This is a genomic window from Candidatus Paralachnospira sp. LCP21S3_A2, assembly GCF_052118925.1.
Taxonomy (GTDB): Bacteria; Bacillota; Clostridia; order Lachnospirales; family Lachnospiraceae; genus Lientehia.
Genome location: NZ_JBQKGG010000002.1, coordinates 1 through 115,343 on the forward strand (window position 1 = coordinate 1; position 115,343 = coordinate 115,343).

The window sequence follows — 115,343 nt, forward strand, 5'->3', positions numbered from 1 at the left end:
GTTGTTTGCTGCACCGATGGCATGGAAGTCACCGGTAAAATGAAGGTTGATATCCTCCATGGGAACCACCTGTGCATAGCCGCCGCCTGCTGCGCCGCCCTTTACACCGAATACCGGTCCGAGGGAGGGCTCACGGAGCGCTACCATAACGTTCTTTCCGATCTTGGATAATCCGTCTGCAAGACCTACGCTGGTGGTCGTCTTTCCTTCGCCTGCAGGAGTCGGGTTGATCGCTGTTACCAGGATCAGCTTGCCGTTCTCCTTATCAGAGTCCTTTAATAAATTGTAATCAATCTTTGCCTTGTACTTTCCGTACTGCTCCAGATACTTGTCATCGATTCCTGCCTTCTCGGCAATCTTGGTAATCAGTTCCGGCTGGCACTCCTGTGCAATTTCAATGTCTGTTTTGAATCCCATAATTAGATCTCCTTTCTCGCAGGGCAGCTTCTCTGCCCGCCTGTACACATATGTTTTGTTTGATGTCCCGCTGTGCGGAACTAATATATATACAGTAGCGAACGCGGCATTGTAACGCAGATGGTTTCTTCTTGTTTTTACATCTTTCGTTCACCCTCAACATTCCATCCGGTGACACTTGACGCACAATACCTACTCTACTTTATAACCAGGATCTCACTTAAAGACCCTTAGCCAAAGCTTTCAGCGTACCAATGGAAATATCTCCCACATACGCCATATCCTCTCCCGCAAACGCGGACGAGAAATTATCGGAGAATAAAATCTGAGCTGACGGAGGAAATTCCTCGTCGCCCTCCCATAAAAGGAACTGGAGCCTTAACTCGTCAAGAAATGCAAACTCATAGCCTGCATCCCCCACGGAAAGCTTTGTGCCTCCCACCAGCTCCATAACCTGACAGAACCGATCAAGCTGGAAGCCGAAGGAAAAGGCAAGACGCTTTACGCAGCGCCCCTGAAATACCTGGTTATAATGATTTCCCCAGGGCATATCTGCGTAAGCATAAAACTCACCCTTAAAGGGCACTCTCTTGGCCTCTAACAAATAGCGGACAAGAAGGATTTTCGATGCCATATCCGAAAGAAGCGGTGCATAGGTGCCGTCATTATCCAGGCAGACCACCGCAAAATCCGGAAAATGGATCGTATAACGCTTGTTCATCAGACGGACCGTAAACAGTCCGGTCTGAGGGTCATAAGGTACGCCGCTTACCTGGGACAGAAGCTCCGGATCTGAGGCAGCGAACCTTGCTTTATATGTCTCAAAAGGAACCCGATCCTTCTGATCCTGTTCATAAGGGATACTCATAAGCCCTCTCTTATTTAATCTCTACCTGAGTCACAGACGGGAACAGCGAGGTGTTGGTGTGGGGAATAAAGCATGCCGCCACAAACTCGTCCATATACCCGGGGGTTGTTGATAATTCCAAATAAGTCATGCTTCTGGCAAGTTCATAAACCTTCCGCTCCGCCTCACTGGAAAGAAGCATCGCATAAGAGCCGGACAGGGAGGAGTTTCCGATATAATGGAACTTCTCCAGCGGGATATCCGGAAGCATTCCGATGCCTACGGCATTTTTCATATTGATGCCGCTTCCGATACCGCCTGCCACATACACATCATCCACCATGGACACATCAAAATCCAGGGAAGAAAGCAGTGTCTGAATGGCAGAAAAGATTGCTCCCTTTGCACGGATAAAGTTATCGATGTCAACCTCTGTGATCTCCACATCTTTGACGGAGCCTGCATCCTCCTGGAATGCCAGTACATAGCTTCCCATACCATATTTGTCATGACGGATCCGCTTTCCCTCACGGATAAACTTTCCTTTGGGACTGATCATGCTGCACCGGAACAGTTCACTGATCACATCAATGATACCGGAGCCGCAAAGTCCAACCGGCTTCTGACCGGGCTCTCCGATGACGGAGAAGGTCGGTTCCATAGTTTCTGCATCAATGGTACACTTCTCAATGGCACCGTCCGTAGCACGCATACCACAGCTGATATCGCCGCCCTCGAAGGCAGGGCCTGCAGAACATGCACAGCTCATCAGGAAATCCGAATTGCCAAACACGATCTCACCATTTGTTCCAAGGTCGATAAAGATCGACATTTCCGGACGGTTCCAGATCATGCTGACCAGTGTTCCGGCAGTAATATCGCCGCCTACATAGCTTCCGATGTTGGGCGCAATGATAATATGCGCATCAGGATTGATCTCAATTCCAAGATCATTTGCGTATAAGGAATTGGTCTTAAAGAATGCCGGAATATAAGGCTCCGTCCGAAGGGGATCCGCATTGACCCCGGCAAACAGATGGTTCATGGTAGAGTTTGCACCTACACACATCCGGTAAATCTGATGGTTCTTTAAGCCGCTGGTCCGGCACATAGTTTCCACCAACGGATTGATGGTCTCCTTAATAACTGCATCCTGAAGCTTTTTCTGACCGCCGGGTTTCCTGGATTCGATGATCCGGTTAATGACATCGGCACCGAAACGGATCTGACCATTTCCGGTAGTTGCCTTCGCCAGAATGTCTCCGTTCAGCATATCAATGATCAGTGCCGATACCGTAGTTGTACCGATATCCACTACCAGACCGCCGGCACGGACCTTTTCATCCTTGCCGTAAAGGTCATATACAAAAACATCGCGGCTGGTACGCCGGATCACGCACTGAACCTCAAAGTTATATTCCCGAAGCTTGTCAGGGAGTTCTTTTAATACACTGTACGGAACGGTCACTTTTTTGATTCCCGTGGCCGCTGCCACCGCACGCTCCAGCCGCTCTACATCCGGCATGGTATCGTCAATAGACGGCACACTCATGGCAAGTGCCACCAGCTCCAGGCTGTTTTTCAGCTCGATTCCTGCGGCCTGCAGATCGCTCTTTGCCTCCTGAAAAATTTTCAATTCCTCGGGAGAACTCAGATCAGCCGCTTTCATGCGGCTCTTATAGGCGGAAGCGATATCCGGAACCATCACCTTGACATCTGCGATCACCTTGCTGACACAGGCAAGGCGCCAGCCCTCCGCATACTCTTCATCACTGATATGGCGGGTCTGCTGGGAATCCAGCTCGCCCTCCAGCAGCTTTACCCGGCATTTGCCGCAGGCGGCATTTCCGGAACAGGGCGCATCGATAGCTACATTTGTTTTTCTCGCTATCTCAAGAAGGTTTTCACCGGAAGCAGCGAAGGCTTCCACACCTTCGCCGCTTTCAAACTGAAATGTTACCTTAAACATAACTGCTCACCTTAAAGCCCGTAATTAAACTTCAAGATAAGAATCTGCATACAGAGTTGCGTTTCTGATGATATCGCAGGACTTGATGGTTTCCATCAGTCTCAGGTCGTTAGGGTTAACGATTGCGGAGGTCAGACCCTTCATCATAGCCATAGCTACCATAGCGGAGTCCATGATGGGACGGATGTGCTTGGGCATACCGTTGGAGTTGTTGGACAGACCGCCGGTGGTCTTCAGACCCATATCCGTCAGGTCGCCGATGAAGTTTAATACGTCCATCTGCTTGTCCTGCATTCCCTTGATAACCAGGAATAACGGATCGAACCACATATCTTCGGTTTCCATGCCGAGGGAAAGGCCTCTCTCCAGAAGCATCTGGCAGTATCCCATACGCTCTTCGTTGTCTGCAGCAATACCTTCGCCGTTGCAAAGTGCGATTACGATGGCATCGTTTGCTGCTGCCAGGTCGATGTTCTCGATTCTGCCTGCTGCGTCAGCGGAGTTTACGATGGGCTTGCCCTTTGCACGGTTATATACGGAGATACCAGCCTCGATAGCAGCCTTGTTGGAAGTATCCAGAGCCAGGGGAACATTGTCGAAGTTGCTCTGAAGAAGCTGTACTGCCCACTTCATCAGGTCTTCACCATATCCCTCAGCCGGTCCGATGTTTACATCCAGGTAAGTTGCACCGGCATCAAGCTGAGCCTTTGCTCTCTTTAAGATGGGCTCAGGATCTCTCTCGAGGAATGCCTTGTTTACTGCAGGGGCTGTCGTGGAAAGTCTCTCACCGATAGATACAAATTTTTCCATAGTTTTTCTCCTTTTGATTGAAATAGTAAGGATTACGCCTGGCCGTTCGCCTGCATATCCTTTAAGAACTTAACGAGCTGTACAGCCTCAGTAGGTCCTACTACGATGTTCCAACCAGGAAGCTTTGCTTCCAGATCGCCCTTTAATACGGCAACCTTTCCAGGGAGAACCAGAGTACGGTTCTTGATCTTATTCTCAATATCAAACTCCTGAATATACTTTGCAATAGTTCCTGCGGAGAACTTGCCGGCTGCCCAGGAAGTCAGAACGGAAAGTCCGCCTGCATCGCTGATCAGCAGGTTACAGGGAACGCCGGAACGCTCCAGCTCACCGGATACCAGGAAGTAGGTAAGTGCGAAGTCTACGGTTGTCAGGCAGATGGAATTTTCATCAGCACCGTTGATAGGGTAGATACCGGGCTCGATTCTGGGAGCCTTCTGAGGATCTGTAAACAGATTCTGACGTAAGCCGTAAAGAGGAAGAGCCTGTGCATAGCTCATGTTTTCAACAACAACGATGGAACCATATTTCATGGTAAACAGAGCAGCCAGGGCAGCCTGCATATGCTCATCGCCCAGAGCCAGCTTTGCAACGTTTACGATGCTGGGGTAACCGAAGGTACGATCGGTATCCTTTAAAGCAGCACGACGAACCAGAACTGCATTCATGAAGGTTTCCTTCACATCTGCGCCGGTTACATCAAGGATCAGGTTCTTGTTTCCGGCCTTTTCGATTGCTGCTACCGTATCATAAAGCTCTTCTACGGAAGAAGCTCCGACACCGAGAACCACACCTGCTTCCGTTGCAAGCTTGTTCATTGCTTCATAATTGGAAGCATCCGCTGCATTGAGGATCGGCTTCTTGTCCTTGCATACATCTAAAGCAGCCTTTGCACATGCCTCATCCTTTACGTTCAGGATAATGGAACGGTTTGCATCTGCCGCCTTCTTTACCAGTGCTGCGTACTGATCGGGAGTTGCTCCCTCGCCGCAGTTTACATTAATGAACTCGACATACATCCGATCGCCGATACGGTCATAATCGATAGCTGCCACGTTCTTTAATACTTCCTCAACCTTTGCATCATCCATACCGGTGCAGAGGGTGGAAGCATATCTTGTCTTGTTTACGAAGGTCTTCTCATGTCTGAAAAGAACGGTTTCGCCGCCAAGAGCGTATTCCTTGTCACTGTCATTTTTATTATCTGCGAAGGGCTTGAAACCAACCTTGATGGACTTCATCGGCGGTGCAGAAGCCTCGGACAGAGTTGCGATTGCATCCTCGCTCATATGAGGACACTGATCAATTGTCATTGCACCCTGGGCTACCTTCATGGAAAATGCCATACAGGTAGGGCAACCACATTCTTTGCAGTTTTTCTTGGGCGTTAATTTAAAAATTGCAATACCATTTAATGCCATTGTTTTCTCCTCCTGTTTGAATTAAGCAAGTGCCTTAATCAGCTTGGAAACGGTTGCGATGGATACGGGGTGCTTTAAGATAACGGCGTCCGTACCACAGCTTAAGCATGCAACTGCTGTCTCGATTTCCATATCGATGCCTCTTGCTTCCACATCGCCCCATTCGGGAACGTCCTGCTCAGATGCAGAAGACTCCTTTACACTCCAGGTCTCAGAAGAGATGGGAGTGATCACGGGCATCAGCAGAGAATCATCTGCCTGTCCCAGAGCTGCTGCTCTTACACGGTCCATGGTGGAGATAACATAGTCAAAACCATATCCGGCTGCTGCGGAACCTACGTTCATCACGATCTTGCCGGTGTCAACGCCCAGCTGCTTGATCAGTACGTTTAACTGCTTTGCCAGGTTGATATCTACGGCAGACTCAGCGCCGATCAGCTGGTCATATGCAAGACCTGCTGCTGCTGCGATATTCTTGTAATCTTCTTCTCTTGCGGACATCAGAAGAACGTTCTTGCCCTGAAGAGCCTCTGCTACCTTGGGAAGCAGATCTGCATCCTTCTTAACGTTCTTGCAGCCTTCTACTACCAGGGGAAGGTCAATTGCTTCGGATACTTCCTTGGCAACACCTACCAGCTCCTCAACGGACTTGTCCTGACCGTTGGGATCTCCGCCCTCAAGCTTCAGAACTACAAAATCAACACCCTCAACGGTTGCTGCTTTCTTTGCAATGTCTGCTACGGTCTCGCAGCCCTCATAATACTTCTTGATGCATTCGGGCTCAGAAGCAAGACCAAGATCGGAAATTTCGATACCAATTTTTGCTGTATTTGCAGTCGGAGCATCAAAAGAATAGAAAGGAAGTGTATTTCCTCCTCCGAGTTTTACAGCTTTGTCACCTGTGCCGAGTTCAACTGTGCGGATTGTCGCGTTGAATTTCTGTAATTTCTTTGTAAACGGCATTTCCTACTCGCCTCCTTAAAAGATTTCTTTGGTTATATATAAATTCTAATCAGCACAGAGGCTGCCCTCCCTATCAGGACAGCCATGTGCTGGGATTAGTAAAACAAATGGTGAAGCCTTTGGCGTCTCAGACTCCGGGCGCCGGCCAAATACCCGCTTTGCGGGTGCTTGGCCATTCCGCTCTATACTCCAGACCTGTGCTGCCTGCTTTCGCAGGCGTTTCGTACCTTTCGGTACGGCACATTTTCCTCGTTAAGCACCTCTACAGTGCCTTAGACTCTGGAACCGCACAGTCTCGCTTACGCGAGCCTTTTTACAGTGCCTGCGGCCCTGTGTGTGCTTCCATCGTTAAGCACCGTCGGCGCCGGCCAAATACCCGCTTTGCGGGTGCTTGGCCATTCCGCTCTATACTCCAGACCTGTGCTGCCTGCTGTCGCAGGCGTTTCGTACCTTTCGGTACGGCACAGGTCCGTCGTTAAAGCCTGCGCGGAAACCAAATGTCTGCTCCGCAGCCGCTTGGTTTCCTTTCCTCGGCTTTACATCATGGGTTCCATGCCGAGGGCGGGATGTCCTTTTTCGGTCAGGAATGCTACGAGTTCTTCGGGATCGGTGGTTACGGTTTCATCGGCGATCATGTCGGTGAAGTTATCGATTCCGTAGAGTTCTTTTGCGGTCTCGTTTAATCTCTCTGCTACCTGCTCTTTCAGATCCTTAGGCATCCATACGATTCTCTCGATACCGCCTTCTGCCTTCATGAACTTCTTGGAAGCGATGAAATGCTTTCCATGGCCCATGAAACCAGGAGTCTGAACGCCGCCGCCGGTCATGGAAGCCAGATCGGGGAAGGTCATGCCCAGAGGAGTCTGGCCTGCGTACTCACGGTTAGCGATGATAACACCGTTGGAGAAAGGCTCGATACCGCAGATACACTCGAAGCATCCGCAGGAGGTCATGGGCTTCTCCATGATGGAGTACAGGGATACCTCTTCCAGTGCACCGTTGGAGAACTTACGAACTGCCTCATTTACGTCCTCGTACTCACCGATTCTCTCATCGATGGGACGCTCTTTTGTGATTACCTGGCAGGGGCCGGTGGGCTCCAGCTCGTTGGTTGCCTTTGCATCTAACCATGAAACAGCACCGCAGAGACCGAGACGCTCGGGAGTAACCACACATACATGGCTCGGGGAGAATGCCTGGCACATGATGCAGCTGTAGTATACATCAACAGACTCATCGGTTAAGGACTTCAGTCTGTCATCACGCTTGTCGAATGCAGGGATTGCCAGCTCATGACGAAGCTTGGTAACCAGCTCAGGATCGGTGATAACCTTAACCTGGCACTTGTCAACAACGGCATCAAAGTCGTTCTTGATCTTCGCGTACAGAACCTCACCGATATGCTTAGCACGGAAACCAGCCTGGAATGCAGCGTCGCTGATACGGATACGGATCATATCACGCTGGCCGGTGTGCATAACGCCTTCGATACAGTTGATGTAGCTGTGGAACTTACGCTCAAATACGGATTCAAAGTCGGACTGCATGCTCTTGCCAGCAACTTCAACGATGTAGGCAATGCTGTGCTTGCTGCCGAATTCAAAGGTATCAAAATCAGGTCCGATCACTTCGATCTTATGATCTTCAATCTCGGAAGCATCCTTTGTCTGAACCAGCTCGAAGCAGTCAACTCTGGAGCCATCGAACTCAACCTGCATCTGCTTTCTTCTGATGATCTCGCCCTCGAATGCGGAAGCGAAGGCAACCGGGATATCGATATGGGTGATCTTGATCTTGATATCACGAGCCTCAAGGGAGGTCGGGTTGAACTTGGAAACATCTTCCTGAACGATCAGGCTCTTGGGAACACGGGTAGCTTCGGGATCGTTGGTGATAACCGGGAAACCAAGTGCGATCGCGCCGGCGCCGCATGCAACAACAACATCATCCAGAGGTCCGAATGCGTTTACGAATGCAGGTACACGGTCCATGGTGTACTTCATCAGAGCGCCTGCATCTCCAGGTGCCACGTTACCGAAGATCAGAGCTGCTCTGACTGCTACGGATACAACGTGGATTACGGAAGTTACATCCTTGCCCAGAGGGATCACACGAACGCCTGCGCCCATGTTAACGCCCTTTTCTACACACTGATCGATGCAGTCACCAACCAGGGTTACTAAAATACCCTGTGCCTGGTAGCTCTTTACCAGATCAGCTGCTTCGTCTGCAGTGGGAGCCTTTCCGAGGATAACAGCTACACCGGGGATATCGCCGGTTACCAGCGGAACGCCCAGCTCACGGATCACTGCATCAGCCAGATGGCCATAGCAAGGCTCGCTGTAGGGCTCAGCACCATCGATGTACTTCAGCACTTCGATAAACTCTGCACAGAGGGCAGTTGCAATACCGCTCATGAACGCGTCATGAAGCTTTGCTTCACGGGTCATCAGGGTCTTCACTACACCAAGAGCTTCCTTTAACTCGCCCAGGTTTGTTACCTTTGTACCTGTTACACCGTAGTAGCAGGGAAGGCTGTAAGCGGTATTGGGGAAGGATACGGCCTTGTCAGCGCCGTATTTTTCGATTGCAGCATTGATTGCACCCTCAGTGAGGCCGTATACTGCATCGTTACCAGTAAATACTCTATCAAAAAGTGTCACGGTTTTTACCTCCTATTAGTTTGCTTCTTCATCTATTTTCGCTTTGATCTGTTCGATCTCGGCTTTGGCCGTCGGGCTCTCGTCAAACGGCGAGAGTCCCTGACGGTCTGCATCTATGACTTCAGAATTATAATGAACAAAGCCCAGAAGATCCTCAGCCGGAATCTTGCTTCTCACGAATTCCTCATCTTTCTCGTCACGTACCTTGTTGGCCACGACACGAACCTGCTTAACGCCAAGGTCATCAGCCAGACGCTTCACGTTCTTATAGGTCTGAACGCTTCTTGCTCCGGGCTCGATCACCACGATGAACTGATCCATTCCCTCTGTGGTACCTCGGCCCAGATGCTCCAGACCGGCCTCCATGTCAAGAATGACCACATCGTTGCTGCGCAGGACCAGATGATTGATGATCCGCTTTAACATGACATGCTCCGGGCACACACAGCCGCTTCCGCCGGTTTCCACCGTCCCAAGCGTTAAAAGCTTTACCCCGTTGCAGGTCTTGGCATACAGGTCCGGAATATCATCCACCTTCGGATTCAATTTAAAGAAGGTATTGGTGGCATCCGCCCCCGTCCGCTCCTGAATCAGCTTTCGCATTTTGGAGATCGGTACGATACTGTCAAGCTCCTCTTCTGAAAAGCCCAGGGCCAGTCCCAGATTCGCATCCGGATCCACATCCGCCGCCAGTACGTGCTTCCCCTCTGCTGCATAAAGTCTCGCCAGGGTCGCTGCGATGGTCGTCTTTCCAACGCCTCCCTTTCCTGTTACCGCAATCTTCATCTTCTATTCACCTCTGGTCTTTGAAGCCTGCCCGGGATTAGATTCCCAGAGCAGCTCTCTTTTCTTCAATTCTTTCGATCATGGCATCGCCAAGCTTGTCGATGTCTTTTTCAACGGTATAAGCAGCCTCAACCCAGTCTCTTACGCCGCTTGTTAACAGCTCAGCCACCTCGCTGGAGCCGGATACATAAGGATCTACGCCAAGGAAGGTGTCGAGACCGGTTGCTACTACGTAGTTACCGATGGATACAGCCTTCTCAGACATCCACTCGGGAGCACAGCCGACTACCGGCAGCTTGGAGATCGGAAGTCCGGAATCCTTGGACAGTTCAGCTGCTAAGATCAGCATACGGCTGATATCTACGCAGGAGCCCATATGCAGTACGGGAGGGATATCTGCCAGCTCGCAGACTCTCTTTAAGCCGGCGCCGCAGAGATCCTTTGCTGCCTTGTCCATCAGACCTGCCTTTGCTGCAGCCTGAGCGGAGCAGCCAGAGGCAATGATCACGATGTCGTTTGCGATCATTTTCTTCATCAGCTCGATATGAGCGGTATCCGGGCGAACCTTGGGATTGTTGCAGCCTACCATGGCTACCGCACCACGGATAACACCGGAGGTAATGCACTCCAGAAGGGGCTTTGTTGTTCCGGTCACATCAACCTGGCTGTTTGTAACACCGTCAAGAACCTTAACCAGTGCCTCTACAGAATAGCCAACCGTAGCTTTCTGCTTTGTTTCAGGAATATGAACCAGCTCGGGCTTTCTGTTTGCGAAGTTTTCACAGGCCATCTTTACGATTGCCTTTGCATTCTCACCGGCATTTTCTGCATGGAACTCGATAAATTCAGAGTCAGGCATCTGAGCGATGGGAGAGGTTGTGATGAACTTGGTATGGAAGCACTTGCTGAGCGGCCCTAAAGCAGGGAAAATACACTGAACGTCAACAACGATTGCTTCACAGGCACCGGTCAGAACCACGTTCTCCTGCTGTAAGAAGTTTCCGGCCATCGGAATACCACGTCTCATGGCAACCTCGTTAGAGGTACAGCAGACACCGGAAACGGTGATGCCCTTTGCACCGAAGCTCTTTGCATAAGCGATCATTTCAGGATCGTCAGCATACTCGCAGACCATCTCGGAAAGGCTCGGATCATGTCCGTGAACCACGATGTTTACGTTCTCAACATTCATAACACCGAGGTTTGCTTCTGTATCAATCGGCTTGGGAGTTCCGAACAGAACATCGGAGAACTCGGTTCCGCACATGGAACCGCCCCATCCATCTGCCAGACCTGCTCTCAGGGACTGACGGATCAGAGCTTCGGGCTTGGAGGAACATCCCATATGAGTCATATGTAAGGAAGTTGCAACCTCACGGTCGATGGCACGGGGAGCAATTCCCTCTCTCTCCCAGATCTCCTGCGTATGCTTCGGAGCTCTCTTTAACCATCTCTGGTTTCCGAAGGGCTTACCATACTCAAGAAGTGCAAGCTCTGCCATCTCATGAGCCAGATCGTAGATATCCTTGCCCTCCGTCTCAACGCCCCACTCTTTTGCGATCCGGATTAACTTCTCAGGATCCTTTACCTGATAGTTTCCGCCCTCTTTGGAGAGGTACAGCGTATGGCAGATCTCACGGCCGTGATCGGAATGTGTTGCAGCACCGCCTGCAGTGAATTTTAAGAAGTTACGGCCAACGATACCATGTACATCACAGCCGCAGATTCCTCTGGGCGCCTTGGGTGTAATACGGCAGGGACCCATTGCACAGATACGGCAGCAGACACCCTGCTCACCGAACTTACAGTGAGGGGTCTGATTCTTCACTCGTAACTGCCAGGAATCAGCACCTACCTTTGCGCCTGTTTCAAGAAGTCTGGCGGTATCCGCTTCAAACTGCTCAACAGTTGTTAACTTAAAGTCTCCCATTATAAACCTCCTTCAGTATACCCGCCCGTTTCAGGGCGGGCTGTAAAACGTTTAAGAATGTAACAGCTTCTCTACTGCTTCAATCAGAGCCCTGCGCACCGGAGAATCCTGGGGAAGGTTCAACGATGTCGGTTTGCCCTCACAGTCCAGCTCATAGACCTCTTCGCTGTGGGGAACAACACCAATTAAGTTTAGTCCCTGATGTTCGATTTCCTCCTTGACACCGGCGTTTAACTCGCCCTTCGGTGCCCGGTTGACGATCAGGCCAACCGTTTTGGGATTCAATTTGCATTCTTTTACCAGCTCTGCAATCCTGCCGACGGCCTGGATTCCTCTTCTGGAGCAGTCGCTCACCAGAAGCACGGCATCCACATGGGGAAGAATCCCGCGGCTGATGTGTTCCATTCCGGCTTCATTATCCACCACAATGTACTCATACTGGCTGGAAAGTCTGGCAACCTGGGCTGACAGAAGCCCATTTACATAACAATAGCAACCGGACCCCTGAGTCCTGCCCATAACCACCAGATCATAGTCATCTTCTTCGATCAGTGCGGACTCGAGACGGAATGCCATATAATCCTGCTTGGACATTCCTGCAGGGATCGGACTGGGATTTGCCATCTCAGCTCTCGCCACTTCCTCCCGGATATCGCCAAGGGTCTCTTCTACCTTTACGCCAAGTACCTCATTCAGGTTGGAATTAGCATCGGCATCGACCGCAAGGACCGGTCCTTTTTTCGTCTCACAAAGATACTGAATCAGCAGACCGCAAAGAGTCGTTTTTCCCACGCCGCCTTTGCCTGCAACTGCAATTGTATAGGCCACTCTGAAGCCCTCCTTCTGTTAGAATATCGATTTGATTAGATGAGGGTAGCCATTCCAGACTCTTCGATGATTCTGGAAACATCCTGCCACTTGTTCAGTGCGTACAGATGGATACCATCGATACCAAGAGCACGATACTTGTCGATCTGCTTGATGGTGTACTCGATACCAGCTTCCTTGAAATCCTTAACCTTCTGCTCGTAGAACATATCGAAAGGCTTTCCGTCTGCATCCTTTGCAGCGAACGGATTCGGGAACAGCCAGTACTTGGAGATCAGTCTGGACAACTCTCTTTCCATTACACAGCCGTTTCTGGAAAGTGCCATGTTGATGGTAGCTGCCTGATCAAGAATCGGCATAATACCTACATCAACGGGCATGGTAACGCCGGCAGTACGGATCGCATCCAGCCAGTATTTGAACTGCTCCATATCCCAGCAGAGCTGAGTCATAATGTAGTCTGCGCCGTTGTCCTGCTTCTGCTTCAGAACTGCGATATCGGATTCTAAGCTGCGGCATGAGATATGACCTTCGGGAGATCCTGCTACTGCGATCTCAAACTGATCACCAAACTCATCACGAACGAATTTTACAAGGTCGGTTGCGTAGTTGAAATCACCACAGGTTGTGGTCTCACCCAGCGGAATATCGCCGCGGAGAGCCAGCATATGATCTACGCCTTCGTTTAAGTAAGTCTGGAGCTGCTCCTTGATACCCTCTTTTGTATTCTTGATTACAGTGAAGTGGGTAACAGGGGTGGTTCCTGCCTTGATGATCTCCTGACATACATCTCTGTTACGGCCTACATTTCCGCCGCCTGCACCGTACGTACAGGAAATATAATCAGGTTTGAACTTGCAGAGCTTCTCGATCGTTCCGGGAAGATTTTCCATACCCTTGTCGGTCTTGGGCGGGAAAAGCTCGAAGGAAAGGAGCTGCCGTTCTTTCATCAGTTCTGTGAGTTTTTTCTTTGCCATAGTGTTATACCTCCTAAGTATATTTCAAATTGTTTGAAACCCATGGTTGTCAGTCGGTACAGCGGATCTTTACGACACTGTTTGCCAGGTCGACCTCCGTCACCGCGCCCTTCAGCTTCATCTCCTGTCCGATGATATCGTACATGGTGATATCCTCACCATCGATCAGGATCTTGTTGACATTCTTCAGAAGAAGTGTTTCATCCTCCTCTGTTTTCTTTCCATATACAGACGCAAGACACATATCTGTCACCTCCTGCTTGAATGAATCTTACTTTAACAGGGAAAGTGCAACGCTTAAGCGTACATTTCCGCTTTCAAAATCAGAAACCGCACGATCAATCTGATCAGCCGCCTCTGTTTTTCCCATTTCGCGAAGCTTTTTTGCCATATCGGCAAGCTCCATGGCATGATGCTTATTATGATCTACCATATAACCAACCAGTGCGATCGTCTCTTTTTCCGGATCGGCACACCCTCCGCAGCTTCCGCACTCTTCTGTATGACAGTGCTCATGTCCGTGATCATGCTCGTGGTGGTCATGATCGTGATGGTCGTGGTCATGATGCGTATGCTCATGTCCATGGGGGATCACATTGCCGTTTTCGTCCGTGATAACGTGCATATCCAGTCTCCTTTCCACGCGGCAGCCGCCCGAAAAAGGCTGCATATCATCGCCGCCGGTGCCGAAACGCACCTGTTAAAATTTTAATTATATCCTTTGTATTATAACTTGCTCGGTAATAATAATCAAGGTCATTTCCCTTTTTTTGCGTCTTTTTTGACAATGTTCACAAAAAAATACAAAATTTCAGGCATTGTTTTTTGTTTTGCAGAAGTCTTCTTTTCTTGCAGTTACCGCCCGCAGCAATGCTTGTATTTTTTACCGCTTCCGCAGGGGCAGGGATCGTTTCTTCCAACCTTTTTCCCCTTTACAACGGTCGTAGAGGACTTCTGTGCCTTATAAAGCTCCTTCTGCTTCTCCGGTGTAAAGATATCATTCCACTGGGGCAGTCCATACAGCCAGTCTGCCTTCGCAGCAACCATATTCTTGTAAAGAAGCTCTTTATCAAAATCAAGGCTTACCTCGGTATTCTCATCCATGGTATCGATGGGATTCTTCACCTTCAGGCTGTCATCAATTCCATCCAGGAAGCCGACCATGATCATCAGCTCCACATCATACTTTTCAGCCAGCTCCTTTACGGTTCCGCTTACAACCGTATCCGGATCTGCCAGAAGCTTTTCATAGATCCCCTTCTCCAGATTAAAATAATTTCCCCAGAAATAATTTGTCTCCTGGGTACTCATCTGGGTCTCATATGCCATTTTTCTCCATTGTTCCAAAAGTGTCATTTCTTTTTACTCCTTTTTTCTTAAGATCAGACTTTTCTAGTGTCTATTATACCCGATAAAGGTTCCCTATGGCAATAGAAAGTTTTGTGCTATACTAAGAACATATCTTGCAACAGGAAAGGATCCATCCTCATGAACTGCGTTGACTTACATCTCCACTCTGTTTTCTCAGACGGCTCCTGTACTCCGTCAGAGCTTGCTTTTCTCGCGAAAGACTGCGGGCTTTCTGCCATCTGCCTGACCGACCACGATACCACCGCCGGAACCGATGAAATGCTCCGGGCCTGCGAACGTGCCGGACTGGAGACGCTCCCGGGTATTGAGCTTTCCTGTTCCTGGGGCGATAAAGAAATCCATATCCTGGGGTACGGGATGCATTATCATTCCTCCGGCTTCCAGTCCCAGCTCTCCCGCTGGCAGGCCGACCGGAATGAGCGCTGTGAGTCCATGGTAAAAAAGCTCCGGGCAAAGGGCTATGACATTTCCATGAAAGCCCTGAGCACAGCATTTCCAAATTCCGTTTTAACCCGTGCCCACCTGGCAGTTTATCTGGCCGACACTGCTCAGATCGCCCACAAAGACCTGGCATTCAAACAGCTTATCGGAAAAGGCTGCTCCTGCTATGTCCCGCGAAAAAAAGTCACTCCGGAAGAGGCCGTCCGGTTTCTTCTTGCCTACGGCGGAATCCCGGTGTTCGCCCATCCGATCCTCTCCCGTATGTGTGAGCAGCAGCTGGATTCCTTCACCGGTCTGCTGGCCGGTCACGGCCTGAAAGGAATGGAAGGCTATTATTCCGGATATTCTCCCTCCGAAGAAGCCCTGGTCGCAAGGCTCTGCAAAAAATACGGTCTGTTTCTTACCGGCGGTTCCGATTTTCACGGAAAAGCAAAGACCAGCATCCGTGTCGGCACCGGAAAAGGAACACTTGCCGTCCCGTATTCCTGCTTTGAATCCCTGAAGTCCTGCGGACATTTCTTTCGTTGAACAAACGAGCAGGAAGCTCTGTGCTTCCCGTTTCCGGACTCCGATCCACATACCGCTTTGTTTTATAACGCCGGTGTCATTTTATTCTTATAAAGCAAGCGCCGCTTCCGTCCGTTTTTCCAGGGAAAGCTCCAGCTTTTCCCGGAGCACCCGGTTTTTCGGAAGTTCCAGCGTCCGATCCTCCGAAAGGATCCTCTTTGCCGCTTCTCCCGCTTCCTTTAACACCTCGGCATCCGTGTAAATATCTCCGATGGAAAACTCCGCCAGGCCGCTCTGCCGGATTCCGAAAATATCTCCCGGTCCCCGCAGCTTTAAATCCTCCGAGGCAATATAGAAGCCGTCATTGGACCTGTTCAGAATCTCCAGCCGCTTGTTTTCCTCCTCCCCGGAGGTATTCACAAAAATACAATAGGACTGATGCTGCCCACGTCCGACCCGGCCGCGCAGCTGATGGAGCTGGGCCAGTCCAAACCGTTCCGCATTTTCGATCATCATGACCGTGGCATTGGGCACATCAACGCCGACCTCGATGACCGTCGTCGATACCAGTACCTGGATCTCGTTTGCCGCAAACCGTGCCATGATCTCATCCTTCGCAGCTGCCCGCATTTTTCCGTGGAGATACTCCACCCGGACCGACGGCGGAAGCGCCTGCCTTAATTTTTCCGTATAATCCTCTACGTTTTCCCCCTCCATCAGCTCACTTTCCTCTACCAACGGACAGATCACATAGACCTGCCGTCCCTTTGCCGCCTCTCCGGCGATAAATCGATACGCATTGGGGCGGTAGGACGGACCCACCACACAATTTTTAATGGGAAGCCGTTTTGCCGGGAGCTCATCCATGATGGAGATATCCAGGTCACCATACAGGATGATCGCCAGGGTCCGCGGGATCGGAGTTGCACTCATGACCAACACATGGGGCTCCCCGCCCTTTTCCGACAATAGCTTTCTCTGCTGAACACCAAAACGGTGCTGCTCATCGGTGATGACCAGTCCCAGGTTATCAAAAATCACCTTATCCTGGATCAGTGCATGGGTTCCGATAACAATCTTCGCATATCCGGTCTGGATCTTCTCATAAGCATCCCGCTTCTGTCTTGCTGTCATGGAGCCTGTCAGCAGCACCGTTTTACATGCAATTCCCGCCTGCTCAAGCAGACGGCAGACGGATTCATAATGCTGTCTCGCCAGCACCTCTGTCGGCGCCATCATAGCCCCCTGGTATCCGCTTTGCACCACTGCAAGAAGTGCCATGACCGCCACAATGGTCTTTCCCGATCCAACATCTCCCTGAATGAGCCGGCTCATAAGAGTTTTTCCGCCCAGGTCCCGCCGGATATCGGAGAGTGTGTCCTTCTGCGCTCCGGTCAGTGCATAGGGCAACGACTGTTCCAGCCGATCCGCCAGGCTCCAGTCCGTCACCGGAAATCCGTTTTCCTTCGCCTCATTGCTTCCGCGAAGCAGGGCCAACGTCAGGGCAAACAAAAAGAATTCATCAAACACCAGACGCTTTCTGGCAAACAGAAGCTCCTCCTCATTCTGAGGAAAATGAATGGTGCGGATGGCATAATTATATTCCGCCAGCTCCCGTCCCTTTCGGATCTCCTCCGGAAGATAGTCCTTCTGAACGGGAACAGAGTCCAGAGCCTGTTCCACCGCCTTTGCCATGGCTTTGTTGGTCAGCCCCGCTGTCAGGTTATACACCGGCTGTCTTGTGTGAAGAAGCTTCTGATAATCCTCCCGGCCAAGAACCGCCGGCTGCTCCATGGCAAGCCCCTGAGGCGTCTGTACCACCCGGCCGCGGAATACGAAAAAGCTGCCCGGGCGCAGGGTATTGGCCAGATATGGCATATTAAACCAGGTTCCCCGTAAAAGTCCGCTTTCGTCCTTCAGAAGCGCCGTCACCACCTTTAACCGTTTTGTCGGCTTCACCTCCGGCCGCTTTGCCACAGAGGCCCAGACGGCATAGATTCCCGGCCGTTTGATCTCTTCGATCCGCACCGGCGGCTCATACCGGTCATAATTTCTCGGATACGCATGAAGAAGCTCCTCCACCGTCTCAATTCCAAGCTTTCTCATAAGCTCCGCTGTTTTTTCTCCGACACCCCTGATGGCCGTCACCGGATCTGAAAGCCTCATGGTTCTACCGCCTTTCTGCCATATCATTCATCGGCTGTAACTGCACAGAAGGGAACTTCCCTTACGGAGAAATTCCCTTCTTTATAAATCGTTCTGTCCCTTTCGTCCATTCATTTTCAATCCGGTTTCCAGGAACAGTTCTGCATATTCGCTCTCTACTCTACAGAAATTACATAGTAATAGATCGGCTGGCCACCGAAATGAAGCTCGATGTCCACATCATGATGCGCTTCTTCCGCCTTGGCAAGGAACTGCTCTGCCGCAGCTTCCTCCACATCCTGCCCGAAATAGATACTGATCAGTTCGGACTCTTCATCCAACATGGCATTCAGAAGCTCCAGCGCTGTCTGCTCCACCTCAGTTCCCTCTGCCAGGATTCCGTGATCACCGATCCCCATGATGTCACCCTCATGGATCTCAAAGCCGTCCAGCGAGGTATCACGTACTGCGTAAGTCACCTGACCGGTCTTTACCCGCGCCATCTCCCGGATCATGGTTTCCCTGTTTTCCTCTGCGGAAAGCTCGGGAATGAAATTAATGATGGCGGTAATACCCTGAGGCACCGTTTTGGACGGAATCACCACAATCTTCTTGTCCTCAGTCAGATGCATAGCCTGCTCCGCCGCCAGGATAATATTCTTATTATTCGGGAAGATATAAATGGTATCGGCATTAACCTGGTCGATGGCCGTCAGCATATCCTCTGTACTGGGATTCATGGTCTGGCCGCCCTCGATCAGATAATCCACGTTCAGGCCACGGAAGATCTCATTCAAGCCTTCGCCGATGGAAACGGCAATAAATCCAACCTCTTTCCGGGGTTCTTCTTTCTTCTTTTCCTCTTCAGCCTTCTGCTCAGCTGCCAGCTTTTCCGCGTTCTTGATCAGCTTCTCCTGATGCTCTTCCCGCATGTTGTCGATCTTCATTCTGGACAGGGAGCCATACGTCAGAGCCCGCTGGATCGCCAGGCCGGGGTCATTGGTATGTACATGTACCTTTACCAGACCGTCATCAGATACCAGAACAATCGAATCACCGATGGACTCCAGAAATGCCTTGAACTCCTGCTCCGTCTTTTCATCGTAATGGTTTTCCAGATTGATGATAAACTCGGTACAGTACCCATATTTGATCTCCACATCATCCATTGCCGCACCGGCTGCCGATGCGGCGGTTCCTGTCGCAGGAGCCTCCACCTTGAGCGAAACCTCTTTTCCGAGGAAGCCGTCATAAGCGCCCTTCAGTGCCTGCATAAGACCCTGTCCGCCGGAATCCACAACCCCTGCCTGCTTCAGGACCGGAAGCATTTCCGGTGTCTGCTCCAGGACCTCATCGCCATAAGCAATGACTTCCTTTAAAAAGATCTCCATATCTTCCGTACTGTCACAAAGCTCCGCAGCCTTATCTGCCATGCCCTTTGCCACAGTCAGGATTGTACCCTCCTTAGGCTTCATAACAGCCTTATAAGCAGTCTCCGTGGCTCTCTGGAACGCTTTTGCGAGAACCGCCGTGGTAATCTCCTCAACTGTCTTGATTTCCTTGGTGAATCCACGCAGAAGCTGAGAAAGGATTACACCCGAATTTCCTCTTGCGCCGCGCAGAGAACCGGACGAAATTGCTTTCGCAAGCGCCGCCATCTCAGGATTTTCAATGGCCTGTACTTCCTTCGCTGCCGACATAATCGTCAGCGTCATATTGGTTCCCGTATCTCCATCCGGTACCGGAAATACATTGAGTTCATTGATCCATTCCTTTTTGCTCTCCAGCCCCTGAGCACCCGCCAGGAACATTTTCTTCAAAAGAGCCGCATCTATCACATTACCTGCCACTTAAGCGTCCTCCTATTAACAGTCGATTACCCGGACACCCTCGACAAAGATGTTGACCTTCTCTACCTCGATGCCCGTAAACTTTTCAACCTTGTATTTTACATTCTCAATCAGATTATCCGCAACTGCAGAAATCGATACCCCATAGGATACGATCACATGGAAACTCAGATGGAGCTTATTGTCCTCCACCTCCACATTGATCCCGTGGGTCAGACTGTCACGCTTTAACAGCTTTACAAGTCCGTCTTTCATGCTGACTGCTGCCATTCCGACAATTCCGAAGCATTCCACAGCCACGCTGCCTGCATACTTTGCAATCACATCTGTATCAATCAAGATTTCGCCCATCATGTTGTTGATCCGACATTTCATAAGCTGACCTCCGTTTCTCTTTCTTTTGTGCCGACAGAACCTTATTTTTCCGCACTGCACCTATCTTATGGTATTATACCCCGTTTCACCAAAAAAAGAAATAAGAATTTTTTTAATTTTCCAGATAATTTCCCTTGCTTTTTCCCGGAATATCTGATATCATATTAAACGTTATGGGTCTGGCGTGGACGTAAGCCAGCCAAATCTGTATAAGGAGGTGCTATCATGGCCAAATGTGCAATCTGTGAGAAGGGTGCTCACTTCGGAAATAACGTAAGTCATTCTAATAGAAAGTCCAGTAAGATGTGGAGTTCCAACGTGAAGTCTGTTCGTGTGAAAGTGAACGGCGGAACCAAGAAGATGAATGTATGTACTTCTTGCTTAAAGTCCGGTCTTGTTGAAAGAGCATAAGATTTGGAATTGAATGAAAACAACGAAGAAAATACCTGTTTCTGACTTTAGCAATAAAGTTCGAACAGGTATTTTTTGTGTGCAAAAATGTCATGAACCGCTGTCGGCGGCTCTTTTCTTGCTCCAATATCCTTCCGTTCTGTATATTCCCGGAAATCGTCTGTCATCCGTTCACGGATTCTCTTCCATCTCCATATACTAGACCAACGGATTCCGGAGGTTTTTCATGAAAAAGCTTACCCGTACACCTCTTTTATGCTTCATTCTTCTCTTGTTCTTCTGCTCAGTTCTCCCTGGCTGCGGCAAGCAAAAAACCAATGATACCATAACACCTGTCACCCTCAGTGAAGTAGCTCACTCTATTTTCTATGCTCCCCAGTATGTTGCCATCGAAAAAGGGTATTTTAAAGACGAAGGCATTGACCTTACACTGGTCAACAGCGCCGGTGCCGACAAAGTCATGACGGCTCTGATCTCCGGCGATGCCCAGATCGGATTCATGGGTTCAGAAGCCAGTATTTATGTTTATGCGGAAGGCAGCAAAGATTATGCCGTCAACTTCGCCCAGCTCACCCAGCGTGCCGGGAATTTTCTGGTCAGCCGGAATTCCGATCCGGATTTTCAGTGGGAAGATCTGAAGGGAACCACGGTTCTCGGCGGCCGCGCAGGCGGAATGCCGGAAATGATTTTTGAATATATCCTGAAACAGCATGGCATTGATCCCAGAACCGATGTGACCATCGACCAGAGCATCGATTTCGGTCTGACAGCTGCCGCATTCATGGAGGGTGATGCCGATTATACCGTGGAATTCGAGCCATTTGCAACCAAGGTGGAACTGGAAGGAGCCGGAACGGTTGTTGCCTCTCTCGGCGTGGATTCCGGTTACGTCCCCTACACCGCTTACTGTGCCCGTGAAAGCTACCTGAAAGAAAATCCAAAGCTGATCCAGGGCTTCACCAACGCGATCCAGAAAGGTCTCGACTATGTAAACAGTCATACCGCAGAAGAAATCGCTGCCGTGATCAAACCGCAGTTTTCCGAAACCGAAACATCCACCATCACTGCCATCGTGGAGCGTTATCTCTCTCAGGATACCTGGAAAACCGACCTGATCTTCCAGAAAGAAAGCTTTACGCTTTTACAGGAAATTCTGATGGATGCCGGTGAACTGGAAGAACCGGTTCCCTACGAGGATCTTGTCACCACCGAATACGCCAGAAAAGCGGTTCAAAAATAGCATCGAAAAGGCCAGAGGACTGCCTGCCGCAGTTCCTCCGGCCTTTTCTGAGTTTCCCGAAAAACCTTCTTCCGTTTTCCCACTCTTTTGTCTTTTTCCATCGTTTTCCGCCGAATCATTGACAGGCTCCCGCTTCCTGTTTATGATAGCTTTAACTTGTCCGGCAGGATGCCAGTGCCAAAACCAGTTCTCTCGGATACATTTCTTCCGTCCTAAACCGGTAATTCGGCAGATGCTTTCTCAGCAGCGCCGCACCTCCGCATTTAAAAAATACATCCCGGATCGTCCGAAGATTTCTCTCCAGATTTTCCAGTGTCATGCCGCATGCCTCCGCCGCCGGACGATATACCAGCTTTCTCATCTCTACCACTCTGGACTCATCCTCCCATACCTTCTCCACACAGGTCATCAGACACGCATACCCTTTGTACCCTTTCAGAAAATACAATTCTCTCTCCATCTCTTCTCGATTCATCTTGTCCCCGCCCCTTTCTTCTGTTGTTATAAGTGCTACTTATAATGTACTATTTAAATGAGAGAATTGCAAGTATTTCTATTGAATTATTTTTCATTTTTTCTACTGATAGTAGGATTATATCCACTAACGTTGTGTTCAAAATCGTTTAATTTTTTTCTAAAATAATAGAGTAACTAAAGTTCTTACGGAACTGAAATTTTCTCACAAACCGGCAGCTATGAAGGGGTGTTTCGATTGTCTCAGGCCAAATCACCAAAACAGCAGAACTCCGATTTCTATCGGACCCTCTCCCTCAATCTCCGTTATTTCCGGCATAAGAGGCAGCTCACCCAGGAGCAGCTTGCTGCCCGCGCGGAAATTTCGGCAAAATATGTTTCCCTGATCGAGTCCTCCTCCTTTACCAATCCTCCGACACTGGAGGTTTTATTTGATCTGGCCGCATCTCTTGAGGTAGAACCCTTTCAGCTCTTCAAGCCGCTCTGAAAAAATTTCTTTCGATTGTAAAACCTCTTTTTTATAAAATTTCATTTCGGCTTTTCTTTTCTCATCACAGCATCCAGTAGATTTCATTCCAATAATCTTATATCTGTTCCATATTCTATTTTTATATTCCTTTGATTTTACAATCTACCCGTTGATTTTAACCGCTAAAAATGAACAATAAGACAGCAGGAAACTGAACATAAACACATTCTCGAATCACACTCATAAGAACCCGTTATTTTCAATCCCTGCTGTCTCAGACTTTCACATATTCCAGTTGCTTTTTAGCATTTCACACCGTTTCAAAACATGAAAGCTTCTTGATTCTGCCTATTTCTCCTTCCGCCAACGATATGGTTCAATCGTCCGATACCGCATATCGTCCGGATTTCCACTGTCAGAAGCTTTTCCGAACCAGTATGTTGTCGTCAGTTCTTCTTCCCATGTGGTCTTCCCCAATTATTCGGTTCAATTATCCGATATTCCATATCTTCCTGATTTCCCAGCAGGCTGACCCACTCACTGCATAATACCGACCGGTCAGCCGGCAGCTGAATCAAAAATTCCGTTTCGATTTTATTCCGTACACATTCCTGCTTTTTCGATTCGATCAGATACTGAACCGCCAATTCCCGTCTGTCTGGCGGTTTCTCCGAACCCACTTTCTGATCCTGCAGCCGATCCAGGCATTTCATCAGTTCGCCAAACGCCTCTGTCTGGTCTGTGTGTTTTATATTTTTCAGCTTTATTCCCGACTTCTGAATCATTTCTTCAAGATATGCGTTTCCATCTTCCGGACTCATACGGGAAGCAACCTGTAAATGATTTGCCATATCATGATAAAAATAACGCCGTTTTCTTTTTGTATTCATAGACTCTCTCCCACTCTTAGCAGTATACAATAGATTACATTTCCCGCCATTTTTAATAGCATATTTGGTAGTTTTTCCTGCATATTCGGGGATTTTTTTTCTTATTTTATTTTTATTCTATTCTAAATGTACTATATTTAAACATGATTTTCAACCAAAGGATCCTCTTTGTCCCGGAACACTGTTTTCGGCTTTCTATAATCAATTTCCACTTATATAAAAATCGCCGCAGTGCACTAACACTACGGCGATTTGATAACGATTCTTCCATCCTTCAATTTTTATTTACAGGTTCTATTCTCTATGCCGGTCTTTGTCCCTGAAGTACCCCATTTTCATCAAACAGGTATTCCACTCCGTCAATGGTTACCTGTCCCACAGCCGCCTCATACGTCTCCGGATCAAAATACATGGTCCAGTCTCCCAGTCTGCACCAGCCGCTCATCAGCGAACCATCCGGCTGGAACCAGTAGATCTTTCCGTTGATGACCTCCGTTCTGGACTTCAGGATCTCTACCCCGTTTTCATCAAACAGATAGGCGTTTCCATCGATCTTTACAATTCCGACTGCGGCTTCATACGTCTCCGGATCAAAATACATCTGCCAGTCTGCCAGACGCAGCCAGCCCGACTGGGCAATTCCGCTTCCATTGACAAAGTACTTCTTTCCATCGATCAGCGGAGTCTGATTCTGCATAAGCACGCCGTTTTCATCAAACACATAGGGAACTCCGTCGATCACCGTTAATCCTCTTGCTCCCACATAAGTTTCCGGATCATAATACATGGTCCAGTCTCCCAGTCTGCACCAGCCGCTCATCAGCGATCCGTCCGGCTGGAACCAGTATTTCTTACCATCGATCACCTCTGTTCGTGACCGTAAGATCTCGACTCCGTTCTTGTCAAACAGATTCGCCTTGTCTCCGATCTTTGCAACCCCGGTTTTTGCCGCATAGGTCTCCGGATCAAAGTACATCTGCCAGTCTGCCAGACGCAGCCAGCCCGACTGGGCAATGCCATTGGCATCCACATAATATTTATTGCCTCCGATCACCGGCGTAGCGCTCCGGATCAGTTCTCCGTTGGAATCATACACATACGGAACACCGTTTTCCATAACAAGCTTTGCATCACGGCCCGGAATCAGGACAGACATCGGCCCCGCCAACAGCGTGTCATTTCCGCCTTTTGTATTAACTGCATAAACCGTCACCATCTGCATTCCCGTCTCTTCTATGGGAATCTTTTCGGAGATTCCATGCCATACGGTGCTGCCTGGATATGCCTGATTGACATCGTCCCGCTGTGCATTGGCCGTAATCTCATAACAATGTTCTCCCACATAGACACGGATCAGAAGCTGTTCGGACAGATCATCTTCATCCAGCGCCCATCCCTGGAGATAAAGATCTCCGCTGTCCACCCATACATTTTCCAGATATCCCACAGGATCATAGGAGGCCGTTGTAAAGCCTCCGTAGGGGCTGTAATAACGGTTGCTGCCAAATTCACACCAGAACTGATACGTATAGGATGTTCCGGAATTAAGCACTGCCCCAAGTTCCTCATTCAGATCATACCAGTTCGGCAGATAGGAACCATAGCTGCTCACTGCCTCATCGGCCTGTGCCACCAGCGTACCAGAAGCATCCCATACAAATGCACCTGCCCTGGTAAATGCCACATCGGCGCTTGCCGTAACCGTTCCCACAATCTTTGCATTCCGGCACTGAACCGCCTCCACAGCCAGATTCCACTGAACTGTCACTTCTGCCGGTGCGGTAAATCCGGGACGGATCACGCCCCAGTAGGGAAGTCCCATATTGTTATAAGCCCGGTTGGTGATCTTTGTCACATACTGCTTTCCGCCATAATTCTGATGGTACGTCACATAATCCGATTCGTAGATTGCCACATGTCCATAAGGATTGGAACTGCTTCCCAGATAAACAAGAATATCACCCTTCTGCGGCTGTGCCCCCTGTATCCTGGTCCAGCCGGACGGAAGCGCGTTGGTGGCATAATCCCGTCCGTTTCCCCGTACCGGCGTCACGCCAAGATAGTTATAATATGCCTTGATAAAGTCAACGCACTGTGCGCCGTATGCACCGTCATAATCAATAGAATTTCCCACCTGGCTCTGTACCCATGCCATCGCTTCGTCGGCAGACGCCGCTTCCACTGTTTTTCCTCCATACGGAAGCAGTGTCATGATCACCAGGATCAGAAGCAGTGCTGTCAAAATCTTTTTTCTCATGTATTCTCTCCTGCTGTTCCTTCTGTTTTTCTGTCTGTTTGACCTGCTCCGCCGGTTTCTATATGGATCAGACGGATTCTCTTCAAACACCATATTTTATTATTATAAAATACCGGTCAGGGATTGTCAACGCGGCACCCCGGATAAAAATACCCTAAAATCTCCTGATACCCATAACCGCTTCCGGCCAGCGCACTGGCCGCTGTCTGACTCATGCCAACGCCATGGCCATAGCCGCCGCCGTGGATCCGATAACCGGCAAGGGTTTCTCCTTCCCGGATCTCTTCCAGATAAATCGTTGCACTGGGAAGAATCGCTCTTCCGTCAGCAGTGCTGCCGTCCCGCTTTTCATAAACCAGATCCGTGTTTCCGAGAAGCTGTCGGACTGTTCCGGGCCGCAAAATCTCCATGGTACCTTCATCGCCCTCAATTCGCAATCGATTCACATAGCCGCTCCCGCTCCGTTCCAGAACAGTGATCTGCCGAATCGAACCAAGTGTCTCCGGAAGCGCCTCTGATTTCTTTTCTGATCCCATTTTTGTTTCCGATCCTGTTTTTGTTTCCATTTCCGCCCCTGTTTTTGTTTCTGTTTCAGGATCCGTTCCATCTGTCCCAACGGAAATCAGTTCTCTGTGTTCTTTTGCGTATCCGGTCAAAAATTGATCTACCATAGTCTTTAACTGATCAGCCGTCACCATGGTCTGCCACCGGTACCAGGGAGCATGGTATTCCAGATTCTGCTCATCGGACTGATCCAAAAATGTACGAAAGACCTCTTCCCGGGACAGATCCGGTATCTCTTCCGCCTCCCGCTCCATGTACAGGCTTTTCAGATAAGGCGCCTGTTCTTCAGCTCCGCCCCAGATCTGAATGTCATTCCCGAATCCACAGGAGGTCGCATAATAATACGCAGTGATCAGATTCCCTTCATAAGTAAGGACCTGTCCTTCCGTCTCAGCCACCGACTGTCTGGTCAGTTCATCTGTTTCCGTATTGTTGTATACCTGAAAGGCTGTGGTATCATCTACATCGGCATGATACCCCGTGTATACACTGCCCTCCAGCTGTCGTCGGGCATAGCTTCTGGCACAGACTGCCTGAGCCTTCAATGCCTCCAGCCCATAACTCTCCGGCATTTCACTGGGTACTACATAGCAAAGATACGTTTCCAAATCCACCTCATTGATAATCAGAATTCCTTCTTCCTGGAGCGCAAGCTCCACGCTCCCTTCATACCAGGGCTGGCCGTATTTTCTGGAGAAACTGGTGAATCCGATTTTTCCGCCTGCATCCGGCTCTATCCGAATTGCTCCAACCTCTGTTCCTGCCTCTGCCCCGGATCGGAACCGTTCGTCCTCCCGGCCGATTTCCACCGTTTCTCCTGCCGGATGTCGTTCACTTTTTTCTCCGTAATAGATTGTAAAATCCCGGTCGCAGGTAAATCCAGCCGTTTCATGGAAAATCTCGCCCTTTTTGTAATCCGTCAGCAAAACCCGGATTGCCTCCGATGCCGCTTCACTCCGCCCGATCAGTGCCGCGCAGATTTTCCCCTCTGCCGCCACAAACTCCGTCTGATCGGAACCGACCGGAAGTTCTTCCGGTGACAGCTCCCGAACGGTATCAAAAATCTCATAAACATGAAAGGATTCCGCCAGCGGAACGCTTCCATATCCCTCAATCTCCAATGCAGAGTCCGATACCGCCTGAAGGGTTCCCCGAATCCGCTCTTTTTTCAGAAAAATCGTCCGTATGGCTCCTTCCTCCAAAGTCAGATCCGCCACAGAGCTTTGACACGCTTCCCTGGCGTTTGTTACCGGAAATTTTCGGCTGATTCCATATAATTCCACCCACAGCTCTCCATTTTCCGTCTTTTCAAGCCATACATTTTGATAAGTTACTGTTTCCGAAACGGTTTCTTCTACGGAAAAAAGCTCATCTCCCACAACTCTTGCCCGGATCAGCCTGTCCTCCAGACCGGACAAGGTAAGACCGCAGAACCGGAACCTCCCCTGATCGGTGCAGACCTCCCAGGCTCCTGCGTCCTCCGTCTGGTTGGAGGTTCCAAGGACCAACAGCTCCTTTTCCTGAAGCCTTCCAGCTGTGTCATAAACAGCAGCCAGCTGATCCAGGAACGATTGCCACTGCACCTTAGTAACTCCATCCAACGGATCATTACTCATATCTTCCTTTTCCTGTGAAACCAGTGTCTCTTCTGAATTCAATTCCGTTTGCATCTCCGTCCCACTCCCGGAAACGGTATCCTCCTGCTCAGGCAGCAGTTTTTCCTTCATGTTCAGCAATTTCTCTACGGTCATCCACTTTCCCAATTCCGTTCTGTCAGGTCTGATCTCCTCCGGATCCCAAATTCCGGCTTCGTATAAATAAGATACGTACGGAACATACCAGCTGTCCCGTTCTTCCACGGAAAACCGGCTCTGATCCGCCGCCTGAATATCATCCTTTTCTGCAAGAACCAGTGCAGTCTGCCTGGCCGCAAGCGCCAGAGAAATTTCTCCTTTGGTATGTACTTTACTGCGGATAAAAATAAGATAGCCGACAAGCGACAGTCCTGCCAGCATCAAGACAAGTATCACCTTTCCATAACGGGATATCCGGTTTCGTTTCTTTTTCATCCATACCTCCCGCTGCCGATTTGATTTTCAGACAACCAAGAATGTGCTTTGAGACATTCTCGCGGAACATTTTTGTTTCATAGGACGCACGTTCTTATGAAACATAAAAGGCAGCATATTATTAAAATAATATGCTGCCCTTTTCTTTCGTATTCACCCAAAGTGCCGTTTCCTGCATTTTTGATACCTAGCCCTCGCTAGGTGGGAAACCGCAAATGAACTCTCAGTTTTCCTCTCAACAACGCCGAAGCAGATAAATGTTTCCATTTACCGGAGGCCTTACATCAATCCATCGATGGTAGGAATCCCTTTTTATAATTGTAGGATCAAACACATACAGGATTCTCGAACACCTCAGGTTGAATACCTTACCTGAGCCCTATTATATACCAGATGAAACGCTGTGGCAAGGGTAAAATTTTAATATCTTAAAAGCAGACCACGGTAAAATTTTACAGCAGACTCCAGCGCATCACAGGGTATTTTTTCATTGACCTGATGTGCCGCACCCCAGCGGTCATCACGGTAAAAACCTGTATGGCGGAATACATTGTCACAGATCTCGCTGTAGAACCGGGAATCGGTTCCTCCGGCCAGAAGACCGGGAATTACCAGAACATGCTCCCCATAATTGGCCTTCGCGATCTCCTCGATCAGCTTATAGGGACGGCCATCCACACTGCTTGCCGGCTCCGGATCCTCTCCCATGATTTTCCGCACCTGAACATCTTCGGGGATAATGCTCTTAAAATGATTCAGAAGATCCTCTGTGGTATCACCCTGGAGCACACGGCAATTGACGATCACGCTGGCATGCTCCGGAAGGATGTTGGACTGCTGGCTTCCGGACGCCATAGTAACGGCACAGGTGGTATGAAGCAGGGAATCCAGCTTCTTATCCTCTTTTGCCAGCGCACAGAGCTCTTCCCAGTGTCCTCTGGGATCTGCGTAAATCTCTGCCATTTTTCCGGTCATGCAGCGGGCCGTTGCCTTTAACTGATTTTCCACAATGTCTGTTAAACGGTAAGGGAATGGATTCGCCTCGATGGCTACTACTGCTTTGGCAACCGAACCGAGAGCTGTTCCCCGTCCTGGTTCCATGGAATGACCGCCGGCACAGTCCTTATAGATCTCATAATCATGATATGCTTTCTCGCCAAGCTCCACGCGGCATACATATCCGTCATAGCCCATGGCGTGACCGTCACTGATTCCGTTTCCTTCATCAAACACACAGCCAAGCTTTACGCCCTGGTCCTTCAGGTAAGCCACGATCTCCCTGGCACTCTTCACCGGTGCCTGAACCTCTTCGTTGTAGCCATATGCAAGGTAAATGTCATAATCCGGCTCAAACCCTTCCGCAATCAGCGCTTCCACGGTTTCCATCTCCGCCAGGATCACCTGCTTGCAGTCGGTACTTCCGCGCCCCCAAAGGCAGCCGTCTACGATCTCGCCCCCGTAAGGATCATGCTCCCATTTCGCATGGTCTCCCTCAGGAACCACATCCTGGTGTGCCATCAGAAGAACCGGAAGCTTATCGGATTTCTTTCCGGTCCACTTATAGAGCAGACCTGCTTTTCCGATGATCTTACGTTCCATGACCCGATGGATATTAGGGAAGATTTCTTCCAGATAATTATGAAACCTTTCAAACTGGGAAAAATCTATCTTGGAATCATCTGCATTGGAGAGTGTCGGGATCTGCACCATGCCCTGCAAATGCTTTACATACATCTCGTTCATGTTCCTTCTCCTTTTTTCTTCATTATAACACAGAATCCTACAAATTCCAGTTACACAAACAGGCGGCCGCTGGGGCCGCCTGTACTGTACAGACTTATTCAGCCACTTTCCACTTCCAGGTGCACCATTCAAGCTGGCATGCATTGTCATAATCAACGCCTGTCACTCTCTTGTTGTTTGCCTGAAGGTTATTGGAAGAATACAGGTAGCATACCGGTGAATCATCGAGCAGATGCTGCCATACAGCTGTGAAAGCTTCCTCCTGCTCTGTCAGATCCAGAATTGCATTTGCGCCTGCAAACAGCTCGGAATAAGAATAATCCTGAATACAAGGGAAATTCTGCTGTGTGCCAAGTCCCAGCCAGCCTGTAGGCTCTGTAGGATCAATGCCGCCTGCGGAACCACACATACCAAGATCATACTCACCATCACGCATCATCTGCATCAGCGTAGCAAAATCATACTGTGTAATGTTGGTCTTGACACCGATGGCTTCCAGATCCTGCTGGATCAGAACCGTGGACTGGATACGGACTTCATTGCCGACCGGAACGATCAGCTCCAGAGTCTGGCTGAAATCAAAGCCGTTTGCCTCCAGCTGTGCCTTTGCCTTCTCCGGATCGTAAGCAGGCAGGTTCAGCTTGGACGTATCTACGAAAGGATGCTCATCGCTGAACGGAGCGTAGAGAACAGTTCCTTCACCCTCCAGCAGGTTGTCAACGATTGCCTGGCGGTTGATTGCCATGTTCAGGGCATTTCTGCACTCAGCATTGGGAATCTTATCGCTGGTGGTGTTGATGATCATTGCCTGGTAAGCAAAGTTGGGGGTGGAGACAGTTTCCAGATTCTCCTCTTCCTGTGCTGCCGGCCAGTCGGACAGCGGCAGAGTTGCAACACCTGCACCTGCTATTACATCAATCTCATCACTCATCAGACCGGAAAGCAGCTGGCTTCCTTCTACCACACGGATCACCAGACGGTCAACATCGGGAGTTCCGAGGAAATACTCCGGATTCTTTACCAGTTCTACACGCTCACCATCGATGGAGCTGTCATAACGGTAAGGACCGGAACCAACCAGGCTGTCTTTCCAGATCTGTGCATCGTTTAATTCCGATGCGGTATACTTGCTGTAAACATGCTCCGGTACCACATAGAAGTAACGGTTCATCATGGTCAGGAAAGGAAGCTCATTCATGGCCTGCTTGAAGGTCAGCTTAACTGTATAATCGTCAATCTTCTCCCAGCCAAGCTCTGCTTCGTTTTCACAAACACCGCCGTTGTTGGTTCCTTTTACGTACTTCATCTGGTCTCTCTTTACAGAGTTGAACTCCGGATTGGTATCCAGCTTTGCACTGTAGATAACATCATCTGCCGTTACCGCTTCTCCATCACTGAACTTTGCATTCTTGTTCAGATGAATGGTCATATAGGTATGATCCTCAGAGACTTCATAGCTTTCTGCCAGACGGGGCTCTACGGTGCCGTCCTTATGAGTTACCCAGAGACGGTCATAAAGCTGGTCAGAAATAATATCGGTGTAGTTTCCGGAATCAAAGTAGGGGCACCAGCTTGCCCATGCGCTGCTGATTGCTACGGTGACGGTCTTTTCTCCGGTCGCGCTGCTGTCTGCTGCTTTGGTTCCGTCTGCTGCCTTTGTGCCGTCGGAGCTTCCGCTTCCGCCACAGGCTGCCATGCCGAGAACCATCACACCGGCAAGGATCGCTGCCAGAAAACGTGTCGTTTTTCTCATCGTGTTGTTCCTCCATTGATAATATTATATATTTGTATTAACCGGCAGAGCCGGACAATACCCTACTCATACAGATGGCATGCCACCTGATGTCCGCCGCCCATATCCTTCAGGACAGGCGCCTCTTCTTTGCACCTGGCTGTGCAGTGTTCACATCTGGTATGGAACCGGCAGCCGGTCGGCGGATTATAAGGACTCGGAAGGTCTCCCTCAAGAATCTTCGGTGCTGCTTTTCTGGACGGATCCGGAAGAGGGATCGCGGAAAGCAGTGCCTTTGTATACGGATGAAGCGGATTCTTGTAAAGCTCATCTTTTGAAGTAATCTCCACAATACCGCCCAGATACATAACTGCAACCCGGTCACTGATATGCTTTACCACGCTCAGGTCATGGGAAATAAACAGGAAGGTCAGGCCAAAGCGCTCCTGAAGCTGATTCATCAGGTTCAGAACAGACGCACGAACAGAAACATCCAGCGCAGATACCGGCTCATCACAGACCACAAACTCCGGATTGGAGATCAGAGCTCTGGCAATGCCAACACGCTGTCTCTGCCCGCCGGAAAATTCATGAGGATATCGCATCATATGCTGTTCTCCCATGCCGACGATCTCCAGCATCTCCTTTACCTTCTCCACACGTTCTTCCCGGGTTCCGATCTTGAATACATCCAGAGGTGCACGGACTAATTCCAGAATATTCATTCTGGGATTTAAGCAGGAATAAGGATCCTGAAAGATCATCTGCATGCGCTTTCTCATCTGGCGCATATCCTCATTGCTCAGCTTCCCAATATCCTGACCGTCAAAAATCACCTGTCCGGAGGTCGCCGGTATCAGGCGCAGGATCGTCCGTCCCAGAGTCGATTTTCCACAGCCAGATTCACCTACCAGTCCAAGGGTCTCACCCCTTTTAATATTCAGTGTAATTCCATTTACCGCATTAACATAAGTACTTTTATTTTTAAAAATACTCTTGGAGGCAACGAACTGCTTTTTCAGGTCTTTTACTTCAACTAAATACTCGCTCATGCTTCGCTCTCCTCCTTTAAAGTTTTTCCATCATAATTCCAGCAGCGCACCTGGCAGTCTCCGTATTTCTCCAGTGCAGGTTCCTCTGCCTTACATTTTTCTGTCGCGTAAGGACATCTGGGCCAGAACTTGCAGCCGGCCGGCATATCATACTGGTTCGGTACCGTCCCCTCGATGGTAAAGAGCGTATCCACCCGTTCGTCCAGTCTGGGAATGGACTTGAGCAGGCCTCTGGTATACGGGTGCTTCGGATTTGCAAATACCTCCTGAGCACTTCCATATTCCACCACTCTTCCGGCATACATGATCATGATCGCATCTGCCATGGAAGCAACCACACCCATATCATGGGTGATCAGCATGATCGCGGAACCGGTCTCATCTCTCAGATCCCTCATAAGCTTCAGGATCTGCGCCTGGATCGTAACATCCAGCGCGGTGGTCGGCTCGTCAGCGATCAGAAGCTTGGGATTGCACATCAGCGCCATGGCAATCATGACTCTCTGCTTCATACCGCCGGAAAGCTGATGGGGATACTCCTTCAGTCTCTTCTCCGGGGAAGGAATTCCGACCTTGATCATCATTTCCAGCGCCAGCTTCTTCGCCTCTGCCTTGGAAACGTTCTGATGAGCCTGAACCGTCTCCATCAGCTGCTTCTCAATGGTCATAACCGGATTCAGCGATGTCATGGGATCCTGGAAGATCATGGCAATATCCTTGCCGCGGACCTGGCACATTTCCTTTTTGCTGAACTCTGCCAGATTCTTTCCTTCAAAATTGATCTCACTGCCCTCCTCGATCTTGGCATAGTCAATCAGAAGGTTCAAAATCGAAAGGGAAGTGACACTCTTTCCACAGCCGGATTCCCCGACGATACCGAGAATCTCACCCGGTTTGATCTGGAAATCCACGCCGTCAACTGCGGGCACAACACCCTTTCTTGTATAAAAATAGGTTCTTAAATTCTTTACTTCCAATAAAGGCTTCTGTTCCTGCATGGCTGTCTCCTCCTATATCTTCATCTTCGGGTCAAGGGCATCACGGAGTCCGTCGCCGAAGAAGTTGATGCTTAAGACAGTGATCACCAGACAAATTCCCGGCGGTACCCAGGTCCAGGGCTGCTTGGAAAGAACAACGATGGACTGTGCATCATACATCAGGTTGCCCCAGGAAGCGGTCGGCGGCTGAACACCCATACCTAAGAAGCTTAACGATGCCTCCATTAAGATTGAAGAAGCCGTCCGGAAGGTCATGGCGATCAGACAGGGGGCAAAGGAATTTGGCAGAATATACTTGGTAATGATCTGCCAGTTCTTTGTACCAATCGCTTTCGCAGACTCCACATACTCTTTCTCACGGACCGAAAGCACACGGCCATGAATCAGTCTCGCGAACTGAGTCCAGCCTAGGATGCCGAGAACAACGGTAATAGAAGCTACGGAAGGTCCGATCACCGCTACCAGAACCAGAATCAGCATCATGGCCGGGAAGGACATAAAGATATCGGCCAGTCTCATGATCACCGTTTCCACCCAGCCTCTGTAATAGCCCGCCAGCAGTCCAAGAGGAACACCGATTGCCATGGAAACTACCGTGGATAACAGACCTACCACCAGAGAGATCCGTCCGCCGTATACCAGACGTGCAAAAATATCACGGCCGGTCCGGTCTGTTCCCAGCCAGTGCTCCGCACTGGGCTTCTGATTGAAACCGCCCTTGGAAAACGATGTATAGGGATCAAGCTTTAAAATCGGCGGAAGAACGATGACTAAAATGATCAGAAGAATGATCAGTGCAAGTCCAATAACAGCAAGCTTATGTGCCATAAAACGTTCCATCACGTCGTGCATGTAAGAGCTTTTCTTTTTTTTCTTGTTTTCGCTGCTCACCTGTATCTCCTCCTTCTTTTATTTATAGCTGATTCTGGGATCCAGCAGACCGTATACCAGGTCTGTGATCAGGTTTCCGATCAGTACAACCAAAGCTATAAATACGGTGATTCCCATGATACAGGGATAATCTCTCGCATTGATGGACTGAACCATCAGTGTACCGATTCCGGGCCAGCTGAAGATCTGCTCAGTTACTACAGCGCCGCCCACGATAAAGGGCAGGTTCATGCCGATGGTAGTAACAACCGGGATCAGAGCATTTCTGAGACCGTGCTTTAAGATAACCCGCTTCTCCTTCAGGCCCTTTTCTCTTGCAGTCCGGATATAATCCTCCTGAAGAACCTCAAGCATACTGCCGCGGACCTGACGGATCAGGTTACCGATCTGCTGGAACGCAAGCACGACAATCGGAAGAATCATATGCCTCAGAAGATCTGCAAAGGTTTTCACTCCACCGGAAGAATACATACCGCTGGTAGGAAGTACTTTTAGCTTGACACCGAAGAAGTACACCAGCAGAAGGCCGACAAAGAAATTGGGAGCGGCCGCTGCCAGGAAGGAAAATCCGGAGGCAATGTAATCCCATGCAGAATAAGGCTTTACTGCTGCTCCAACCCCCATGGGAATCGCCAGAAGTATCGATACCACAACCGATGTAATGGTGATCAGAAGCGTCGGTCCCATACGATTTAAGATCATTTGGAGCACCGGCTCCGAGGTTCGATAGGACACTCCGAAATTACCCTGGAGCATTCGGGCAAACCAGTGGAAATACTGGATAATCACCGGCTGGTCAAGACCATACTGATGACGCAGGCGTTCCACATCTGCCGCGCTGACCTGTGCGTTTCCTATGATCATGTCGATGGGATCACCGGGAGCCATCGATGACAGAACATAGGCAAGGATTGTAATACCAATGAAGGTCGGGATAATGATCAGGATTCTTTTCCCTATGTACTTCAGTTTCATAAACTTCCTCCTTTTCCCTTTGCTTCCTTTGAGCCCGGTACTTTCACACTTGAACGTGCCAACAGATTGTTTTAAAAAAAATAAAAAGGCTGACAGTAATCAATCAATCAGGGCCTATTTATCCATAGTCATCTGCTTTATTGAATTTTAGTTCCGTTTCATCCGCATTACTAAATTTCTTCCTGATGATGCCGACGTGTGCTCAAAATGATTTCTATAGTTATATCAGTTTTCACAGAAAAAGTCAAGTTTTCAACGATTTCTTTTGTATTTTATCAAATACTCTGTTCTTTCATTCCTTATTTCGAATATCTGACCGAGTTTTATTGCATTTTAGATAAATTCCCATATTCTGCAAAATCCGGTCCGAAGCTTTCCGGCAACAGCTCCTCCAACGTCATCATCCGATATTCGCCGGACTGTTTCGCCAGGATCACCTGAAATTCTTCCGGATTCACAAATTCCCGGAGCACCTGGCGGCAGATCCCGCAGGGCGGGCAGAATCCTTCCGCTCTGCCCGCGTTTCCTCCCATAATCAGGATCGCATAAAACTCTCTCTTTCCTTCGCTCACCGCCTTGGAAACTGCGGTACGCTCCGCACAGATTCCAGCCGGATAGGAGGCATTCTCCACATTGCAGCCGGTATAGACAGTTCCGTCTTTACATAACAACGCTGCCGCCACATGAAATCCGGAATACGGCGCATAAGCCAGCGGCAAGATCTGCTCCGCCATGCTGATCAGAGACTGCACGGTCTCCGGATCTGTCCCGACTTTCAGCGCTGCTTCCGAAATTGTACATTCTTTTCTCATGGACCCATTTGCCTCCCGTAACTGTTTTTCTTTCCAGTCGTCTGAATCAGGCATTTGCCTCGGCTTTCATAATTTTTACAAGGCGGCTGGTTCCCAGACGGCTGGCTCCCAGCTCCACAAACTTCTCCGCATCATCAAAGGAGCTGATTCCGCCGGCCGCCTTGATTTTTACATCCGGACCGATATGCTTTGCAAACAGCTCTACATCTTCAAACGTTGCACCTGCTTTGGAAAAACCGGTAGAAGTCTTGATGAAATCAGCCTTTGCCTCTGTTACAGCCTTGCATAACGCGATCTTCTCTTCTTCCGTCAGGAGACAGGTCTCAACAATCACTTTTAAAATTTTATTACCGCAAGCCGCTTTCAAGGTCCGGATCTCATCCGTCACCTTTTCAAAATTTCCGTCCCGCACATCGCCCAGGTTCACCACCATGTCGATCTCATCCGCACCCTCTTTCAGTGCTTCCTTTGTTTCAAATTCCTTTACCGCAGTTGTATTGTAACCGTTCGGGAAACCGATCACTGTGCAGACTGCCATCTTATCTCCCACGTATTCCTTTACCCGCTTTACATAAGAAGGCGGAATGCAGACCGATGCTGTTCCATAGGTGATAGCATCATCGCAGATCACCTTGATCTCCTCCCAGGTTGCAGTCTGTGCCAGCAGTGTATGATCCACCAGTTTTAAAATCCCATTTCTATCCATATCATTCTCCTTTTCCCCGCGCAGTCCCGTTTTCTTTCCGGCGGCTTGTTTGTTCTCTGTCCGAGAAGCATCAGTTCTACTATATCATATTTGCTTCGAAAGGTACAGTATTTTCCATTAACTAATCTGATTAGTGATCATCATAGAAGTCTCCGTGCCCTGCAGCAGCGCAGCAAGCGATGTCATTTTGATTTCTGTCCTCTTAAAACTGTTCGGTCGCATACTTCCGCATCCATTTGGGAAACAGATTTCTCTGACAGTCCGGATTTTTCCGCTGTTCAATGGCAATGGAATCAACAAACGTCTGCCATAAGCCGGTATAACCATCCGGCTCTGCATATCGTTCTCGAAATGCTTCCGCCTCATCGGTCGAAAGGCTTGCCGCCCACCACTGCTCCATCCGCCGGTGAAGCACGGCTTCCCCATGGCTTTCATCAAAGATCATCCAGTTTTCTCCGGAAAACCGGTCCGCAAAATGCGGAGCCAGAAGCGTCGCCACCCGGCACTTTGGCGCGATCCTGGCAAACAGGCTTCCGTTAGAGAGCTGTCCAAACCGGATAAATTCCCGAAACTGATGGGCTTCATGAGTTGTCTTTCTGGACAATTCAAATACTCTGGCCACCTCAGGTTCCTGCAGGCAATCCGTTATGCCGCATCCTGTCTGAAATCCCCGGATCAGAAACCGGTATGCCGCATCCGCCCGGTCTTCCGCATAAGAAAGCGCCGTCAGACATAGCCAGCGATAAGCCAGCGGTGAAATCTTCCCTCTTACCGATCTTGCCACCTTTTCTGCCTTTTTACTGTCCGGTTCAACTTTTAAATAATCGAAAAACAGCTCTGGTTCATACTCTCCCTCCAGAAACAGCTTCTTATGATCCGCCTTCTCCCGATCCGCCCAGATATCATAGATTCCGGTAAAGACGCCATCCAACGTCGGTTCACACAAAAATCCTTTCATAAAACACTCCCTTCTCCGTCCATACCGCCGTTCTTTCCAGAAGATTTTTCTGAATTCTTTTTCCTCATTGATACCGCTTTTAATTTCAAATTTCCCCCCATGCGGCCTTCTGTATATCCTCAAAAAGAGGGGAGACCGTCAGATGCATATCATCAAACAGATTCATCTGCCGGAAGCTTTCCCGGTGTTCCAGCTCCCAGTTCTTTTTCCGGCTGTCGCTGATCAGCCCCGTTGTGATCCGGTTTTCTTCCAGTTCCAGAGGAAACATCTGTTTTCCGCCGCAGAGGATAAAATAATGAGCCCTCTTCAGCACCACACCGAGACGCTTCAGATCCGGAAAATCCAGGCTTCCCATTCGCCTTGCCGTCAAAATCCGCCTGGCAGATTTGACACCGATTCCCGGGACACGTAAAAGTGTCTCATAATCCGCCCGCATGATCTCCACGGGGAAATGCTCCAGATGGCGGACTGCCCAGTCACACTTCGGATCGAGAAACACGTTAAAATTCGGACGTTCCTCCGTCAAAAGCTCTTCTGCCCGAAACCCGTAAAACCGCAGCAGCCAGTCCGCCTGATACAGCCGGTGCTCCCGTAAAAGCGGAGGCTTTTCCCCCGGATCGGGCAAAAGCGGATCTTCATTGATCCCGACATAGGCCGAATAAAAGACCCGCTTCAGATCATAATTCCGATACAGAGCCTGAGCCGTCCGGAGCATATGATAATCCGTTTCCGGCGTTGCTCCCACGATGATCTGGGTACTCTGTCCCGCAGGTGCAAAAGCCCCGTTGCTCTCCCAGCCTCCGCCAAACACCGGCAGGGGCTTTCCGGGATTTCCGGACAGCACTCCGCTTTCTCCCGATCCAGCAGTTCCCGGCATAATTTCAGATTCTCCGGTATTGTTTACCGAATCACTCCGTTCAAACAGACGCTCCCGATTTTTAAAGATTCCCGCCACAAACCGGTCGGTTCCATACGCCCGTTCCAGAAGCGGACTCTTGCCCTGCGAAAGTCTGGCCTCCATAATTCCGTCCCGAATCCGTTTCATGGGCGTCAGAATCGTACTGCGGCTCTTATGCGGTGCCAGCCTATGAAGGCTTTCCGCCGTTGGAAGCTCCAGATTGATGCTCATTCGGTCGGCCAGTCTTCCCACTGCATCCAGAAGAACCTCATCGGCTCCCGGAATGGCTTTCACATGGATATATCCCCGGAACCGGTACTGGTTCCGCAGCCGGTACAATACCTGATACATCTGCTCCATAGTATCGTTCGGCGACCGCTGTACTCCCGAGCTTAAAAACAGCCCCTCAATATAATTTCTCCGGTAAAACTCCATAGTCAGGCGACAAATCTCCTCCGGCGCAAATGCAGCCCGTTCCACATCATTGGAACGCCGGTTGATGCAATACTTACAGTCATAAATACAATGATTTGTCAGAAGGATCTTCAGCAAGGAGATACATCGGCCGTCCGCTGCAAAGCTGTGACAAATCCCCTCCGCTGTCGAATTTCCCAGATCTCCTTTTTTCCCTCTCCGGTCTACTCCGCTGGACGTACATGCGACATCGTATTTCGCCGCATCCGCCAGAATTCTAAGTTTTTCCTTCAGTTCCATGCCACGCTCCGCCAGTTCCATATCCGTCCTCCACTGTCTGCCCTTTATGTCGAATATATGTTCGATATAAGAATACCACATGCGATCAGGATTTGCAAGCCCAATTAGAACATTTGTTCTTTTAATGATAATAAAAAACCGCTGCATCTCTGCAGCGGTCTCTCTTCGATTCCAATTATTCAGCTACACTGACAATCTTCTTCTTATTGTAGGTTCCACAAGCCTTGCAGACTCTGTGAGGCATTGTTAAAGCACCGCAGTTGCTGCACTTTACTAAATTCACTTCACCCATCTTCCAGTTTGCTCTGTGGCTGTCTCTTCTAGCTTTGGAATGTTTGTTTTTAGGACAGATAGACATGGTTACACACCTCCTTATCCGGTAAATTTCTTTTCATGCACTACTGATTCGCGTTTCTGAAAATATCACGGATCACCGCCATCCTGGGGTCAAGCTCCGTGACATCGCAGCCGCAAGTCCCATGATTGAGATTTGCACCACATCTATTACAGATTCCCTTGCAGTCAGACCTGCAAAGGACCTTCATAGGCATATGCACGAACAGCTCGTCGCGGACCAACGCATCCACATCCAGGGTATATCCATCAATATACGCCTGTTCTTCCGGCTCCTCCTCTTCTTTCTCCTCGTTCAGATCAACCATCCGGCTTACCTGATAGGATAAAGGAACACGAACTTCTTCGAGGCAGCGATCACAGGGTATCAGCAGCGTAAACGCTGCATCCGCCTCGATCAGCAGTTTCTTATCGCCGGTATTTGTCACCCGAACCTCAACAGGTTTCGGATCCACCACCGGATAACTGTCGACGCCGGTTTTCAGTACTGTAAAACCAAGCTCTGCCGTATAATGCTTCGTTTCCTGTTCGTGTGACAGGGAGTCTGATAAATGAATGTGCATAGTATTCTCCTAATACACACCTGTCCTATTATACACAGATGTGTCCAATTTGTCAATAAATATATGACTTTTTATTTTACAAAAGCGGTATTCCCATGAAATAGAAATAAATGAAATGCCTCAGAGCCGTATCAGGCCCTGAAGCACTCCGTTTTCTATCTTCCCGATTCTTACTGAGCCTGTGCCTGAACTGCAGTGATCGCAACAACACCAACGATATCGGAAGCGCTGCAGCCTCTGGACAGATCGTTTACAGGAGCTGCAATGCCCTGGGTCATAGGACCGTAAGCTTCTGCCTTTGCAAGTCTCTGAACCAGCTTGTAGCCAATGTTTCCTGCATCAAGGTCAGGGAAGATCAGAACGTTTGCCTGTCCGGCAACATCACTTCCGGGAGCCTTGGAAGCACCTACGCTGGGAACGATGGCTGCATCAAGCTGCATCTCGCCGTCCAGCTTTAATTCCGGATAGTTTTCCTTTGCGATTCTGGTCGCTTCTACAACCTTATCGACATCTGCATGCTTTGCACTGCCCTTTGTGGAATGGGAAAGCATTGCAACCTTGGGCTCTTTTCCTACCAACAGCTTAAAGGACTCTGCGGAGGAGCCTGCGATAGCAGCCAGCTCATCCGGTGTCGGGTTCTGGTTCAGGCCACAGTCGGAGAATACAAAGGTTCCTTCTTCACCGAACTCACAGTCCGGAACTACCATTAAGAAGAATGCGGAAACCAGCTTGGTTCCGGGCTTTGTCTTCACGATCTGAAGGCAGGGACGAAGCGTATTTGCGGTGGAGTGGCATGCACCGGATACAAGACCGTCTGCATGTCCTGCCTTGATCATCAGGCAGCCGTAATAGCAGTAATCGTTGAAGATGGTCTCTTTTGCCTTTTCGGGAGTCATTCCCTTATTTTTACGAAGCTCTACGAACAGATCAATGTACTCCTGAGTCTTCTCATAGGTATGAGGATCAATGATCGTTGCCTTGGAGATATCCAGACCCTTGCTGTTCTCGGCAACCTCTTCGGGGGTACCGATGATGATCAGGTTTGCGAAATCCTCTTCCAGGATCTGAGCTGCTGCCTCGTAGGTTCTTCTGTCCATGGACTCAGGCAGGATAATGGTCTTCTTGTCCTGCTTGGCCTTTGCTTTAATGGTGTCAATGAATGCCATGATGTTTGGCTCCTTTCGTAAAAAATCAAAATTTATCTAATATCATATTATACCGTATCCTCTTCGTATTAACAAGAGATATTCCCAATTTTCTTTTTGTTCTTTTCTGAATTGGCGCTTGTTATTTTCCGGTCTCCGTCTTAAAATAAAGATAATTTCAGATGCTGTTTTTGCCTGTCCTGCCGCAGAGCTGAAACTGATCGTTACCCCGTGGAAAGGAGCTGATTCCATGAAAACAGTCGGACTTATCACTGAATATAATCCGCTTCACAATGGCCATGTCCGTCATATCCGTATGGCAAAGGAGCGCTCCGGCGCTGATTATGTCATTACCGTCATGAGCGGCCACTATGTCCAGCGGGGGGAACCTGCCTGCATGGACAAGTATCTCCGGACCGAAGCCGCCCTGAAAGCCGGTGTGGATCTCGTTCTGGAGCTTCCTGTTCTCTATGCCGCAGGAAGCGCCGAATATTTTGCTGCCGGAGCCGTCACTCTTTTAGACCGGCTGGGTATTGTGGATACCTTATGCTTCGGAAGTGAAAGCAATGACCTGGAAGCCATGAGCACTCTGGCCCATGTGCTGGCCTCCGAACCGGAGCCCTTTTCCCGGAAGCTCCGGGAGCTGCTTTCCGGCGGCATGAGCTTTCCGGCCGCCAGGAGCGTTGCCCTGCATGCGTATCTGGACATGATCCATACTCCGATTCCGAAGGAAGCCTTAAACAGCCTTCTTTCCACTCCAAACAACATTCTCGGGATCGAATACCTCAAGGTTCTGTTCCGCCGTCATTCTGCGATCCGTCCGGATACGATCCGCCGCACCGGAGATTACCGCTCAGAGGTTCTCACTCCGCCCTACTGCTCGGCCTCTGCCCTCCGCCGGATCCTGGAAACAGAGCACTCACGCTGCGCCCCTGTGTCCGCCCAGACCTTTAAGGTCTTACGTTCCTGCGTTCCGAGGGATTCCTATATGCTCCTGGCAGAAGCCTTTCAGACCAGGCTTCCCGTGGTTCTCGATGACTTTTCTTCGTTTCTGCTCTATAAGCTTCTGGCAGTACGAAACGGCTCCATGACTGAATATCTGGATCTCTCACCGGAGCTGGAAACCAGGATCCGTGCATCCCTTACGGGCATGACCTCCTTCTCCGGCCTTATTGATGCGGTAAAATGCCGCCAGTATACCAGAACCAGGATCAGCCGGGCGCTTCTCCATCTTCTTCTGGAAATCCGTGTTTCCGATCTGGAGCGTTACCGGGAAGCCGATTATATTCCCTATGCCCGTGTTCTCGGATTCCGAAAAAGTGCCGAACCGCTTCTTCGCCAGATCAAGTCGCATGCTTCGATTCCGCTGCTCACCAAGCTGGCAAACGCCGAAAAGCAGCTTTCTCCTGCAGGGCAGTTCATGCTGGACCAGGAGATCTTTGCTTCCGATCTTTATCAGGCCGCCGTCCAGCTAAAATTTGGAACACCCATGCGCAATGAGTACACCCAGGGACTTGTGATCCTAAAATAAGGACAGGCGTTAATTCGCCTGTCCTATTTCATCTGATTTTCGAAACATCATCGGAATCTCTGCCTCTGCATGTGTCGGTGAAAAGTCTCTGGTATAATTTTTGCGATACTCAGTCGGTGAAATCCCCACATTCTTTTTAAAGAGAGAGCTGAAATACAACGGATTATCATAGCCGATCTGCTTTGCCACCTCTGCGACCGCATACTTGGTATTGGTCAGCAGATAACGGGCAATCTCTAACCGCTTCTTGATCAGATAGTCAATGGGAGACATTCCCATATCCTTCTTAAACTGGTGGCTGATATAGGACTTGCTGATAAAGGATGCTTCTGACAGCGTATCCAGATTGATTGCCTGATGATAGTTTTTATCAATATAATCCTTTATAATATGACTGTAGCTTTTTGCCTCCGCTTTATCCTTTTCCATCAGAATATTTAACTGATAGATCCGAAGGATCTGGGTTGCGATCACATTTCCCAGTGCTGACACGACCGGCATATAAACGGTTTCCGGCCGGGAGGTTTCCCGGATCAGCTCCTGAAAATAAAACTCCAGCTGATTCTTATACGGTCCCGCGGAAAACACCGGATATTCCTCCGGCATCAACGTATTATAAGCAAACGGCGGATAACAGAAATCGATCATTCCGATAAAATAAAACTCAAAATTCTCTTCATTGCAGTTCCCGGACGAATTTGATATGTAAGGATTAAATAAAGCAATATCTCCCGCCTCCATCCGATACTCTTTTCCGTCAATCGTAACGCTGCCCCTTCCGTCGACACAGAAAAGGACCTCCGCACACTCATGAAAATGAGACGGACATTTCCAGTTTTTTTCTCTGCGAAGATGTCCGGTATAGGTTACCGTCGGTCCGATGCTGCAGGACGAATTCTCCGTACCTTCAAAAATATTTTTTTCAAATGCCATGCTCTATCCCCATCCCTTTCATTTTTCACCCTGTTTCATCCACTAATCATATCACTCTTTTTCTTTTTTGTCAATTTTTGCTAAAATAGTTCTTGTTACAGCCTTATCTTTCGACGCTTTTTTCATTTCATAAAAAACTCTTTCCTGTAAAACAAAAGGCGGACATATACCCAAGCCCTGTTTTTCACAGAGCTGGGAATATGCCCGCCTTCGTGGGTAGTATAACCTGTTTCTATTCGGTTTTAGCTTCTTTTAATCCGTCTTATTTTTTTCTTGTGAAGCAAAGATCACAGCAGTCATCACCCTCTGCAATCTTCTTGCTCAGAGAGAACTCACAGTTCATATCTCTTGCAAACTGTCTGTCACCCTCCATTGCGATATCGCAGAACAGTGCACAGTCCTCATCAGAGAATCCGAGCTCTCTCCATGCGGTAAGCAGAGGACAGTAATGCATTTCTACATGAACCTTATCCTCGCTGATCTCAACAACCTTGTTCTCGAAGGAAACAGGTTCTGCAACAAACAGATCGCCAAATTCCTTCATGCTCATGGGATCCTTCATATGATCCTTGAAGTTTGCGTTCGACTGGAAGCATCCGCAGCGGTTGATTGCCGCACGGCCAACCTTTTCCATATCTCCGCCTGCTTTTCTTACTTCATCTAAAAGCAGTGCCATCCAGATCGCACGATGACCGATGCAGTAACGCTTTGCTTCGATCAGAGGATCTCCTGTATGAATCGGTTTGTTTTCATTGTACTTTGCCATAATTGTAATCTCCTTTTCTATTTTTGCTATTTATTTATTGCCGAGGTATGCTTTCCGCACCTCGTCATTATGCTGCATCTCCTTGGCGTCTCCATGGAACTTCACATTTCCGACTTCCAGAACGTAACAGCGGTCTGCAATCCGCAGTGCCATGTTTGCATTCTGTTCAACCAGAAGAATCGTAGTTCCCTGCTTATGGATGGTTTTGATCAGATTAAAGATCTCCAGCACCAGATTGGGCGCCAGACCCATGGACGGTTCGTCCAGCATCAGAAGCTTCGGCTTGTTCATCAGCGCACGGCCAATAGCCAGCATCTGCTGCTCTCCTCCGGAAAGAGTTCCCGCCTGCTGCTTCTTTCTCTCCTGCAGTCTGGGAAACAGATCATATACATAATCAAAGGAATCTGAAATTTCCTTCTTATCCTTCCGGCAATATGCACCAAGTCTTAAATTCTGCTCCACGGAAAGCTCCGGGAACACTTCTCTGCCCTCCGGGCTTAAGGTAACACCCTGCTTTACGATCTGGGGCGGTGACATTTTGGTCAGATCATGACCGTTGAACTCAATCCTGCTTCCGGCTGCGGCCTTTAACACTCCTGCAATCGTCAGAAGCGTGGTGGATTTTCCGGCGCCGTTGCTTCCGATCAATGTAACCAGCTCACCGTCTTCAACCTGGAAGTTTATCCCCTTCAAAGCGTGGATGTTTCCGTAATATGTATTCATTGAATCAATCGTCAGCATCGTCTTCACTCTTTCCTAAATAAGCTTCCACTACCGTCTGATTATTTGCAATTTCTTCCGGCAGTCCGTCTGCAATCATTTTTCCATGGTCAAGAACGTAGATCCGATCCGAAATGTTCATTACCACGCTCATATCATGCTCGATCAGTATGATCGTAAAGCCCTGCGCCTGCAGACCCTTGATAAAGTTCAGAAGTTCTTCGGATTCCTGAGGATTCATACCTGCCGCAGGCTCATCCAGAAGAAGGAGCTTTGCACCGGTCGCAATCGCACGGGCGATCTCCAGCTTTCTCTGTTCGCCATAAGGGAGGTTTCCGGCATACGTATGAATATATTTTCCAAAGCCCAATGATTCAAGTACTTCCAGCGCTTTTAAATATGCTTCCTTTTCATATTTCCGGAATCTGGGCGTCCGGAAAATCAGATCAAATGTATTGTATTTCGTATTCTGATGGTAGCCGATCATTACGTTTTCAATGGTCCGCATATTCTTAAACAGCCGGATATTCTGAAAGGTTCTTGCGATTCCCGCGTTCACGATACGCTGTACCTTCTGGTTCTGGATCTCTTCTCCATCGAATACGATAGTTCCTTCTGTTACATCATAAACACCGGTCAGAAGATTAAAGATTGTTGTTTTTCCGGCTCCGTTGGGACCGATAATGCTGACAATCTCGCCCTTCTCCACATGAAAGTTTACATTGCTTACAGCCGACAGGCCGCCGAATTGCTTAGACACATTATTTACTTCCAGAAACGCCATTCGGCTCACCTCCCTGTTCTTTTACTTTCACAAATCTCGGGAATACATAAGGACGCTTGCTGGGTCCGCCTAAAAGTCCGTCGGTACGGAATACCATCATCACGATCAGGATCAGACCGTACACGATAAAACGGTACTCTGCCAGGAAACGAAGCACCTCGGGGAAAGATACCAGAACCACTGCACCGAGAAGCATGCCCTTAATGGAGCCCATACCACCGAAGATAACGATACTGAGAATCATCATGGACACATCCGAATTAAAGGAGTTTGCATCCACATAACCGGACAGATGTGCATATAATGCACCACAGCAGCCGGCCATGGCGGTAGAGATTGTAAACGCCAGTCTCTTGTAATGGCCCAGCTCGATTCCCATTAAGGAGGAAGCCAGCGGATCATCCTTGATCGCACGAAGCGTTCTTCCAAGCTTGGAACGTTCAATGGCGATGCACAGCAGCACCATCAGTACCAGGAAAACCAGGCACAGATAATACATACCGTTGTTGGTTGTCTTTAAGGTTATCCCGAAAAGCTCAGGCTTTTTGATATTCTGGAGACCGTAGGTCCCGTGTGTTAAGGACTCCCAGTTCACGATCAGAACCTTTACGATCTCACCAAAGCCCATGGTAATGATCGCCAGATAGGTTCCAGACAGCTTCATGGTCGGAAGGCTGAACAGCCAGCCGATAAAGCCGGTCATGATGATGCCACAGACACAGGTAATCAGGAAGTTCCAGCCAAAATGTTCGGAAAGAAGTCCGGATGTATAAGCGCCAATGGCATAAAACGCTGCATGGCCCAGGGAAATCTGTCCCATGTAGCCGGTAATAATGTTCAGGCTTAACGCCAGCATTGAATAAATAAAGATCAGGCTGATCACACGCTGCATATATCTGCTGAGCCCAACCGCAGGAAGAGCGATCAGGGCAACAAGGAGAACAAGCCAGATGATTTTATCTCTCTTATCCATGTTTCACTCCTCCAATTATACTTTAGAAATCTTCGCCTTGCCGAACAGTCCGTTGGGACGGATGATCAGAACAATGAACAGAAGAACGAATGCAACCGCATCACGGTATGCACCGGATAAAAACTGTACCGTCAGGCTCTCTGCAATTCCCAGAATGATACCGCCGATAGCAGAACCGTATAATACGCCGATACCGCCGAGAACCGATGCGGAGAAGCCCTTCAGACCGATCATGGCACCCATGGTCGGGTAAACCGTCTGATAATAGCTTGCCAGCAGAAGCGCTGCGATTACCGCAGACATACCGCTCAGGAAGAAGGTCACGCTGATAACCGCTTTTGCATTAATTCCCATGAGATCCGCCGCTCTGGGATTCTGCTCAACCGCCTGCATGGCAAGACCGATCTTGCTTTTATGGATCAGAAGAGACAGACCTACCAGAAGGATAACGGAAACGATCAGAATATAAACCTGAGACAGTGCAAACTTGATGTTTCCAATCTCAATCATCTTGGTTCCCAGCAGTGCCGGGAAGGACTTGATCTCTGTACCGAACAGGATCTGAAGCCCGTTTGTAATAATGTAGGAAAAACCGATGGTGGTAACGAGGGCGGCAATCCCCGGCGCCTTCTTCTTTCGAAGAAGGGCCAGGATCGATCTGTCGTATATTACCAGCAGCCCGCCGGTAAAGATAATGCTCAGAATCACAGCCGGGATCGTCCCCAGGTTCCATGTCACAAACATCAGTATCATATGTGCGCCGAACGCATAGATTGCGCCATGCGCCATGTTGATCATTTTCAGTATGCCGAATACCAGGGAATAACCTACGGCAATCAGTGCATAAATCAGTCCCATGGTCAGGCCGTTGACTAAATATTGGACAGTCATTTTTTGCCTCCCGTCCTGTGTATTATAAGGATTTTACGAATTCATCCCAAATCAGGAGCTTCTCATCGTTCTCAACAAACTTGCCGTCTTTTACAACGTACCAGGTCTGAGTCTTTACTGCATCGCCGGTCTCATCAAAGCTGATATTGCCGGTTACACCTTCAAAATCCATCTTGTAGAGCTGATCCTTGATGGCTTCTCTGTCTGCGCTGCCTGCGTCTTCGATTGCCTGGATTACCATCTGCACGTTCTCATAGGTCTGTGCGGACATATTCTCCGGAACCTTGCCGTTTGCATATTCCTTGTATGCGTCTACAAAAGCCTTTACCTTGGGCTCTGTGCTGTCTGCGTTCATACCGCCGGGGAATGCGATTCCTTCTGCATTCTCACCAGCCAGGTTGATCAGCTCGGTAGTATAGGAAGAACCTACGGAGATCATCATACCATCGGGGTTGATGGGACGGTACTGCTTTGCGAATGCACCAAGAGAACCGTACATACCAAGAACTACGATACAGTCACAGCCAGCTTCTTCAAACTTGGTAATATTGGAGCTGAAGTCTGTGGTTCCGTCTACGAACTCTTCTATAGCAACCAGCTCTGCATCAGTCTTATCTTTGATCTCTTCCCAGCCAGCCAGGAAACTCTTCTCGGCACTCTCGCCCCAGTCTGTTTTCAGCTTCAATACACCGATCTTCTTCGCACCGCTGCGGATTGCGATCTGAAGGCTGTTGGTAGCCTCGGTTTTCTGTGTTACATTGTTACGGAAAATATAATCACCGATGGAGGAATAATCCACATGAGATGCGGAAGCAGACATTAATACGATTCCATCCTCCTGATAAATCTGAGCTGCCGTCATGGCAACGCCGCTGGCAAAATGTCCGAATACTGCTACGATATCGTCGTCATCTACGATCTTCTCTGCGATGGATCCGGCCTCTTCACTGGAGTTCTTATCATCAAATTCTACAACCTCGATCTGACGGCCGAGCACGCCGCCCTTTTCGTTCTGCTGCTTTACTGCAAGCTCTACCGCATTTTTGAATAACATACCATACTCTGCATTGTCGCCGGTAAGAGGACCGGAATACGCAAATTTGATGGGCTTGTCACTTCCCCCATCCTTGCTGTCACTCTTGCTCTCGCCTGCCACCTTTGTTTCTGCCTTTGTGCCGTCAGCCTTCTTGTCACCGCAGCCTGCCAGTGCAGAGCAGGTGAGCACTGCTGCCATCATTACTGCAATCCATTTCTTCATACCTTTTTCTCCTTTCCCGTTACACCTTTTTGGTTCTATTTCTCTTAAGTCTGCATATTGCACAAACTCAATTGAAATCATAACATAATTCTATACTATTTAACCATATAAATCCATGTTCTTTTTTGCATTTTATATATATTATCTTCTGTTTTGTAATAAAAAACGAGGATGTTTCCGGCATTTTGCCATCAATAACATCCTCGTTTCATTTTCTGATCATTGTATTAATTTCTTACCAATTATGCAATATCATGTTCCGGCTTTGAATTCCATACAAAATCCTGCACTCTGCCTTATGGATTCTGCTCCGTTTTTTATGCCTCCCAGGGCTTGACCCAGGGAAGATCCGAATCCTCCACCGTATTCTTTCCACCGTCCACGCTGATCACGGTGCCACTCACATAGCCAAACCGGTCGCTGGCCATGCAGACAAGAACATCGCCGACCTCCTCCGGCTTTCCGGCACGGTGAAGCGGGATCATGGACATGGTATAGTCCGTCTGCTCATAAATGGCCTTCGCCGAAAGCACCGTATCAATGATTCCGGGCGCCACCGCATTGACACGGATCCCATAGGGAGCCAGCTCTGAAGCCGCACCGATGGTCAAAAGGTTCACGCCTGCCTTCGCCGCTCCGTAAGTCACCCGGTAATCCACCGGAACCTTGGAGGACAGCGAGGAAATGCTTAAAATCACTCCGCTCTTCTGCGGGATCATATGGCGGGAAGCTGCCTTGATCCCCAGGAATACCGAGGTTAAGTTCAGATCTACAATGTAACGGAAGGTCTCCTCCGGGAGTGTGGCAAGAGGACCGTGTTTGTTTCCGCCCGCACAGTTGACCCAGATATCGATCCGTCCAAACTTCTTTACCACGCGGTCCGCAAAGGCGTCTACTTCCGCCGACACAGTGGCATTGACCTGCTCACAGAGTACATCGGTGTAGCCAGCCTCCTCTGCCTGCTTCCGGAAGGACTCTACCTTCGCTTCCGTCCGGCTGCAGATGGCCAGCTTACAGCCCTCCTCCAGAAACCGCATGGCTGCCGCCGCACCGATTCCGGTGGTGCCTCCGAAAATTACTGCTACCTTTCCCCTTAACCCAAGATCCATAAGAAAATCCCCCTTACATATGATTTGTATTTATTGATAACAACAGTGGAATTGCTCCGCGCTGTGCGCTCCTGCCATTCCTGAAATCATTCGCATTCCGTCCTGATCTCCTGCTGCCGTCAATTCTTAAAGCTATGTATCGGTGCGGGAATCCGTCCGCCGCGGGTCACAAAGGCCTCGCAGGAATAGGGATTCACCGGCATGATGGGCGCGTAGCCCAGCAATCCGCCGAATTCTACGGTATCACCCGCTTTTTTCCCCACTGCCGGGATCAGACGGACCGCCGTAGTCTTCTGGTTGACCATGCCGATAGCCGCCTCATCGGCGATGATTCCGGAAATAGTCTCTGCCGTAGTATCGCCGGGAATGGCGATCATATCAAGCCCCACGGAGCATACACAAGTCATGGCCTCCAGCTTTTCCAGAGTCAGTGCGTTTCGGTTCACGGCATCGATCATGCCCTGATCCTCGCTGACCGGAATAAAAGCGCCGGATAATCCGCCCACGTAGGAGGATGCCATAACGCCGCCCTTCTTTACCTGATCGTTTAATAACGCAAGCGCTGCCGTAGTTCCCGGTGCTCCGACACTCTCCAGACCGATCTCTTCCAGGATCTCAGCCACGCTGTCACCCACGGCCGGGGTCGGTGCCAGGGAAAGATCCACGATTCCGAAGGGAATCCCCAGGCGCTGGGATGCCTCCTGAGCCACCAGCTGGCCCACACGGGTAACTTTAAAGGCCGTCCGCTTGATGGTCTCGCAGAGAACCTCGAAATTCTCTCCACGCACCTTTTCCAGAGCCGTCTTTACCACGCCCGGACCGCTGACCCCCACATTAATGATGGCGTCGGCCTCGGTAACACCATGGAAAGCCCCCGCCATAAAGGGATTATCATCCGGTGCATTGCAGAATACCACCAGCTTTGCACAGCCTAAAGAATCCTGGTCGCCGGTTCTGGCGGCTGTCTCCTTGATCATCTGACCCATGAGGCGGACAGCATTCATATTGATTCCGGTCTTGGTAGAGCCCACATTGACGGAGCTGCAGACCCGGTCAGTACAGGCCAGAGCCTCCGGAATGGAACGGATTAAAAGCTCCTCTGCCGGAGTCATCCCCTTGCTGACAAGCGCCGAATAGCCGCCGATAAAGTTTACCTTGACCTCCTTTGCCGCCCGGTCAAGAATCTTTGCCAGCTCCACAAAATCTCCCGGTGTCTTGCAGGCTGCGCTTCCTATTAACGCAATGGGTGTCACGGAAATCCTCTTATTGACGATCGGGATCCCGTATTTGACTTCGATCTCTCCGCCTACGCTCACCAGATCCTTCGCATAGGACGTGATCTTCCGGTAAACATTCTCCTTGACCTTTTCCAGATCCGAATCGATACAGTCCATAAGGCTGATGCCCATGGTAATGGTACGGACATCCAGCCGTTCCTGCTCGATCATTTTATTGGTTTCATCTACTTCAAATCGATTTATCATGGCGCGTCCTCTTAAATTCTGTGCATTTTATTGAAAATATCTTCATGCTGACAGCGGATCTTTACTCCGATCTCCTCGCCGATCTGATCCAGCTCCGAAACCATTTCTCCAAAAGGCTTGGACGACTGGTTTGTATCGACGATCATCATCATGTTGAAATATCCCTGAAGGATCGTCTGTGAAATATCTTCGATGTTGACTGCATTATTGGCCAGATAGGTACATACCCGGGCAATGATTCCTACGGTGTCCTTTCCTACTACTGTGATGATCGTTTTTTTCATTTCGGTTCTCCTTTGAGAATAAATTTATAAATTGATGATCTCCGACATCTGGCTGCGGTCGGCAACGGCGATGTCAAAGTCATTTCCCTGATAAGCATTTTCCCCCATGGTGACCTCCAGGCGCACAGTCTCATAAGCCAGACTGGCATAATTGTTTTCTTTGGATAAATGGCCCAGAAGCGCCTTTTTAAAATGGTCATGGAGGATATCTCCCAGAAGCCGCCCGGCACTGTCATTGGATAAATGCCCCTTATTTCCCATGATCCGGCGTTTCAGATAATAGGGATACGGACCGGCCTCCAGCATATGGACATCATGGTTTGCTTCCAGAAGGATCGCATCCAGCCCCCGCAGATGGTTTAATGTATACTGGCTGTAATTGCCCAGATCTGTTACCACTGCTGCCGACGTACCCCCGCAGTCTACCCGGTAAGCACAGGGATCTGCCGCGTCATGGTCGATGGAAAAGGGCAAAATCTCCAGATCACCGATGGAAAACCTGCGGTCGGGCACAACCTCACGATGCAGTCCCTCCGGCATCGTTCCGAGATTTTTTGCTCTCAGGATCCCCTCATATGTTCCCGTTGTCGTATAAATAGGAATCTCATTTCTTCTGGAAAATACGCCGAGACCGCCGATATGATCCGAATGTTCATGGGTCACCAGGATCCCGGAAAGCTCCGAGGGCTTAACTCCCAGCTCATTTAATCCGGCCTCGATCCGCTTGGAAGAAATTCCCGCATCAATTAAAATATGGGTCTCCTCACTTCCGATATAGATACAGTTTCCGCTGCTGCCGCTGGCAATGCTGACGAAACGCATAACCTTCCTCCCTTTCAAAGGCGCAAAACCCGGCGCCATAAGCTCCTGTTCATTCTATCATACAGGCAGGATTCCTGCAATCTGCTTTTTCACCGCATCCAGATCGGTATTATTTTCGATCACATGATCCGCCAGTGTCTTAATTTTCTCCTCCGGCGGCTGATTTTTCATAATCTGAAGACATTTTTCCTTCGTATAACCGCGGCTTTCCATCAGACGCCCGATCCGCACCTGTGGCTCTGCCGTAACAATCCAGACCTCATCGCACATGGTTTCATAGCCTGCTTCAAAAAGGATTGCCGACTCGATCACCGCAATGGGCTGTCCCTCCCAGGCAAGAACTCCCAGCCTCCGCTCGATCTCGGCCCGCACGGCCGGATGGACAATGGCATTGAGCTTTTCCTTCATGACCTCATCGGAAAAGATCTGCGCTGCGATCTGCTTCCGGTCAAAGGTTCCGTCCTCCAGCAGACATTCTTCTCCAAACAGCCCTCTCATGGCTTCATAACAGGCGCCGCCAGGCTCCTGCAGCTCTTTCCCAATGGCATCTGCCATGAGAAGCTCCGCTCCGTATTCTTCTTTTAAAAGCTCCAGCACCGTGCTTTTTCCTGCACCGACGCCTCCGGTCACTCCGATGATCCGCATGTTTTTTACTCCCTGGTTTCGATTTTGGTTTTTTGATTCCGTTTTTTCTGTTTCGTAAATTTGTCTTCTTCGTTTTTATTTTGTCTCAAACCAGCTGCTGCCCACCTTCATATCCACCTCCAGCGGAACAGAAAGCTTCGCCGCACCATCCATTTCTTCTTTTAAGATTGTTTCAACCTGCTCGATTTCCGCCTGATCCGTTTCTACCAGAAGCTCATCGTGGATCTGAAGGATCAGTCTGGATTTCAGTCCTTCCCGACGCAGTCTCCGATCCACCTCCACCATGGCAATCTTGATGATATCGGCAGCCGTTCCCTGAATGGGACTGTTCATGGCTGCCCGCTCGCCAAAGCTTCTCTGCATGAAATTCGAAGAGGAAAGCTCCGGAACAGGACGTCTCCGCCCATAAAGAGTTGTCACATAGCCCGTCTTCCTGGCCTGTGCCACCGTCTGATCCAGAAACGCCTTCACACCCGGATACGTTTCAAAATACTGGTTAATATATTCCAGTGCCTCCTGGCGGCTGATACTGAGATCCTCGCTGAGTCCGAAGGCGCTGATTCCGTAAACAATCCCGAAATTCACCGCCTTGGCATTTCGCCTCTGGAGCTCCGTCACCTCTTCAAAGGGCGTATGGAACACCTGAGAAGCCGTGATCCGATGGATATCCTGCTCCTCGTGATACGCCTCTATGAGCCGCTGATCCCCTGACATATGTGCCAGGATCCGAAGCTCGATCTGGGAATAATCGGCATCTACAAACACACAGCCCTCCTTCGGCACAAACACCTTTCGGATTTCCCGTCCCAGTGCCATCCGCACCGGAATGTTCTGGAGATTCGGCTCGGTGCTGCTGATCCGTCCCGTGGCGGTAATGGTCTGATTAAAGGTTCCGTGGATCCGGCCGTCGGAACCGATGAAGGCCGCCAGCCCGTCCGCATAAGTGGATTTTAACTTCGTAAGCTGTCGGTATTCCAGGATCTTTGCCACCAGAGGCTGCTCCGGCGCCAGCTTTTCCAGAATATCCGCCGAAGTCGAATAACCCGTCTTTGTTTTTTTTCCATAGGGAAGGCCCAGCTTTTCAAATAAGATCACACCAAGCTGCTTGGGCGAGTTAATGTTGAACTGCTCTCCGGCCAGCTCATAGATCTCGGTCTCCAGCACATCGATCTGCGTTTTCAGTGTCTCGCCATAGGCTTTCAAGGTCTCCCGTTCCACCCGGATCCCTTCTTTTTCCATATGGTATAAACTGTAGATCAGAGGCATCTCAATCGTCAGAAACAGCGTTTTCATACCGGTCTGCGCGAGCTTTTCAAGCAGCACCGGACCCGCCTGAGCTGCTGCATAGGCCTGATAACAGAAGCAGCTCACTGCTGCCTCCTGCTTCTCCTCCAGCGCCTTCCCATAAGGCAGCTTTCCAAGAAGATCCATCCGGGAGGGAACGGTCATGCCCAGATATTCCGCTGCCAGCTCATCATAGAGATATGCACTTTTTAACGGATTCAGCAGATATCCGGCCACGCCGGCATCATAAACGCCCTCGGTCTCTTCCAGATCAAGAAATGGCAGCATGGCCTTCAGATCCAGCACCCAGGAAGCACCTCTGCCCGTTAAAAGCTCCTTTGTCTTTCCGGCAAGATAAGCTCCCGTTACGAAGCCGCCTGCTGCGATAAAGCAGATATCCTCCTTACTCCGGGAAAGAGCCAGTCCCAGGATCTCATGCTCCTCGATAATAAGCTGCAGACCGATGACCGGTGCCTCCGCAGCCTGCCGGACGGCCTGCTCCGCCCCCTCCAGGCTGTCAATATACAGAAACTGCTTCTCCACCTGGTTCTGAACCTGATCCTCCGTCTCAAACCGGGGAAGAAAGCTTTTTAATTCCAGACGCTTCATATATTCATAAGCTTCCGGCGTAAACAGCTTTCCAAGCTTCGCATCCTCCGCCGAAAATTCCACCGGACAGTCCCGGTCGATAGCTGCCAGAGTTCTGGAAAGCTCTGCCGACTCCCGTCCTGCCGCCAGTGCCTTTCTGGCCCGCTCCGGCTTCACGGTATCCTGGTTTGCAAACACATTTTCCAGCGTATGATACGTTTTGATCAGCGCATAGGCCGTCTTTTCTCCAATTCCGGCAACTCCGGGAATGTTATCGGAGGTATCGCCCATAAACGCCTTCACATCGATAAATTCTTCCGGTGTGACACCCAGCGTTTCCATCACATCCCTGGCATAATACTCCTCCACGATGGTCTGTCCGCCCTTGGTCTTCGGGATCCGGATCTTCACATGCTCCCCTGCCAGCTGGAGCATATCCCGGTCTCCGGATAAAATGGTCACCTCAAGACCTTCGCTGTCACACCGTCTGGAAAGGGTTCCCAGAATATCATCAGCCTCATAGCCTGCCAGCTCCACCGTGGGGATCCCCATGGCATGAAGCACCTCTTTCATCACCGGAACCTGCTCCAAAAGCTCCTCCGGCATGCCCTTTCGCGTTCCCTTATATGCCTCATAAAACTTGTGGCGGAAGGTAGGCGCCTTCACATCAAAGGCCACAGCCAGATAGGACGGCTTTTCCTCTTCGATGGCCTTGAACATCATAGTTAAGAAACCGTAAATGGCATTGGTATGAAGCCCTTCAAAATTGGTCATTCCCGCATGGATCCCGTAAAAGGCCCGGCTTAAAATGCTGTATCCGTCAATCAGTATGATCTTTTCCCGCATATGTCTGTTCCCCTCTGCTCCTTATTTTTCAGTGTCAATCCGATCCGCCCTCAGCAGATCCGGCTTCCGCCGTCTGCTTCCAGTTTTCCCGTCTGCCTCCGGTTTTCCGTCAGTCTTTATAGAATCCCCAGATCCGCAAACATCCGAAGCTGCAGCAGCACCGCAGTCACCACGCACCAGAATGCCGTTGTATAAATGGCATAGCGCATGCTCTGAAAAAACCGGCGGCGGTGGATCTGATTCTCCGAATGCTCCAGCTCCTCCTCCAGTGCTCCGTCCAGATCGGACAACTCCTTCACCTCTTCCTCCCGGTCAAGCTGAAGGATGCCCAGATATAAGGTATAATAAATCTTCAGTTCCTCCCGGCATTCCCCGCAGTGCTCCACATGATGGACAAACCGTTCCATATGCTCCGCCGGCAGACTGCCGTCGATGTAATCGGAAATCTGCGCCTGAACTGCCATGCACTCCGTCATAAATTCCTTCGGATTCTTCCCGCTCTGCCGGTTTTGTTCCACCCAGTATCGTTTCCGTTTTTTCCGTCCCTTCTTCATCCTTTTTCTTCCTCCGGCCGCCGAAAACCAAACTTCCGGCTTTTCCCTCCTGCTGCTTTTCCGTTTCTCTATGCTTCTTCTCCAGACCGCGGCGTCGTATAACGCCACTCACAATCTCTCACCATTCTAACTGATTTGAAGCGGGTTTTCAAGTCCCCGGGGCGCGGCCCGTGCTTCCGATTCGGACAGCTTTAAAAGAACGCTGTATATTTCCTTGCCATTTTCCCCCGCTCCGTGTTACACTTATTCTGATTCTTCTGATTTCCTTTTCCGGCGCAGATCCGTCTGCCGGGAGATGTCTCTTCCTGTGTCATACAAAAACGCCGGAAAGACCATCTCTGATCTTCCCGGCGTCTGATCGACTGCCGCTGGCCGGACTCGAACCGGCACGGTGTGAACCGCTTGATTTTGAGTCAAGTGCGTCTGCCAATTCCGCCACAGCGGCATCAAAACCGAACATTATTATAGCATGAACCGAACATGGATGCAAGGACTTTTCCCGGAAAATCAAAGAATCTGAAGAATCCTCCAGAATCATTCTCCCATTGACCTGTCCGGTTCAGAAAGGAAGCATACTTATGAATGAAACCGTTCTCCTCTATAACTTTTCCGGCACACCCGCCGGTCAGAAGCTGAAGCCGATTTTGCTGAAGCTGCGCCTCAGGGTACGCATTGTAAAACCGGAGGAATATCTGAAACCCATCGGACACCTGGCCGGACTGAAAACCGTTCCGGGAAACGAGTCACACTACGACGGAGCACCGCTGCCGGAGCCGATGCTGCTTATGAAGGGCTTTTCAGAGCCTCTCCTGGATACGTTTTTAATGGCACTTCGGAAACAGAAGCTTGTGATTCCGCTGAAGGCTGTTTTAACGGAGCAGAACGCCGCCTGGGATTCCATAACTCTCTACAACGAATTAAAAAGAGAACAGGAACTTATAAAATAGAATGTGCCTTGGCACATTCTCGCGCCGAGCGCGGTCGCTTGCGACAAACTTCCTCATCGCGCGATTGCGCATCGTTGGCACGAAGTGCCTGCCGGACTGGGGTAGCTGCCCATAAAACAGGTTTTGAGAAACAAATACTATGGCAGTTGCCGGACAAGGGTTGCTTACAAAAGGGGTATGTGTCATTAAGGCACATGCCCCTTTGCTTTTGCAGTTGCCTTTGTTGATGGTAGATGGATAGGATGAATTTTGTACGATTTAAGGTCGATAATCCGGAATTAGCTTCCCTGTGAGCAACGCAAAAATCATGGGCAATGATGCGTCCATGCCCTTGCACAAGTACAGCTCATACGTCAGTTAAATGCCGATTTTCAACTTGTTTCATAAGGGTACTTCTGAGATGTCATCTTTCAGAAAAGTAGTCAGAAATCTCTCACTTAAACCAATCCTTGTGAGGATAGGAAAGAAGTTTGCTGAAACGATAATTTTGTTCCTTATTCCGCGCTTCTGCAATCCGTGTACTGCACTCACCGTTCCGTTCGCTATTGCATAGTTACAATTAGTTGTTCACCATCCAATGAACAGTAGAGTTCCTTTCCATAAGCAGCACATCATTTACGGCGATAAAAACCTCTAAATTTGCAACTGTTTTCGCCTGTCCTGCCGAGCAAGCAGGATAGACAAGTACAAAGAAACATGCTATAATTTCCATAAAAGCTCAAAAGACCACGTTAACATGTCAGGTCGCTGTCTGGCGGCACTTATTAACGGAGGTTTGGATTATGAATAACAAGCAAATGAAAAAGGCCACAGTCGACGCAATCAATGTGATGATCAGTCGCGCGGATAAGGGTCCTTCCGGATTTTGGGTGGAGAATCACGAAGGCTGCGGCAATCCGGCGGTCTTTCCGGAATTTGAGGAGGGCTTGAAGCGAGGAGGGCTCGTCCAGAAAGAACATTATTTTTGCCCATGGAATACCGCCATTATGTACGGCGATGGGCATGGCAACATAAACACGGGGTGTTACCATAGCTGTTCTATTAGCAAGGCAAGGTATCTGACCACTGAGGAACTTAAAGAAGTTCTTGCCCGCTTCAAAACGCGCATGGAAAATGGGGATTACGATTGCGTTGACCATTTATCGCCGTTGCTGACAAAAGACGAAAGCAGACACATAGAGGATCGCATTCTTGCGGAGCAGTATGAGTGCGAACGCTGCGAAAGGCAAAAGCGGCAGGATCGGCTCAAAAAAGCTGCTGCTCTGATTGCCAAGTTTCCAGATAAAAAATCGCTTTTGGCAATCAATTATGGAGAAGATACATGCGTAGATGAAGAAGACGGCCTCGTATTTTTCAATCCGGATTCTCGTAAGGATGTCGTTGGCGCAGAAAAGATGTCCTATGATGAATATCTGGATGTCCAGCTTGCTTCTTTAGGGCACGCTTATCGTTCCGGATTTGCAAACGGCATATTTAATTATCTGCTTGAATTCAAAGGACAGATTGAGAAAGTCAAGCCAAAACATATTTGCTTCAAGCGGATTTTTATTAGTGGAATGTACACCGACGGGACAATGTTTGACGGAAAAGAGGATCACGTCTGGATGGACAGATCCGGCTTTGAAAAGTGCGCCGTTGGTGACAGTGTTTCATTCGGTGCCGAGGTCTACCGCTATGTAAAAACCGGAAATGGAAAACTGATTGACTACGGACTGCGTAACCCGACAGGCATCCAAAAGATCGAAGCCTACGAGCTTCCCAGCGATGATGAACTGATTATGCAGAAAGTTGAACAGCTTATCTGCGAGACTTGCTTTCTAAGTGATCGGTGCAATCGCAATTACTGCACAATGGATCCAAAGAAAAAGCGTTTGCTCAAACAAGAAATGTTCCATGCAATAAAGGCACAGACAGATAAGGAGACTCAGAAATGAAACGATTCTTTCTTGTGTGTGGACTTGTAATTGCATTGTTGTTGAGTGGGTGCGGATCGTCGGCATCCCGTGTTGAAACACTGAAAAGCTGGTCTTTTCAGTATAACGAGGGAACAAGTGATTACAGCCTTTTCTTTGGTTTGGCTGATAAAAATGATAACCCCCTGTCAGCCGATGTCAATGTGGATATTCAAATCGTAAATGACGCGGATGAAGAGGTTTATGCTGGTACAAAGTCCGTTTCTACTGATGATTTCGGCTATTATACCAGCCAAGCTGCCGGAGAGCAATATCTTGCCAATGTGAGAATCCCTACCGCTGAGATCAAAGCCGGAAAATCCGCAAACGGGAAGGTTTATTTCACCGTGTACAAGGAAAACGCAGTTCAGTTTGACGAAGTAAACTGCGATGCTCTGTATTGCTTGCCTATTGAAGATGTTCAAGTGACGTTTGATTCATTTCCGCTGGATCTGAAGGTGAAAGACTTCATGGGGAGTACGGCATCCGTGATCCAAATTCAAGGAGCCGAGTTTACGTTTGACAAAGACTATTCTCCGCAGCTGACCATTACGATTACCGGAGAAAAGAAGATCGGGAGCAGTGATTCCGGGTATGATATGATTAGTTATAAGCTGTATGACAGTGCGGGTTATCTGGTAGACTCCGGCAATATATACCTATCTTCTCTGAACGCCGGAGATAAATTCAAGGATGACTCTGTTGTGATCTATGACATTACTCCCGGCGAATCCTACACATTCCAGTTATCAGAGTATAGCTGGTGAGCTTTCGTAATTTTTCACGAACATAAGGGCTTGGGATTATCCCAAAAATGAAAACAGGGCGTTTCGGCAGTCAGCCGGAACGCTCTGTTTTTCGGTGTGGGTACTCACCGGATTTGCTTGCTGCTCTGCAAGGAAATCCCGGTCAACCCACGCCATTTTTCGCAAGTGTAGCTACACTTGCTGTGCTTGCTCTTCCTCTCATAATCGCATTGACTCGAACGTTTGTTCTTGTTATAGTTAGGCTGAAAGATTAAAAAAGTCTTGGAAGGCAGCTGATTTTCATGGGCAAATGGCGGCATCGCCGCCTTGATTACCGGCTTGCACAGGCGAACGAGCCTGTGAAGGACGCGCAGCGAGGCGAAGCCGATTCCTTGACTGGCACAGACGGCTGTGCGACCCGGCGAACTGCCTGTAATTCTCCTGTGAATCCCGGTACATTGCCCAGTGGAATCCCGGAAATTGCTGTGATATACTGAATAACAATAGGTCATATCACGCACTTTGCTCCGTGAGATTCATGCGGCAATGCTCGGAAATCTGAATGAAAAGGAAGGTGCAAATGGATAACAAGAAACGTAACGTCCAAGTGGAATCGGACGGCAGCCGCAGTGCCCTCGTTCCTCTCTGGCAGGAGTTACCGCAGATCACGGTACGCCTGAAAGAAGGAAACACCATCTACCGCTTTACTGCCAGCTTTGACGGAATGCACACCCTTCCCGAAAAGGCGGTGAAACTGATCGACTCCGAGGGGAGTGTGTGATCGTGACCAACAGCAATCTTGTCTTGGCAGACTGTCCTCAGATGATGGAGGAATCTACTATGAAGCAGTCTGACAAAATTACCGCGCTGTATTGCCTCCTGTCCCGTGATGATGAATCACAGGGCGACAGTAACAGCATTGTGAATCAAAAAGCCTATCTCAGCCGATATGCAAAGGAACACAGCTTCCGCAATACGGAGTTCTTTGTGGATGACGGTTACACGGGCGCGAACTTTCAAAGACCGGATTGCCAGCACATGATGGCGCTGGTGGAAGACGGAAAGATCGGTACGATCATCACAAAAGATATGAGCCGCATCGGCCGAAATTATCTGGAAGTTGGGATGTATACCGAGATCACATTCCCACAGAATAACGTGCGGTTCATTGCCGTCAACAGCGGTGTGGACAGCGCTAACCAGCAAGACAATGAGTTCGTCCCGTTCGTCAATATTATCAACGAATACTACGTTCGGGACGGCAGCAAGAAAGTGCGTACCTCACTCCGGCTCAAGGGAGAATCCGGCGAACACCTGACGACAATTCCGCCGTATGGCTACGTCAAAGACCCGGATAATTCAGAGCATTGGCTCGTCGATCCGGAAGCGGCACAGGTGGTCAAGCGCATCTTTTCCCTTTGCATGGACGGGAACGGTCCGACGCAGATTGCCCGGATGCTGAAAGAGGATCATGTGTTGACGCCCACCGTTTATCAGGACAGGCAAAAAACGAAAAGTCCGCTGTGCTTTACCGGAGAATCCTTACAACTGGAACGGCAGCACCGTTGCCGCAATTCTGGAACGGATGGAGTATTGCGGGCATACCGTGAACTTCAAAACGCACCGGCAGTCCTACAAAATCAAGAAGACCATCGAGAATCCACCGGAGCAATGGAAGATATTCCGCAACACCCACGAAGCCATTGTGGATGAGGACACCTTTCAGCGGGTTCAGGAGCTGCGCCGCAACAAACGCAGACCGGCAAGAACGGGCAAGAGCAACCTCTTTTCCGGCGTTGCCTACTGCGCCGATTGCGGAGAAAAAATGTACTACTGCACCTCGCGGAACTTTGAAGAACGACAGGATCATTTCGTCTGCTCTACCTCTCGCAAGAAGGGAAAAGACGTGTGCGGGACGCACTTCATCCGCGCGGTTGTTCTGGAAAAGGGCGTGCTGAAATCTCTACAAATCCTGCTTATCTCCGATTGTGAGGATCTGTTCCGCGATAAGCTGGGTGCAAAGCGCAAGGAGGACTTCAAGAAAGAACTCGCCGCAAAGCGCAGACAGCTCACGCAGGCACAGCGCAGGATGGAAGAGCTTGACCGTCTGTTCAAACGACTTTATGAGGACAATATCTCCGGCAAAATCAATGATAGCCGATTTGAAAAGCTGTCCGCCGACTATGAAAATGAGCAAGCAGATCTGACGGAGAAGATGCAGCTTTTGGAACAGGAGATTGCCCGGCAGGAGGAAGAAGTCGACAGCATTGAGCAATTTATTCTCAGGGTAAAGAAGTACCCGGACTTGAAGGAACTGACGCCCGCTGTGCTGCATGATCTTGTGAACAGGGTCTATGTTTCCGCGCCGGATAAAAGCAGCGGGCAGCGAGTGCAGGATGTGCATATCAGCCTTGCCTGCATTGGTTTCTTGCCGGAGAGCATCATTGCCGAAATGCTCACTCACGCATCAAAAAGCAGAACAGCGTGACTTCCGCCACGCTGTTCTCTCTAAAGCTATAAACCTGTCTTATACGCTGCTACCCTGATCCGACAGGCTTTCTTTTATTCTGAATCCTGCTTGCAGGATCCTTTCTTATTCGATTCTGGTTTTATGTATCTTACTTTGCAGCCTTCTTTGCTTTTGCCTGCTTGCTGAAGGTCCGTGCAGCCTCAACGATCAGGAATACTGCAAGGATTACCATCGCTGCAGCAAAGATCAGCTGGAACCAGTCACCCCACATAGCAGCACCGCCGCCGATCATAACGATCTTCTTCTTTACGGTGATGATCAGGCTGGTGATCGTTGCAGCCAGCATAAATACCATGGGAATATAGAACATCTTGTTGTTCTTTCCGGCATTTCCAAGCCATGCAGCAACTGCCATCAGAGCGATACCTGCAAGGAGCTGGTTTGCAGCACCAAACAGACCCCAGATCTGGCTCAGGCTCAGCGCACCAAGTACACAGCCAATGACTACCATCAGGCCGGTACCTACCAGAGGATGAGCAAGGAACTTTCTTACGCCCTTAGCATCCTTCCAGGTTGCCTCGCTGTCCTTTAAGAACAGCTCGGAGAACATGAAACGGCTCAGACGGGTACCGGTATCCAGAGATGTCAGAGCGAATACGGAAACTGCCAGTGTTAACAGTGCGTAGATCGTGTTGTAGGCACCGGATCCTTCTGCACCGAACATCAGGCCGATACCGCCTGCGAATGCTGCGGAGGGAGAACCGAAGCCGCCATCATTGTACTTTGCATATACCATACCAACAGCGATCAGAGCAACAACACCGAGCGCAGACTCGATCAGCATGGAACCGTAGCCGATTGCCTTTGCGTGCTTCTCGTTGTCAAGCTGCTTGGAAGAGGTACCGGTTGCGATCAGGCTGTGGAAACCGGAACATGCACCACAGGCTACCGTGATGAACAGTGCCGGGAACAGCGTACCGATCTTGGAATTCCAGCCGGTGAAGGCAGGCATATCAAAGTGTGCGCTTCCGGTGAAGGCAACGATTGCGATACCGACAACTGCCAGGATCATCATGGCATACAGTAAGAAGCTGGACAGATAGTCACGGGGCTGCAGCATGATCCAGACGGGGATCAGAGAAGCAACGGTGATATAAACACCAACAAATACGATCCATGCAAGACGATTCATTGCAAGACCTACGTTCATACCGATTGCTACGATCGCCACGATACCAATGATGCCGATCACGGTTGCAGGACCGGTCTTTAAGCCTGCACGGTTTGTCAGAAGACCGTAGATGATCGCCAGTACGATAAACAGTACGGAGATCATTGCAGTGGTCTGGTTTCCGGTAGGATTGGTTGTGATGCCGAATACAACGTCAGCGTCAGAAGCAGTAAAGAACGTACCTGCTACAACATTTACAAAGGAAGCGATTACCAGGATCAGAACCAGGAGCGCGAAGATGATGAATAACTTCTGAGCTCTCTTGCCCATGGAATCCTTAATGATCTCACCAACTGATTTTCCGTCATGACGAATGGAGGCAAATAAGGAACCGAAGTCCTGTAAACCGCCGAAGAAGATGCCACCGATGATACACCAGAGGAAAACAGGTACCCAGCCGAATACAGATGCCTGGATCGGTCCGTTGATGGGGCCTGCACCTGCGATGGAGGAGAAATGGTGTCCCATTAAAACTGCAGGAGGTGCAGCCACATAATCGACGCCATCTTCCATCTCTACTGCGGGAGTTTTTCTCTTAGGGTCAATTCCCCACTGCTTTGCCAGCCATGAACCATAGGTCACATAGCCAATGAACAGCAAAGCAATCGCAACTAGAACAATGATTAACGCTGTCATTTTTCATTCTCCTTTTGTAAAATAGAATTGGATTAAAGTATATTGCTGACGAGTTTCTTAAAACTTCTGCCCTGGCGGTTAAAGGCCATCCGTCCCGTAGAAATCTCGAGTACAGCCAGTTTGTAATGACTCCAGCCCTGAAGGCTGTAACGATAACTTTTATAATGGTGCAGCTTTTTTACAAGGGCAAGCGCCCCGTCATCGATCTGATCCGCAAGTACAAAGAGAACCACATCGGAGTTCCGGTGGTTTGCATGGGGCCGCACCCGGGAAAGTCCCCGTTCCCATGCCGTTTCATCCAGCTCCCGCAGCCGCTCCCCGGTTAAATGCTCCTCCGATGCGAAGAATACAAATTCCTTGGAATCAGCCTCGCTCAGCTTTGCGCTTCGTACCAGGAAGTACTGCTCATCGTGGAGACTGAATTCCGCCTCTGCATAAAAGGGCGGATCGACCTCCTCCTGTTTTACATTATAATATCGTTTAAAGGAGCGCAACAGCTTCTCCGATGCTTCTGTTAACGTCATTTATCTCTTACTCTCCGATTTTTCTTCTGATTTTCCCGGCGCCGCAAAAGGTGTCTCCGGCATTTTTTCTTTCAGCAGCTCCATTAAAAGCTTTGCCGCTCTGGAACCGGGAAGCGTCACCTGTACGACCTCCGCTTCCTCCGATGCCGCTGTTTTTCTGCAGAGCACAAGGCTCTCCACGGGAAGCTTTCCGCTGGCACAGCACATCTTCGCCGGAACCAGCATGACTCTGCGGAAGAACCGGCTGATCTCCGGATAGCTCATACAGTAGGTTTTCCGTCCCTTCCGGAAAAAGAGCATGGTTTTTCCGACGCGGACCGCACCGAACTCCCTTGCTTCTTTATATTCCGGCAGAACTGCCGATTTTTCAGTTGTTTCCCCTGTTACCTGATAAAACTTCAACCTGTTTCCTCCCGTTTTAGTTCATATGCGCTAAAACCATTTTAGTATACCAATATCTTTTTTAACTTTCAACTATTTTTTTCATTATTTTTATTCTTTTTTTATAAATTCTCCGTTAAGGCATAAAAAGGCCGCCAGATTTCCCCGTCTTCCGTGACTGGCACGGTGCGAAAACAAAAGCTCCGGATTACAGCAGGTACACAGATCGGTCACGGCCAGATGCTCCTTGCAGATCCCGGCTTCCAGAAGGATCTGCCGGTTCGCCTCCCAGAGATCCAGCTGAAACTTTTCATTTGGCTTCTCCCGAAGCAGCAGACGGTCTGCCTTTTCTCCGAATGCCGCCCGGAATTCCTCTGCCACGTCCAGACTCACTTCATAGCAGTCCTGACAGATACTGGGGCCGATACAGGCCAGCACCTCCTCCGGTCTTGTCCCATAAGCCTCCTTCATGACCCGCAGCGTCTCCGCTCCCATCTTTCCGACGGTTCCTCTCCAGCCGGAATGGGACAGACCAATGGCCTTATGAAGCGGATCCACAAAATACAGCGGCACACAATCTGCATAAAAGGTCACCAACGGAAGCTTCGGAACATTTGTCACCAGACCGTCCACATCGGTATACGGAAGGGGCCGTACAATTCCATTTCCAGCATCCTCCTCCGTCACCACCCGGACATTGGTGGTATGGGTCTGACGGGACAGTACCATCCGCTCCACCGGAAGCTCCAGGGCTTCTCCGATCCGCCGGTAGTTCTCCCGTACATGCGCCTCATCATCCCCTCTGGAAAAGCCCAGATTCATAGATGCACAGTCTCCGGTGCTGACGCCTCCTAACCTGGTGGAAAAGCCGTGACGCACCAGGTTACAGGTCTCCAGAAGATCAAAGCTTAAATACAAAACACCTGCACGTTCCTTCATGGAAAGAGTCTTTTTCCGCCCTGGTTTCCTGTTCAGACTTTCCTTCAACTGGTTCATATCGCTTCTCCTTTCGCATCCTTCTCTTATCGGTATTTCCCTGTCTGCATGTTTCTTTTTGCAACAATTCTGTTTAAAATCCGTCTCCGAACGCATTCTCGATCACCCGGATCTGCTCTCCCTCAATGGCTGCCACATCAAACCGCATCCTCCAGTCGGGACTGTAGCCATGGAGAGCGAGATATACCCCTGCCGCCTCCATGATCCGTCTCTGCTTCCGTCTGTCTACGGCCTCCTCCGGTGCGCCGCTGTTCCGGTTTTTCCGGTATTTGACTTCGACAAACACCAGATATCCCCGATGGCGGGCAACAAGATCGATCTCTCCCTTCCTTGTCCGGAAATTCCGTTCCAGAATTTCATAACCCCGCTGTTCCAGCCAGGCCGCCGCCAGCTCCTCATATCCGGTTCCTGTTTTTCTTCGATTCAAATACCCGCTCCTTTCCTCCCGGCCGGCAGATTCGTTTCCTTCCAAACTACAGATTTTTCAAAAAACTTCTTCTGTGGATCGGTGTCATGCCGTACTTCCGGATTGCTGCCATATGCTCCGCAGAGCCGTAGCCCTTATGTCCGGCAAACCCGTACTCCGGATACAGCTTGTCATATTCCCGCATAAGCCGGTCCCTGGTAACCTTGGCGATGATGCTGGCCGCCGCGATGGAAAGGCTCCTGGCATCGCCCTTGATGATCGGAACCTGCTTTGCCGGAACCGGAAGTTCCGGGATCGTCACCGCATCGTTCAAACAGACCTGAGGCTTTGGAGAAAGCCTGGAAACAGCTTCCCGCATGGCCTCATAGGTTGCCTGGAGAATATTGATCTCATCGATCCGTCCGGGGGACACCAGTCCCACACCGACGCTGACTGCCGTTTCCATGATCTCGTCATAAAGCTCTTCCCGCTTCTTTTCCGACAGCTTTTTGGAATCGTTTACATATAAAAGCTTACAGTCCTTCGGCAGGATCACCGCCGCCGCCGATACCGGTCCTGCCAGCGGCCCGCGTCCGGCCTCATCGATCCCGCAGATCACGCCCAGCGCTTCATAGCTCCGCTCATAAGCCTGCATCTCATAAATCCTCGCATACTCCGCTTCCAGGGCTTTCTGCCTCTTCTCAAAGGCCTCTACGGCTTTTCGAACGCCCGCCCGGCTGTCTTTACGGTAAAAATCAAGCAATGCGGGAAGTTCCGCATTGCCTGCCTGTTCCAGTGCCTGTTTAATCTCCTGTATGGTCACCTGTTTATCCTTCTTTCGTTTTTCAGTGTCGCTTCCTCCGGTTACACCACCGGAGCGGCTTATTCTTACTCCCGGTGATTGATCAATCCGATCTTGTTTAACGGCCAGATCCGAAGCCATGCTTTTCCGATGATCTGGCTGCGGGTCACATTCCCCACCGCCGGATCACGGCTGTCCGAGCTGTCGTTGCGGTTGTCTCCCAGGACAAAGTATTCATCCTCGCCAAGGGTAATGGGCTGCGATGCCCGCTTGGCATCCTGGATCGGCTCGTAACCATAATTTTCTTCCAGAATCTCTCCGTTGATGTAAATCTTGCTGTCAACAATCTGGACCGTCTCGCCGGGAAGACCGATCACCCGTTTGATATAAAATGTATTCTTCTTATGGGTATAACGGAACACTACAATATCAAACCGCTCCGGCTCATGAAACCGGTAGCTGAGCTTTTCCAGAATCAGATTGTCTCCGTTTTCCAGGGTGTCATACATGGAATTTCCGGAAACCTTCGTCCGCTGTCCCACAAAGGTAATGATCAGAAAGGTAATCCCGAACACCAGCGCCGCATAAGCCAGAAAGCTTAACACCTCCTGCAGCCTGCTGGGCTCTGGCACCTCATCCGGCATTTCCTCCAGCCTCCGGAGCGTCTCCCGGATCTCTCTGTCTTCCTCGTAATCGTTCTCTCTTTTTTTCATGTCTAATCGTCCTGTTCCGGAAGCTCCAGGGTGATTCTCCCCAGTCTCCCGCCTCTGAAATCATCAATCAAAAGCTTTGCCGCCCGGCTGTAATCCGGTTCTCCGCCCTTCAGGATACAATTTCTCGCCCTGGCAATTTCCATAAGAGCTTCCGCCTCACTGCCTGCAAGGACCGCTTCCCCGTACCGTTCCGAAAGTGCCTCCGGATATGCCGCCCGCAGCCGCTTTAAAAGCTCCACTGCCAGCTCGTCACTGTTTAAAATATCATCCTTTACGGAACCGAGAAGCGCCAGCCGGATTCCCACCTGCGGATCCTCGAACTTGGGCCAGAGGATTCCGGGTGTATCCAGAAGCTCCACCTCTTTATTTAACCGGATCCACTGATTTCCGCGGGTCACACCTGGTTTATTTCCGGTCTTTGCACATGCCCGGCCTGCATAGGAATTGATAAACGTGGACTTTCCCACATTGGGGATCCCCACAACCATGGCCCGGACCGGACGGTTCTTGATTCCCCGCCGCCTGTCCCGCTCGATTTTTTCTTTGCACGCAGTCATGACTGCCGCCTGAATCGGCTTCAGATCTGCCTTTCTTCTGGCATCGATCCGCACCACCGTATAACCCTTTTTCTCGAAATAGCCGGTCCATGCCTGATTGGCCGCCGGATCAGCCAGATCTGCCTTATTTAAAAGGATCAGACGGGCCTTATTTTTCCCAAGTGTATCAATATCGGGATTTCTGCTGGACAGGGGCGACCTGGCATCCACCAGCTCGATCACCAGATCCACCAGCTTGATATCCTCCTGCATGGCGCGCTTCGCCTTCGTCATATGTCCTGGATACCACTGAACCTGCATAGTTAAACCTCTTTCTCTATTTGATGAAACCCATCCGGTTAAACGGCTCTGCCCGGAACCAGACCTTTCCCTCGATCTGATCCGAGGTCACATTTCCGATATTGGCAAATCGGCTGTCCTCGCTGGTATCCGAATAATCCCCCAGCACAAAGTACTCATTTTCTGCCAGGGTCACACCGTTTTCTGCCAGTCCGGGAAGCGAGAGCTCTCCCGCAGATTCCGGAAGCGGACACTCTTTTCCGTTGATATAAAGAACGCCTCCCCGGATCTGTACCGTTTCGCCCGGCAGACCGACTACCCGCTTCACATAGGTTTTCGTTTCTCCGTCCTTTGCATGAAACGCCACAATGTCCATGCGTTTCGGATCCGTAAAATTATACCATAGTTTATTTAATAACACAACATCCCCATCCTTCACGGACGGCTCCATGGATTTTCCGGAGACAGTGATCTTCGTTCCAAACATCATCACCACAAATACGGCCAGAGTGATCACCGCCACGATATCCACTGCCCAGCCCAGCAGGCGCTTTCCCTTTCCCTGCCCGTCGGTGGTTTTCTCTTCGTAAAACTGATTCAATTTCTGTTTCTCCCTATTGTAAAACTGCCGGCATGCCCATCGGCTCCGGCAGTAAGGAAAAGGGACAAGATACGAAAGTATTTGTCCCCTTAGATCCCATGTTTCTGTTTAATTAACGAACCAGCTCTTTTACCTTGGCAGCCTTACCAACTCTGTCTCTTAAGTAGAACAGTTTCGCTCTTCTTACCTTACCACGTCTTACAACTTCAATCTTCTCTACGAAAGGAGAATGTACCGGCCAGGTCTTCTCAACACCGATGCCGTTGGAGTTCTTACGTACGGTGAAGGTTTCCTTTGCTCCGCCGTTCTGTCTCTTAATAACAGTTCCCTCGAAGATCTGGATTCTTTCACGGGAACCCTCTTTGATCTTATTGTATACCTTTACGGTATCACCAACGCGGAATGCGTCTACAGACTCTTTCATCTGGCCTGCTTCGATTGCTTTAATAATGTCGTTCATCTGCGACCTCCTTAGATTATTCGATGTTCTTAATGCATTACGCAACAGCGGACCATCTCTTATCGTTCACAACTCATTAACTTTATCATACTTCACCGGTAAAATCAAGTGTTTTTACCAGCTCTTTTTCTTTTTCCGTCAGCTCTGCCTGTTTTAACAGATCCGGTCTCCATTTCGCTGTCCGGATCACTGACTGCTCCCTCCGCCATTTGTCCACATTTCCGTGGTGGCCGGACAGCAATACATCGGGAACACGCTTTCCCATGAATTCCTCCGGTCTGGTGTACTGGGGATATTCCAGCAGGTTATCATGAAAGGTTTCAAACTCGGCGGAGACATCATTATTGAGCACACCGGGAACCAGCCTGGAGATGCAGTCGATCATGACCATGGCCGGAAGCTCGCCTCCGGTCAGCACATAATCACCGATGGAAACCTGATCCGTCACCACCAGCTCCAGCGCCCGCTCATCGATTCCTTCATAATGGCCGCAGAGAAACACCAGATCCTCCTCCTTCGCCAGCTCCTCTGCCATGGACTGGTCAAAGACCTTTCCCTGAGGCGTCATATAAATAACACGGGGCTTTCTCCCGATCTTTTCCTCAATCGATTTTGCCGCCAGATAGACCGGTTCCGCCTGCATGACCATGCCGGCTCCGCCGCCGTAGGGATAATCGTCTACCCGGTTATGCTTGTTTTTTGTAAAGTCGCGGATATCGACCGCATCCAGCTCCAGAAGCCCCTTTGCCTCCGCCCGGCCGATAATGCTGGTACGAAGTCCGCCGAGCACCATGTCCGGAAACAGCGTCAGAATATGATATCTCATAAGCGCCTCCTCCTACAGATCCAGAAGTCCGTCCATCACATGAACCAGAATCTCGCCCTTTTCCAGATCCACCTTTTTCACGCACTCCTCGATATACGGCAGAAGAACCGTTTTTCCGTTCTCCATCTCCACCTCATACACATCGTTTGCACCGGTCTGGAGCACATCCTTCATGACCCCCAGCTTCTCGCCCTCGTCAGTCATAACCGTAAGTCCGATGAGGTCGGCAATGTAATACTCGCCCTCCTCCAGCGGCATGGCATCCTTCCGGTCAATCCACAGCTCGGCATTTTTATATTGTTCAACTTCATTGATGTCGTTATATTCCCTGAATTTTACGATCACAAACTGCTTGAAAAACTTCACACTCTGAATGGTCAGAGGCAGGGTCTCTTTTCTGGTGACCAGATATACCTGTTTTAACTTTTTATAGCGCGCCGGATCGTCGGTCGTGGGAAATACCTTTACCTCCCCGCGGATCCCGTGGGTCGATGTGATCACTCCAACTCGCAGTCTGTCTGTCATGGTTTTTCCTCATTTCTCATGGAATCATTTACGATAAAAGGCTGCCGCTTTTCGGCGACAGCCAGGCTTTTGTCCTTACTGAATCTCCAGAACCGCTTTTTTATCCTCGCGGGACGCAGCAGCTTTTACAACAGAACGGATCGCTTTTGCGATTCTTCCCTGCTTGCCGATAACCTTTCCCATATCGGACGGATCTACGGTCAGCTCCAGAACGGTCTCTTCTCCCTCTTCCTTTTCCGTTACGGAAACAGCATCGGGATTGTCAACCAGGGCTTTAGCAATTACTTCCACTAATTCTTTCATCGCCATACCTCCAGTACGGATTATTTTTCAATACCGGCGATCTTCAGAAGCTTTGCAACCGTCTCGGTCGGCTGTGCGCCGTTAGCGAGCCACTTCTTTGCCAGCTCCTCATCGATCTTGATTACGCTGGGCTCCTTAGTCGGATCATAGTAACCAAGCTCCTCGATGAATCTGCCATCTCTGGGAGAGCGGGAATCTGCAACGATCACTCTATAAAAAGGTGCCTTCTTCTGACCCATTCTCTTTAATCTCATCTTTACTGCCATTTCTTTCACCTCCTGGTTTATTTTGCAACTTCAATTTATCAAAAAGGAAGCTTGAATCTTCCCTTTTTTCCTGCCTTGCCCATCATGCCGGACATCTGCTTCATCATCTTCCGGCTCTGTTCATGCTGTTTCATCAGCCGGTTGACCTCTGCAATATCCACACCGGCTCCTGCTGCGATCCGCTTCTTTCTCGACGGATTGATCAGACCGGGATTGGCCCGTTCTGCCGGGGTCATGGAATAGATGATCGCTTTTGTCCGATCCATGGCGCCTTCATCGATGGTCACGTTTTTCATCTTGCTTCCCATACCGGGGAGCATGCTCAGCATATCGCCGATACCGCCCATCTTCTTGATCTGATCCATCTGCTCCAGATAGTCATTGAAATCGAACTCAGCCTTTTTGAACTTCTGTTCCATTTTCTTGGCCTGTTCTTCATCAAACTGTGCTTCGGCTTTCTCGATCAGAGTCAGTACATCGCCCATTCCAAGGATTCTCGATGCCATCCGATCCGGATAAAACTGCTCCAGATCCTCCAGCTTCTCGCCCATGCCCACATACAGGATCGGTTTTTCCGTTACGGCACGAATGGAAAGAGCCGCACCGCCTCTTGTATCGCCGTCCAGCTTGGTCACGATCACACCATCGATTCCGATCTTTTCATTGAACATGCTGGCCGCATTGACTGCGTCCTGTCCGGTCATGGCATCTACCACCAGAACCGTCTGATCGACTTCGACGTTCTCCTTGATCTCCTGAAGCTCTGCCATCATATCTTCATCAATATGAAGACGTCCGGCTGTATCTAAAATAATGACATTGTTGTTGTTTTTCGCCGCATGCTCGATGGCTGCCCTGGCGATATTCACCGGGCTTATCTTCTCTCCCATGGCAAACACGGGAACGCCCTGCTTTTCTCCGTTGACCTGGAGCTGTTTTACCGCTGCGGGACGATAGACATCGCAGGCCACTAAAAGGGGCCTCTTTCCCTTCGCCTTAAACTTCCCGGCCAGCTTTGCCGAGGTAGTGGTTTTACCGGCTCCCTGCAGACCGACCATCATGATCACGGTTGCGGCACTTCCCGGCTTCAGGGCAATCTCCGTTGTCTCGGAACCCAGAAGGGAAACCATTTCCTCGTTTACAATTTTTATTACCATCTGTCCCGGCGTCAGGCTGTTAAGCACATCCTGACCGACAGCTCTTGCTTCCACTGATTTGATAAACTGCTTTACGACCTTAAAGCTTACATCGGCCTCCAGAAGCGCCATTTTTACTTCTTTTAACGCCGCCTTGACGTCAGCCTCGCTGAGACGTCCCTTTCCGCGCAGCTTTTTAAATACGTTCTGCAGTTTGTCGGATAAGCTTTCAAATGCCAATGTTTTCCTCCGCCTTACAACTCACTGATCTCCCGGGAAATCTCTTCGATCCGGTAAACCAGCTCCCGGTTTTCCGTTTTCCGGAATTCCTGGGTCAGCCTGTGGATTTCTTTTACTTTTTCGCGGGTCTTTAAGAATTTCTCTACCAGCCCCAGCTTTTCTTCATATTCCTGCAGGGTCTTATTACAGCGCCGGATCAGATCATGAACCCCCTGTCTGGAGATCCCCCGCTCCTCGGCCGCTTCGCTGAACGATAAGTCGTTAAACACGACATCCTCATAGACCTGCTTCTGGTGGTCCGTCAGAAGCTCTCCGTAAAAATCATACAGAAGCGTCTGTTCCACAATTTTTTCCATGGTTTTTCACCGCCTTGTATATCATACAGGATATGAGGCGGGCTGTCAAGTGTTTTTTCTTGACAGTTATCATGTAACTCGCCTGTAACTCCTTTAACTCCTTTACAAACCATTTCAATGCTATATCTATTTCTTTTTAAACATAACAGCTAAATATATTTACCCCACTTTCTTGTTAAAACTCTTTTTTACTTAATTCCTCAATGGCCTCCTTGGGGTTCATATATTTAAGCATTATTTTGTCGTTCCAATTTCTGATAACATTTTGGAATAAAAGATACTGTATATTTCGTATTATATCAGACTCTTTATACATATCTTTATCAGTTACCAATACCGCTTTCTTTCGATTTTTCGATTCCGAATATATTTGCATAAGTGCTTCTCTTTTCTCACTTTCCGAACGCTTCCCTCTAACTAACAAATCCGGTCGTTTTTCTGCTAATAATGCATTTAAATTGTCATAAACATATTTTTCCTTTTTATTTAACGCATAATACGGAATAATGCTCCCATCATATGGATTAATATATATATGATTCCAATAGTCAATATCAATAATACATCCATGTATTTTACCGTTTCCTCCGATTTGTTTTACATGAGCCGAAGCCGAATTTAATGCACATATATATTTATCCATTGTAGACTTTAAAAAGCAACCATATACATCAATATTTTTCCAGTAATAATCAATATTATATTGCAGTTGTCTAGATCTCCCACCATCTAATAACATCAGTTGATCATCAGAATTATAGTATACAAACATATAGAAATCGCATTTTTTGATCAAATAAATTTGTTTTTCAGAAACTTTCTTATTTATTTTTGCTTTGATATTTTTCCCAATATTAAAATCTATATATTGCTCATATGTAATTTTATAAATTCCATCTTGATACTCTTTAAAAGCATCGTAAGAACCATCTATATAAAAATATTTCAAAGCATAGTCATCGCTAGAATATCCAACCTGATTATCTGCAAATATCTTTTTTTCTTTTGTAGTTTCCAAAAAATCCTGATGTGTATGACCATTTACATATATATAATGGGGACTATATTTACTTATAGTCCAATTGGCAAACGGAGTATGTGTTAGTATGATTACTTGTGATTCTTTTAATGCATCTAATACCTTTAAATATCCATTCTCACATTTCTTTGATTCTTCAATATCTTCTTTTAATGTAGTTATAATATCCAAATATAACCCGAACTCTGCATTATATATCCTTCCTCTAGAGTTCTTGGTTTTGCAACGCCCTGAAAAACCAAGCCCACCATAAACAATCAATTTTGCTCGCTTTGAATATTCTAACAACTTGCAGGGTTCAATGGAAAGTAATTCATTATTAGAAATAATCTTTTTATCAAAAAAAGGGATTATATCTCCATTCTCAGTCATTTCATCATAAAAAAAAGCCAGTTCGTTATGAAGAAATATAATATTATGTTTTATACAAATAGTCCTATATTTTTCTACAATATAAGCCAATTCTCTGGCTTTCTCCTCATTCAAATCCCATATCTCATGATTACCCAAGACAAAGACAATCACTCCGTTTCTTTTTATCCGTAATTGGGCAAAAAAAATAATCAACATTTAGCGAAAAATCTGAAATATCCCCCGCAATTAAAAGCGGTTCATCTCCATTTCCACCATTCATTTTAGAAATAACATGATCTATATATCTGCTATCTGTTACGCCCTCAAATCCTTTCTTAGCTTTGCACTCAGTATGTAAATCACTTATATAATATACTGCCCTTCCAGTTTGTTTATTTCTTTCATGAACACATGGATTTCCACTAATCACCGATTCCATTTTATAAAAAACATCATTATTTTCTCTATATTTTTCACTCACCCTACCCACAAATTCTCTTCTCGCGCTACTATTTATTTCAAATAACCATTTAGTTATTATTTTTATTACTATATCACATTTTACGACATTTTGCATCTCTTGTTCGACAGACATTCATATTCATAAGAAAAGAGAAGCTTCTTTCCTGTAAACAGGATCAGCTTCTCTTTTCATTAGGTGCACTGCCTATTTGGCAACAATGTTTATAATTCTTCCGGGAACATAGATTTCCTTTACGATGGTTCCTTTGAGCTTGTCGCCGAGAGCTTCTTTTCCGGCAGCGATGGCGGTCTCCTTATCTACGTCTACGGGAAGTGTCACTACACACTTGGTCTTGCCGTTGATCTGGACAGCGATTTCTTTCTCATCGTCTGCCATTTTGTTCTCATCGAACTCCGGCCAGGTATTTCCGCCCTCGAATACGCTGGTGTCGTGTCCCAGCTGGCTCCACAGCTCTTCGCACAGATGAGGAGCGAACGGTGCGAGCAGCGTAACGGCTGTCTCCAGGGTCTCCTTGTCGATGCCGCCCTCTTTCTTTGCAAGAGCAATCATCTTATTGGTATATTCCATGAAGCCGCTCACCACGGTATTCAGGCTGAAGCTTTCCAGACGGCTGGTGATGTCATAGACCATCTTATGACGAAGCTTCTCCATCTCCTTGGTAGGCGCCACATTTGCTTCCTTGCTGTCCAGAACCACGTTCCAGAACCGGTTCAGGAAACGGTTGACTCCATCGATGCCTCTCTCGTCCCACTCGGAATCCAGTTCCGGCGGTCCTACGAAAAGCTCATACATTCTCAGGGAATCGCAGCCGTAATCTCTTACCAGATCATCGGGGGATACAACGTTGCCCTTGGATTTACTCATCTTGATGCCGTTCTTTCCGGTGATCATACCCTGATTGAACAGCTTGACAAACGGCTCATCGAAATCTACCACACCGATGTCATGAAGGAACTTGGTATAGAACCGGGAATAGAGCAGATGAAGCACGGCATGCTCTACGCCGCCGATATACATATCAACGGGAAGATACTTGTCAGCCTTCTCCTTGGATACCAGCTCCTTGTCGTTTTTGTTGTCCACATAACGAAGGAAGTACCAGGAAGAGCCTGCCCACTGGGGCATGGTGTTGGTTTCTCTCTTTGCAGGGCCTCCGCAGCAGGGGCAGGTAGTATTTACCCAGCTGTCAATGGCTGCCAGCGGTGACTCGCCGGTACCGGTAGGCTGATAGGATTCCACATCGGGAAGCAGCAGCGGAAGTTCTTCTTCAGGAACCGGAACACAGCCGCACTTCTCACAGTGTACGATCGGGATCGGTTCACCCCAGTAACGCTGTCTGGAAAATACCCAGTCACGAAGCTTGTACTGGGTCTTCTTCTTTCCGAGGCCGCGCTCTTCCATAATATCAGGAACCTTTGCCTTGGCATCCTCAGACTTCATACCGTTGAACTCGCCGGAGTTAATCATGATGCCGGGACCGGTATATGCTTCAGTCAGGTTCGGATTTTCCTTTCCGTCCGGTGCAATAACCTGAACGATCGGAATATCGAATTTCTTTGCAAACTCAAAGTCTCTGTCATCATGAGCCGGTACGCACATGATGGCGCCGGTACCATAATCTGCCAGTACATAATCAGACAGCCAGATCGGAACCTTTGCTCCGTTGATGGGATCAATGGCATAGCTTCCGGTGAACACGCCGGTCTTTTCCTTATCCTGGAGACGATCCACATTGGACTTCATGGAAGCCTGGAAAATATACTCATCAACAGCCTTCTTCTGTTCCGGCGTTGCCAGCCTGGAAGCCATCTCATGCTCCGGAGCCAGAACCATGAAGGTTGCACCGTAAAGGGTATCGGGACGGGTTGTGTATACCTTAATGCTCTCATCACGTCCGTCTACCTTGAAATCGATCTCAGCACCGTAGGATCTGCCGATCCAGTCGGTCTGCATCTTCTTTACCTTTTCCGGCCAGTCAAGCTTGTCAAGATCCTCCAGCAGACGATCCGCATAGGAGGTGATCTTTAACATCCACTGCTTTAAATTCTTCTTTGTTACCGGTGAACCACAACGCTCGCAGCAGCCGTTTACGACCTCTTCGTTTGCCAGACCGGTCTTACAGGACGGACACCAGTTAATAGGCATCTCCTTCTCGTAAGCAAGCCCTGCCTTGAACATTTTTACAAAGATCCACTGCGTCCACTTATAGAAGCCGGGATCGGTGGTATTGACTTCCATATCCCAGTCATAAACTGCTGCGATCTGCTTGATCTGTTCGCGGATATGGTTGATGTTGTCTGCAGTGGACTTTGCCGGATGCTCACCCATCTTGATGGCATAATTCTCAGCCGGAAGTCCGAATGCATCCCAGCCCATGGGATGAATGATATAGTAGCCCTTTAACATCTTATAACGGCTCCATACATCAGAGATCACGTAGCCTCTCCAGTGTCCGACATGAAGTCCGTTTCCGGACGGATAGGGGAACATATCCAGACAGTAATATTTCGGTTTCTTTCCGTCATTGACATTGATGGGATGCTCTTCCCAGTTCTTTGTCCATTTCTTTTCAACTTCCTTATGATTATAAGGGATTGCCATGGTTTCTTACGTCCTTTCTTGAAAAATATGCGAAGCGTTCTGTTTCACGAAACATGTTCCATGGAACAAAAACAGCCTTTCTTCTCTCTTATAGAGACGAAAGGCTTATTCGCGGTACCACTCTATTTCACGGCAAAGCCGTGCACTCATGGATTCTGTAACGGGAATGCCCGCCCGCGCCTACTGAAAAAGCCCTGCTTTTCGTTCTGTACGGGAACTCCGAGATCAGTTCAGTCGGCTCCGGCCCTGCCTCGCACCGCCCGGCAGTTCTCTGTTTCCGGCATTTCCGCCCTACTACTTCTCTTCCTTGTTTTTCTCATATGGATTTATCTTATCTCACAACGTTTTATTTGTCAAGACTGCAGTCCGATTTCCTACAGAACCTTTATGCCTCCGACGGGACGCACCTGGAGCACTTGGCAGGCCCCTTCACCAAATATACCGTCCAGTGCAGTCCGATACGATTCGACTGCTTCCTGTTTCACAAATGCCTGAATCGTTCCGGCAAATCCACCCCCATGGACACGGCAGACTCCCGCCTCACCCAGCACCTGCTCACTGACCGCCAGTGCCACAGAAATCCTCTGCTCTTTTACCTGCTTACAGGTATACACATTCTGAAGATACTGAAATGACGATGCCCCGGATTCCTTTACCAGCCTTAAAAATTCCGAAAATTTTCCATCCGCCAGTGCCCTGGCCTCCGCATCTGCCCGCCGGTTCTCCGAAAAGAAATGAATTGCCCGGAGCACAGCCCGGTCACCGCAGGCTTTCCGTACTCTCGGAATTTCCTTCATAAACTGCGCCTCGTCCACCTCCCGAAGCACCTGCTTCCCGAAGCAGGCTGCAGCAGCCTTCATCTCCGCCGGAATTGCGCTGTAATCCGGTGTCAGATCCGCATGGGATCCTTTCGTATCCACGATACAAAGACTGTACTGATACGAAGCAAACGCTACCGGGATCTGCGTGACCACAGGCTCCTCCGGGTTCTGGAAATCAATCCGGATCAGGCCGCCCACAGAACACGCCATCTGATCCATAAGGCCGCTGGGCTTTCCGAAATATACATTTTCCGCATACTGAGCTGCCCTGGCTATCTCCACCGGATCGATCCTGCCCTCATAAAACAGACCGGAAATGATCGTTCCCACCAAAACCTCAAAGGCCGCCGAAGAGGAAAGCCCGGCACCGATGAGCACATCGCTGGTCACATAGGCACAGAAGCCGCCGACTGCTCCGTACCCGTGATTGGAAAACCGTCCTGCCATGCCGCGGATCAGCGCCGCCGTGCTTCCTTCTTCTTCCGCCCGTTTTTCCAGATCCGAAAGCTCCACCGTCACCAGATCATAGCCCTCCGATAAGATTCGGATGACCGGCTCTTCGATCCGTCGTACCACTGCAATCGCATCCAGATTCACCGAAGCCGCCAGAACGATCCCATGCTGGTGATCCGTATGGTTTCCGCCCACCTCACTGCGCCCCGGCACACTGTATACTTCCGCCAATCCCGGCCCGAACAGTTCCTCAAATCGGAGAACCGCTCTCCTATAACGCTTTCTCTGGCCCGGAATCCGTGCCGGATCCACATACAGCTTTTCCAGTCGCTCATCATATAACCCTGCATTGAGTTTTTCCAATATTGTTTTCGTCTGCTCCATCTTTTCTCCCTGATATTCCCTGTCATCCGGTGTTTTATAAAAAAACCGGCAGCTGTTTTTTACAAAGGAACTTTGAAATCATAAAAACCGGAAACAATATTTCCATCAACTGGGGATCTGCTTCCGGTTTCTTTTCCTGTTTCCGATTTTCCAGATCCGCTGGCCGCCGCACCCATCCGGTACGCAGCCAGCATCCGATCTGTTTTTCTTACGCTTCAGCCTTTTTCAGACGCTCTGCAGAAAGGACAGCTGTTCCGGTCAGAAGAACCGCTGCGGCTGCCGCATAGATCAGCGCATGGCCTTCTCCGGTTGCAGGTGCCTTATCTGATTTATCTTCCGTCTGCGTGGTATCCTTCTTTCCCTGCGGGCTTCCCTCAGCCGCTACGGTCATGGTCATACCAAAGGCCAGAAGTAATGTACAGATCAGTACAAGCATTTTTTTCTTCATTGTCATTTCCTCCTATTCTGTTATCTTTGTATAAAAAAGCTCCAGCACCCGTTCATAAAGTGCTTCTTCATCCGGCACAAACTCCGCGTACTGCTCTCCCTTCACAACAGTTCCCGGAATGGAAACCATCGTTCCATCATGGATTCCATTTTGCAGCACCAGTGACGCCAGATAAGCCATCTGGGACAGATCGATATCGGTCACCATATAATCTTCTGCTTTCTGATACAGAGAAAGGATGTCTCCAATCCCCGCTCCCGACAGCACCTGCTTTAAAAAGGTGGTCAGATACTGCTTCTGTCTTGCCATTCTGAAATTATTAGAATCCAGAACCGTGGTATCACGGTATCGTACATACGTCTCCGCCTGTTCTCCATGGAGCGTCACCACAGCGCCCTGCTCAAGCTCCTGATCCTTTTCGGTCAGATCCTCCAGAACCTCCACGGTTATTCCGCCAACCGCATCGTTCAGCACCGGAATTCCGGAATAATCAATGGCTGCATACGCGTGAACCGGCATTCCGTATAAAAGCCTAGAAACGGCTTCTGCTGTATTCTCACAGCTTTTTTCTCTCCCATCTCCGTAAGCATAGGAAAGACACAGCTGCATACGCTGCGTTCCAAGGAATCTTCCCTCCACATTATAGCGATTGATATCAACCATGGTCTCCCGCGATATATTCAGAAACGAAAGCGCGCCTGTTTTCTTATTGAGCACTGCCAGGAACACTGCATCCGCCTGTCCATTCTCGCCGATCTGGTCAGTTCCGGTCTGGGAAAGCTCCCTGTCGATCCCGAGACACAGGATCGAAACAACATCTTCATTATAACAGTATCTTTCTCCTTTGTAAACCACAGTTTTCCCGTCATTTTCCACGGAAGCCTCTTCCACAGCGCCGACTGTCTCCCCCGAAACGGTCTGTGACAGCTTCTTTTCCCCTTTGGCACGGAGATAAAAAAACACACCTGCCAGCACAGCCAGAAAAGCCGCCAGTGTGATCAGAATACCGATCAGAATGCGAAACCACAGCTTCTTTTTCTTTTTTGTTTCTTCCATTCCTTAGGACTCCTTTTCTCCAAGCAGCACGGCCTGCACCACATACCGGTATTTTTCTCCGGTTCCCACACAGGTTTCCAGCGTAATGATCTTATCGTCTGCCGTCACCTCCACGCCCTCCCGGATATTCTTATCCATGGATCGGACATGAAAAATATCACTCAGATACTGTGCGTACACCTCCCGATCTGTAAAATCAAAGGAATGCATGATATGACGGTCATCATACGTATAAGAAGCAAAAATTTCATACACCAGGCTCCGTTCCGGCGTATAGATGTAGACATATCGGTTTGACGCAAAGAAATCCGGATCTTCAAACAGATGCAGGTTCTGAAACATGGATTTATTTTTCATGTTATGACCGTAAATCACCGTATTGGGATCCGAAAAATCCTTCTGATTGCAGTCCTCCGTATAAATGCTGGCTGCCACCCGCTCTTCTCCGTAAATATCATGGGTCAGATAATACGTATCGTCCCCTTCCCTCTGAACAATGGGATAATCAATGTTCGTATCGGGAATCCGTATCCAGGCATAAATCTCCGGATTTACCTCTGAAAGCTTTTTAAAATCAATGGGATTTTCCAGATCCTGAAAGATTCCATCCGGAAGCTCCGCCGCTTCTCCGTCCTTTCCCTCCGGATCAGTTTCCGCCTCCGTCGTTGTTTCCGCTTCCGCGGTTTCCCGGGCCATGGACTGAAGCGCTTCATACTTCTTTTCTGCTTCATAATCCCGATACAGATACCAGACAATATAACCAAGAACACAGACAAGCACAGCCAGCGAAATCGCAAACACAGCCCGCCAGAGATTCTTTTTTTTCTGCTTCATGACAGTTCCTTTCTCTCTGTATATATTCCAGTTCATTATATTCCTCCCGGCTTTACAGGTCAAGAGGCCGCCGTCATCCCATTTTTAAATCGTCAAAAGAGTTTTAATTGTTTTAAAAATTCGAATAAATTTCTTTTAAAAAACGGTTGACATCTCCGTTCATTTATAGTATAGTTATCGTGTTGCCGCTGAGAAGCGGAACAAAATAAGAATGCTGGCGTGGCACAGGCGGTAGCGCACTTCATTGGTAATGAAGAGGTCGGCGGTTCGAGTCCGCTCGCCAGCTCGGTAAAACCCTCAGAACTGGATAGTTTCTGAGGGTTTTTAATTTTTATTTCACAGGCAAGTGCATCCTGTGAGGCAAAAACCGTTCCCGTGACAACTATTTCCGGATTATAATTCCCCGCATTTTTCGCAGATCCTCCCTTGCATTTTCCCGTTCTCCGTGATAACATACTGTTTTAACAGCGCATGGCTGTCTGCCGCGCCAGTCTATCGAAAAAGGAGAATCTCTATGTGTACTGCAGCCACCTATCAGACAGAACACTTTTATTTCGGACGAACCCTGGATTATGAATTTTCCTATGGCGACTCTGTGACCATAACCCCCAGAAATTATCCGTTTCATTTCCGCCACGCTCCGCTGAATGCTTCTCATTATGCCATCATCGGCATGGCCCATATTGCATCAGATTATCCTCTTTATTATGATGCCTGCAACGAACAGGGCCTTTGCATGGCCGGTCTCAACTTCGTCGGAAACGCCGTATATCGGGACGATCTTTCCGAAGCAAAGGACAATATCTGTCAGTTTGAGCTGATCCCCTGGATCCTCTGCCAGTGTGCCGATCTTTCCGAAGCAAAACGGCTTCTTTCCAGACTTCAGCTTCTTTCCGAGCCGTTCAGCCCCGCCCTTCCCACTGCCGGACTCCACTGGATCATTGCCGATAAAACAGGCGCTGTTACCGTGGAATCCACGAAAAACGGTCTGTTTGTTTATGAAAACCCGGCTGGAGTGCTCACCAACAATCCGCCCTTTGAAACACAGATGTTTTTATTGAACCAGTACATGAGCCTGTCTCCGAAGCAGCCGGAAAACCACTTCGGCGCGGAGCTTCCCTTATCCGCCTACAGCCGCGGCATGGGTGCGCTGGGACTTCCCGGCGATCTCTCCTCCACCTCACGGTTCGCCAGGGCTGCATTTGCCCGTGCCAACTCCGTTTCCGGAAGCTCGGAAAAGGAAAGCGTCAGCCAGTTTTTTCACATTCTCGGCTTTGTGGATCAGCCCCGCGGCTGCTGCGATGTAAACGGAACATATGAGATCACCCTCTATACCTCCTGCTGCAGCGCCGAGAAGGGAATTTATTACTACACCACCTATGAGAATCATCAGATCAGTGCTGTGGATATGCACCTGGAGGATCTGGATACAAAAACACTGATCTCCTATACCCCGGTCACTGCAGAGCAGTTCAATTATCAGAATTAAACAGAATTCAGCCGTTCGTATCCGGTATTTTCCCGGTCGAACGGCTGATTTTTTACTTTTATTTTCCCAGTCTCTGTCTCACGATCTCATAAGCCAGCACACCTGCTGCCACCGATGCATTAAGGGAATCAATGTCGCCCTTCATGGGAATCGACGCCGTCATATCGCAGTGCTCACGCACCAGACGGCTCACGCCCTCACCCTCATTGCCGATGACCAGGCCGATAGGGCCCTTCAGATCCAGGTCATACATTTCGGTTCCGCCCATGTCGGCACAGACAAACCACATGCCCTGCTCCTTTAATGCTTCCATTTCGCTGCTAAGATTTGTAACCTTTGCCACCGGCGTATAGTTGAGTGCTCCGGCAGAGGTTTTTGCCACTACTGCTGTCAGACCCGCCGCCCGGCGCTTGGGAATGATAACTCCGTGAGCCCCTGCCAGATTTGCGGTACGGATGATAGCCCCCAGGTTATGAGGATCCTCGATCCCGTCCAGAAGAAATAAAAACGGTGCTTCGCCCCTGCTCTTTGCCAGCTCCAGCATGTCCTCCACGGAAGCATATTCATAAGCCGCCGCGTAGGCAATGACTCCCTGATGTTTTCCCGTCTCCGACATCTGATCCAGCCGCTGCTTCGGCACATACTGGATCAGGCAGTCATGCTTTCTTGCCTCTCTTGCAATGGAAAGCACCGGTCCATCCTGACAGCCCTTTAACAGAAACACCTTATCAATGGTCTTTCCGGAACGGAATGCCTCCAGAACCGCATTGCGCCCCTCGATCACAAATTCCTCATATCTCATGTTCTTCTCTCCCGTTGTAGAAATCCACACATTTTTTCACCAGTTCCGTCATCCGGTCCGCCTGTCCGGTCAGATACAGATATCCGAACAGTGATTCCAGGCCGGTTGCATGGCGGTATTCGGACATGGTTGCATTCTTCGCCCGGCTGGGTGCCTGGGCATTGCGTCCACGACGGTACACACTCCGCTCCTCCTCCGTCAGTTCATCCGAAATCCCGCGGATCATGACTGCCTGCGCACCGGCCTTTACCAGCTCACTGGAGCGCTTGTGAAGCTTTCCGGGCGCCGTATTCCCCTCGGCGACGATCATGGTACGGATGTAAAGAGAAAACACTGCATCTCCGATGAATGCCAGCGCCAGCGGCGAGTAGGTACGGATATCCTGCCCGCCTTCAAACAGCGCTTTCTCCTGGCCTAAAAGCTCCGGGATACAGTCCCTTACGCTCTCGTCCATTTTACGCCCTCTCTGGTGTCCTTCAATAAGATTCCCTTTGCCGCAAGGGTATCACGGATCTCATCGGCTCTGGCAAAGTTCTTTGCCTTTCTTGCCTGGTTCCGCTCCTCGATCAGTGCCTCGATCTCGGCATCCAGAAGCTCTTCCTTTTTTTCGGTGATGATACCGAGAACATCGCAGAGCTTTTCAATCGTTTCTTTTACATAAGAAACAAGCGCCCTTGTGCTTGTCTCATTCACTGCCGTATTGGCCAGCTTTACCAGCTCAAAGACCGCAGAGATCGCATCTGCCGTATTGAAATCGTCCTCCATGGCGGTCTCATATTTTGCCACCAGCTCCTTCACCTGTGCCGCAGCGGCTTCCTCCTCCGCAGTCATGGTCTCGCCGGCCGCTTTTGTCTCCAGCTCGCCAAGACGCTCCACAGCTGTCAGAATCCGCTCCAGACCATTTCTGGACGCTTCCATCAGATCCGCACTGAAGTTTAAGGGACTTCTGTAATGGGCACTCAGCATGAAGAAGCGCAGAACCTGAAGATCATATTTTTCACTGATTTCCCGTACCGTAAAGAAATTTCCGAGGGACTTGGACATCTTTTTATTGTCAATATTCAAGAACGCATTATGCATCCAGTAACGTGCAAATTCCTTTCCGTTGGCAGCCTCACTCTGCGCGATCTCATTTTCATGATGAGGAAAGATCAGATCCTCGCCGCCGGCATGAATGTCGATCTGATCGCCAAGATAACGCTTGGACATAACGGAGCATTCGATATGCCAGCCGGGGCGGCCCTTGCACCACGGTGCATCCCAGTAAGGCTCGCCGTCCTTCTTGGGCTTCCAGAGCACGAAATCCAGCGAATCCTCCTTCTCCTCACCGGTTACCTTGATCTCACGGAAGCCGGACTGAAGATCATCCAGATTCTTATGGGACAGCTTTCCGTAATCCTTGAATTTTCTGGTCCGATAATAAACGGTACCGTCGGAAACCACATACGCATAGCCCTTGTCGATCAGGGTCTGGATCATGTCGATCATGCCGCTGATCTCCTGGGTCGCCAGCGGATGGGTCGTTGCCGGCTTCACATTCATGTCCGCCATATCCTTCTTACATTCCTTAATATAACGCTCGGAAATAACGGATGCATCCACGCCCTCCTCGATGGCCTTCTTGATGATCTTGTCATCCACATCCGTAAAGTTGGATACATAATTTACGTCATATCCCTTGTACTCAAAATACCGTCTTACCGTGTCAAACACGATCATCGGTCGGGCATTTCCGATATGAATGTAATTATATACGGTCGGGCCGCAGACATACATCTTTACCTTTCCCGGCTCCAGCGGTTCAAACTCTTCCTTTCTTCTGGAAAGTGTGTTGAAAATTTTCATAGTTTTCCTCCTGTTATTTATTTCGGGCAATCCCCGTATCTGATCTGAAGACAGAGAATTCTGAAGCATTCCCTGTATACATAAAATGCTCCGTCTCCGGTTAAGAGACGAAGCATATCCTCCGTGGTTCCACTCTTATGAGGCAGACTGCCCCACTCGATCTCCGTAACGTGGAGTTTCCGTACAAAACTGCTGATCCCCGGCTCATGACTCTCTCTGCGTATGCCGTTCGATCCATCATTCTGTCGGCTCCGGAATGCACTTCGCTTTATTCCCTGCAAAGCCTGTTTTCAGCCGGTGACAGGCTCTCTCTGCTGCCGTTTCTAAAGCTACTCTTTCCTTCTTCGCCTTTTCTTATTTCTGATTCCCTTTCAGTCTATGAAGTTTTCCCGCTTTTGTCAAGTCCTCTTTTCCAAAGAAGCCGGATTTCCTCTCTTTTCAACGAACCGGATTTTGTGCCGCTTCGGCATGCGCAGACCGGTCCGGCACTCTTCCCTTTACTCCTTCTGAACCTTTCCGCATCCGGTACATCCGGCACAGCCTGCCCTTCCGGGGCAGCCTGCATTCTCCTGTTCCATGGGATCATATCCGTAGCTTATATTTCCCACAGACTCCAGCAGTGCAATCGCCTGCGCAGAAATTCCTTCTCCCGTTCCCGTGAACCCGAGTCCTTCTTCCGTTGTCGCCTTGATACTCACCTGATCCACCGAGATTCCCAGTGCCTTCGCCACATTCTCCCGCATTTCTTCCCGGTAAGGGGCCAGCTTCGGTCTCTGGGCGATCACCGTTGCATCAATATTTCCGATAAAATAAAAATGTTCCTCCAGAAGCTCCCCGACCTTTTCCAGAAGCCTGATACTGGAAATTCCTTTATACGCCTCATCGCTGTCCGGAAAATGCTTTCCGATGTCGCCAAGGGCCGCCGCTCCCAAAAGTGCATCCATAATGGCATGGAGCAGCACATCTGCATCCGAATGCCCCAGAAGTCCTTTCTCATAAGGAATCTGAACCCCGCCAAGGATCAGATCCCGTCCCTCCACCAGACGGTGGACATCATATCCCATACCGACTCTCATGCTGTTCTCCTTTATTTTACGATTCCAAACTCATCTTTTCCAAAATCTCTTCTATTAAGTTTATCATACTTCTGCAAAAGCACAAGGTCATTCTTTTTATCTGCGATTGCTATATTCATTCAAAACCTTATATGGTAACCCATAAGAGCAATATATTCTGTAACAATCTCCTCCATAAAGTCGCCAAATTTGATTTCGCGACTTTGCGTTACGTTCTGAATCAGTTTTGTTTTAGCATTGGTGAGACGAAAAATACCAGTATATCTATGAGGTGATTTAATGACAGTTTTAAGGAGCTCAACATAAAAATCCTCATCTGATTTCACTTTTGCATTTAGCCTGCTAACAAAATCCGCATAATCAATCATCTTCCTCCTCACATATAATTTTTTGAGCTTTTACTATAATTAATTGTATCAAAAAGGGGAAACGAGGAAAAGAAACTATATCTGATTAATAGCGCGGTAAATTGAGACCATGTTATTTATTGCGGCACAAAAAACTACATATAAACTATTGCAAAGAAACAAAAGCAGACAAGAACCATTCGCGTTTCTTTTCTGCTTTTATATCCGACTATTCAGCTTTAAATAACTTTAACCGCACGGGTAGTGATTGCAAAAGCGATCTCTGTTAGTGCCTCGTCAAAATCCGGATCGTCGGAAAATTTGAACGGAATCCCTGCCTGCTCCAACATCTCGCATATATGCTGCTTTTGGTCCTGCGTCAGATATTTAATGCCGATAGATACCAAACAAGAAAACTCTTCACTAGCAGCAACACCTCGCAAGATTCTCTGGTGAAAATCAGTTTTGTTCATTGCATTGATTTGTTCAATACATACTTCGGCATCAGCCATGCATGTTTCCATTAATATCATCCTCCCCAATTTAATACTTCGGTAAAATCAACCTTTTTTCTACCACCTCAGCCACAAGCTGCAAGGTGTTCTGGTAACCCGTTTTCTGCAAAATATTCTTGATGTGGTACTTGACTGTATTTAGCGTAATATCCAGATCTTCCGCAATCTCCTCGTATTTTCTGCCTTGCGCCAGCTCCCGGATGATATCAAATTCTCGACTGGTAAACTCAGCGCTGTTGCTGTATCCAATGCGAATCACCGGCGTATCCTCGGGATAAACATATTCACCATTCATCACCCGGTCGCAGACCTCCATCAAGGCAGTGCTGCCATATTCCTTATACCAAAAGCCATTACAGCCGCATGTCTTTGCCTTTTGAATAAAGGAATGTTCCGGCATGGAGGTCATAATGATAATCTTGATTTTTGGATTATACTGCTTGATCTTTGCCGCAGCTTTCAGGCCGGATTCTTCGTCAGCCGTACATACATCCATCAAGATTAAATCGACACTTTCACGCAGACAGGCAATTTCTGCATTGGCTGCATTTTCTATGGAGGCGTACAGGACATATCTTTCTGATTTGGCAATCTGGCTCTCGATGGCGTCCCGGGTAATCCTGGAATCTTCTACTACTAAAACTTGTATCATTTCCGTCCTCCTTTCTGGACTTCGTCAAAATCAAAGGGAATATCCACAAGCAGGGAAACACTGTTGTCGCAGAGTACCTTCAGGGTAGCTCCTTCCTGCTCCAGCCGCTGACGCAATGCGCTGAGGCCATTACCCTCGGTAATACTTGAAACAGATACGCCGCCGTTGTCGGATATCTCTATATGATACCTTTGCTTGTCTTGTTTTATCTTTACCGTCAGTTCCGTAGCATCCGAATGGCGTACCGCATTGGTGAGTGCCTCTCGAACGGCGGCATATAGTAATTGCAATGCCTTGCGGCTTTTGGGCTGTTCTCCAAGGAAGGTAACCTTACAGCCAATCAGCTCCGCAACCTGCATCAGTTCAGACTGCAGAGAGGAATCGGGCACCGTCCATACTGTAGAGATATTGGAAAAATCATGAATGGCGCTGTTCCAATTTTCCCTCAGTACATCAGCGTTCTCAGCCAAACGGTCTTCCGTAATCGCCTTAGTGGTGGCCAGCAAACAATGCCCCAGCTCATCATGGATATGCATTTTCGCGGCAAGAATCTCTTTATTCAAATTGACTTCAACGATACTGTCCAGCAAGGCTTTCTGCCGCTTTTGAATCTCCTGCAGCCGGATAGTGTTCTCGTACAGTTCCTCGCTGAGCCGGTAGAGTTCTGTAATTTCCGCCGCCTCAACCTGAACGGTATTGGAATCAAGAAATCTCAGTTCAAAACGCCAGACCGAGCTGTCGGAGAAGCGGAAGAACAACTGTTGGTGGGTGCTTCCATTTTCATTGTCCGGATCTTTCGGTAACCAGGACTGATTCAGTTTTTCCGCCTTGCCGTTATTGGCAAAGTTTGCGAGTTCCTCCCATGCCGCCTTTGCATTCAAAATCGTGTGTCCGGTCAGTTCAAGCATCAGCTTGTTCATCTTCTCATTAACGAGAATGACCCGCCCATCCAATGCGGAGAAGCAGATTCCGCCGGGGTAAGAGTCGATGGCTTTTTTAATCATTTTAGCTGATGTATTCTTTTTCATGACTGCATCACCTCTCCCTCCTGCAAGAGCAAAAGCCGATAACCTGTCGGAACCTTTTCTGCCTGAAGACGATATCCTCCCTCTAAAAAGCGAGGAACAAACTCGCGATCTGTACCGGTAATCTCAAAGCAAACCGTATCGCTGATTTGGATTGTCATGGAGGCTAGACGAAAATCTACCTCCTCAAGAAGCGCTTCCAAGGCTTTCATAATGAGAAGAATCAGCTCTGGCTCTAAATTAGATGTGGGACAAAAATCCAAGCTTGTCCTGATTCCAAGATTCTTTATACATTTCGCCATATCCTGTAAACTGAGCGCCAAATCACCCATCGGAATCGTCTGTTGCTCCTGATAAGTGAGCCGCAAGTTACAGAACCGCTTGATATAGGTGCCAATCAGACAGATGCGGTTCCAGTCGTCCGTCGAAAAGGATTCCGATAAAAGCGCTGTCAGCAGAATAAGCTGCCCGGCCACCTCCGAGGATAAGCTGTCGTAAATATCATTGCGTGCCTGAATACTTGTCTCATCCGATTGAATTCGAATTTCCTGTGCCAGCAGATCTTGTTCTTCTTCCAATTCCGCATTCAGTCTCTGAAGCTCTCGTAAAGCCTGATTGATCTGCGAGAGATCGGTTTGCCAGACCATATACCCGCCCGGGATTTGGTGCAGGTTCATGGTAATATCTTCCGTAGCAGAAAAATGCTGATTTTGCTTTAGAGCTTCCAGCATAGCAGGCGTGATTTCCGCCGCATTTTCCGATGTCGCAATCGTCTCTCCGCTCAATGAAAGAATCTGCATTGCAACCGTAGACCGCCGGAACACTTCACCGTACTGGGTGTTTACTGGAATCAGTCCGGCTAAAATATAAAGCTCCCAGCAAAGCACAAGAATGAAAATCAGCCCTGCTGAATGCTCCACAAGCTCAAACCGCACCACGTAGGCCATTGCAGCATAAGGAATACTGAACAGGAACAGTAAAATCGGCTCATAGAAGGGAACCAGCTTTCGATAAAGCGAATCAGACTTTGTCGTGCTGTTACGCCGATAGATCACATATACCTGATAACCGATGATACCAAGTCCCCAAATATAGACGATATATGTTCCAATGTAGGGGTGAAAATACAAGTTCGGCTGGGATTCCTCCGACATAATGTAATAGAAAAAATGATGCAGATCGTTAGTCAGCGCCAGCATGCTCAGAAAACAAGCTGGAATCAGGAGCAGATACCACTTTTTGCTGATTCGGTAATCCTCCGACCTGCCGAGATAGAATGCACCGTAAAGACCAAATAGCGGGATAAAAATAGCCGCAATATTGATAAAGTATCCGGTAAAGCGCATCCAGGGAATATTGACATAGAGGAAGGCATCCTGGACGAAGCGAACCGTTAAATACAGGATACTGACGATATTTTGCGCAGTCAGGTGGCCGCGCATGGATTTCTGCATGATTTTTGTTGTAATGGTATGTTGCCAGCCAAAGAGGAGTAGCATATAGACCGCCCAGACAAGATATGGCCGCAGAAAATCTTCCGACCAATACCGCATGCTGAGCTGTCGGTATGCGGAGACTACAAACAATAACACTGCTGCTACAAAAAGACGGACAACGGATTTTTTGCGCTCGCTCATCCTAACCCCCTCCTTGCCCAAAGATGATTCCTTAGAATAAGATAAGAATATTATAGCATGAAAGATCAAATTCGCCCCACACAAAAGGGTAGGAATTGCGATTTTGCCGAGGATCAGCGCCAAAAAACACCCAGCCGAAGCTGGATGTTTTAAGAACACATCTAAGGTTTTGGACGAATTTAACAATGGAAGTACGGAAGAAAGATGAGATCGAACCGAAATGGGCGGATAAAGTATACGCAGTGCCGGGCGAATGTGTTCGTTTCCGCATCGGCATCAGGAATATGAGTTCGGAGATGTTTAGAAATCTGACCCTCCGCGATATTTTACCAACCGGCTTATCCTATATAAATGGAAGTACTATGATATACAATGCGAAACACCCCCAAGGGGTAATACTCAGCGATAATATCATTACAGATATGGGCGTTAATATTGGCGACTATGCCCCGGGCGCTAATGCGTGGATTTATTTCGATGCTACTGCATCTGAAATACCAAGCAGTAAAAATGTAATATACCGGAATATCATTCAAGCGTGCGGCGGCTATGGCGCAAAGGAGCAATCGGCAGATGTCATTATGGATACATATGAGGCGCTTTAAAGGACGAGTTTCTTAACCCTCTTTTGGGCTATGAACAAGAAAAATCCTCAGCACCATTGCAGGTGTTGAGGATTTTTCCGTTGCAGAGAATTTTTGTTTTTATTACTATGTCGGCGAACCGAATTAGGCCAAGATTGCAACAGAAAAGGCCGCATTGCTGCGGCCTTTTCTGTCCGAGTTTCGTATTCAGTTCTTTTTCAGTTCTGCTCCACACTTCGCGCAGAAGACACTGCCGGGTTTTACCTCAGCGCCACATTTGGTGCAAAAAACACCGGTTTGCGTGGCAGTTGGTTGAGAGGGAGCGGAAGTCTGAAAACGGTCTGCCAGATTACCGGACTGAGGCGTACTTTTTTGACTTCTTTTCGCAAATTGGTTAGCCACTGCATCCGTTGCTTTATCAATACCCCGCCCCAGTAAATTCTCAAGGAAGCGAATGATCAGGAAACAGACCACGCTTCCAAGGATTGCAACAATTACGCCAATTGGGGCGCTTTCCGTATAGGCTCCAGCCGCCATACCAAACAAAATACCTAAGATGATGCCGCTATACGCATAAGTTCTACTTCTCATTTCTATTCCTCCATTATTTGAATCGGTCTGCTAAATTTTGTTTCTCGGATTCCCTATAGGCACCCGATGCTCTGTCTTTCATATCTTTACTTTTATCTGCCGCTTTTGCAATTGCGTTATAGACAAGTTTACAAATCACCATAAGCACTGCTACAATTGCGGCTAAAATTGCAAATTCTTTCATAAAAGTCCTCCGGTTTCTTTAGAAAATACTGCGCTTTGTCGTGATTTCATTCTTGACCGTAGACACTTGCGCATTCGGATCAAGTTGAACGAACATTTTCTCCACCATGGTCAGGAGCATATTCATTTCATTTTCAAAGGAAGGCCTTCCGTATTTTGTTTTCCAGCTATCAAACTCAAAGCGATACACGCTGTTTATCTCGGTTTGCTCCATGCAGCGAATACTCGCACTGAAATATATACCAGTAAATTTGACGGCTTTTGTATTTCCCTCCAACGAAGTACCGGTTTTCTTTAAATCCAATGCTTTTAAGGCTGTGGCATACTCTTCGTTGGGGATAGGACGAACAGTAAATATTTCCGCATATTCAACGAAATCACTTGCACGCTGGATGATTTTTCCCTGACCAATCAACCGCCCTTTCCACCATGCCGAGAAGCCAATAGCTACAACAATCAAAATAACCGCCGCAATAATTCCACCCATAATTTCTTCCTCCTTGTTTTTTCTTTGTGTATGTACGTCCTTAGTCCTTCAGTTAAACTGTATGACTGTTTCATAATCGAAAAAAGCAGCACTTAATCCATTCTTTGCAGTTCCGTTATCTGACCGCCGTAAAATACGTCAATGTGATTATTATCCACGGTTTTTATAGTAAAGGTCAGCGTGTCGGTAGACATAAAGCTGGTAACGTCCAGCTTATAGGTATCGCCGTCCTGATAGAGTGCGTAGGTATCCTGCGGCGAGAAGAAGTTGCAGTTTGAGCCGTCAAAGACTACGATCGCTCCCGGCTGAGCCTGTCCAAAGCCGTAATCGCCTACACTTTTCCACTTACCCTCGATAGTAAAATCGGACAAGGTAACATAATCTTTGGAGGATGTTTCTGTCTCTGCTTCGGCAGACCCATTACTGGTTGTTTCAAAGGGATTGATGAATTCCAGCTCATAGACATCGCTTCCAGCTTCGATCCAGTCCGTCAGAGGGAATACCTTACACAAGTGTTGGGGATCGTGGTCCAACTCCCGGAAAACCTCATCGTACTGGAGTCTGACAATGCCGTCTGATACGGTCACATCGAAGTCATCTCTGCTGTTGGTTTCATAGGTCTTCCAATCCGCTGAGATGTTATGCAGGAGCGTTCCGTTCATGTCATACAGACCCAACGCTTCGTCCCGGTCATAGAGAAGGAGGTACGGTTCGTCATTTACAAACACGATACTATTCTCCTCATAGTTATAGCTGTGCGCACACTGCTGTATCGGCTCAAACAAAGACGTGCCATTACTGTCCAGGACGGTAGCGTAGTAATTCCCGTCTGCGCCAATGATATTCAGGATGGCGTACCCATCATGGAAGCAGGTCACATCCTTGCAGCTATCGGGGTAGAGATCCCTCAGATCCAAAACGGTATTGCCCAAGAGGTCTGTAAACCAGACCTCTGAATAGGTATAGTAGTTCTCATAATTTCGGATTAACCCATCCCTGACCTCGGAAATATTAGCGATGATACCTGAATTGCCATCGTATTCTTCCAAGACATTCATGTTTGTATCACATCTGGCCACATTACTGAGATCAACGCGATCCCTACTATTATAGTCACTGGTATAATATATGTCATGCCACGCCATAACAGCCGTTCCATTTTCAAATGGGATTGCAGGCACCCTACCATCAAGCCAGCGCACGGTATTCAGATTGAAGGTGTGATATGCTGCATTATCATAATACAACGTATACCAGCCCTCACCGAAGTATTCGAGTGCATTGTCACCCAAAAAGTAATGTGCATTGAAATCGTTTCGAATGAGCTCTTTCTCGATCAACTGTTTGCCCGCCACTGGGCCGTCTATGACATCACAGTGCGTATCCATCACATAAAAGGAGACATCCGCCTCCGTTATGCTGCTGGTATATTTCGCTACCATGAACCGACCATCGTCATAACCCAGAATGTGCTCCCAGGTTCTGCTGGGTTCGTCAAATTCCGTGCGGTAAAGTTCATTCCCTTGCTTGTCAACGATGACTTCATAACAGAGATATAGGTTTTTGCTATATTCAGAATAGGAATATTGACCCTTCGTGCTCACACGGTAAAACGCTACTCCATCATAAAAATCTGACGTGTAATAGGGATCTTCCTCCAGCGCGAAGAGGATGTTCCCCGCCTCGTCCACCGCGCAGGTTCGTTCCTGGCCGTCTGCTTCCAGGGATGTGGCCCACGCAACGCCGTCCGAATAAAACGAAAAGTCGGTCAGCGCCATGTTGTCAAGTCCGGGAGCAGTATCTTCTGTTTCGCTAGTTGTGGGTTCGAGGGAGAGATTGTTATCCGGGCTTTCATACTCGTCGGGGCTTTCATATTCTTCCGTTTCCGATTCGTAGGGTTCCGAATACTCATTTCTGCCATCATCCGATCTGCAAGCTGACATACACAGCGAAAGCAGCAACGCCAATATAAGAGCAATTGTTTTTTTCATGGTTCTTTCCTCCATTTTTTTAGTATCCTCATTCAACAGGGTTCTCCTCATAGTCCAGTATCAATCCCATTATTTTATAGGTCGATATGGCCGCCGTACACTGTATGCCCACTTGCTTTATCTGCAGGGCGCTTTGTACCGCAGGCACCGCAGAAATCCTCATCCGGCGGAAGTTCCCTGCCGCAGCCGGTACAGAATACCTTTGCATGACCCGGTTCAGCCCACGGCAGTTCCGGACGTCTTGTGCCACAGTTGACGCAAAATGTCTCATCCGGCAGCAATTCCCGACCGCAGTTGGGGCAAAACACCTTTTGTGCGGCGTCTGAAGCGCCAGCGCTCTGATAGACAGGCTGTCCGTAAGGCTGTCCATATGGTTGCGCAACAGGCATTTGGTAGACAGCCCTTTCCTTTTTATAGGGATGCGTCAGCCACCAGCCTAACAGGAACGCCATGGGAATCTGGAACAGGTCAGAGAAACCGTATAAATCGCTGCGCTTAAAATAGATGTTTCCCGCAAAATGCGCAAAGGCGATAAAGATACTGAGTATGCCAGGCAGGAACCACAGCCTGTGCAGTCCACGCTTGTGCTCACCATCCTCGGCACACGGCGTGATCGTCATGAGGACAAGGAGCAGATAGCATAGAATTTCCAGCACATAGCAGCCGCAGATGCCGATTGCCCACATCGCCGGGCCAAAGTGCAGCTCATACTCATAGGTTTCAAAAAAGCCCCGGGAGCCATTGTTGAGCAAAAAGCTTACAAGTGTAAAGACGGGTAATAGAGCCTGCATTGCCAGCGCACCCGACAGAAGTCCATTTCGTTTGCGCATAAACAGCAGAACCGTCAGCAGTACCATACTGCCGATCAGTAACATCTGATAGAGAATATGGGGAACAGAGTGGGTACTGCCAAATTCCACCACCATGCGGTAGCCGATCATCTGATCCAGCCTTCCTGCTCGTAACAACAGAGATCTTAAGTTTTCAATCAATCCAAGCGCCAGCAATGCTGTGAAAATCGCCGCTACCGGAAATTTCATTTTTTTCGTTTCGTTTATGTTTCTACCTCCAAGAAATACAATTAGACCGCCAATGGCCGCAATCGCTATCAGCAGAGCAATCTGCAGTCCGTTTCCAGCCTCCCGAATCGGCGAGATACTTCCGTCCGGGTTGACCTTTCCGCTGCGCAGCTAAGCATTCCGCCCAGGATAGCGAGATCGTTGTCGGATTCATAGGCGAATTTCTCGAACAGACTTTCTTTGAATTTCGCAGATGCTCGGCACAACGAATTGGAATTCCCTATGTTTCCTCTTTTTCAAATTAGCCCCCAACGTCCGAAACCCGCACATATTCTCTGTCTGGCCACCAACCGTCCGGGTAATCCACAACAATCCGGTTGTTCTCCAAACGATAAAAGATAGAGTCGATGCCGTTCTGGAAGGGTTCCGAAGCAGTAACGCTGCCGTCTTTGCTCCAAACAAAATCACGCTGGTCATATGCACCGCTTGCTGTGGCGAACACATAGACGCCGCGCACCTCACTGCCATTCGACTCATTGATGATAAACTGCTCTCCCTGATCTCCGTCATCGTATTGGTAAACACCGCACCAGTCTATCACGCTGTCTGGCCCATCCAAATCCTCCGGTGAATTCTCTGGAACCGCGATCCCCAGCACGTTCAACATATATTCCATATCCGTCCGGAGGGATTCCATCATTTCTTCTTTTACGTTTTCAAAACCTTTATCGTAGGCCAACTGGGTGTTTGTGTAAAACAGGGTTTCCTCGCTTTCCGTAAAATTCATCCCATCCGGAAGCTGGTTCATATAAAAGGCGTTGTTTTCATATTGATAGACCTCTCCAAATTCCCCATTCTCGTCAAAGCCATATAAATGAACATACATAGGGGCATTGTCCAGGGAATCATATACCGGAACATACAGGTTTCCGCCATTTTGATAAATGCGGCTGCTAATGGCAGCTTCGTGGTTTTCCTCCTGCTGCCTTTCGCAGAAAAGCTGAACCGCTTCGCCGTTTTTTACTGTCCATACATCAACAAACGGAAAAATACTCTCTTCATTGTTATAGAGCATCACCAATTCCTCAGTGCCATCCTGATTAAAGTCCATCAGATCAATTTTGAATACACCACGTGCACTGCATTCATACTCAGCTTCATCAAACCAGAGAGAGCCTTGATCTGCAAAGGTCTGTTTAACCACATTCGCATACAGCTCGGTGGTATTGACAGTCTCCTGATTATCTATTGAAGCGTCCTGATCGGATTCTCCAAAATAAATAATCGATCCGCCTTGTTTATCCGGGAGGAAGCAGTTATATCGTTCACTAGTTGCATCACCCTGCATCCAGCATGCATCATCGGCTCCAGCATAAATCAAATCCGGGATCCCTTCAACCTTGTCAAAAATCGTTTCCTCCAGAGTCTCTGTATTGAGGAAGTGGAGGGTCATATCCTTATAATAGTAGAGCCCGTTCTCGGAAAGGCAAAATCTGTTATATACGTCATCATCATAGGACGCAAGGGTTTCCGTGTTTCCGTCCTCGATGTTTAACCGGTAAATATTGTCTAAATCCGCATAATATAGATAATCCTCTTTGGAAATAAAGGAGAAATACTTCTCCACGTCATCATCGTCCTGGGATGGCACTCTACCGATTTCCTCTTCCTCAGAATCTACCGCTTTTCGATACAGAGTTTCGCCCATGAGATTATTCTCGATATCGGGAACAAGGTAATAATAGTATCCGTCGTTATACGCTACAAAGCAGGCAGACCCCTCAAGGTCAAGAAAATCCTCCTGTTTGCACAGCTCACCGGTATTCAGATCCAACCGGTAGAAAAAATATCTGTTGCCGAAGATGAGATAATCATCAAGGAAGAAAGCACCTTCCATTTGAGACAGTAGATCGCCATATGTATTGAGTTGCTCATAGCTTACAAGGGTGCCGTTTTCCTTGCCGTCTTTGCTGAGCCAATGAATTTCGAATTCTTCGTCGCCCTGCTCTGTGTAATTTGTGTATTCGATAAAACAGATTTTATCATTCCAGAGGAACATGCAGTGCATGGGATACATACTCCATCCATCGCCTTCAAATTCCTCTGATTCGTAGAGAATCTCCGGCTGTCCGCTCAGATCATTGCTGACCCGCTTAATACAGGGCGCCCAGGTTTCGGTCTCACTTAGAAAATATGTATACTGGTCATCGTAAACAACTGTGGAATATCCCAGATTGATAGAGCCGTCGTTGCCTTTAGAGCCGCCTTTCAGGCCGAACACAAAAATCAACCCCGCGGCAAGAATGACCGCAAGCAGCACGTCGCCAAGAGAAAGGCCGATGATAAGCCCCTTTTTAGATTTCTTTTGAACCGGAGCCGCCGCACCATAGCCCATTTGCCCATTAAAATTAGGCTCCTGCATCAGTGGCTCCGGTTTCGGTGTTTGGATGTTTTCCGTTTCATCCGATATACCTGCCGGTTGCTGCGGCACCGGCGAAGCTTCTTGTGATATCTTTACAGGTGCACCACACACACTGCAAAATCTCGCGTCATCCGACAAAGGATTTCCGCACTTTGAACAGAACATAATCTCTACTCCTCTCGCTTGGCGGAGACAAAAGCAACCCCAGCTTATTTTCCATCCCATTTTACCTGAACCGACAAAAAAGCGCCCCACACAATCAGGTAGTTTTCAGAAAATACTTTGAGAATTTTCTGTACACTACCCTTTTGTGTGGGGACAAAGTTCTCCTCTGCAAATATAATACTAAATAAAAAAACAGAGAAACTAAGCGAGCTGAAAACTTTGCGGAGCGCTTCGAGAAAGGTAGGAAATTATGAAAAAATACACAAAAATTGTTGCTCTCTTCTTGGCTGTCCTTATGGTGCTGTCTCTGTCGGCCTGTGGGAAAAAACTGTCCGTTGGCGACTCTTTACAGATGGGAAATGACGGAGATACTGATATTTGGTGGAGGTTATTGCTGTAGACGGCGATCGTGCTCTTGTAACCAGCAGAAATAGCGTGGATTGGAAATTATTCAATGAGCAATATGAGAACGTTACTTGGGAGACAAGCACCCTCCGCAACTGGCTGAATGATACGTTTTACAACAGTACTTTCAATTCTGAAGAACAATCGAAGATATTCACGACAACAGTTGAAAATCCGGATAATCCGGATTCCGGGGTGGATGGCGGAAATAATACCGAAGATCGGTTGTTCCTGTTGAGCGTGTATGAGGTGGAAGAGTATTACGAACGTGAGGCCTTTCGAGAGGCGTGGCTATCGTCAAAGGCACATAGCTCTGCACAAGAATATAATCCCGATGGGTATATTAGCGGTTTGAGTAGTAGCTGGTGGACACGTACACCCGGAGATGGCGGACTCAGCTTTATCTGCGTTGACAGTCACGGCGAGTTTGAAACGCGTCCCACCGGTCTTGCTTCGGATTTGTACACGAGCGGTATCGTCGTGGCTGATGACAAAAATGGCGCAGGCGTCCGTCCGGCTATGTGGATTCAGCGGTAATTATTTTACAGCTTGATCAATTCGTTTTTCGCTGCATGGTCAATTTCTTCGTTTTGAGGAAAATTGAACCTAAGGAACTCTCTTACGTAAAATGTCCGCAATTGGCGGAATTGCTGACATATACATCATAGAAAGAATTATACTAAAAGAGGTTGAGCATAGTGAAATTAAGAAATTTTCTTTATCTAAATACTAAATTGATTGAAGACTATATAGCCACGATTGATGGCTATACATACGATGAAGAATACAGAGCTACTGCAGTTAGTAGCGAAAATGCATTGGCTGGAAAGGGCGCAATCGGTATCATATCTGGGAACGGGTCGCATGCAGGAAAACAATCTGAGGAAGTGAAACGTTCTGTGCACATTAGCGATGCGGCAAAATTTGAGAAAATTTATAAATATCTCAAATCTTACGAAGACGATGGACTAAAATATTTCGAGTATCTTAGTGAAGCGGATTACGATGTACTGCATCGTGACGATTTCTTGGAAGTCTTGGTAACGGCTCGCTTCTCAAAAATGAAAGAGTTAACTGACAGTGTCAAGAAGATTACAGAGTTGGCAACTGCGCTTGAAAGAAATACCAATCAACAAATTCTGGACGAGAAGGCTACTGAAGCCATGAATGGTTTTTTGGCATTAGGCCAGATGAAATCTGGGAAAGAAATTTCTTGTGTTTTTGAGTTTGATAATGGAAAATACCCTCTAGTCGCTTATCTCGATGGAAACTGTTTTAGGTGCGTGCAAGATAGCTTTGTTGGACAGGCGTACCTATTATGTAAAATTATTCGAAAAGTTCCTAAAGGGCAAAGTATTAAGCTGGATGAAATTTTTGATGATATTAAGAAGCTACCTTTGAATAGGACACAGCGTAGAAATATGCCGAAGAATATGGATAACCCTGTAGAACTACGAGATATTATTAAAGGCCCTGCTCTTGTAGTTCTTCCCATTGCCGTATATCAGTGATAGTAAAGGTGTTTGGTATTGTAGCCGACACTACGAGGAGCTAAATAAGGACTAAAACATACATGGTAAAAAATAAGTGCAAAAACGATATAGAGAGTGAGCCCATTCGTTTAGCTATTCAAGCGGGGATAGTCGCAAGCTGTCTTGTTGTAATTACTGGAGGCTATGAAACTCTTGGGTCAAGCTTTCAGTTATTGGTTAAAAATATTGGCATTAGTCTTGGGCCTATTATCTATGTCGTACATAATGTTAACTGCTAGACTATATGGTTTCAAAGAAAAGAAAGATATGCTGGCGAGAGGGCGACTATATGATTGTTCGGTTACGTTTTACTGGTACATTTTTTCATCACTTCTATATTTGTTTGTAAGCGATTTTATTTCGTATTCAACCGGTTTGAATTTTTCTCAGATCTACGCCATGGTAATGATAGCAATTACGGTAACGATAGTAGTGTTATTAGTTATAAGAATCGTGCAAAAAAGAAAGAAAAAGCGCCAGGAATAGTATATATTAATCTATTCCATTTTCTAAAGCCGTGTGACTTATGTTTGCTCGCACCAATTTCTAATTTTTCGTTGAAAAGGACAATCCCGGGAAAATGGTGCAGAAAATGAGAAATTCTTATTTTTGATAAAAATGTGTGGCTCTATAACTCGAAATAACCCATTCAAAAAACAAGGAATGGTGCAAAACAAAGAAAAATCCCCGAGAAATCGGGGACTTTTCTCACGCCGCACCGCTATCAGTGTGACGTCATAATATGAAGCGGATGACGGGAATCGAACCCGCCTATCCAGCTTGGGAAGCTGGTGTTCTACCAATGAACTACATCCGCGAATGTACTTATTATACTAGAGATACTCTGTTTCGTCAAGGCACAGAAAGCATTTTCGGCAAAAGAAAACCTCAGGAAATCTCCTGAGGTCATTCGTAGCGGAAGGGAGATTTGAACTCTCGACACCACGGGTATGAACCGTGTGCTCTAGCCAACTGAGCTATTCCGCCATAGTGGGGCCTATAGGGCTCGAACCTATGACCCTCTGCTTGTAAGGCAGATGCTCTCCCAGCTGAGCTAAGACCCCATGTGCTTTGAAAATTTTTATTTTATTTTCGACTGCCTATGTAGTATACCCTTTATTGTTTTAATTGTCAACACTTTTTGAAAAATTTTTCAAAGTTTTTCTTTGCACACTGTTTATAGTTTTTTCCTTTGTCATCTTTCAATACCTATGCTACAATAAGCTTAGCGTTTTTAGTCAAAGGAGCGATCCCTATTATGTACTATTTTATTGTAAACCCGAATTCCCGTTCCGGAAAGGGACTGGAAATCTGGAACCGATTAAAGACAAAACTGGAACAAAAACAAATCCCCTACCGCGCTTATCTGACAGAGCATACCGGCCATGCGGCGGAACTGGCGGCGGAGATCTCCTCCCCCCGTTTTAAGGATCCCGAGGCAAAGATATTAGTTGCCCTTGGCGGCGACGGAACGTTAAACGAGGTCGTCAACGGACTTTCTCTTTCCCATTCCGTTTCCCTCGCCTATATCCCCTGCGGTTCCGGAAACGATTTTGCCCGCGGCATGAAGCTTACAAAAACACCGGAAAAGCTTCTGAACCGGCTTCTGGATGGCGGAGAATGCCGCTACATCGACTACGGGATCCTTACCTATATGAAAGAACACCCGTCCCACCGTCGTTTCGTTGTCAGTGCCGGGATCGGATTCGATGCCGATGTCTGCCGAAATATGTTTACCACCAAACTGAAAGGCACCCTGAACCGGCTGCACATCGGAAAACTGGCATATCTGCTCATCGGAATCAAGCGGATCGTTCTCTGCAAAAGCGCAGACGGTGTTCTGACTCTGGACGGCATAAAGAAAATGCGGCTGCACCGGATCCGATTTATTTCTTTTCACAATCAGAAATTCGAGGGCGGCGGTTTCCGATTTGCCCCTGCGGCCATTCCTGATGACGGGTATCTGAATCTGTGTATTGTTTCCGGTGTTTCCCGCCTGGGACTTACCAAGATCCTTCTGGCGTCTCTGTCCGGAAAGCATACGCTCTGCAACGGGGTCCGTTCTTATACCTGTAAAGAAGCGCAGCTCCAGATCGATCAGCCGCTGGAGGTCCATGCAGACGGAGAGTCCTGTTTTCCGCAGACCGAAATCTCTGTCCGTTGTGAAAGGCAGAGGCTTCGTCTGATCCTGTGATGAAATCTCTGTAAAATATTTTTTAAGAATCTTTTAATCCTCTTGCCAACCGAAAAAAAACGTATTATAATGGGGCGAAGTTATTTTAGTTTGTTATCCCTTACGGGAGGAAGGCGATACTGCGTGAAGGCAATCAAAGGCTTTTTCAAAAAATATCCCCAATGCTGGGTTCTTCTCTATGTATTTATTTATTTCCCCTGGTTTCTCTGGCTGGAACACCATGTAACCATCGGAACACCGTTTACAAATATCCACATTGCACTGGATGACAGGATTCCGTTCTGTGAATATTTCATCGTCCCTTATCTGCTCTGGTTCCTCTATGTGGCCGGTTCTGTTGCATATTTCCTGTTCAAACGGCCCAAAAAGGAATTTTACCGTATGACCGCCTTTTTATTCATCGGTATGACCATCTGCCTGGCAATCTGTACCCTGTTCCCTAACGGACAGACCATGCGGCCGCCGGTAAATCCAGAAAAAAATATTTTTTCAAAACTGATCGTCGTTTTATACAAAACGGATACTTCCACCAATGTATTCCCCAGTATCCATGTATTCGCTTCTCTTGGTGTAAATCTGGCTTGGTGGAGCAGCGCTGTCTCCGATGACCACAAATGGATCCGCCCGGTATCAGCAGTGATCGCCGTTTCCATCTGTCTGTCCACCGTTTTCCTGAAACAGCACTCTGTGGTTGATGGATTGGGCGCCATCGTCCTGACGATTATTCTCTATTTTTTCGTCTACCAGCCCGAGTTTTTAAAAGCCTCGGTCAAAGCCGCCAGAGTGCGGAGCAAAAACCGAAAAGCCAAAAAACTGTTTCTTGAAGATTAAGAATTGACCTGAATGTTTCTGACGGAAATGCCTTCCCGGCATTTCCGTTTTTTCTTCTGCTTATAATCATCCCCGAAAGCTTTTTCAGCCCCCAAACCTGCTACTGTCTCTTTTTCAAAATCCGGCAGACTGCCAGCAGCACTGCCGAAGCGAAAAAGATTGTTCCGAACACGCCAGCCGGCATCCGATCCCCGGTAGAAACCGTTCTTTTCGCGTTTCCATTCTTCACCGATACCATTCCCTTTGACGTTTCTGTTTCAGGCACGATTTTCGTGGTTTCCGGCTCCGTCTGTCCGACAGTTTCAGTCTCGGCTTCTGTTTCCGGTGGTTCTTCAACCGGTGTTGTTTCCTCCGGTATTTCTGTCTCCTCTGTGCTTTCGGTTTCTTCCGTTGTCTCGGTTTCCCGGATGGGATCCTCCATCCGGATCTCCAGGATTTCTTTTGAGTCCGGAACCGTGAACCACCGATCCTCCGTAGGCAGATACCCATCCGGCGCAGAAGCTTCGTGAATCCGGTAGCGTTTCCCAGCCGTCAGCTTTTCGATCTGCTTCGGCTCCTCTCCGGAAATCCATTCATCCAGTATATCCCCCTCCGCATTAAAAAGCTGCATGGCTGCTCCCTCCAGCGGTTTCTGCGTTTCCTGATCCACTTTCCAGATTTTTATGTTTGTTCGCTGATCGTTCATAACCACCGGCTCCATATTTCGTTCTGCCGTGAATGTGATCTGCTCCGCTGTCACATAGCCGTCCGGCGCAGATAACTCCGTCATAGTGTAACGTTTTCCCGGAATCAGTCCCCTGATCAGATGTGGCTCCTCTCCGGAAATCCACCGGTCGATCACGGTTCCGGTTTCATCGCACACCTGAAGCTCTGCTCCCGGAAGCTCTGCTCCGGTGGTCAGATCCTGTTTGGAAAACGACACCTCAGTTACAGCCGGCGTAATGGTAATCCGGAGGGATGCAGATAACGGTTCATAAAAGCCGCAGGTCATCAGATCCTGAAGTGTTCCGTCGGAATAAACAAAGCTCTGGCCCATCGTTCCACCCGGCAGCGGTTTTCTGAGCTGTACCGATGCTTCCGCGGCCTCCGTTCCCCTGGCTTCAATCCGCAGTTGGTTTCCGTTTTGAGAAACTGTTGCCGGCCCCTCTGTTTTCACGATCTCCATATCCTCTAATACTCCGTTTTCATCCGTTATGCTAACTGCCTGACCCGCTTCCACGGTAATCGTGCTGCGATCAAACGATGGCACCTTCAGATACTGTTCCACCTTTTGATTCACACTGTCATAATACGTTTGAAGCACCTCCCGGTTCGGGATTCCCGGTGTGATCAGATATTGTTCTCCTGTTTCTCCGTTCCTCTGAGTTAAAAGCTGCCAGATCATGGACTGACCTACCGCCCAGCCATCATATCCCCAGTCGGAATTCATACTGAAGCAGGCAATCAGCGAAAGCCGCTTTGCCAGTTCCCGGTCTCCCAGATAATCCGCCAGATCCGTTTTCGTACTGTGCAGACCGCCTACCCGATCCACATGGGGCTGCAGGCAAAACAGCCATTCTCCTGTATCTGCATCCAGAAAGATCATTCCCGGCGGACTGGACTGGATATGACCGTCTGTGTGATGGATCTTCCATCCTCCCGGTGCATACCCCGTCACATCAGACACCGCGCCATACGCCCTGGCGCGGATTGCCAGTGCCATGGTCAGCAGTACAGTCGTCAGCATCAGTGCAAGACAAAGAGTTCCCTGCTTTTTTCGTGTTTTCAGTTTTTGCATACTTCCTCCTGTTTTTGTTCCCGGAAATGAGATGGACGGGAACATTTGAATTGAATAGAATTGTTAGAAATGAATGTTAGATTTTTCTTATTTTATCACAGATCTGTTTTGATACAATCCATTCGTCTTTCTAAGACGATCTCCGCCCTGAAAAGACTTTTTTCGCCCATAAATCATACTGCGGCGAAGTGAAAGATCATCTCTTCACACTCCGCCGCAGGCAGAGAATCCTGTGCGCAGGATTCGTTCTTATTTACTTCCTGTTAAACCAATTGCTTAAACCAGAGCAACGGTCTCTCTCATGATGGCGATTTCTTCGTTGGTAGGAACAACTGCTACCAGCTTTGCAGAATCGTCTGTGGAAATTACAACTTCCTTACCGCGACAGTTGTTCTTGGAAGCATCGATCTTGATGCCGAGGTATCCAAGATACTCACATACCTTCTCACGGATCAGAGGAGCGTTCTCGCCGATTCCGGCGGTAAATGCGATGGCATCTACACCGTTCATGGCTGCTACATAAGAACCAACAGTCTTTGCTACACGGTAGCAGAAGATTTCGATGGCATCAGCAGCAAGCTGGTTTCCGTCACTCATGGCTGCTTCCAGATCACGGAAATCGCTGGACAGGCCCTTGGTCAGACCGTAAACACCGGACTTCTTGTTGAGCATGTTCAGTACTTCGCTGACAGTCTTGCCTTCTTTGTTGCAGATATACTCAACAACAGCAGGATCAATATCACCGGAACGGGTTCCCATTACAAGGCCCTCCAGTGGAGTTAAGCCCATGCTGGTATCCACGCACTTGCTGTCCTTAACGGCACTGATGGAAGAACCGTTGCCCAGGTGGCATACGATTACCTTGGAGTTATTGGGATCCAGGTTCAGGAACTTGATGGTCTCCTTGGAAACAAAGCTGTGAGAGGTTCCGTGGAAGCCGTATTTACGGATATGGTACTTCTCATAATATTCATAGGGGATACCATACATAAATGCCTTGGTGGGCATACTCTGATGGAAAGCGGTATCAAATACTGCTACGTTGGGCTTGCCGGGCATCAGCTTCTGGCATGCATAGATTCCCTTTAAGTTTGCGGGATTATGGAGCGGTCCAAGGTCACAGCACTCCTCGATCACCTTCAGCACTTCATCATTGATCACACAGGATTCTGTGATCTTTGCGCCGCCGTGCAGAACACGGTGTCCGATGGCATCTACCTCTGCCAGAGACTTTAAGATACCGGTCTTCTCGTTTACCAGAGCATCCAGAACCATCTGGATCGCCTCGGTATGAGACGGCATGGGAGCTTCGGTTACTTCCTTTTCCCCACCGGTGGGCTGATAGATCAGACGGCCATCGATACCGATTCTCTCACAGAGACCCTTTGCCAGTACCTGCTCGCTTTCGGAGTCGATAACCTGATACTTCAGGGAAGAACTTCCGCAGTTTACAATCAATACTTTCATTTTGCTGCATCCTCCTAAATAATTTTCCTCATTCATGTGCCTCGGCACATTCTGGTGCTTCTGTCATTCATTTCCTGTGAAATAAAATAGAAAAAGACACTATTATTAGTTTATCGCTTTTCCTCGCCGGTGTAAAGACTTTTTAACCCGGCCTCTGTACTTTTTTCAATGCGCTCCCGCTCCCTCCGGCGTGCCTCGCTCTCTCTCCTGGAAAACACGCAGCCGCAGTAATCCTGGCGGTACAGGCCGTACTGAGCCGACAGCTCAACCGAACGCTTATAACCGTTCTTCTTTTTAAAGTTGGACGGCAGATAGGACACGCCGTATTCCTCTGCCAGACGTTCTCCGATTTCCATGAGCTTTTCCGCATTCTTCATAGGACTGATGGAAAGTGTTGTACAGAAATAATCATAGTCTCCCGCTTTTGCCAGACTCGCAGCCTCCCGGAGCCGAAGCTCGTAACATTGGAAGCAGCGGTCTCCGCCCTCCGGAACGTCTTCCAGTCCTTTCGCCATGGCATAAAAGGTCTCCGGATCATAAATTCCTTCCCGGAAGTCGATCTGAGCGCCATCGATCTCAGAGGAAAACGCACGGATCAGACGCTTCTGTTCCTCCACCCGTTTCCGGTATTCCTCCTCCGGGCTGATGTTTGGATTATAATAAAATACCGTGACGGAAAAATACCTGCTCAAATATTCCAGGACATAACTGGAACAGGGCGCACAGCAGCTATGCAGAAACAGACGGGGCTTTTTCCCCTCCCGTTCCAGGCTTTCCGTCAAACGGTCCAGCTCTTTCTGATAATTTCTCTGCCCTGCCATGATTCCTCCTTTCCCTGAATTACAAAAGCTGCCTGCTTTCGCAGACAGCCCGTTTTTCATTTACTTCGCGTTTTACAGGAAATCACGGATCCGTTTGCTGCGAACCGGATTTCGAAGTTTCCGGAGCGCTTTCGCCTCGATCTGGCGGATTCGCTCTCTTGTTACATTGAATTCCTTCCCGACTTCCTCCAGGGTTCTCGGATGACCATCCTCCAGACCAAACCGGAGTACAATGACCTGACGTTCCCGCTCCTTCAGATCCTCCAGAAGAGAATCAATATGCTCCCGGAGCATAACCGATTCCACATTTCCCTCTGGCGTTACCGCATTGCTGTCCGCAACGAAATCACCCAGGTTGGAATCATCCTCTTCCCCGATGGGAGTTTCCAGGGAGGCAGGCTCTCTGGCGATCTGCATGATCTCCATAACCTTTTCTTCCGTCATGTCCAGCGCCTCCGCCAGCTCTGACACCGAGGGCTCATAGCCCAGCTCCAAAGTCAGCTTCCGCTGCATCTTGGACATCTTATTGATAGTCTCCACCATATGTACCGGCACACGGATCGTTCGCGCCTGATCAGCAAGCGCTCTCGTTACCGACTGGCGGATCCACCAGGTCGCGTAGGTACTCAGCTTATACCCTTTTGTATAATCGAATTTCTCAACGCCCTTGATCAGGCCCAGATTGCCCTCCTGAACAAGATCCAGAAAGCTCATCCCACGGCCTGTATAACGCTTCGCGATACTTACCACAAGACGGAGGTTTGCCTCGATCAGCCGCTCTTTTGCGACCTGATCTCCCTCTGCCTTTCTCTTCGCCAGCTTTAATTCTTCTTCCGCCGTCAGAAGCGGAACTGTTCCGATCTCTTTTAAATACATTCTGACCGGATCTTCCGTTCCGACACCATCAAGAAGATCAATGGCGTCTAAATCAATATCCTCTTCGTCTTCCTCTTCAGGAGAAAACCCGTCTTCATCCGTGCCCAGGACCATGTCATCATCAATGGCCAGTTCATCATTCATTACACGTAAGACATCGATCCCCTTGCTTTCGAGATAGGTGATAATATCCTCGATCTGTTCCACAGACAGCTCGACTCCCGTAAAGGCGTCGTTGATGTCATTCATATCGAGGGTGGACTTTTTATTCTTCCCAAGTTCTACAAGCTTCTGTAACTGCTCTGTAAATTTTGCTTTTTCCGCTGCTTTTTCCACTTGCCATCGTCCTTTCGCAAAATATCCCATATTGAAATATCAGTATACTACCTTTTTCGGCAAATGTAAAGCACTTTTTTTACTTTCCTGGATTTTCCTGTCCTTTTTTGACAGCTCCGGTCTTTTTCGGGCGGGAATGGGTCATTTTCATAATCTGAACTGCCTTGCAGCAGTTCTCAATCACCACTTCCTGCCGCTTTCCTCCAAACTCGCCGTCCAGCGTCCATTCCACCGGTTCCGCAAAATGAAACTTCACCTTTGATGCTGAAAAATGACGGACCAGCCTGGACTTGTGCCCATTCTGCAAAAGACTGGTGATCACATCGGGAAGCTGAAGGATATTCTGAGGATTTTCCACCAGAAGCACCTCAAACTTCCCATCATCCAGTCCCACATGCTTTCCGTTCAGTCCCTTGAACCCGGCAATCTGATTGGCATTGCTGACCATGCCCACCAGCACATCCCCTTCATAGCGCTCCTCATCAGCCTCCATGACGATATGACGTGCCTTAATGCCTCCGATGCTTTTGGCTCCCTCAATAATATAAGCCGGATGACCGAGTACCGCCTTTAATTCTCTCGGTGTCTTATACGGCACATCAATAAAGGCCCCGAACGCTGCTACATAATCGAAATACCGTTCATTAAATCTGCCGATATCAATGGGACAGGCTGTCCCCAGAACGATATTCTCCGCTGCCTTTACCATATCTCTCGGAATCCGGTGGGTAGCTGCAAAATCACAGGTGGTTCCGGCCGGAATATAGCCGATCATCGGCTTTTTCTCCATTCCCATGACCCCGGAGATCACCTCATTCAACGTTCCGTCACCGCCGCTTCCGACCACAAGATCCTTTTCACCGCCCCGCTCTTCCACGACACGCTTTGCATCAAGAGCGCGCTGAGTCACATGAACCTCCACCTGATAACCGGCTTTGATAAACACATCTAAAATATCCATGAGCTTTGTCTTGATCTGCGCCTTTCCGGACTGCGGATTAAAGACAAAGAGCATTTTTTTCTCCATTGTAAAAGACCTGCCTTTCCATTCTCAATCAGAAATTTTACACAGTTTTTACAATGTCGTCAAGCATTCCTGTCCGTTTCATAAAACTTTTAGATTTCCCTGACGGCTTCCTTCATGCGCTTCACATAATCCGCCACATAGGGGACGGCATCTGCTCCATGCTCAGCCACGATCTTCACAATAGCGCTTCCCACAATGGCTCCATCGGAAACTTCCGCCATTTTCTTTGCCTGCTCCGGGGTGGAAATTCCAAATCCTACCGCGCAGGGCACGCCGGAAACCGACTTTGCCAGGCTCACCATCTCGCCAATATCCGTGCGGATCTCGCTTCTCACGCCGGTAACACCGAGGGAGGATACACAGTACAGGAATCCCTGCGCTTCCCTGGCGATCAGCTTTACCCGTTCATGAGAAGTGGGTGCTACCAGAGAGATCAGATCCACGCCATATTTCTCACATTCCGGAAGGATCTCTCCCTTTTCCTCATACGGAAGATCCGGTACGATAAGACCGTCCAGCCCACACTCCCGGCATTTTTTCAGGAAGGCTTCTTTTCCATAGGTATAAATAGGATTCACATATGTTAAAAATACTATGGGAATCTCCACGGTTTTCCGCACCTTTGCCACCAGGTCAAAAAGCTTGTCTGTGGTACATCCTGCAGCCAGCGCCCGTTCATTGGCATTCTGGATCACAACGCCCTCTGCTACCGGATCCGAAAAGGGAACGCCGATCTCGATCAGGTCTGCGCCTGCCTCTGTCATGGCATAGATGAGCTGTTCGGTGACATCCAGGCTGGGATCGCCGCCGGTCACAAAAGGAATAAAGGCTTTTCCGTTTTTAAATGCGTTTCCGATTCTACTCATAAAGTTCAACCCCCCTGTATCTTGCAATGGCAGCCACATCTTTATCGCCGCGGCCGGAGATATTTACAACTATGATCTGATCCTTACTCATTTCCGGCGCCAGCTTTCTTGCATATGCAACCGCATGGGCACTCTCGATAGCCGGAATAATACCCTCGGTTCTGGAAAGATATTCAAAGGCGCTTACCGCCTCCTCATCCGTGATGGGCACATACCGGGCACGTCCCGTCTCGTTTAACATGGCATGCTCCGGCCCGATTCCCGGATAATCCAGACCCGCGGAAATGGAATACACCGGTGCGATCTGTCCGTACTTATCCTGGCAGAACAGCGATTTCATCCCATGAAAGATTCCAACGCTTCCGTTTGCCACCGTTGCCGCATTCTTGGGATTATCCACACCGAGGCCTGCTGCCTCACAACCGATCAGCTTCACCGATTCATCGGGAATAAACTCATAAAACGCTCCCATGGCATTGCTGCCACCGCCAACGCAGGCAATCACTGCATCAGGAAGACGTCCCTCCTTCTCCAGTATCTGTGCCTTGATCTCTTTTCCGATGATCTTCTGGAAATCACGGACGATCATGGGAAAGGGATGAGGCCCCATAACGGAACCCAGCACATACAGTGTATCATCCACCCGTCTTGTCCACTCTCTCATGGCCTCGTTGACGGCATCCTTCAGCGTCATGGTGCCGCTGGTAACCGGGTGCACCTTCGCACCAAGAAGCTCCATACGGAACACGTTGAGCGCCTGCCGCTCCGTGTCCTCCTTACCCATGTAGATCTCACATTCCATGCCCATAAGCGCCGCTGCTGTCGCCGCCGCCACGCCATGCTGTCCGGCTCCTGTCTCGGCGATGATCCTGGTCTTTCCCATCTTCTTGGCCAGAAGCGCCTGTCCCAGCACATTGTTGATCTTATGAGAACCGGTATGATTCAGATCCTCTCGCTTTAAATAGATCTTCGCTCCGCCAAGATCCTTTGTCATCTTCTCTGCATAATAAAGAAGCGACGGACGTCCTGCATAATTTTTATACAGATCATCCAGTTCTTTCTGAAACTCCGGATCATTCTTATAATGCTCATATGCCTGATCCAGCTCTTGAACTGCATTCATCAGCGTTTCGGGAATATACTGGCCGCCGTATCTGCCATATCTGCCTGCCTTCATTGGTTTCCTCCTGTTCTTGCCGCCTGCATAAAAGCGGTCATCTTTTCCTTATCCTTATATCCGTCCGTCTCCAGACTGCTGGAAACATCCACGCCATAAGGCTTTGCTTTCTGTATAACTGCCGTTACATTTTCCCTGGTCAGACCGCCTGCCAGGAAAAACGGCTTTGTAAGCTCCGGGATCAGGCTTAAATCAAACCGCTCCCCGCTTCCTCCGTAGACATCCTTTGTATAAGTATCCAGAAGCAGATACTCGCAGGGAAGCGTCTGAGCCTCCAAAACCTGCTCCTTACTCCGAACCCGCACCGCCCGGATCACGGGACGGTCGATCCGCTTTTTTAATGCTTCCATGTAAGCGCGGTCCTCATCACCGTGAAGCTGCACCACATCGATGATATGCTCCCCGCAGAGGGCTTCGATCAGCGCCGGATCTTCGTTTACAAAGACGCCGACCGCTTTGATATCCGGGATCAGCAGTCCGCTTAGCACCTCTGCCTGTGCGATACTTACCTGCCTTCTGCTCTTTGCAAACACAAAGCCTGCAAAATCCGGTCTTAACCGGTTCACGGCCAGAATATCCTCTGCCCGGCTCAGTCCGCAGATCTTAATCTTCGTCATTATCCACGCAGCTCCTCTAACATCTGTTTTTTATTGCTGCTGCGCATAAAGGTCTCACCGATGAGCACGCCGTTGACCTTTGCCTCCCGCAGCACCTGGATATCTGCCGCCGTCCTGATCCCGCTCTCTGCCACAAATAAGATCTTCTCCGGCACCAGGCAGCGAAGTCGTTCGCTGTTATGGATATCCACCTCAAAGGTTCTCAAATCCCGGTTGTTGACGCCGATGATCCGCGCCCCGGCCGCAACCGCCATGCGGATTTCTTCCTCATCATGAGCCTCCACCAGAGCCGAAAGTCCAAGGCTGTCACAGATTCCAATATACTTCTTTAAGGTTTTTTCGTCAAGCAGTGCGCAGATCAAAAGCACACAGGACGCACCGATCGTCTTCGCCTGATAGATCATATACTCATCAACCGTAAAATCCTTCCGGATAATAGGAATCGAGACCTCCCCGGCGATAGCCGCCAGATATTCATTCCTGCCCATGAAATATTCCGGCTCCGTCAATACGGAAATGCACGCTGCCCCGGCATCCTCATACTCCCTTGCGATTTCCAGATAGGGAAAATCCTCGGCGATGACTCCCTTGGAGGGAGACGCCTTTTTCACTTCACAGATAAAGTTGATGTCCTGCTGCCGAAGGGCCTGCTCAAAGGGAAAGGTCTTTTCCTCATCGGCAAGCAGCATGGCCCGCTCCCGCATCTGCTCCGGTGTTACCTGTAATTTTTCCTGTTCCACACGCGCTCTTGTGCATGCGGCCAGGGTATCAAGAATCTTTGTCATCACGTTCTCCTATTCTCTGGAAAGGGCCACATATTTTTCAAGCTGCACCCTTGCCCTTCCGTTGTCCAGTATCTCCTCGGCCTCTTTCACCGCATCTGTCAGAGTGATTCCGTCCCTTACCATATAAATGCAGGCCGCCGAATTTAATACCACCGCGTCACGCTTCGGCCCCTTCTCTCCGTTTAAGATCGACATGGCAATGGCCGCATTCTCCTCAGGATCTCCGCCGATCAGCTCGTTCAGGCTGCACTTTTTCAGACCCACCTGCTCCGGCTCCAGTACATAAGA

Annotated in this window: 112 protein-coding genes, 5 tRNA genes, 1 other RNA gene, 1 pseudogene, 1 riboswitch and 2 other annotated features (1 of these 122 running past the window's edge); of the genes and pseudogenes, 18 read left to right on the top strand and 101 right to left on the bottom strand. The window is 48.8% G+C overall.

All coding sequences use genetic code 11. The features are described 5' to 3' along the window. The 14 genes from ACTQ3K_RS01915 to ACTQ3K_RS01980 all read right to left on the bottom strand — a co-directional run. Positions 1-417, bottom strand: a 417-nt coding sequence (locus ACTQ3K_RS01915) for a formate--tetrahydrofolate ligase (protein WP_441565225.1), incomplete at its 3' end; no start/stop codon positions are given. A 93-nt stretch (positions 418-510) separates the two neighbouring features. Continuing rightward, positions 511-619, bottom strand: a riboswitch (THF riboswitch). A gap of 18 nt (positions 620-637) precedes the next feature. Next, entirely contained in the window at positions 638-1,285 is a 648-nt protein-coding gene (locus ACTQ3K_RS01920) for a DUF3786 domain-containing protein (RefSeq protein ID WP_441565227.1), read from the bottom strand. Between the two features lie 10 nt (positions 1,286-1,295). Continuing rightward, on the bottom strand, positions 1,296-3,233 hold the full coding sequence (gene acsV / locus ACTQ3K_RS01925) for a corrinoid activation/regeneration protein AcsV (RefSeq protein ID WP_441565229.1): 1,938 nt from the start codon (positions 3,231-3,233) through the stop codon (positions 1,296-1,298). Positions 3,234-3,257: 24 nt separating this feature from the next. Further along, positions 3,258-4,043 carry a carbon monoxide dehydrogenase/acetyl-CoA synthase methytransferase subunit gene (gene acsE / locus ACTQ3K_RS01930; protein ID WP_441565231.1) on the bottom strand — a complete coding sequence of 262 codons (786 nt, stop codon included), beginning with the start codon at positions 4,041-4,043 and terminating at the stop codon, positions 3,258-3,260. Positions 4,044-4,075: 32 nt separating this feature from the next. Further along, positions 4,076-5,464 carry an acetyl-CoA decarbonylase/synthase complex subunit gamma gene (gene acsC, locus ACTQ3K_RS01935; protein ID WP_441565233.1) on the bottom strand — a complete coding sequence of 463 codons (1,389 nt, stop codon included), beginning with the start codon at positions 5,462-5,464 and terminating at the stop codon, positions 4,076-4,078. A gap of 21 nt (positions 5,465-5,485) precedes the next feature. Continuing rightward, positions 5,486-6,427: an acetyl-CoA decarbonylase/synthase complex subunit delta gene (gene acsD / locus ACTQ3K_RS01940; RefSeq protein ID WP_441565235.1), complete on the bottom strand. Its 942-nt coding sequence runs from the start codon at positions 6,425-6,427 to the stop codon at positions 5,486-5,488. Positions 6,428-6,963: 536 nt separating this feature from the next. Next, a complete protein-coding gene (acsB, locus tag ACTQ3K_RS01945) occupies positions 6,964-9,090 on the bottom strand; it encodes an acetyl-CoA decarbonylase/synthase complex subunit alpha/beta (RefSeq protein ID WP_441565237.1) in 2,127 nt (708 codons plus the stop codon). 15 nt (positions 9,091-9,105) lie between these two features. Beyond that, positions 9,106-9,876: a nucleotide-binding protein gene (locus ACTQ3K_RS01950; RefSeq protein ID WP_441565239.1), complete on the bottom strand. Its 771-nt coding sequence runs from the start codon at positions 9,874-9,876 to the stop codon at positions 9,106-9,108. Positions 9,877-9,913: 37 nt separating this feature from the next. Next, entirely contained in the window at positions 9,914-11,806 is a 1,893-nt protein-coding gene (cooS, locus tag ACTQ3K_RS01955) for an anaerobic carbon-monoxide dehydrogenase catalytic subunit (RefSeq protein WP_441565241.1), read from the bottom strand. A 51-nt stretch (positions 11,807-11,857) separates the two neighbouring features. Beyond that, positions 11,858-12,634: a nucleotide-binding protein gene (locus ACTQ3K_RS01960; RefSeq protein WP_441565243.1), complete on the bottom strand. Its 777-nt coding sequence runs from the start codon at positions 12,632-12,634 to the stop codon at positions 11,858-11,860. A gap of 35 nt (positions 12,635-12,669) precedes the next feature. Then, complete coding sequence (locus ACTQ3K_RS01965) at positions 12,670-13,611, bottom strand: methylenetetrahydrofolate reductase (protein ID WP_441565245.1); 942 nt, start codon at positions 13,609-13,611, stop codon at positions 12,670-12,672. Between the two features lie 49 nt (positions 13,612-13,660). Then, the gene (locus ACTQ3K_RS01970) at positions 13,661-13,855 is read right to left on the bottom strand and encodes a CooT family nickel-binding protein (protein WP_441565247.1); all 195 of its coding nucleotides are present in this window, start codon (positions 13,853-13,855) and stop codon (positions 13,661-13,663) included. Between the two features lie 27 nt (positions 13,856-13,882). Next, positions 13,883-14,236 (bottom strand): cobalt transporter, encoded by a 354-nt coding sequence (locus tag ACTQ3K_RS01975; protein WP_441565249.1) that lies wholly within the window; start codon positions 14,234-14,236, stop codon positions 13,883-13,885. A gap of 230 nt (positions 14,237-14,466) precedes the next feature. Then, entirely contained in the window at positions 14,467-14,967 is a 501-nt protein-coding gene (locus ACTQ3K_RS01980; protein ID WP_441565251.1) for an SEC-C metal-binding domain-containing protein, read from the bottom strand. A 132-nt stretch (positions 14,968-15,099) separates the two neighbouring features. On the opposite strand from ACTQ3K_RS01980, the gene ACTQ3K_RS01985 reads away from it, so the two are divergent. Continuing rightward, positions 15,100-15,951, top strand: coding sequence for a PHP domain-containing protein (locus ACTQ3K_RS01985; RefSeq protein WP_441565253.1), 852 nt, complete (start codon positions 15,100-15,102; stop codon positions 15,949-15,951). Between the two features lie 87 nt (positions 15,952-16,038). On the opposite strand, the gene recG is transcribed toward ACTQ3K_RS01985, so the two are convergent. The 3 genes from recG to ACTQ3K_RS02000 form a co-directional block, all read right to left on the bottom strand. After that, positions 16,039-18,096 (bottom strand): ATP-dependent DNA helicase RecG, encoded by a 2,058-nt coding sequence (gene recG / locus ACTQ3K_RS01990; RefSeq protein ID WP_441565255.1) that lies wholly within the window; start codon positions 18,094-18,096, stop codon positions 16,039-16,041. A gap of 155 nt (positions 18,097-18,251) precedes the next feature. Continuing rightward, positions 18,252-19,925 carry a DAK2 domain-containing protein gene (locus ACTQ3K_RS01995; protein WP_441565257.1) on the bottom strand — a complete coding sequence of 558 codons (1,674 nt, stop codon included), beginning with the start codon at positions 19,923-19,925 and terminating at the stop codon, positions 18,252-18,254. Positions 19,926-19,940: 15 nt separating this feature from the next. Then, positions 19,941-20,300 (bottom strand): Asp23/Gls24 family envelope stress response protein, encoded by a 360-nt coding sequence (locus ACTQ3K_RS02000; RefSeq protein ID WP_441565259.1) that lies wholly within the window; start codon positions 20,298-20,300, stop codon positions 19,941-19,943. Positions 20,301-20,525: 225 nt separating this feature from the next. Here ACTQ3K_RS02000 and rpmB point away from each other — a divergent pair, with 225 nt between their 5' ends. Then, entirely contained in the window at positions 20,526-20,711 is a 186-nt protein-coding gene (gene rpmB, locus ACTQ3K_RS02005) for a 50S ribosomal protein L28 (protein WP_441565261.1), read from the top strand. Positions 20,712-20,937: 226 nt separating this feature from the next. Beyond that, a complete protein-coding gene (locus ACTQ3K_RS02010; protein ID WP_441565263.1) occupies positions 20,938-21,951 on the top strand; it encodes an ABC transporter substrate-binding protein in 1,014 nt (337 codons plus the stop codon). A gap of 151 nt (positions 21,952-22,102) precedes the next feature. On the opposite strand, the gene ACTQ3K_RS02015 is transcribed toward ACTQ3K_RS02010, so the two are convergent. Beyond that, on the bottom strand, positions 22,103-22,426 hold the full coding sequence (locus ACTQ3K_RS02015; protein ID WP_441565265.1) for a sporulation initiation factor Spo0A C-terminal domain-containing protein: 324 nt from the start codon (positions 22,424-22,426) through the stop codon (positions 22,103-22,105). A gap of 228 nt (positions 22,427-22,654) precedes the next feature. On the opposite strand from ACTQ3K_RS02015, the gene ACTQ3K_RS02020 reads away from it, so the two are divergent. Continuing rightward, positions 22,655-22,912, top strand: coding sequence for a helix-turn-helix domain-containing protein (locus ACTQ3K_RS02020; RefSeq protein WP_441565267.1), 258 nt, complete (start codon positions 22,655-22,657; stop codon positions 22,910-22,912). Between the two features lie 428 nt (positions 22,913-23,340). Here ACTQ3K_RS02020 and ACTQ3K_RS02025 read toward each other — a convergent pair whose 3' ends face one another. The 17 genes from ACTQ3K_RS02025 to pta all read right to left on the bottom strand — a co-directional run bounded on the left by ACTQ3K_RS02025 (position 23,341) and on the right by pta (position 42,236). After that, positions 23,341-23,784: a hypothetical protein gene (locus ACTQ3K_RS02025; RefSeq protein WP_441565269.1), complete on the bottom strand. Its 444-nt coding sequence runs from the start codon at positions 23,782-23,784 to the stop codon at positions 23,341-23,343. 301 nt (positions 23,785-24,085) lie between these two features. After that, complete coding sequence (locus ACTQ3K_RS02030; protein WP_441565271.1) at positions 24,086-26,041, bottom strand: CHAP domain-containing protein; 1,956 nt, start codon at positions 26,039-26,041, stop codon at positions 24,086-24,088. 116 nt (positions 26,042-26,157) lie between these two features. Then, entirely contained in the window at positions 26,158-28,674 is a 2,517-nt protein-coding gene (locus ACTQ3K_RS02035; protein ID WP_441565273.1) for a SpoIID/LytB domain-containing protein, read from the bottom strand. Between the two features lie 150 nt (positions 28,675-28,824). Beyond that, a non-coding RNA gene (ssrS, locus tag ACTQ3K_RS02040) (6S RNA) lies at positions 28,825-29,038 on the bottom strand. Between the two features lie 56 nt (positions 29,039-29,094). Beyond that, positions 29,095-30,417 (bottom strand): M20/M25/M40 family metallo-hydrolase, encoded by a 1,323-nt coding sequence (locus tag ACTQ3K_RS02045; protein WP_441565275.1) that lies wholly within the window; start codon positions 30,415-30,417, stop codon positions 29,095-29,097. 94 nt (positions 30,418-30,511) lie between these two features. Further along, positions 30,512-32,170 carry an ABC transporter substrate-binding protein gene (locus tag ACTQ3K_RS02050; protein WP_441565277.1) on the bottom strand — a complete coding sequence of 553 codons (1,659 nt, stop codon included), beginning with the start codon at positions 32,168-32,170 and terminating at the stop codon, positions 30,512-30,514. 62 nt (positions 32,171-32,232) lie between these two features. After that, positions 32,233-33,201: an ABC transporter ATP-binding protein gene (locus ACTQ3K_RS02055; protein ID WP_441565279.1), complete on the bottom strand. Its 969-nt coding sequence runs from the start codon at positions 33,199-33,201 to the stop codon at positions 32,233-32,235. After that, positions 33,198-34,199 (bottom strand): ABC transporter ATP-binding protein, encoded by a 1,002-nt coding sequence (locus ACTQ3K_RS02060; RefSeq protein WP_441565281.1) that lies wholly within the window; start codon positions 34,197-34,199, stop codon positions 33,198-33,200. Before ACTQ3K_RS02060 ends, ACTQ3K_RS02055 begins: the two co-directional genes overlap by 4 nt. Positions 34,200-34,211: 12 nt before the next feature. Further along, a complete protein-coding gene (gene opp4C / locus ACTQ3K_RS02065) occupies positions 34,212-35,051 on the bottom strand; it encodes an oligopeptide ABC transporter permease (protein WP_441565755.1) in 840 nt (279 codons plus the stop codon). Between the two features lie 57 nt (positions 35,052-35,108). Further along, positions 35,109-36,065 carry an ABC transporter permease gene (locus ACTQ3K_RS02070; RefSeq protein WP_441565283.1) on the bottom strand — a complete coding sequence of 319 codons (957 nt, stop codon included), beginning with the start codon at positions 36,063-36,065 and terminating at the stop codon, positions 35,109-35,111. A gap of 323 nt (positions 36,066-36,388) precedes the next feature. After that, on the bottom strand, positions 36,389-36,877 hold the full coding sequence (gene cdd, locus ACTQ3K_RS02075) for a cytidine deaminase (protein ID WP_441565285.1): 489 nt from the start codon (positions 36,875-36,877) through the stop codon (positions 36,389-36,391). Positions 36,878-36,923: 46 nt separating this feature from the next. Beyond that, a complete protein-coding gene (gene deoC, locus ACTQ3K_RS02080) occupies positions 36,924-37,583 on the bottom strand; it encodes a deoxyribose-phosphate aldolase (protein WP_441565287.1) in 660 nt (219 codons plus the stop codon). Between the two features lie 202 nt (positions 37,584-37,785). After that, a complete protein-coding gene (locus ACTQ3K_RS02085) occupies positions 37,786-38,541 on the bottom strand; it encodes a TIGR03915 family putative DNA repair protein (protein WP_441565289.1) in 756 nt (251 codons plus the stop codon). Between the two features lie 85 nt (positions 38,542-38,626). Further along, positions 38,627-40,174: a putative DNA modification/repair radical SAM protein gene (locus tag ACTQ3K_RS02090; RefSeq protein WP_441565291.1), complete on the bottom strand. Its 1,548-nt coding sequence runs from the start codon at positions 40,172-40,174 to the stop codon at positions 38,627-38,629. A 154-nt stretch (positions 40,175-40,328) separates the two neighbouring features. Continuing rightward, positions 40,329-40,511, bottom strand: coding sequence for a 50S ribosomal protein L32 (gene rpmF / locus ACTQ3K_RS02095; protein ID WP_441565293.1), 183 nt, complete (start codon positions 40,509-40,511; stop codon positions 40,329-40,331). A gap of 40 nt (positions 40,512-40,551) precedes the next feature. Continuing rightward, on the bottom strand, positions 40,552-41,070 hold the full coding sequence (locus ACTQ3K_RS02100) for a YceD family protein (protein WP_441565295.1): 519 nt from the start codon (positions 41,068-41,070) through the stop codon (positions 40,552-40,554). 170 nt (positions 41,071-41,240) lie between these two features. Next, complete coding sequence (gene pta, locus ACTQ3K_RS02105) at positions 41,241-42,236, bottom strand: phosphate acetyltransferase (protein ID WP_441565297.1); 996 nt, start codon at positions 42,234-42,236, stop codon at positions 41,241-41,243. Positions 42,237-42,465: 229 nt separating this feature from the next. On the opposite strand from pta, the gene ACTQ3K_RS02110 reads away from it, so the two are divergent. After that, the gene (locus ACTQ3K_RS02110; RefSeq protein WP_441565299.1) at positions 42,466-43,746 is read left to right on the top strand and encodes a tRNA(Met) cytidine acetate ligase; all 1,281 of its coding nucleotides are present in this window, start codon (positions 42,466-42,468) and stop codon (positions 43,744-43,746) included. Between the two features lie 9 nt (positions 43,747-43,755). Here ACTQ3K_RS02110 and ACTQ3K_RS02115 read toward each other — a convergent pair whose 3' ends face one another. From ACTQ3K_RS02115 to ACTQ3K_RS02185, 15 genes are all read right to left on the bottom strand, one after another. Further along, on the bottom strand, positions 43,756-44,679 hold the full coding sequence (locus ACTQ3K_RS02115; RefSeq protein ID WP_441565301.1) for an AraC family transcriptional regulator: 924 nt from the start codon (positions 44,677-44,679) through the stop codon (positions 43,756-43,758). Between the two features lie 262 nt (positions 44,680-44,941). Next, positions 44,942-45,445, bottom strand: coding sequence for an L-2-amino-thiazoline-4-carboxylic acid hydrolase (locus ACTQ3K_RS02120; RefSeq protein WP_441565303.1), 504 nt, complete (start codon positions 45,443-45,445; stop codon positions 44,942-44,944). A gap of 30 nt (positions 45,446-45,475) precedes the next feature. Then, positions 45,476-46,186 carry an ABC transporter ATP-binding protein gene (locus tag ACTQ3K_RS02125; protein WP_441565305.1) on the bottom strand — a complete coding sequence of 237 codons (711 nt, stop codon included), beginning with the start codon at positions 46,184-46,186 and terminating at the stop codon, positions 45,476-45,478. After that, positions 46,173-46,949, bottom strand: a complete 777-nt coding sequence (locus tag ACTQ3K_RS02130) for an ABC transporter ATP-binding protein (protein WP_441565307.1) — start codon at positions 46,947-46,949, stop codon at positions 46,173-46,175. Before ACTQ3K_RS02130 ends, ACTQ3K_RS02125 begins: the two co-directional genes overlap by 14 nt. Beyond that, positions 46,927-47,922 carry a branched-chain amino acid ABC transporter permease gene (locus tag ACTQ3K_RS02135; protein ID WP_441565309.1) on the bottom strand — a complete coding sequence of 332 codons (996 nt, stop codon included), beginning with the start codon at positions 47,920-47,922 and terminating at the stop codon, positions 46,927-46,929. Before ACTQ3K_RS02135 ends, ACTQ3K_RS02130 begins: the two co-directional genes overlap by 23 nt. A gap of 15 nt (positions 47,923-47,937) precedes the next feature. Then, on the bottom strand, positions 47,938-48,813 hold the full coding sequence (locus ACTQ3K_RS02140; protein ID WP_441565311.1) for a branched-chain amino acid ABC transporter permease: 876 nt from the start codon (positions 48,811-48,813) through the stop codon (positions 47,938-47,940). A gap of 22 nt (positions 48,814-48,835) precedes the next feature. After that, positions 48,836-50,071, bottom strand: coding sequence for an ABC transporter substrate-binding protein (locus ACTQ3K_RS02145; RefSeq protein ID WP_441565313.1), 1,236 nt, complete (start codon positions 50,069-50,071; stop codon positions 48,836-48,838). 317 nt (positions 50,072-50,388) lie between these two features. Beyond that, positions 50,389-51,180, bottom strand: a complete 792-nt coding sequence (locus ACTQ3K_RS02150; protein WP_441565315.1) for an SDR family NAD(P)-dependent oxidoreductase — start codon at positions 51,178-51,180, stop codon at positions 50,389-50,391. A gap of 119 nt (positions 51,181-51,299) precedes the next feature. Then, entirely contained in the window at positions 51,300-52,664 is a 1,365-nt protein-coding gene (locus ACTQ3K_RS02155; protein ID WP_441565317.1) for a PFL family protein, read from the bottom strand. A gap of 11 nt (positions 52,665-52,675) precedes the next feature. Further along, positions 52,676-52,948, bottom strand: a complete 273-nt coding sequence (locus ACTQ3K_RS02160) for an ACT domain-containing protein (protein WP_441565319.1) — start codon at positions 52,946-52,948, stop codon at positions 52,676-52,678. Between the two features lie 24 nt (positions 52,949-52,972). Further along, positions 52,973-53,770 carry an MBL fold metallo-hydrolase gene (locus tag ACTQ3K_RS02165; RefSeq protein ID WP_441565321.1) on the bottom strand — a complete coding sequence of 266 codons (798 nt, stop codon included), beginning with the start codon at positions 53,768-53,770 and terminating at the stop codon, positions 52,973-52,975. A gap of 57 nt (positions 53,771-53,827) precedes the next feature. Beyond that, the gene (coaE, locus tag ACTQ3K_RS02170) at positions 53,828-54,415 is read right to left on the bottom strand and encodes a dephospho-CoA kinase (RefSeq protein WP_441565323.1); all 588 of its coding nucleotides are present in this window, start codon (positions 54,413-54,415) and stop codon (positions 53,828-53,830) included. Positions 54,416-54,490: 75 nt separating this feature from the next. Next, positions 54,491-57,133 carry a DNA polymerase I gene (gene polA, locus ACTQ3K_RS02175; RefSeq protein ID WP_441565325.1) on the bottom strand — a complete coding sequence of 881 codons (2,643 nt, stop codon included), beginning with the start codon at positions 57,131-57,133 and terminating at the stop codon, positions 54,491-54,493. 116 nt (positions 57,134-57,249) lie between these two features. Beyond that, the gene (locus ACTQ3K_RS02180; RefSeq protein WP_441565327.1) at positions 57,250-57,687 is read right to left on the bottom strand and encodes a zf-HC2 domain-containing protein; all 438 of its coding nucleotides are present in this window, start codon (positions 57,685-57,687) and stop codon (positions 57,250-57,252) included. Positions 57,688-58,050: 363 nt separating this feature from the next. Continuing rightward, positions 58,051-58,132: transfer RNA gene (locus ACTQ3K_RS02185), tRNA-Leu, on the bottom strand. 133 nt (positions 58,133-58,265) lie between these two features. On the opposite strand from ACTQ3K_RS02185, the gene ACTQ3K_RS02190 reads away from it, so the two are divergent. The 6 genes and pseudogenes from ACTQ3K_RS02190 (at position 58,266) to ACTQ3K_RS02215 (ending at position 63,820) form a co-directional block, all read left to right on the top strand. Next, positions 58,266-58,634 carry a DUF3783 domain-containing protein gene (locus ACTQ3K_RS02190; RefSeq protein WP_441565329.1) on the top strand — a complete coding sequence of 123 codons (369 nt, stop codon included), beginning with the start codon at positions 58,266-58,268 and terminating at the stop codon, positions 58,632-58,634. A gap of 782 nt (positions 58,635-59,416) precedes the next feature. Continuing rightward, entirely contained in the window at positions 59,417-60,568 is a 1,152-nt protein-coding gene (locus ACTQ3K_RS02195; RefSeq protein WP_441565331.1) for a hypothetical protein, read from the top strand. Next, positions 60,565-61,353, top strand: a complete 789-nt coding sequence (locus tag ACTQ3K_RS02200; protein ID WP_441565333.1) for a hypothetical protein — start codon at positions 60,565-60,567, stop codon at positions 61,351-61,353. The genes ACTQ3K_RS02195 and ACTQ3K_RS02200 overlap by 4 nt, the downstream gene beginning before the upstream one ends. Before the next feature lie 559 nt (positions 61,354-61,912). Beyond that, positions 61,913-62,113 carry a hypothetical protein gene (locus tag ACTQ3K_RS02205; protein WP_441565335.1) on the top strand — a complete coding sequence of 67 codons (201 nt, stop codon included), beginning with the start codon at positions 61,913-61,915 and terminating at the stop codon, positions 62,111-62,113. Positions 62,114-62,172: 59 nt separating this feature from the next. Then, positions 62,173-62,772, top strand: a pseudogene (locus tag ACTQ3K_RS02210) (recombinase family protein); the annotation flags it as partial. Between the two features lie 133 nt (positions 62,773-62,905). Next, a complete protein-coding gene (locus tag ACTQ3K_RS02215) occupies positions 62,906-63,820 on the top strand; it encodes a DUF4368 domain-containing protein (protein ID WP_441565757.1) in 915 nt (304 codons plus the stop codon). Positions 63,821-63,950: 130 nt separating this feature from the next. Here ACTQ3K_RS02215 and ACTQ3K_RS02220 read toward each other — a convergent pair whose 3' ends face one another. The 23 genes from ACTQ3K_RS02220 to srtB all read right to left on the bottom strand — a co-directional run bounded on the left by ACTQ3K_RS02220 (position 63,951) and on the right by srtB (position 83,514). Beyond that, a complete protein-coding gene (locus ACTQ3K_RS02220; protein ID WP_441565337.1) occupies positions 63,951-65,669 on the bottom strand; it encodes a carbon starvation CstA family protein in 1,719 nt (572 codons plus the stop codon). 32 nt (positions 65,670-65,701) lie between these two features. Then, a complete protein-coding gene (locus ACTQ3K_RS02225) occupies positions 65,702-66,193 on the bottom strand; it encodes a hypothetical protein (RefSeq protein ID WP_441565339.1) in 492 nt (163 codons plus the stop codon). Next, positions 66,194-66,595, bottom strand: coding sequence for a hypothetical protein (locus tag ACTQ3K_RS02230; RefSeq protein WP_441565341.1), 402 nt, complete (start codon positions 66,593-66,595; stop codon positions 66,194-66,196). A gap of 90 nt (positions 66,596-66,685) precedes the next feature. Then, entirely contained in the window at positions 66,686-67,570 is an 885-nt protein-coding gene (gene pgeF / locus ACTQ3K_RS02235; protein ID WP_441565342.1) for a peptidoglycan editing factor PgeF, read from the bottom strand. 73 nt (positions 67,571-67,643) lie between these two features. Beyond that, positions 67,644-67,997, bottom strand: coding sequence for a YraN family protein (locus tag ACTQ3K_RS02240; protein ID WP_441565344.1), 354 nt, complete (start codon positions 67,995-67,997; stop codon positions 67,644-67,646). Positions 67,998-68,043: 46 nt separating this feature from the next. Next, a complete protein-coding gene (locus tag ACTQ3K_RS02245) occupies positions 68,044-68,799 on the bottom strand; it encodes a ribonuclease HII (RefSeq protein ID WP_441565345.1) in 756 nt (251 codons plus the stop codon). 65 nt (positions 68,800-68,864) lie between these two features. Next, entirely contained in the window at positions 68,865-69,422 is a 558-nt protein-coding gene (gene lepB, locus ACTQ3K_RS02250) for a signal peptidase I (RefSeq protein WP_441565759.1), read from the bottom strand. A 71-nt stretch (positions 69,423-69,493) separates the two neighbouring features. Next, positions 69,494-70,348, bottom strand: a complete 855-nt coding sequence (gene ylqF, locus ACTQ3K_RS02255) for a ribosome biogenesis GTPase YlqF (RefSeq protein WP_441565347.1) — start codon at positions 70,346-70,348, stop codon at positions 69,494-69,496. A gap of 16 nt (positions 70,349-70,364) precedes the next feature. Next, a complete protein-coding gene (gene lepB / locus ACTQ3K_RS02260) occupies positions 70,365-70,928 on the bottom strand; it encodes a signal peptidase I (protein WP_441565349.1) in 564 nt (187 codons plus the stop codon). 112 nt (positions 70,929-71,040) lie between these two features. Beyond that, positions 71,041-71,388, bottom strand: coding sequence for a 50S ribosomal protein L19 (gene rplS, locus ACTQ3K_RS02265; protein WP_441565351.1), 348 nt, complete (start codon positions 71,386-71,388; stop codon positions 71,041-71,043). An 85-nt stretch (positions 71,389-71,473) separates the two neighbouring features. Then, a complete protein-coding gene (gene trmD / locus ACTQ3K_RS02270; RefSeq protein WP_441565353.1) occupies positions 71,474-72,214 on the bottom strand; it encodes a tRNA (guanosine(37)-N1)-methyltransferase TrmD in 741 nt (246 codons plus the stop codon). A gap of 12 nt (positions 72,215-72,226) precedes the next feature. After that, the gene (gene rimM / locus ACTQ3K_RS02275; RefSeq protein WP_441565355.1) at positions 72,227-72,739 is read right to left on the bottom strand and encodes a ribosome maturation factor RimM; all 513 of its coding nucleotides are present in this window, start codon (positions 72,737-72,739) and stop codon (positions 72,227-72,229) included. A gap of 75 nt (positions 72,740-72,814) precedes the next feature. Further along, on the bottom strand, positions 72,815-73,042 hold the full coding sequence (locus tag ACTQ3K_RS02280; protein ID WP_441565357.1) for a KH domain-containing protein: 228 nt from the start codon (positions 73,040-73,042) through the stop codon (positions 72,815-72,817). A gap of 20 nt (positions 73,043-73,062) precedes the next feature. After that, positions 73,063-73,308, bottom strand: a complete 246-nt coding sequence (gene rpsP, locus ACTQ3K_RS02285) for a 30S ribosomal protein S16 (protein WP_441565359.1) — start codon at positions 73,306-73,308, stop codon at positions 73,063-73,065. Between the two features lie 38 nt (positions 73,309-73,346). Continuing rightward, positions 73,347-74,684: a signal recognition particle protein gene (ffh, locus tag ACTQ3K_RS02290; RefSeq protein WP_441565361.1), complete on the bottom strand. Its 1,338-nt coding sequence runs from the start codon at positions 74,682-74,684 to the stop codon at positions 73,347-73,349. A 14-nt stretch (positions 74,685-74,698) separates the two neighbouring features. Further along, positions 74,699-75,040, bottom strand: coding sequence for a YlxM family DNA-binding protein (gene ylxM / locus ACTQ3K_RS02295; RefSeq protein WP_441565362.1), 342 nt, complete (start codon positions 75,038-75,040; stop codon positions 74,699-74,701). A 175-nt stretch (positions 75,041-75,215) separates the two neighbouring features. Continuing rightward, positions 75,216-76,565 (bottom strand): hypothetical protein, encoded by a 1,350-nt coding sequence (locus tag ACTQ3K_RS02300; RefSeq protein WP_441565364.1) that lies wholly within the window; start codon positions 76,563-76,565, stop codon positions 75,216-75,218. Between the two features lie 16 nt (positions 76,566-76,581). Then, the gene (locus tag ACTQ3K_RS02305) at positions 76,582-77,028 is read right to left on the bottom strand and encodes a hypothetical protein (RefSeq protein ID WP_441565366.1); all 447 of its coding nucleotides are present in this window, start codon (positions 77,026-77,028) and stop codon (positions 76,582-76,584) included. A 72-nt stretch (positions 77,029-77,100) separates the two neighbouring features. Beyond that, on the bottom strand, positions 77,101-79,518 hold the full coding sequence (gene leuS / locus ACTQ3K_RS02310; RefSeq protein ID WP_441565368.1) for a leucine--tRNA ligase: 2,418 nt from the start codon (positions 79,516-79,518) through the stop codon (positions 77,101-77,103). 89 nt (positions 79,519-79,607) lie between these two features. After that, positions 79,608-79,835, bottom strand: a binding site (T-box leader). Between the two features lie 57 nt (positions 79,836-79,892). Further along, complete coding sequence (locus ACTQ3K_RS02315; RefSeq protein ID WP_441565370.1) at positions 79,893-81,176, bottom strand: galactokinase; 1,284 nt, start codon at positions 81,174-81,176, stop codon at positions 79,893-79,895. Between the two features lie 208 nt (positions 81,177-81,384). Further along, positions 81,385-81,624 carry a hypothetical protein gene (locus tag ACTQ3K_RS02320; RefSeq protein WP_441565372.1) on the bottom strand — a complete coding sequence of 80 codons (240 nt, stop codon included), beginning with the start codon at positions 81,622-81,624 and terminating at the stop codon, positions 81,385-81,387. A 12-nt stretch (positions 81,625-81,636) separates the two neighbouring features. Next, positions 81,637-82,680 (bottom strand): LCP family protein, encoded by a 1,044-nt coding sequence (locus ACTQ3K_RS02325; protein WP_441565374.1) that lies wholly within the window; start codon positions 82,678-82,680, stop codon positions 81,637-81,639. A gap of 3 nt (positions 82,681-82,683) precedes the next feature. After that, a complete protein-coding gene (gene srtB, locus ACTQ3K_RS02330; protein WP_441565376.1) occupies positions 82,684-83,514 on the bottom strand; it encodes a class B sortase in 831 nt (276 codons plus the stop codon). A 213-nt stretch (positions 83,515-83,727) separates the two neighbouring features. On the opposite strand from srtB, the gene ACTQ3K_RS02335 reads away from it, so the two are divergent. Both ACTQ3K_RS02335 and bsh read left to right on the top strand, forming a co-directional pair. Beyond that, positions 83,728-83,800, top strand: a tRNA-Thr gene (locus ACTQ3K_RS02335). A 228-nt stretch (positions 83,801-84,028) separates the two neighbouring features. Further along, positions 84,029-85,003, top strand: coding sequence for a choloylglycine hydrolase (bsh, locus tag ACTQ3K_RS02340; protein ID WP_441565378.1), 975 nt, complete (start codon positions 84,029-84,031; stop codon positions 85,001-85,003). 58 nt (positions 85,004-85,061) lie between these two features. Here the strand turns inward: bsh and rlmB are convergent, their stop codons facing one another. From rlmB to ACTQ3K_RS02385, 9 genes are all read right to left on the bottom strand, one after another. After that, positions 85,062-85,805: a 23S rRNA (guanosine(2251)-2'-O)-methyltransferase RlmB gene (gene rlmB / locus ACTQ3K_RS02345; RefSeq protein ID WP_441565380.1), complete on the bottom strand. Its 744-nt coding sequence runs from the start codon at positions 85,803-85,805 to the stop codon at positions 85,062-85,064. Next, the gene (locus tag ACTQ3K_RS02350) at positions 85,795-86,259 is read right to left on the bottom strand and encodes a Mini-ribonuclease 3 (protein WP_441565382.1); all 465 of its coding nucleotides are present in this window, start codon (positions 86,257-86,259) and stop codon (positions 85,795-85,797) included. Before ACTQ3K_RS02350 ends, rlmB begins: the two co-directional genes overlap by 11 nt. Beyond that, positions 86,244-87,650 carry a cysteine--tRNA ligase gene (gene cysS, locus ACTQ3K_RS02355; RefSeq protein ID WP_441565384.1) on the bottom strand — a complete coding sequence of 469 codons (1,407 nt, stop codon included), beginning with the start codon at positions 87,648-87,650 and terminating at the stop codon, positions 86,244-86,246. Before cysS ends, ACTQ3K_RS02350 begins: the two co-directional genes overlap by 16 nt. Positions 87,651-87,750: 100 nt before the next feature. Further along, positions 87,751-88,004, bottom strand: a binding site (T-box leader). Positions 88,005-88,147: 143 nt separating this feature from the next. Next, positions 88,148-88,726, bottom strand: a complete 579-nt coding sequence (ispF, locus tag ACTQ3K_RS02360) for a 2-C-methyl-D-erythritol 2,4-cyclodiphosphate synthase (RefSeq protein WP_441565386.1) — start codon at positions 88,724-88,726, stop codon at positions 88,148-88,150. Between the two features lie 119 nt (positions 88,727-88,845). Continuing rightward, positions 88,846-89,094, bottom strand: coding sequence for a hypothetical protein (locus ACTQ3K_RS02365; RefSeq protein ID WP_441565387.1), 249 nt, complete (start codon positions 89,092-89,094; stop codon positions 88,846-88,848). 218 nt (positions 89,095-89,312) lie between these two features. After that, on the bottom strand, positions 89,313-89,597 hold the full coding sequence (locus ACTQ3K_RS02370) for a hypothetical protein (protein WP_441565389.1): 285 nt from the start codon (positions 89,595-89,597) through the stop codon (positions 89,313-89,315). 19 nt (positions 89,598-89,616) lie between these two features. Then, positions 89,617-90,240, bottom strand: coding sequence for a response regulator transcription factor (locus ACTQ3K_RS02375; RefSeq protein WP_441565391.1), 624 nt, complete (start codon positions 90,238-90,240; stop codon positions 89,617-89,619). Then, positions 90,237-91,268, bottom strand: a complete 1,032-nt coding sequence (locus tag ACTQ3K_RS02380) for a sensor histidine kinase (protein WP_441565392.1) — start codon at positions 91,266-91,268, stop codon at positions 90,237-90,239. The genes ACTQ3K_RS02375 and ACTQ3K_RS02380 overlap by 4 nt, the downstream gene beginning before the upstream one ends. Then, positions 91,265-92,902, bottom strand: coding sequence for a hypothetical protein (locus ACTQ3K_RS02385; RefSeq protein ID WP_441565394.1), 1,638 nt, complete (start codon positions 92,900-92,902; stop codon positions 91,265-91,267). Before ACTQ3K_RS02385 ends, ACTQ3K_RS02380 begins: the two co-directional genes overlap by 4 nt. A 185-nt stretch (positions 92,903-93,087) precedes the next feature. Here ACTQ3K_RS02385 and ACTQ3K_RS02390 point away from each other — a divergent pair, with 185 nt between their 5' ends. After that, a complete protein-coding gene (locus ACTQ3K_RS02390; RefSeq protein WP_441565396.1) occupies positions 93,088-93,507 on the top strand; it encodes a hypothetical protein in 420 nt (139 codons plus the stop codon). A gap of 186 nt (positions 93,508-93,693) precedes the next feature. On the opposite strand, the gene ACTQ3K_RS02395 is transcribed toward ACTQ3K_RS02390, so the two are convergent. The 6 genes from ACTQ3K_RS02395 to ACTQ3K_RS02420 all read right to left on the bottom strand — a co-directional run bounded on the left by ACTQ3K_RS02395 (position 93,694) and on the right by ACTQ3K_RS02420 (position 100,404). After that, complete coding sequence (locus ACTQ3K_RS02395; RefSeq protein ID WP_441565398.1) at positions 93,694-94,077, bottom strand: zinc-ribbon domain-containing protein; 384 nt, start codon at positions 94,075-94,077, stop codon at positions 93,694-93,696. Positions 94,078-94,090: 13 nt separating this feature from the next. Next, positions 94,091-94,261: a hypothetical protein gene (locus tag ACTQ3K_RS02400; protein WP_235323110.1), complete on the bottom strand. Its 171-nt coding sequence runs from the start codon at positions 94,259-94,261 to the stop codon at positions 94,091-94,093. Between the two features lie 18 nt (positions 94,262-94,279). Then, entirely contained in the window at positions 94,280-94,747 is a 468-nt protein-coding gene (locus ACTQ3K_RS02405) for a hypothetical protein (protein ID WP_235323111.1), read from the bottom strand. A gap of 92 nt (positions 94,748-94,839) precedes the next feature. Then, positions 94,840-96,690 carry a hypothetical protein gene (locus ACTQ3K_RS02410; RefSeq protein WP_441565400.1) on the bottom strand — a complete coding sequence of 617 codons (1,851 nt, stop codon included), beginning with the start codon at positions 96,688-96,690 and terminating at the stop codon, positions 94,840-94,842. Between the two features lie 122 nt (positions 96,691-96,812). Next, complete coding sequence (locus ACTQ3K_RS02415; protein ID WP_441565402.1) at positions 96,813-97,778, bottom strand: zinc ribbon domain-containing protein; 966 nt, start codon at positions 97,776-97,778, stop codon at positions 96,813-96,815. 280 nt (positions 97,779-98,058) lie between these two features. Next, a complete protein-coding gene (locus ACTQ3K_RS02420) occupies positions 98,059-100,404 on the bottom strand; it encodes a zinc-ribbon domain-containing protein (RefSeq protein ID WP_441565404.1) in 2,346 nt (781 codons plus the stop codon). 321 nt (positions 100,405-100,725) lie between these two features. Here ACTQ3K_RS02420 and ACTQ3K_RS02425 point away from each other — a divergent pair, with 321 nt between their 5' ends. Together ACTQ3K_RS02425 and ACTQ3K_RS02430 are read left to right on the top strand one after the other, a co-directional pair. Then, a complete protein-coding gene (locus tag ACTQ3K_RS02425) occupies positions 100,726-101,286 on the top strand; it encodes a DUF6273 domain-containing protein (RefSeq protein ID WP_441565760.1) in 561 nt (186 codons plus the stop codon). Between the two features lie 161 nt (positions 101,287-101,447). Continuing rightward, entirely contained in the window at positions 101,448-102,260 is an 813-nt protein-coding gene (locus ACTQ3K_RS02430; protein WP_441565406.1) for a DUF6414 family protein, read from the top strand. A gap of 767 nt (positions 102,261-103,027) precedes the next feature. Here the strand turns inward: ACTQ3K_RS02430 and ACTQ3K_RS02435 are convergent. The 3 genes from ACTQ3K_RS02435 to ACTQ3K_RS02445 all read right to left on the bottom strand — a co-directional run bounded on the left by ACTQ3K_RS02435 (position 103,028) and on the right by ACTQ3K_RS02445 (position 103,345). Continuing rightward, positions 103,028-103,098 (bottom strand) — tRNA-Gly (locus tag ACTQ3K_RS02435). Positions 103,099-103,194: 96 nt separating this feature from the next. Beyond that, positions 103,195-103,268: transfer RNA gene (locus ACTQ3K_RS02440), tRNA-Met, on the bottom strand. Positions 103,269-103,272: 4 nt separating this feature from the next. Continuing rightward, positions 103,273-103,345, bottom strand: a tRNA-Val gene (locus ACTQ3K_RS02445). Between the two features lie 194 nt (positions 103,346-103,539). On the opposite strand from ACTQ3K_RS02445, the gene ACTQ3K_RS02450 reads away from it, so the two are divergent. Beyond that, on the top strand, positions 103,540-104,475 hold the full coding sequence (locus ACTQ3K_RS02450) for a diacylglycerol/lipid kinase family protein (protein WP_441565408.1): 936 nt from the start codon (positions 103,540-103,542) through the stop codon (positions 104,473-104,475). Between the two features lie 123 nt (positions 104,476-104,598). After that, positions 104,599-105,306 (top strand): phosphatase PAP2 family protein, encoded by a 708-nt coding sequence (locus ACTQ3K_RS02455; protein WP_441565410.1) that lies wholly within the window; start codon positions 104,599-104,601, stop codon positions 105,304-105,306. Between the two features lie 100 nt (positions 105,307-105,406). Here ACTQ3K_RS02455 and ACTQ3K_RS02460 read toward each other — a convergent pair whose 3' ends face one another. The 10 genes from ACTQ3K_RS02460 to trpD all read right to left on the bottom strand — a co-directional run. Further along, on the bottom strand, positions 105,407-107,083 hold the full coding sequence (locus tag ACTQ3K_RS02460) for an MSCRAMM family protein (RefSeq protein ID WP_441565412.1): 1,677 nt from the start codon (positions 107,081-107,083) through the stop codon (positions 105,407-105,409). A gap of 276 nt (positions 107,084-107,359) precedes the next feature. Continuing rightward, the gene (locus ACTQ3K_RS02465; protein ID WP_441565414.1) at positions 107,360-108,550 is read right to left on the bottom strand and encodes an acetate/propionate family kinase; all 1,191 of its coding nucleotides are present in this window, start codon (positions 108,548-108,550) and stop codon (positions 107,360-107,362) included. Positions 108,551-108,660: 110 nt separating this feature from the next. Further along, on the bottom strand, positions 108,661-109,371 hold the full coding sequence (locus ACTQ3K_RS02470; protein ID WP_441565416.1) for an epoxyqueuosine reductase QueH: 711 nt from the start codon (positions 109,369-109,371) through the stop codon (positions 108,661-108,663). 72 nt (positions 109,372-109,443) lie between these two features. Next, a complete protein-coding gene (gene rpoD, locus ACTQ3K_RS02475; protein ID WP_441565418.1) occupies positions 109,444-110,583 on the bottom strand; it encodes an RNA polymerase sigma factor RpoD in 1,140 nt (379 codons plus the stop codon). 79 nt (positions 110,584-110,662) lie between these two features. After that, positions 110,663-111,610: a diacylglycerol/lipid kinase family protein gene (locus ACTQ3K_RS02480; protein ID WP_441565420.1), complete on the bottom strand. Its 948-nt coding sequence runs from the start codon at positions 111,608-111,610 to the stop codon at positions 110,663-110,665. Positions 111,611-111,699: 89 nt separating this feature from the next. Continuing rightward, the gene (trpA, locus tag ACTQ3K_RS02485) at positions 111,700-112,476 is read right to left on the bottom strand and encodes a tryptophan synthase subunit alpha (protein WP_441565422.1); all 777 of its coding nucleotides are present in this window, start codon (positions 112,474-112,476) and stop codon (positions 111,700-111,702) included. After that, positions 112,469-113,653 (bottom strand): tryptophan synthase subunit beta, encoded by a 1,185-nt coding sequence (gene trpB, locus ACTQ3K_RS02490; protein WP_441565424.1) that lies wholly within the window; start codon positions 113,651-113,653, stop codon positions 112,469-112,471. The genes trpA and trpB overlap by 8 nt, the downstream gene beginning before the upstream one ends. Beyond that, positions 113,650-114,270: a phosphoribosylanthranilate isomerase gene (locus tag ACTQ3K_RS02495; RefSeq protein WP_441565426.1), complete on the bottom strand. Its 621-nt coding sequence runs from the start codon at positions 114,268-114,270 to the stop codon at positions 113,650-113,652. The genes trpB and ACTQ3K_RS02495 overlap by 4 nt, the downstream gene beginning before the upstream one ends. Then, positions 114,270-115,055, bottom strand: a complete 786-nt coding sequence (trpC, locus tag ACTQ3K_RS02500; RefSeq protein ID WP_441565428.1) for an indole-3-glycerol phosphate synthase TrpC — start codon at positions 115,053-115,055, stop codon at positions 114,270-114,272. The genes ACTQ3K_RS02495 and trpC overlap by 1 nt, the downstream gene beginning before the upstream one ends. Before the next feature lie 9 nt (positions 115,056-115,064). Continuing rightward, a protein-coding gene (gene trpD / locus ACTQ3K_RS02505; protein ID WP_441565429.1) for an anthranilate phosphoribosyltransferase crosses the window boundary here: on the bottom strand, positions 115,065-115,343 show its end. Its footprint extends 729 nt past the window's final position; only the last 279 of its 1,008 coding nucleotides appear in the window; the start codon falls outside the window, past its right edge; it ends in the stop codon at positions 115,065-115,067.

Coding starts and splice junctions, on each gene's coding strand:
- rplS (WP_441565351.1), bottom strand. CDS start 71,388: ATGAACGACATTATTAAAGCAATCGAAGCAGGCCAGATGAAAGAGTCT.
- ACTQ3K_RS02370 (WP_441565389.1), bottom strand. CDS start 89,597: ATGGAAACATGCATGGCTGATGCCGAAGTATGTATTGAACAAATCAAT.
- lepB (WP_441565759.1), bottom strand. CDS start 69,422: ATGCCGGATGAGGTGCCAGAGCCCAGCAGGCTGCAGGAGGTGTTAAGC.
- leuS (WP_441565368.1), bottom strand. CDS start 79,518: ATGGCAATCCCTTATAATCATAAGGAAGTTGAAAAGAAATGGACAAAG.
- ACTQ3K_RS02100 (WP_441565295.1), bottom strand. CDS start 41,070: ATGCACATTCATTTATCAGACTCCCTGTCACACGAACAGGAAACGAAG.
- ACTQ3K_RS02030 (WP_441565271.1), bottom strand. CDS start 26,041: ATGAGAAAAAAGATTTTGACAGCACTGCTTCTGATCCTGGTGATCATG.
- acsC (WP_441565233.1), bottom strand. CDS start 5,464: ATGGCATTAAATGGTATTGCAATTTTTAAATTAACGCCCAAGAAAAAC.
- ACTQ3K_RS02110 (WP_441565299.1), top strand. CDS start 42,466: ATGAAAACAGTCGGACTTATCACTGAATATAATCCGCTTCACAATGGC.
- rpsP (WP_441565359.1), bottom strand. CDS start 73,308: ATGGCAGTAAAGATGAGATTAAAGAGAATGGGTCAGAAGAAGGCACCT.
- acsE (WP_441565231.1), bottom strand. CDS start 4,043: ATGGAAAAATTTGTATCTATCGGTGAGAGACTTTCCACGACAGCCCCT.
- ACTQ3K_RS02180 (WP_441565327.1), bottom strand. CDS start 57,687: ATGAAGAAGGGACGGAAAAAACGGAAACGATACTGGGTGGAACAAAAC.
- ACTQ3K_RS02015 (WP_441565265.1), bottom strand. CDS start 22,426: ATGAATCGAGAAGAGATGGAGAGAGAATTGTATTTTCTGAAAGGGTAC.
- ACTQ3K_RS02375 (WP_441565391.1), bottom strand. CDS start 90,240: ATGATACAAGTTTTAGTAGTAGAAGATTCCAGGATTACCCGGGACGCC.
- ACTQ3K_RS02410 (WP_441565400.1), bottom strand. CDS start 96,690: ATGTCAGCTTGCAGATCGGATGATGGCAGAAATGAGTATTCGGAACCC.
- cdd (WP_441565285.1), bottom strand. CDS start 36,877: ATGAGAAAAGAATGTACAATTTCGGAAGCAGCGCTGAAAGTCGGGACA.
- ACTQ3K_RS02495 (WP_441565426.1), bottom strand. CDS start 114,270: ATGACGAAGATTAAGATCTGCGGACTGAGCCGGGCAGAGGATATTCTG.
- ACTQ3K_RS02145 (WP_441565313.1), bottom strand. CDS start 50,071: ATGAAGAAATGGATTGCAGTAATGATGGCAGCAGTGCTCACCTGCTCT.
- ACTQ3K_RS01975 (WP_441565249.1), bottom strand. CDS start 14,236: ATGCACGTTATCACGGACGAAAACGGCAATGTGATCCCCCATGGACAT.
- ACTQ3K_RS02415 (WP_441565402.1), bottom strand. CDS start 97,778: ATGAAATTTCCGGTAGCGGCGATTTTCACAGCATTGCTGGCGCTTGGA.
- ACTQ3K_RS02085 (WP_441565289.1), bottom strand. CDS start 38,541: ATGAAAGGATTTTTGTGTGAACCGACGTTGGATGGCGTCTTTACCGGA.
- ACTQ3K_RS02165 (WP_441565321.1), bottom strand. CDS start 53,770: ATGCGTTTCGTCAGCATTGCCAGCGGCAGCAGCGGAAACTGTATCTAT.
- ACTQ3K_RS02070 (WP_441565283.1), bottom strand. CDS start 36,065: ATGAAACTGAAGTACATAGGGAAAAGAATCCTGATCATTATCCCGACC.
- ACTQ3K_RS02460 (WP_441565412.1), bottom strand. CDS start 107,083: ATGCAAAAACTGAAAACACGAAAAAAGCAGGGAACTCTTTGTCTTGCA.
- cysS (WP_441565384.1), bottom strand. CDS start 87,650: ATGAAAATTTTCAACACACTTTCCAGAAGAAAGGAAGAGTTTGAACCG.
- ACTQ3K_RS02400 (WP_235323110.1), bottom strand. CDS start 94,261: ATGAAAGAATTTGCAATTTTAGCCGCAATTGTAGCAGTGCTTATGGTG.
- ACTQ3K_RS02120 (WP_441565303.1), bottom strand. CDS start 45,445: ATGGCAAAGTACAATGAAAACAAACCGATTCATACAGGAGATCCTCTG.
- ACTQ3K_RS02420 (WP_441565404.1), bottom strand. CDS start 100,404: ATGGGATGGAAAATAAGCTGGGGTTGCTTTTGTCTCCGCCAAGCGAGA.
- ACTQ3K_RS02045 (WP_441565275.1), bottom strand. CDS start 30,417: ATGAACGAGATGTATGTAAAGCATTTGCAGGGCATGGTGCAGATCCCG.
- ACTQ3K_RS02320 (WP_441565372.1), bottom strand. CDS start 81,624: ATGAAGAAAAAAATGCTTGTACTGATCTGTACATTACTTCTGGCCTTT.
- recG (WP_441565255.1), bottom strand. CDS start 18,096: ATGAGGCTTTCAGATCCGGTGACGGCCATCAGGGGTGTCGGAGAAAAA.
- ACTQ3K_RS02450 (WP_441565408.1), top strand. CDS start 103,540: ATGTACTATTTTATTGTAAACCCGAATTCCCGTTCCGGAAAGGGACTG.
- ACTQ3K_RS02465 (WP_441565414.1), bottom strand. CDS start 108,550: ATGAAAGTATTGATTGTAAACTGCGGAAGTTCTTCCCTGAAGTATCAG.
- ACTQ3K_RS02220 (WP_441565337.1), bottom strand. CDS start 65,669: ATGACAGCGTTAATCATTGTTCTAGTTGCGATTGCTTTGCTGTTCATT.
- ACTQ3K_RS02480 (WP_441565420.1), bottom strand. CDS start 111,610: ATGGAGAAAAAAATGCTCTTTGTCTTTAATCCGCAGTCCGGAAAGGCG.
- ACTQ3K_RS02150 (WP_441565315.1), bottom strand. CDS start 51,180: ATGGATCTTGGGTTAAGGGGAAAGGTAGCAGTAATTTTCGGAGGCACC.
- trpC (WP_441565428.1), bottom strand. CDS start 115,055: ATGACAAAGATTCTTGATACCCTGGCCGCATGCACAAGAGCGCGTGTG.
- ACTQ3K_RS01950 (WP_441565239.1), bottom strand. CDS start 9,876: ATGAAGATTGCGGTAACAGGAAAGGGAGGCGTTGGAAAGACGACCATC.
- acsD (WP_441565235.1), bottom strand. CDS start 6,427: ATGCCGTTTACAAAGAAATTACAGAAATTCAACGCGACAATCCGCACA.
- ACTQ3K_RS01980 (WP_441565251.1), bottom strand. CDS start 14,967: ATGACACTTTTGGAACAATGGAGAAAAATGGCATATGAGACCCAGATG.
- bsh (WP_441565378.1), top strand. CDS start 84,029: ATGTGTACTGCAGCCACCTATCAGACAGAACACTTTTATTTCGGACGA.
- coaE (WP_441565323.1), bottom strand. CDS start 54,415: ATGCGGATCATCGGAGTGACCGGAGGCGTCGGTGCAGGAAAAAGCACG.
- deoC (WP_441565287.1), bottom strand. CDS start 37,583: ATGGATAGAAATGGGATTTTAAAACTGGTGGATCATACACTGCTGGCA.
- ACTQ3K_RS02470 (WP_441565416.1), bottom strand. CDS start 109,371: ATGGCAGGGCAGAGAAATTATCAGAAAGAGCTGGACCGTTTGACGGAA.
- ACTQ3K_RS02130 (WP_441565307.1), bottom strand. CDS start 46,949: ATGGCGTTTCTGGAAGTAAATAATGTGTCTAAGCAATTCGGCGGCCTG.
- ACTQ3K_RS02405 (WP_235323111.1), bottom strand. CDS start 94,747: ATGGGTGGAATTATTGCGGCGGTTATTTTGATTGTTGTAGCTATTGGC.
- ACTQ3K_RS02190 (WP_441565329.1), top strand. CDS start 58,266: ATGAATGAAACCGTTCTCCTCTATAACTTTTCCGGCACACCCGCCGGT.
- ACTQ3K_RS02200 (WP_441565333.1), top strand. CDS start 60,565: ATGAAACGATTCTTTCTTGTGTGTGGACTTGTAATTGCATTGTTGTTG.
- ACTQ3K_RS02380 (WP_441565392.1), bottom strand. CDS start 91,268: ATGAAAAAGAATACATCAGCTAAAATGATTAAAAAAGCCATCGACTCT.
- pta (WP_441565297.1), bottom strand. CDS start 42,236: ATGGCATTCATTGACACCATTAAAGCAAAGGCCAAGCAGGACAAGAAG.
- ACTQ3K_RS02225 (WP_441565339.1), bottom strand. CDS start 66,193: ATGACGTTAACAGAAGCATCGGAGAAGCTGTTGCGCTCCTTTAAACGA.
- rpmB (WP_441565261.1), top strand. CDS start 20,526: ATGGCCAAATGTGCAATCTGTGAGAAGGGTGCTCACTTCGGAAATAAC.
- rimM (WP_441565355.1), bottom strand. CDS start 72,739: ATGACAGACAGACTGCGAGTTGGAGTGATCACATCGACCCACGGGATC.
- ACTQ3K_RS02025 (WP_441565269.1), bottom strand. CDS start 23,784: ATGAATACAAAAAGAAAACGGCGTTATTTTTATCATGATATGGCAAAT.
- ACTQ3K_RS02280 (WP_441565357.1), bottom strand. CDS start 73,042: ATGAAAGAATTAGTGGAAGTAATTGCTAAAGCCCTGGTTGACAATCCC.
- ACTQ3K_RS02135 (WP_441565309.1), bottom strand. CDS start 47,922: ATGGATAAGAGAGATAAAATCATCTGGCTTGTTCTCCTTGTTGCCCTG.
- ACTQ3K_RS02305 (WP_441565366.1), bottom strand. CDS start 77,028: ATGTCTGTCGAACAAGAGATGCAAAATGTCGTAAAATGTGATATAGTA.
- ACTQ3K_RS02090 (WP_441565291.1), bottom strand. CDS start 40,174: ATGGAACTGGCGGAGCGTGGCATGGAACTGAAGGAAAAACTTAGAATT.
- ACTQ3K_RS02160 (WP_441565319.1), bottom strand. CDS start 52,948: ATGAAAAAAACGATCATCACAGTAGTAGGAAAGGACACCGTAGGAATC.
- ACTQ3K_RS02055 (WP_441565279.1), bottom strand. CDS start 33,201: ATGAGCGAGTATTTAGTTGAAGTAAAAGACCTGAAAAAGCAGTTCGTT.
- ACTQ3K_RS02195 (WP_441565331.1), top strand. CDS start 59,417: ATGAATAACAAGCAAATGAAAAAGGCCACAGTCGACGCAATCAATGTG.
- ACTQ3K_RS02060 (WP_441565281.1), bottom strand. CDS start 34,199: ATGCAGGAACAGAAGCCTTTATTGGAAGTAAAGAATTTAAGAACCTAT.
- ACTQ3K_RS02140 (WP_441565311.1), bottom strand. CDS start 48,813: ATGACTGTCCAATATTTAGTCAACGGCCTGACCATGGGACTGATTTAT.
- ACTQ3K_RS02365 (WP_441565387.1), bottom strand. CDS start 89,094: ATGATTGATTATGCGGATTTTGTTAGCAGGCTAAATGCAAAAGTGAAA.
- rlmB (WP_441565380.1), bottom strand. CDS start 85,805: ATGAGATATGAGGAATTTGTGATCGAGGGGCGCAATGCGGTTCTGGAG.
- pgeF (WP_441565342.1), bottom strand. CDS start 67,570: ATGAACCAGTTGAAGGAAAGTCTGAACAGGAAACCAGGGCGGAAAAAG.
- cooS (WP_441565241.1), bottom strand. CDS start 11,806: ATGGGAGACTTTAAGTTAACAACTGTTGAGCAGTTTGAAGCGGATACC.
- ACTQ3K_RS02395 (WP_441565398.1), bottom strand. CDS start 94,077: ATGAGAAGTAGAACTTATGCGTATAGCGGCATCATCTTAGGTATTTTG.
- ylqF (WP_441565347.1), bottom strand. CDS start 70,348: ATGCAGGTTCAGTGGTATCCAGGACATATGACGAAGGCGAAGCGCGCC.
- ACTQ3K_RS02385 (WP_441565394.1), bottom strand. CDS start 92,902: ATGAGCGAGCGCAAAAAATCCGTTGTCCGTCTTTTTGTAGCAGCAGTG.
- ACTQ3K_RS02315 (WP_441565370.1), bottom strand. CDS start 81,176: ATGGAGCAGACGAAAACAATATTGGAAAAACTCAATGCAGGGTTATAT.
- ACTQ3K_RS02050 (WP_441565277.1), bottom strand. CDS start 32,170: ATGAGAAAAACGACACGTTTTCTGGCAGCGATCCTTGCCGGTGTGATG.
- trmD (WP_441565353.1), bottom strand. CDS start 72,214: ATGAGATATCATATTCTGACGCTGTTTCCGGACATGGTGCTCGGCGGA.
- trpB (WP_441565424.1), bottom strand. CDS start 113,653: ATGAAGGCAGGCAGATATGGCAGATACGGCGGCCAGTATATTCCCGAA.
- ACTQ3K_RS02325 (WP_441565374.1), bottom strand. CDS start 82,680: ATGGAAGAAACAAAAAAGAAAAAGAAGCTGTGGTTTCGCATTCTGATC.
- ACTQ3K_RS02000 (WP_441565259.1), bottom strand. CDS start 20,300: ATGAAATGTCGGATCAACAACATGATGGGCGAAATCTTGATTGATACA.
- rpmF (WP_441565293.1), bottom strand. CDS start 40,511: ATGTCTATCTGTCCTAAAAACAAACATTCCAAAGCTAGAAGAGACAGC.
- ACTQ3K_RS02390 (WP_441565396.1), top strand. CDS start 93,088: ATGGAAGTACGGAAGAAAGATGAGATCGAACCGAAATGGGCGGATAAA.
- opp4C (WP_441565755.1), bottom strand. CDS start 35,051: ATGCACGACGTGATGGAACGTTTTATGGCACATAAGCTTGCTGTTATT.
- ACTQ3K_RS02205 (WP_441565335.1), top strand. CDS start 61,913: ATGGATAACAAGAAACGTAACGTCCAAGTGGAATCGGACGGCAGCCGC.
- acsV (WP_441565229.1), bottom strand. CDS start 3,233: ATGTTTAAGGTAACATTTCAGTTTGAAAGCGGCGAAGGTGTGGAAGCC.
- ACTQ3K_RS01985 (WP_441565253.1), top strand. CDS start 15,100: ATGAACTGCGTTGACTTACATCTCCACTCTGTTTTCTCAGACGGCTCC.
- ACTQ3K_RS01920 (WP_441565227.1), bottom strand. CDS start 1,285: ATGAGTATCCCTTATGAACAGGATCAGAAGGATCGGGTTCCTTTTGAG.
- polA (WP_441565325.1), bottom strand. CDS start 57,133: ATGCGGGAAAAGATCATACTGATTGACGGATACAGCATTTTAAGCCGG.
- ACTQ3K_RS02010 (WP_441565263.1), top strand. CDS start 20,938: ATGAAAAAGCTTACCCGTACACCTCTTTTATGCTTCATTCTTCTCTTG.
- ACTQ3K_RS02035 (WP_441565273.1), bottom strand. CDS start 28,674: ATGAAAAAGAAACGAAACCGGATATCCCGTTATGGAAAGGTGATACTT.
- ACTQ3K_RS02125 (WP_441565305.1), bottom strand. CDS start 46,186: ATGCTGACGATTGATTCAATGAATACATATTACGGAAACATCCACGCT.
- ylxM (WP_441565362.1), bottom strand. CDS start 75,040: ATGGAAAAAATTGTGGAACAGACGCTTCTGTATGATTTTTACGGAGAG.
- ACTQ3K_RS01970 (WP_441565247.1), bottom strand. CDS start 13,855: ATGTGTCTTGCGTCTGTATATGGAAAGAAAACAGAGGAGGATGAAACA.
- trpA (WP_441565422.1), bottom strand. CDS start 112,476: ATGAGTAGAATCGGAAACGCATTTAAAAACGGAAAAGCCTTTATTCCT.
- ispF (WP_441565386.1), bottom strand. CDS start 88,726: ATGAGAGTCGGTATGGGATATGATGTCCACCGTCTGGTGGAGGGACGG.
- srtB (WP_441565376.1), bottom strand. CDS start 83,514: ATGAAGCAGAAAAAAAAGAATCTCTGGCGGGCTGTGTTTGCGATTTCG.
- ACTQ3K_RS01965 (WP_441565245.1), bottom strand. CDS start 13,611: ATGGCAAAGAAAAAACTCACAGAACTGATGAAAGAACGGCAGCTCCTT.
- ACTQ3K_RS02115 (WP_441565301.1), bottom strand. CDS start 44,679: ATGGCATTTGAAAAAAATATTTTTGAAGGTACGGAGAATTCGTCCTGC.
- ACTQ3K_RS02350 (WP_441565382.1), bottom strand. CDS start 86,259: ATGGACGAGAGCGTAAGGGACTGTATCCCGGAGCTTTTAGGCCAGGAG.
- ACTQ3K_RS02155 (WP_441565317.1), bottom strand. CDS start 52,664: ATGATAAATCGATTTGAAGTAGATGAAACCAATAAAATGATCGAGCAG.